This is a genomic window from Prevotella aff. ruminicola Tc2-24 (assembly GCF_900110895.1).
GTDB lineage: Bacteria > Bacteroidota > Bacteroidia > Bacteroidales > Bacteroidaceae > Prevotella.
In genome coordinates this window covers 1-115,343 of record NZ_FOIQ01000005.1, presented here as the reverse complement: position 1 = coordinate 115,343, position 115,343 = coordinate 1, and the positions used below count along the sequence as shown (strand labels likewise).

The window sequence follows — 115,343 nt, the reverse complement described above, 5'->3', positions numbered from 1 at the left end:
CGTTCCTTCACACCTGGCAATCAGACCCGTCGTGATCTCGTGGCGAAGATGAAGCTGATTCCTAACTCAGCTTTATTAAAGGATAAGCGCGTGGTTTTCTGTGATGATTCAATTGTGCGTGGTACCCAATTAAGGGATAATGTAAAGACCTTCTTTGAATATGGAGCAAAAGAGGTGCATTGTCGTATCTCCTGTCCGCCGCTGGTCTATGGTTGTCCGTTTATTGGCTTCACCTCATCGAAGAGTGATCTGGAATTGATTACACGTCGTATTATACGAGATTTCGAGGGTGATGACAAAAAGAATCTCGAGAAGTATGCTACCACCGACTCGCCAGAGTACAAACGGATGGTTGACGAGATTGCTAAGCGACTGGGATTGACAACGTTGAAGTTCGCTAAGCTGGAGTCCTTGATTAAATCTATCGGTATGCCGAAGTGCAGTGTTTGTACGCATTGCTTTGACGGTAGTAGCTACTGTCATGAGCACGATGAGGAGGATAACTTACAGTTGAAGATAGATTTTTAGAAGGCTAACAACAACGATAGATCATTCCGTCTTCCATGCGGATGATCTCTTCTTTGAGAAGATATTTGAGCGCGGCATTCAGTTCGTCGGTAGACAACTGGATGCCGTGTATCTCTGTAATAGGATGTGGCTCGTTGTCGACGAGCAATTGCAGGATGGCTTTTTGGGCGGTTATGAGTCCGGTTTCTGACACCATCCCTTCAGGACGGTGCTCTAGGCAGACATCACACTGCCCGCAGTCATGACTATCCTTTTCTCCGAAATAGCGTAATAACTGCCGACTACGACAGATACGGTCGTTCTCTGCGTAATCGATCACAGCACGAATCCGCTTTCGGAACTGTTCTTTCCGTTCCTCATAGACTACTGGCATGAGTTGGATATTCTCTTTATCCTCACGACGTTGAGTGTAGCGGATGTATGGCGTCTTCTTCTGGGGAATGAAATGGAGGATATGTCGTTGACTTAACGCTTTCAGGATCATGTAAACCTGATGCGGGTGAAGAGCCGTCTGACTAGCGATAAAACTCTCGTCAATATAGTTGTAGTCGGTGAAGAGACCGCCGTAGTTACGTAATAAGGCCGTTATGACCTTCTCCTCATTCGGGGTGTTGTTCTCTAATCGGTATAAATCGTTACGCCCGATCGTGAACATCACACGTGCCTGATTGTCTTGTTCCTCGGTATATTCGATATAGCCAGCCCTGTTCAGAATCTTCAGGGCGGCATCAACCTGAATCGGGAAATGTCGGAAAGCATGGCAGAACTTATCGATGTTGAACTCAAAGATGTGGTTGTAACCTGATCCTACACCAATTTGGTAGAAATAGGCCAGATGCTCATAAACCTCTTTGATATAGTCTTTCTCTGGAAAAGTATCGGTGATGCGCTTCTCCAGTTTCCGTCGATCGGCATGGTTATAGAGCAGAACGGCATAAGCTTTTCTGCCGTCTCTTCCTGCTCTTCCTGCCTCTTGAAAGTAAGCCTCTATACTGTCGGGGCAGTCGATATGGATGACAATTCTCACATTTGGCTTGTCAATACCCATACCGAAGGCATTGGTTGCCACCATGACCCGCACTTCATCCCGTTGCCATCCTTTCTGGCGTTCGTCTTTTACAGTCGAATCAAGTCCTGCATGGTAGAATGTGGCGGAGATCCCTGCCTCACACAGAAGGTCTGCATATTCCTTGGTACGCCTCCGGCTACGGGCATATACAATGGCAGAACCATTTATGCTATTCAGAATGTGGATTAGTTGTTCGCGTTTGTCGGTTGTCTGTCTTACCACATAGGCGAGATTCTTGCGCTCGAAGCTCATTCGGAAGACCGCAAAGCCGGATTCTTTGGAATTTTCAGGGTGAATGGATAGCTTTTCCTGAATGTCCTGTACAACGGTTGGAGTGGCGGTAGCTGTCAGTGCGAGGACAGGAATACCAGGCAACTGTTTACGGATATCGGCAATCTGCAGGTATGAAGGACGGAAGTCGTATCCCCATTGTGAGATACAATGAGCCTCGTCAACAGTAATGAAGCTGACACGCATATGTCGGAGCTTTGTACGGAAGAGGTCGGAAGAGAGGCGTTCTGGTGATACATAGAGAATCTTGATGTCACCGAAGATGCAGTTCTCAAGAATGATGATAATCTCCTCACGGGTGAGCCCAGAGTAGATAGCGGCCGCCCGTATTCCTCTCTTTCTAAGGTTCTCCACCTGATCTTTCATCAGGGCTATCAGCGGTGTGATGACAATACATGTCCCCGCTTTTGCTAACGCAGGTACCTGGAACGTGATGCTTTTACCGCCTCCTGTCGGCATCAGTCCCAGTGTATCTTGGCCGCTACCTATGGACTCAATGATCTCACGTTGGATGCCACGGAAATCATCGTATCCCCAATACTTTTTTAAGAGTTGAGAATAGAGAGTTGAGAATGGAGAGTCATGATTACTTTCTGGGGTAGACATTTCTCCACCATCCTTTTCGCCATCGATAGAATCTTTAGAACTATTCATAATTCTCAACTCTCAATTCTCAATTTTCAATTGCTGAGGGCTGGATGTCTTCAATCTGCAACTGTACCTCACTACGCTTGTAGATATTGTCCTCAATCGTGTATACGATATCAAACGAGCGCTTCGACTTGATATATCTTGCAGATTCGCTCTGTCCGAAGGCGATACCATTGAGCACGTTGCTTGACTTCGAGTCAACAAGCTCCAGTTTGATATGCTCCTGTTGGCGTCCCACCACCTTGGAGGTGCCGTAGTCGTACACGTTGCGTGTACAGAATAGCGGCTTGGGGTTATCAGGTCCGTGAGGAGCGAACTTCTTCAGGTCGTTGTGCAACTTCTTCGTGACATCCTTGAAGTCGATGACCGCATTGATATCGAGTGTCGCCTCCGTCTGTTCTGGTTGGATATGCTCGTTGACATATTTCTGAAAACGGCGGCGGAACTCCGGAATATTCTCAATCTTCAACGAAAGCCCCACAGCGTATGTGTGACCACCGAAATTCTCCAGCAGATCACGACAACTCTTGATCGCATCGTAGACATCATATCCCGCAACACTCCGTGCAGACCCTGTAGCTATTCCGTTGCTGTTAGTCAGTACAACCGTTGGCCGATAGTAAAGTTCTGTCAGTCGAGAGGCTACGATACCAATCACACCTTTCTTCCAGTTCTCGTCATAGAGTACGATACTGGCATGGTGTTTTTGGTTCTCCAATTTCTCAACGATCTGATTGGCCTCTTCCGTCATTTGTTTATCAACATCCTTTCGCTGCTCGTTATACTCGTTGATGCGGTTGGCTTCAGCCAGCGCCTTCTCAAGGTCACGCTCCACGAGCAAGTCTACAGCTTCTGTGCCATTCTGCATACGTCCGGAGGCATTGATACGAGGCCCAATCTTGAAACCGATATCGCTCATCGTAATCTCACGACCTGTCAGACCGCAGATCTCAATAATAGACTTCAGACCTACCGATGGACTCTGGTTCAGTTGTTTCAGTCCATGGAAGGCAAGGATACGGTTTTCTCCCATGATAGGCACGATATCGGCAGCGATGCTTACCGCGCACAGGTCGAGTAGGGGAATCAAGCGAGAGAACGGAATACCATTATTCTTCGCAAACGCCTGCATGAACTTAAATCCTACGCCACAACCACAGAGGTGCTTGAAGGGGTAGGTAGAGTCTTCCCGTTTTGGGTTCAGAATAGCGATGGCTGGTGGAAGCTCCTCATCTGGCACATGATGGTCGCAGATAATGAAATCGATACCCAAGCCCTTCGCATAAGCAATCTCTTCTATGGCCTTGATGCCACAGTCGAGCACAATAATCAGTTTCACATTCTTTTCTGCGGCATAGTCCAAGGCTTTGATACTGATACCATAACCCTCTTCGTAGCGATCGGGAATATAGTATTCAATATTAGAATAGAACTGCTGCAGGAACTTGTACACCAAAGCTACCGCCGTACATCCGTCAACATCGTAGTCGCCATACACCATGATACGCTCCTTGCGCCCCATAGCGTCATTCAGTCTGTCAACCGCCACGTCCATATCGTTCATCAGGAACGGGTCTATCAACTCGTTTAGCATCGGACGGAAGAACCGCTTGGCGGCACTCTCCGTTTTGATGCCTCGCTGAATGAGTAGGTCGGCGAGGATTGGGCTCATCCCAATCTTCTCTCCTAGCTCCTTAGCTGCCGTTTGTCGTTCTGGTGTAGGTGGTTCGTAATTCCATTTGAAATGCATTAATATATTTATTTTTTATTCTTATCGCTTCAGTGGCTATGATTACCGTTCCCTTATATCTGAAAAAGGCCTATTAAGGCAATATAGCGCTCAAAGGTAATAATAAAAAATGAATTAAGGGCATAATCTGCTTAAAATTTAACAGATTATGCCCTTTTTTACTTAATTTATGAAATCCTAGATTCCGAGCTTCTTACGGATGTCGGCGGGGATGGCGTTCTTGTTGATGAGGAAGTCCATCGTGTTGGCAGCAATAAAGGTCTTGGTCATGTACCAGGTTCCTTTGTAATCGCCAGTCTCACCCCATGAGTTCTTTACCATGTAATACTCCTTACCATTCTGATCCTTAGCGATGCCATAGATCAGCATGCCGTGGTCATCAGTCAGTTCCCAATTGTCGAAACGCTCCTGACGTAACTCCTGTGTGGCAACAATCTCAGGAACTTTGCATCCCAGTGAGTCGATGATGTCGCGCTTTTTGGTAGCGGTCATCTTCAGCCACTTGGCCATGTCGCTGCCCTGAAGACTCTGCTGGGTTTTTTTGCTGTCAACGGCGTAAGCCAGACCCTTACGGGTGAAACCATCTTCAGAAACATCGCCGCCCCATGCTACGGTGTAACCCTCGTTTACAGCGTTGTCGATAATCTGCATCATCTCGTCCATAGGCACGTTGTAGCTCTGCGGGAAGCGCCAGTTGTCCTGTACCTCTACTGCAAAAGTAGTGTAGAAGGGATGGTGGGTATAGCTGGTGATGCTGACGTAGTCGTCGAGATTGATGCCCAGTGAAGCCATGAAGCTCTTTGGCGTGTATTCCTTGCCCTCATAGGTGAATGTCTCAGGGCACTTGCCGAGGTAGGCATCGAGGATGCCCTGCATACCGTTCTTCCATGCGTTACTGATTTTCTTGGCATCGCTCTTGGCGATAGCGGCAACGTAAGGCTCCAGCACCCCGAAGAACTCATTGAAGTTATTCAGCGAGTCGCCATACAGTGAGCCAGGGAAAGGCATGGTTCCCTCTGGAACGATACCATAAGTCTTCATTGTGGCGAGTACGTCTTCTGCACTTCCGCCCTGAGCGAACTGGCAGTCGCCATGATAGCGAACCACTTGGATGGCACGGTCCAGATAGGTTTTGTTGGCAACGAAACTTTCACAGAGATCGTAGGTTTTACCTGTAGCCTTCAGAATCTCAGACTCGAAGTATGAGAGGGTAGAATAGTTCCAGCAAGTACCTGAACGATTCTGGTCCTTGATACTGGTAATCGGGTTCTCCTTGATAGTTGTAAACACCGGTTTATTGGCGTCTTTGGCTGGTGTCTTTTTCTTGGCAGCCGATGCACTGAGGACCATCATGGCCATGAGTGCAAGAGTGAAAATCTTCTTCATAAAATTTTAATGTATTGTTTGGTTGTTATTTTCCATGAATGCTTCTAGTTCCTTCGGATGATAAGGGATACGGCTCTTGCCGAGGAAGCGGCAGCCATCGGCAGTAATCAGGATATCATCTTCGATGCGGATGCCACCGAAATCCTTATAGGTCTCCAACTTGTCAAAGTTAAGGAAGTCCTTACAGTGTCCGCTTGCTTTCCAATCATCGATGAGGGCAGGGATGAAATAGATGCCAGGCTCGTCTGTTACAACAAAGCCCTCCTCCAATCGGCGCCCCATGCGCAGACAGTTCGTACCAAACTGTTCCAGATTCGGGCGGGTCTCCTCGTCGAAACCTACGTAAATCTGGCCGAGACCTTCCATGTCGTGAACATCCATGCCCATCATATGTCCGAGACCGTGAGGCAGGAACATGGCATGGGCTCCAGCGCGGACAGCCTCCTCTGTATCGCCCTTCATCAGACCGAGTTCCTTGAGACGATTGGTCATCAGTCGGCAGACTGCAAAATGTACGTCTGCATATTTCACGCCAGGCTTAGCGACCTCCAACACATAGTCGTGACAGGCCTCGACGATAGAATATATCTCCAACTGGCGCTGGTCGAACTTACCTGTGACGGGCATCGTGCGAGTGTTGTCAGAACAATAGTCGTCGAGTTCGCAGCCTGCGTCGCATAGCGCCAGACGACCAGCCTCCAGACGAGCATCAGAGGGACAGCCGTGCATAATCTCTCCATGCTGAGTGAAGATGGTCGCAAAACTGACGCCCTGGGCCAGACTACGGGCGATACCGTCGACCTGACCACCGATGAATCGCTCTGTGACACCTGGTCTGATGAGTAGTTGGGCCGTGGTGTGCATGGCATAGCCCACTTCGCAGGCACGCTCGATAGCCTCAATCTCCTGTGGCTCTTTCGTGGCACGCATCTTGACAACAGCTTTGATCAGAGTCAGTGACGCACTTTCCTTCTGCTGACTGGGATGGACACCCAGCAGGTCCATAATCTGGATCTTCGTGTCGAAACGATAGGGCGGGAGAAAGTGGACGGTCTTGCCGCTAGCAGTCTGTCGTTGGACATATGTGGTCAGTTCTTTCATAGGAGCGGTCTTGGTGATGCCCACTTCTGCAGCAAGGTCGGCCACAGACGGAGTGTATCCCATCCACACAATGTCCTCAACATCGATGTCGTCGCCGAAAAGCATCTCTGTATCCTGATCGATGTCAATGACACCTACCAGACCGTCGCGATGCTGTCCGAAATAATACAAGAACGAAGAGTCCTGACGCATCGGGGCAAAACTGTTGGCCGGATAGTTGGCAGGAGCCTCATTGTTGCCAAACAGGATCACGATGCCGTTCCCCACCAGTCTTTTCAACTCAGAGCGGCGTCTGATATAAGTCTCTTGATTAAACATGTGTCAAGTTTTTGTTATTTCTCGTGAAAATCCCGGCAAAGTTACAACATATTTCTCAAAAAACGTTACCTTTGCACTAAATTTATACATATTTTATGCAAATAGACAGGAAAACAGGATTGGTGTTGGAGGGAGGCGGCATGCGTGGTGTGTTCACCTCAGGTGTGCTCGACGCCTTTATGAAGCACGACCTGTATTTCCCTTATGTGGTGGCAGTCTCTGCTGGTGCCTGTAATGGTCTGTCTTATATGAGTCGGCAGCCGCGGAGAGCGCGCTTCAGCAATATTGACATGCTGAAGAAATACGACTACATCTCGCTGAAGAGTCTGTTGACACAGGGCAGCATCTTTGACCCCAACATCCTCTATGAGCGTTTCCCCAATGAGATTGTACCCTTCGACTATGATGCCTATCGGACTAATCCTGGTATATTCGAGATGGTGACGACCAACTGTCTGACGGGACGTGCAGAATATCTCACAGAGAAGCAGTCTGCCCAACGCCTGACGGCCATTGTGAAAGCCTCGAGCAGTCTGCCGTATGTGGCTCAGATTACCGAGGTCGACGGGGTGCCGATGCTCGATGGAGGTATCATAGATTCCATTCCCGTGGTTCGAGCTATCGATATGGGGTATTCGCCCAATGTCGTGATTATGACCCGCAATCGCGGCTTCCGCTCGAGTGAGCGCGACATCAAGATTCCACGGCTTTTCTATAAGGACTATCCTCGTCTGCGTGTAGCGTTAAGTCATCGAGTTGAGGTCTACAATCGACAACTTGAGTTGGTGGAACGGATGGAAGACTGGGGTGAGATCATCTGCATCCGACCAGAGCGTCCCATGGAAGTGGATCGTATCTGTCGTGATGTGGATAAACTCGAGGCTCTTTATGAGGAAGGCTTCCGTCTTGGTGAGGCTTTCTGCACAAGAGGATAAGACTCTGAGGTGGGGGATATGAGTTTTTTTCCTGTCCCAACATTTTTTTTCTTATTTCTTAACTCTTAACTCTTAATTATTTTGTACCTTTGCAGTCAAATTTGAAATTAAAGACCAAAAGATACAATGGGAAAAGTGATATTGACCGGTGACCGCCCCACCGGAAAGCTCCATCTCGGACATTATGTCGGCTCACTGCGTCGTCGTGTCCAGTTGCAGAATCAGGGCGATTTCGACCGTATGTTTGTCTTTATGGCCGATGTACAGGCTCTGACCGATAATGCCGATAATCCTGAGAAGATCCGTCAGAATATCATAGAGGTGGCACTCGACTACCTCGCCGCAGGTCTTGATCCCGAGAAGTGTGTCCTCTTTATCCAGAGTCAGATACCCGAACTCGCAGAACTCACTACCTATCTGATGAACCTGATCACGGTGAGTCGCGTGCAGCGTAATCCTACGGTGAAGACGGAGATCAAGATGCGTAACTTCGAGGCCAATATCCCTCTCGGCTTCTTCTGCTATCCTGTTTCTCAGGCTGCCGATATTACGTTGTTCAAGGCAACGACCGTGCCTGCAGGAGAGGATCAGGAACCGATGCTGGAGGTAACCCGTGAGCTTGTGCGCCGTTTCAACCAGACATATGCCGAGGTGCTTGTGGAGCCGAATATCATGCTGCCTGAGAACCTTACGGCTCGTCGTCTGCCAGGTACCGATGGTAAGGAGAAGATGTCGAAATCTTTGGGCAACTGCATCTATCTCTCAGATTCTGCCGACGATGTATGGCAGAAGGTTCGTTCGATGTACACCGATCCTACTCATGTGAACCTGAATGATCCTGGTCATGTAGAGGGCAATGCAGTGTTCACCTATCTCGATGCTTTCTCATGCGATGACGACTTTAAGGAGTTCTGGCCGGAATACCAGAACCTTGACGAGTTGAAGGCTCACTACCAGCGTGGCGGTCTGGGTGACATGAAGTGCAAGAAGTTCCTGAATCAGGTACTGAACAAGTTCCTGGAGCCCATGCGTGCCCGTCGTGCCGAGTTCGAGAAGGATATTCCTGAGATTTACAATATCCTGAAGAAGGGTACGGAACAGGCCCGCGAGGTCGGCGCACAGACCATGGACGAGGTTCGCAAGGCTATGCGCATCGACTACTTCAACGATGCTGAACTCATTCGTCAGCAGGCCGAGCGCTTCGCCAATAAATAGGGAATTCTATAGGCCGATACTTCGTGGCGAGGAAACACCTACCGCGAAGACTCAGACTTTCCTCCGGGGAAACTCCTACTTTCCCCGGAGGAAAGTCTCACTTTACTGCCACCATCTCCCAAATACTCTGTCATCTGTCAACTCTCATAGGATTGACAAAGCCATCATTTTACTCGTCTGAAATCAGAAATTATGTGTAGGAATGATTTCTTGGAGTTTCCTATTGCAAATGAAACTTTTCCAACGATAAAATCATCGGGCACAAGTCCCCAGTATCTGGAGTCAATAGAATGAAGGGTGTTATCTCCAGCAACAAAATAGTAATTATGCTTGAATCGATACTGTATCCCCTCTGACAGACTATCTATCGGAAGATCGCTTTCCCACTCAATGATCTTCTTATACAGGTGATAATTGTTCTTATCTATGAGAATGGAATCGTCTTTCTTTGGGACATAGATAGGCCCCCAATCATGTAGATTCCAACCAAGGTCGCAATCGTCAATATATGATGGTCGAGGGATAGAGTCAAAACTGCTTCCAGATGCTCTGTCTTGCATACTGTAGTTACCCAATGTGCAATTAACCCCCAGGACCTCGAAGATTCCGTTTTTGGCAAGAATAGAATCACCAGGCAGTCCTATACATCTTTTCACGTAATACTCTTTCAGATTCAACGTGATATGGTCCCATGTATCCCATTCCTTGTAGGGATAGTTAAATACGACAATATCGTTTCTCTTGAAATCGCGCAATCCTGGCATTCGATACACATGAAAATCTTCTCCCTTAATCGCGGCAAAGACGTTGAATAGTCTCGCACCCAATGTCGGCTTGTATACGATGAGGAAATCATTCTTTTGTAATTCAGGATTCATGGATTCGCTAGTAACCCTGAATGTTGCGAAAAGGAAGATGACACTTAGCATGTATAGAATGATAAGTGCGAGGAATAGAATTGTAAGACGCTTGATATATCGCGACACTATCTTGGAGTTGACTCTCATGATTTCTTTTCGTTCAGATATTTCTGTATAACTTCCTCATATTCTTTTTTCCTTTTTGTCGTTGCAAGCGGATTGCCTGCCAATAGAATATGATTATCTTTGTCTAGTAAGAATACTTCATCGGCATGAAGACTGTTCAATTTCCCAAACTGATTGTCCATATCAATATATACGGGATAATTGAATTCCTCATTTTCTAGGATAAACAGTAACTCGTCTTTGTCCCGAGGCTGAAGATAATACATAAAGAGGACTCTATCATTGTATTTCTGAGAAATACTTTCCATATAGAACTTCCACATGTCTAATTCCAACTTACATCCAGTACACCCAGATGAGTCGGCATAAATGACGATTTTCATTTCAGGAGATACACTCTCTTCGTATACGCAGTCTCCAGACATAAATGCCGTCACGTCGGACGGAAACTCTATTTTGTCTTGATACACGGTTTTTTTTTCGTTACATGAAAGGAGTATCAGGACAATCGAGACAAATATCAGATATTTTGACTTCATCTTCATACTTATTTGATGTTATAGATATTTTAATCTGCAGTTCTTGGATTGCCCTCTTGGATGACATCATCGTTCTGAATACTCTTGGAGGCATGCTTCACGCGTTCCCTCAGCTTACCCAATCGCAGACTGGCAGTGATACCGAGGTTGCGGTAATCGCGTCTGATGGAAGTGAAACGATTCCTGAAGTCCGGCATCTCTGTGATATCGTCTATACGGAGCTCTTTCGTGAAGATGTTATATCCATAAAGCGTGATGGTGAGACGATCCTCTTTCAGGAATGAGCGCATCAACATCAGACGGAACATAGTGTTACCGTCTCTATATCCCTGCACATCAAGACTACGACTGGAGTATGCGCAAATGGCAGACAAGGTCATTCGCCAAGGAAGACGCTGTTGTATACCGATGTTACCATTGCCTGTGAAACCATGATTGTGCAGATGGGCCATTGAACTCTTAAAGTCTGTATAGGCTACGTTTGCGTTTACCGAGAGATTGGTAGTCTTAGTGAGCATATATCGTGCGAATAAGTTCAGATAGGTGTTCTTGCGGTTCAATATGTTGCCATAGGTTGTCACCATCTCTTTCTGAGCATTCAGACTAGAATACTCAGTAATGCCATCGTCTGACAGATCCATGCCTATTTGCAGATTATAACCTCCTTTGCGACGGAAATCGTTGAATGAGAGACTGAACCCATGTGATGTGGTCGTCTCCAGATCGGGATTACCTACCTTGATGACTGTTGGCGATGTCTTGTCTTCATAAGGATTGAGATTCCAGATGTTTGGGCGGGAGATCCTCATGGCATAGGCAAGACTGACCATTTGGGTGTTTCCTAATCTATAACCTGCGGATAGACTGGGGACGAGATGGTTGAAGTCTACCTTGAAGTCTGGCCGACCTAAAAGATTCTCGCCTGGATAGGAAACCTTCTGAGAGGAATGTTCATATCGGGCACCAGCCTTGAATGATAGGGTCTTAAGTCTCAGATTGTATTCTGTGTAGGCTGCTGCGACATCAGTTGTCTGTTTGTAGTCGATGCTCCTATAAGCGTCTAGGGCAAATGCTCCATCCATCCCTGCGGGACGAGTATACTCAGCGTTATCGGCTTTGTTTGTTCTGTGGATATATTTGGTCCCGACGCTGAAAGTATGCTGTCGTTTTAGAGTGACGGTGTAGTCAATCTGTCCTGTGTTTTCACGTATTCCAAGATCGGTCTTAGTCTGCATGTCTGTCAGCATCAGTGTATTATTGGTATCAGATATGTTGCTAAAGATACTTGACCCATCAGTATTTGATGGCGCTGACATATAACGATAGGAAAAAACGATGTTTCCCCCCTTTTCGCCAAAAGAATGTTGGAAGTCAGCCCCTGCATAGTATCCGTTAATCTTATTTCGGGCGTAGTGGGAGTTTGAGTAAGAATACATCTGATAATCAGGTAGGAGAGTTGAAACAGTACTCATGTCATTCCAACTCTTTGATGTGTAATTCTCAACTCCAGCAGAAATGCTCAGGAGATTATTCTTATTGATTTCGTAGCTGCTTTCCATCTCAAAGTAGTGTACTGGAGCTTTTGACTTATAGGTGGAATTAGCAAGAATCGAACTGGCATTTGCACCAAAGGTGGTACGCTCTGTTTCCTGATACCCTTTTGGTGGTTTGGCATAAGTAAAACCGTCTGAAACAGAAACTGTCAGTTTCCCCACTTTCATGATGCCTGATATGCTGGCCATCTGTGCTACAGTAGTCATTCCTCCGTTGATATTCAGATTATAACCTTCCAGACGGATATTGCTCTCCGTGATAATGTTCAAAATGCCTGCCACTCCCTCTGCGTCGTATTTGGCACCTGGGTTTGTTATCACTTCTATCTTTTTTACTGTTGAGGCGGGCATACCCTTTAATATCTCAGAGGGCTTATTGCTCATCATCGTATTGGGCTTTCCGTTTACATAGACCTTAAAGTCTGAACTCCCGTTTACCTTGATTTGATCAGTACCTTCGACATTCACCATCGGAACCTTGCGAAGAATCTCAAGAATGCTCTGGCTCTTGCTATCGGGATCGTATGCGACATTATATGTGAATTTGTCAAGGTCGGCTTTGATCAGAGGGCGGACGCCAGTGACTGTTACCTCTTTCAGATGTTGTACGGAATCAGTCTTACTCTGGGCCATCATGCCTATGGTTGGGATGAGTAGGGAAATAGCGATAAAAGAAGATCTTAGTGTCATTTTTCTATTTATGTAATGTGAATATTTTTGTTTATCTCAAATATACAACTTTCAAGCAATTCTTAATCGTCAGTGCTTTCATACGTCCTGTTATGCTCGTTCGTCAGAAATATAATAGCAGAGGTGTGCTATTCAAGCACCCTCTGCTATGATAATTAGAAATCATGAGATTTATATGGATCACAGTCGTTTGTATCAGAGCCGTATGAGAAGATACAGATCCAACCAGCTATACATTTTCCTTCGCCAAACCACTTCCACCCGAATGGGTCATCGTCTGCACATACCGCATGTACATCGGAGGTCATCGCTAGGTCACTCAGGGTGACGTCACTTGAGTTCGCTTTGTTGGTGTTCAGACCAACAACTGACAGAGCAGCAATCATGCATGCTGCAGCGCCAAATAATACTTTTTTCTTCATTGTTTATAAATTATTGGTAAATGAATTAATAGCGAGGACTTTCCCCGCTTTTTTCTCTCTCTGTTATCTTTTTATGTTTCATCATCTATTTGTTCCTGATGATTCTGAATGTGAATGTCTGATAGTCCATGAGTCCTGTACCATCGATGGCTTCGATGATGCCAATGAACTCGGTGTTAACATCTGAGGCAGTGAAAGTGATGTCTGCTTTACCGTTCTCATCGGTCAGTATGGCGGGCTTCCACTGTAACGAGTTCCGAGGGTCTGGTGTGGGGGAGGAGAGGTCAAGGGCGTCAGGTTCATAGAACTCACGACGTGGGTAATAGCCTTGTGCTTTCGACATTCCATATTTCTTTAGCAACTCCTCTTCTGTATATTGGGGGCCATTATATACGATGTCATGAGGAGGATCGTTCATATCCACAATCCATCTTCCATCAGAACCTATTGGAACATATTTGATGAGTTGGTATGTTTCACCCCGTCTCGGTACTATGCGTTTCCCTGAATAGATTGTTATTGGGCATCCTTCTGGGTGATGTGAATAACCGTGATAATCGTTAAGGTACATTTGCCCCCCATGTTTGCAGACCCATTCTCCACTTGCCATGATTGCAAGGCTATCCAGATAACCCGTCACCTTATCACGATAAGGTGAACGTCGTTTGGCTGTTACGTAGACGTCTTTCAGTACGACAGTCCCGAAGGCGTTGGTAATGTCGCGTTCTCCGTTGGCTGTCTCAAAGATGTGGTTCTGCGGCAGATACCTCGGTCTGCCCTGTTGATGATAGCTGATGCTGTCGAACGGGTTGACTAATGATAGTTTTGGCTTGGGACTTTTCGCCATAGGCTTTAAGTAGATATTCCCTCGCATCGCGTCCATCATAGCTGGTATAATCTCAAATCGGCCTATGGAATCCGACATCACAAGACATGTATCACTCTGAGGCGAGAATACCTGGATGAACTGCGTTCTGGCAACGAGATCCTTTCCGCTCACCCCGTCCGTTAGCAACGGGCGTCCTTGTGCAGGCTCCTTGTCCCAGACATAGCGTCTCCAGCCTTGCGTCATGAGCAACAGGTTGAGAGCCTGCAGGCGGTCTTCGTTCCGTTCGTCAAAATAATAGGAGGGATTGAAGATGTTACCCCGTATTTCTTCTGACAGATAGCAGTGCGAAAGGATGTTCTCATGTCCTGGAAGATAGAGATAGGCCTTGTCGAAGATACTTACGGCCAGTTCCGCCTTGAGCGGCTTGCCTCCATGATCTGTTACTCGCAGGCAGACCTTTCCCTCATCACGCCTGTTGTATTGCTGACGGTCTGTATGTGCAGTGATGTTCAGCCGTTGTATAGGATTGACATATACCAGTCGTTCAGCTACAGGGAACAGGTTGTCCCCGACTGTCAATGTGATCTCTGCGATGCCCTGCATCGGGAATCTCTCCTTGGGCATCCTGACAATCTGCTGTCCTTTGACTACTCCTTTCGCAGTGCAACAGAGCATACCGCGTATCTTGGCCAATATAGTAAACGGCCGTGCGATGGTGTCCGATGCTGATACAACGATCGTGATGCCAGACTCGTTGTTGCGTAAGACACGAAGTCCCATGCCTGTACGCTCTATGGCAGGAAGCGGGTAGGTCCTGCCATCTGAGAGAATCACCTTATAGTCTTTCCCCCATCGTGGTGTGATGGCAAACATTCCCATCCCGTCATGCAGGCTGCGGATGGCCGTTATCTCCCTGTCGTCCTCCATCACTTTTCCTGATATATCTTCAGGGAAACCTTTCCCATATGTCGCCTTGAAAGCTACAATGGTATTAATTCCGTCGATCAGCTGTCCCCCCTCAGGGAAGAGGTCAAACCTATGCTTAGTTGTTTGTCTTTCTATGGAATCGCGCTTTACCGCCTCAGATGAGATGGAGTCCATCTGCGTCACCCTGTCCACAACTCGAATCCTGCGAGGATGGATGGCTGTCGTGCTGTCCGTTGTGAAAGAAGAGCGAGTATAGCCCTCCAGATAATATTCTTCCTGCAGCCAATTCTCTCCGATATAGATATGCCCGTCACCTCGTCCCGATGTCAGGGGATATTTCTCGCTCCATACCACCTTACCCGTTTCACTCCTCACCTGCAGATAGAGCGTCTGACTTCTGTCCGACAAGGCCAGAGTCTGCCTGTCCATCAGATATGCCTTGAACCACATATCCTCGCCAGTCTCATATATATCCTTATTCGGGAATATATACAGCATGTCTGTGGTCTGGGCCGTCACTTGGCAAACCCAAAACATCATGGACAATATGGATATTGCGACAGACTTCATAAGCTCAGTCTCATTCTGTTATCAGAAACGAAATAGCAGAGAAGTGCTTTTCAAGCACCCTCTGCTATGGTTATTAGTTTGCGTACGGATCGCAGTCATGACTATCCATCCTGAAGATGCAGAAACCGTAGCCAAAGACTCTGTGCCCATCTGCAATCCAAGTGGAGCCACCCCAATCTGCATTTGCATCTGATGTCATCACTAGATCACTCATGGTAACGTTACTTGAATTCGTTTTGTTGGCATTCAGACCAACAACAGACAGAGCAGCAATCATGCATGCTGCAGCGCCCATAATAATTTTTTTCTTCATTGTAATATTTATTAGTTAATTGATAATAGCGAGGTCTTTCCTCGCCTTTTTATTTCAATAAGATCTCTTCGAGGTTACGTAATGCGGGTGTCTGAGGGGACTGGAACTCAAGTGATGCGACATGATGATCCTTGATTTCAACAACACAAGGATAGATAGAGTTGTGAGTCTGTACGATGAATGCATTATCTGTATCTGCATATATATTATCATGCTCTTTGAGTTTTAATCCCGTCTTTTGTTGTAAGATTTTAAGGGAGCTGATATTAGTCAGTACAAAGCCAATGGTTTTATCCGATACATGTTTTTTTAAGAAATACTCACCTTCTTGGATACACCCATTACAACCTACACCTGGTATAATGACAAGCCAGTTGTAATTAGAGAGGTCTACATGTTCGGAAAGGACATTATCTATAAAGTCTATTTCCTTTTGCCTTTCACTGTTACATGAACAAAATAGCAGACTAAAGAATAGCAATAAGCAAAATGATAATTTCTTCATAATGTTCATTATTTTAATTGAAATATTTTAAAAACCATATGATCTTCGTCCTGATTCTCAGGTGACAGATGCTCGATATTCAGACCTTCTTGCGTTATAAAAGCATTTTGAATATTCCACTTTTTCCCGTTTCCTATAGTTGTCTCTCCTAAATAATTGAAATCTTTGTCCATGATTACGATATTAATATCCTTGTCAGGTACGGAGTTGCTCTTTCGTTTGTCTGTGACTTTCTTCAACAAAAAACGATAATAGACGCCGCGATATATGTCATATATAATCGGGCCATACATATCCTGCATCACGTAATTCTCCGAGATGATGTCTTCTGGGGTCTCTTCTTTGTTTTGATAATCAATAGATGAGACATCGCCAGCATCATTACTTCCTCCATACACTTTTTTGTATGAGTCGGCATGTGGTGCCGTAATATACAAGTCATGTGATGGCGGGAAACTATATACCAAATTTCCATCAGGCGATACTGTTGCATGGGGAGCCGTTGGGTGTCCTCCTTCCCAGTTAGAATCGTGGCCATATAACTCTTCTGGATAACAATGCTCAAACTTCAATTTTCTAGACTGTATTCCAATGCTTGCAGAAAAGTGGAATGTTTGGATGGCCTTGGCTGGTATTGACCAAAATAATTGCCCTGTCATGATAAGTTCATTGCCCACCTTGATAATGGGGTTGGATGTAAAGAGATTGTATTGGGGTAGTTTGATAGGCCAATCTTTGCCCTCTTTCCCTTTTAAGGAGATATCATTTAACAGAACGTTTTGTTTGTAATTGAATAACGTTAAACTCATCTTAGCCATATCAAGCACGTAGACACTGTCTTCATTGACGATATAATAGGCTCCCGGTTTTACAACATCCTTTCCAAAATTATAAACTCCTAATAAACTACCTTCATTATAATCATAAAAATAAATAGAAGAATTGAATCTATTTAAGAAAGAAAGGACATCCCTCCCACCGATTTTACAGAACTGCATGTAAACAGCCTTGGGTGCAGACACAGAGTCTAATTCGAACACTTTTTCCCCGTTTTCAACTAAAGAACGAGTCGCATGAAGTTTCCCTTCTTGTGGATTACTAATAGTGATAACAGTACTTCTCTTGCAGGCAATGAAAGCCCCTGCACATAGAAGTATCAAAATGCAGTTGTAGAGTTTCTTTTTCATTGATATTTATTTATAATGTTTGTAATGTCTTTTCTTATCTGCTCTGAAGCGATGGAAGGCACTTTCTGTTTTTTATGGAGAATCCTGTATCCCATATCCACTACTTTTGTAGAATCCCCTTCTTTGTCATATAACTTAAACAATAGATATAACGGATAATCTTTTGATGGAACTAGCCAATGAGCTTTCCAATAATAGGTCTCTGCTAATGCCATGTCTCCTAACATCTCATAGTTCTGTCCCATCGTTGTATATGAAAAAGAGGTGATGGTGTGTTGTGTCGCTTGATGCAAGATCGTATTGCTCTCTTCGTATCTTTGAGCCAATGACAAGGCTTTCCCATAATTGTTTAGGAAATTACCGTCTGTACTAAAGAATGCATTTGCTTTCTTGTAGTGTGGTAATGCTTCTTTATACCTGTAGTCATGGTAATAGTAATTTGCTTTTTCCCAATCCTTCAGCGAACTTGCAAGCTCGTTGGTGTAACATGCTGTTATGATATTTAAGGAAAGGAACAGTATGCCCGATATTAATCTGCCAATTTTGTTCAACTTGAATGATAATATTATGTGACGATTGTCTTTGGCTGATAATGTAGAGATAAAAGCTAGACAAATGCACATGTTCAACGTTATGATGATGGTATGGAAAGGATAAGAAAAACATGAAAAAACAAGAATACTAAACAGACACAACTTTATCTGTAATAAAAACCTATTAGATCCTGAACGTACTGTCCATATAAAATAGATGATTGTTAGTAATATAAGTGAACCAATGATTCCTAGTTCAACCAATGCTTGGAGAGGCTCATTCAGACAGAATGCGATATTATCAGCGTAATCAGAGTAGCCTGACATCGGGTTGTTTCTGAAATACATTTCTTGTGCATTCATGTATGCTGGATTAAAATGGTTGTATCCCACTCCGAACCATATATTTGATTTGTCAAGTATCGATGCTGTTATTCCCCAGATATACAGTCTGCTAAAAGCAGATACTGTTTTGTATTTAAAGATGCAGACAGAAAGAATAAGTACAACCAATACTCCAGTGCCGTAGAGTAGGTATTTCTTGGTTTTTGTCAGTTTCACGATGTAATCTCGTATTGCGGGATAAAATAGTATGAGGCATGTCAGTAGTATGGAGACATACGCGGCTCGTGATTGGCTACATATAATGGCAGTTGCCGTAACAATGACTCCGAAATAATATATTGTCTTCTTCCATGATTGTTGATGTGCATCGAGCAGATTACCGTCTCTGATGATGCTTGTTAACGGAATCGCAAATATCATAGCCAGATATCCTCCTAAAGGTCCAGGATTGTAGAAACTGCCTGTTATGTTGAATAAGGAGCTCTGTGATTTGGCCACTCCAAATAATTGGAGCAGTCCATAACAGGCTTGAACAACAGCACAGATTACGAGAATAGTGGTAAGTTGTTTGATGGATTCTGCTCCCAAAGACCTTATGATAGCATATAATAACAGTAAACCTCCCAGAATGATATGCTGTCCTGTCAGATGATGAAGAAAGAGTGATTGTAGTAGTATATAGCATATTAACAGAAATACACAGATATCTAGTTTGGTGATGTGTATACAATTAAACCGAGAAAAGAAAAGAATTGCAGTTAGAATCGCTAAAGGCGAAAGGAATACCAACAAAGAAAGTCCCATTGCCTTCTCTCCCTCTCCACTAATATCTAACAGATGTGGTGCAAAGGGGAGAATAATAAGCATCAAATACAAAAACAATCTAATTGTCCAGGCCAGAATGTCTTGGCTTGTTTTCTTTTTATCGTTCATCTCTTCACATTTATTTTGGACTCGCGAACGCATCAGATGTCAAAAATGCGGTTAAGGCGGTCGTCATGAATAGTTAATATTTCGGTTTTTTTCGAAGCAAATATACAACATGGGATGTGTATATCCAAGTATTAGAGTTGACAATGAGTTGACAATAGACGAAGACGGGTTTTATGGTTACAAATAGCAAAGAAAATGATATAAAATGCCATGTGACACTTTATATCATTCTCTCAATTATCTATCCTTACCACCAAATCTGTTCACCATTCTCATAGGTGAATATACGTTCCTCTATGCCTTTCGTGAGATTTTTCAATAGGTACAATCCGTCACTTGGCATATCCTCAAGCACAATCTTATTGTTCTGTGCCTGTAACTCCGTCAGTTCAATCCATCTCCCACTATCATACATAAGTAATTGATAAATATCACCGACTTCGATGCAGTTACCGTCATTTCGGGGTATGAACCTTATCTTTGCCACGTCAGACGGCTGAGCCAGTTCCAGTCCTACCCAATGGCCATCGGGACTGATTCCGTTAAATCCTGTCAGGATATCGCCGTCAAAGACGGTCTCCTTCGTGTGACCGGGCATGCCCTGAGTGCCAAGTATCTTGCCGGTCAGTTTCTGGCCTTTGCTGTTATAGAACTCTATCTCATTAATGTTGCAATAGGAGTCCTTGTCGCCAATATAGCGAAGATACCGGTATTTGTTCCCAGCGTTCTCCAACTCCAGCTCATACCAATAGGCATCTGTATATCCCTGATGCTGATACAAGACCGTGCTTTGTGAGAAGTCTTTGACGTTACTCCCTTGGAACTCTCCCATATTCATTCTATACCTGAAGGAATCAAACTGAGCGAAGAAAGGATATTTGCGGAGTAACGTCATTGTCTGGCGTTTGGAGTTGTTGCATACGATTTCTCTGATCGATCCGTCTGGTTTCAGGATAAAGGGATTCCCGATGGGGATCAGGTCTTGACCCTGACAGATGCAGACGGAATATAGGATATTACGTCCCATAGACGTGAAGGTAACCTTGCCCCTTGATACCTTGCCATAATGAACGGGGATCCAGTGCTCCTTGTCGTTGACACAGATGTAGGCGATCTTACTGTCACGGAACTCCTTCGGAATGTCACGTACCACATCCGTCGTATTCAGATACTCGTCTGTGACATCTGTAAACGTCGGAAACTGGAATAACTCAGGGACGCTCTTCTCACCTCTCATGTCATCGACGATCTTATGGTTAACCTCGAAGCGGTATCTGTAGATCTTGGGCTTCAGATAGACGGGACTATGTGTGAACTGGGTCGTATCTCCCGGAACATATCCCATGTAAAAAGGTGTCGCTTTTCCATTAGGTAGAACTAGGGCATTCCATGTATGGTTATTAGTGCGGTTTCCCCAATGTGGCGTGAAATCTATGGCCACGGGAATTCCCATATATCTGGATAGTGCAGCTACATAGGAGGCCTCGTCCTTACAGGGTCCTGTACGGTATCGGCATAATGATGCCAGACTCGGAGTTACACTGCCTCTGGCTTTAGCGGGCACGAACAGGTCCATCGCATCCGTCACCCGCACAGCCTCAGACTGGGCATTTCCGATCCTGAAGAATGACCGGGCATAGGGGTTCTTTTCTTTCTTGGTGATCTTCCATTTCTGCGTGGCCTTTCCGGAATAGAAGTTCTGTACCAGGATCTCCTTGCCATTCTGCTTGTCGACGCGGGATTCCCAGAACAAGCCCGTCTGCTTGTTCATGATCTTGCACATGCCGTCACCCACAGGTATGATTGCCCATTTCTGGTGATTGATGTATCTGGACTGATAGGCGGTCACATCCCTTTCATAGCATCTGTCCGGATTGGTCACCAGGATGTATACCTGCTTACTTACAATCGCCAGGGTGTCAAGACAGACCCGATAGTCTTCCAGGTACAGGTCCACGGAGTCCATGGGAGCAATCCTCCAGCACGGATAGCCCTGATAGTCCAGACGCATGTTGAGCGTCCTGTCATCCGGCGAATAGCTGCGCAGTGTGATGGGCTGACCAATCGTTGACTGTATGGTGTCGAAGGATACATAGTTGCTCGTTCCCACATTCTGTATCTGGCAATAGGAATCGGAGTAGTCGACCGCCTCTTCCGAATGATAAGGCTCATAGGCCCCCACTTCCATATAGTCAAGGACAAACGGCTTGTTGGCAGACCCTATCGTAATCTTGTTCTCCCCTTTCTGCAGGTTCAGCACGATTCCTGGAAGAGAGGTCTTGAATGAATACTCACTTTCGACCTGCATCAGGTCAACGGTTCCGACGGTCTGGCCGTTCACCTTTACCTGTGCCTTCGTGCCTACCGCTGTCGCATTATATCTGAGTCGTACGATCTTCTGTACATCCATGTCTGACGGGATGCTGAAAGTGACAGAGGAATTGTCAGGGGAAAACTGAACGGCCTTTCCTTTCTGGGCATTGACAGATTCGATCACCTTCGCATTGACGAGATGTCCTTCAAAAGCTGAGAACTGAACGCCTTGATCACTGTACGCGACATCGGCATCCAGATACGGGAATAAGGTCTTAATGGTTTGTCGCCAATCACTTACAGGTTCATCGGAAAGCCTGTATGGCAATACGTAATTAAAGAACGTGGATTGATCATACTCGTTTTTCCAGTTCACTTTTGCCCAGAGGTCGCAGGCATCATCTATCGCCTTGATCAGGAATTCGGCTTTTATCTTTCTAATATCCGAGACCTTCATGACGGCTTGTCCGGTAAGCTGCTTGGTTTCCGCGTCGACAACACTATCACGAAATTCAACGGCATGCGTCCCCATTGCTGCATAAGCCTTCACATACTGATCTGCAATCTCACCATATAATGCGTGATGGTAGGGCATGTTCTCAATCAGGAACTTGGCCGACTCATACTTCAATGGGTCGGGATCGTTCTTAAAATGATCCAGCACTTTTTCTAACTCCTGACGGTTGTCACCCGCCAGTTTTAATGCTTGATCTACCTTTTGCTCGCATGAACAAAGAAAAGTTAAACACAGCATTAATAGTGTCGCCGTTTTTTTGCTTATATACATCATAACTATTATTTATGGTTTTTAATTTGATTGTTATTATCTTTGTGATTGAGTCTCATAAATATTGGCATCACGAATACAATCGCTATAACCGAGAAAAGCAACCCGCCCGCCGAGCCAATGGCGAACGAGAACCAAAAAGGCTCGTCCTTTCCATCGATGAAGAACGGTATTAAGCCGAGAACCGTAGATAGAATCGTTAGGAATACAGCCGTAATCTTATGGTTATAAGCCCTTACATATAATGCCGTACCGGCTTTTTGACGATTCTTTCTCGTTATGCTCAGGTATTCATAAATAATGTAGATGCCTCCGTTTACTGTCAATCCACTTAGTAGTACCAGTGAGGCAAAGCCACCTGTTCCGAATTCCACACCAGAGAAGTAATAGGTTAGGAATGTTCCAATAAATGATACCGGAATAAGGGATATAATGACCAATGGCAGCCTGAGAGACTCGAACAAAATGGAACAAATGAAGTATATGATAACCACAATGAGTAAGATCAGCCAATATTGTGTGCCGTTATCCTCATACCATCCGTACGTTGCGTTTCTGCATTTGTAGCCGACAGGAATCTTCGCATTATACTCCTTGATGGTTTTCTTAATATATTTGTCTGTATATGTGTAAGTGCCTAAAACGTTGAAAGCAACTCGTAGTATATACTCTTGATTCTTTTTAGGAATACAATTTTTCGCTTCCCGCCTATTAATCTCCATGAAGTCAGACAGTTTTGTGTCATTACCATTCACTTTCATATATGCATTTTGTAGATGCCAAAGATCAAATCTGTCTTTCTCTGATGATTTTAGATGCATGTCGGATGACAGATGAGTGTCATGGTATTTTTCTATGTCATAGCCTGATAATATCTCACGCAGAGCCTGATGACTGGCGATGAGATCAAAATTGTAGAGTGCCATTCTCTCTTTATTGTAATCCATAAAGAACTCATCCTCTTGGTTCTCGTGCCCAGGAGTCTCTATGGTTAGGTCTACCACGCGGCTGTTTTGTTTCATCGTCTTACACATCTCCTCGGCAATTCTATACAGACGGTCATAGTTATAGCCAATGATCTCAATTCGGTTTGAGCGGAACTGTAAATTCAAGGAGTTGCTGAATCCTCGTTCGCTTACACCGCTGGTACTCCAGTCTGCTCCACCAATGGAGATGATTTTCCCGATGACCTTACTCTCTAATAGATATGGAAAAGATGTTTTTTTGAATTCGTCTTTGAACTCGACAACAGTCGTTGATCCCCATGATTCCACTCGGGTTTCAAACCGTTTGATCTCTTTATATCCGGATAAAAAATTTTCGAGGATAACGACCTTCTCGTTCAGTTCTGTTGCACTTCCTCCTAATGGCATCTGTGCCCTGATGGTCAGTTTCTTCTCCTTGTCTTTTTCTGAGTTATAGGTATTGTCGGAGAGAGATTCGGAAAACAAACGCATTGTGCCACCGAAGAGTTTTGACAAGGTATCCTTGCATTTCAGTTGGAAGAAATTACTTCCCAATGTGGCATTGTACATATCATGCCATACCTTATGGGATTCTTCGTCTTTTTGGTCCTTTCCCAGTTCTGGAGGCAATGCATGAAAGGGAATGCCAAAAGCTAACACCAAAATGATGATGTAGATCCATTTATGCTTTTGTGTGAATGATACGTATCTAGTATAGAAGTGGGTCCATCCCGTTACTAGTTTTTTATGTCGGATATGTCCCTGCTGATAACTTCTATATTCCATTTGTTCTATCAGAGCTGGCGTGAAAGCGTAAGCCACAAAGAGAGCCACTGACAGATTGACAATGATGATCCATGCAAAATCATACAGATCCTTTTGTATAAATTCGGGTAGCCAGAATACAATCACCAGTGACCCGATGGTGGTCAGTAATGCCGCGAGGATTGCTAGGAATGCTCGACGGTTATGGTAGTAGCTATAGTGGTCGGTCATCACGATAGACGCATCAATGACCAGACCCAATGACACAGTAATACCAGCCAAGGAATAGATATGTAGTCGAATGTCTAGTATCGAGTATGCGATAACTGCTGTCAAGATGATGGCAACCAGTGTTGTCGCCATGATCGTGAGATACTTCCAGTCTCTTTTTGTCAACCAAACAAAGAACAATAAGATGCCTAGCGCCATCAAAGAGCGCCATACTAGTTTGTGTAGCTCGCTTTCTCTTTCTTCCGCTCCGTCATATGTCAGCGTCAGATAGATTCCCTTCCTGAATTGCTTTTCAGTTTCTTTGATCTGTTTCTGAATCTTATTGGATAATGATATCTTATTTGCTTTCGCATCAACGTGGATATTCAGGTAGATGGTGTTCAAGCCGTTTACCCGGAAATACTTGTCTGGTTCTTTGTTTTTATATTCATAGGAGGCCAGATCATTCAAATAGATCGTCTTACCGTCGACGACTCCGACAGGCATCTGTTCCAGAGGTTTCACGAACTTACCTGTTGTCAGATAGAGGTCAATTCTTTTTTTTGTTCCTGCTCTTTGGCCGTCTACTCCTATGGCCTCTATATCGGAGTCATGATGAACTACCTCGCCCACAATATCCTCGCGGCCGATGAAACTACGGATACTTTTTTCTATATCGTATGCGGTCAGTCCATAATTGGCAAGGATAAACGGGTTATACGTAATCTCTATTACCTTGCTCACTCCTCCTGTCACTTCCACTCGTCTCACGTCTTCCAGTTGCTTGACGATAGGCTCTACCTTCCTTTCTATATATTCTTTTAGTTGCTCGTCACTTAGATTAGAGTTGATTTGGTAGGTCAACAATAACTGAGTCGTCTCACTTCGTCCCTTCTCGTTCACCACTTCACCTCCTGTCAAAACAGGATAAGAGACGCCTTCCGGTAATCGTTTGTGTATCTGCTTTAGCAATGAGGATATTTCAAATTTTGTGGATGAGACATCTGCCTCCTTTTTTAGTTCCACGACAACCTTTCCTGATCCGAAATACGATTCTGAAGAGACGCTTTCAACACCCTTGACAGCGGATATCAATCCCTCAATTCTAGAGGTGACGTTCTGCTCGATGACCTTAGCTGAAGCCCTTTGCCAGTAGAACTCTACAGTCAATGTCTTACCCTGTCGTGGACGTGGATTATCTGCCACGTCTATCTTTGGAAGCAGTGCAGCCCCAACCACCATGAAAATGGCAAGTATCAATAGAAGGGTGAAGTTGGATACTTTCATGCTCGTTTACGATATATCAGGTAATAGAATAATGGAATCAGGAACAGACTGACCATCGTTCCGATAGCCATACCAACAATAAGCGTCAACGACAGAGGGTATTGCAAGGCGGATCCCATGTCACCTCTTTGGAGGAATGGCAGAATAGCTAGTATCGTCGTGAGCGAGGTCATAACAATTGGCTTCAGACGGTTATGCCCGGCAGTCATGATGGCGCGGAGTAGGGGAGCGCCACCTCGTCGTAGTCGGTTGATACTGTCTATCTTTAAGATAGAATCATTGATGATAATACCACTCATAACTACAAGTCCTATCATGGACATCACATTTACCGATTCTCCAAATACCCATAACACCGCAATAACGAAGAATACGTCAATAACCATTTCTGTTAAGATAATGAATGGCTGGATAAAACTTTCGAATTGGGCTGATAGAATGAAATAGAGCAAAGCCAATGCTACACTCAAGACTAAGGCAAGCTCTTTGATCATTTGTCTGCTGGAGAAATATCCACCTGCGAATGAAGCCGATAGTTCTGCCTTGGGCTGATGAACATATTCGTCTACATATCTCATAATCTGTTCAACCTTTTTGTCATTGGCATTCAGATCGATGCTAAAGTATTCTCCACTGTTTCCTGCCTGCAGTCGCTTGTAGTCCTCACCTCTAGTCTCTTTGACTAAGTATACTATAGGGATATCAACTCCTTCACCGTTTTTGACGCTGCTATTCAGTATGCGGTCGCTTTCTCTGTTGTCTGTTCCCACGATTACAGGGATACTCTGTGCCCCGTCATTGATATTGAATATCTCATTTTTGCTGATCAGTTCCTTAAGTCTGCTGTAGAGTTGTTCATAGCTCACCTTATAGATGGCCATCTGTTCCATGTCTGCCATGTACTGAATGTTTGTCTCAGTGAGTACAGGCATGATAGCGATGTCAGTAAAATGAGTACGTAAGGTATCTGTAAATCTTCGTGCGGTAGCAATATCCGGCCTTCGACCGTCTTGATCCTGTAGGTGTATCTCTAGATCCGATTCATTTGTAGAAAAGACCAAGTTATACAGGTTACCAGACTCATTAAATTCTACTGAAGCTGATGGGTAACGTTCTTTCAATAGTTCAACGATCTTTTCCTTTGCCTTTTCCAGTTTCTTTTTAGATGGTGTTTTGAAGTATACGACAGCTTCAGAGGCAGTGATATCCTTCGTATGAGAAAGCAGAAAATCTTGTGCTCCTATCATCGATGTAGAAGTCACGGTTTCTTTCTCAATACCATTCATCAGTTCCATGATTCGTCGGTCATTCTCATCTGCAGCTATTCCCATATTCCAGTCAATACTCATCAGTGTGTCATCATGATCGACCTTTGGCATCCGTTCCTTTTCTATCTGCCAGAAAAAGAAAAGTGTCAAAGGAATAAGACAAACAAGTGTAATCAGACAAGCCTTTGCATGCCTGAATACCCATCCCATGATACTTTTGTAAGGACGATAGAGGTTAATTTGCCTCTTTCTCTCTTCTGTTGGCGCATGATGATGCTTCCGGAACAGGAAATGGAAATATACAGGGATTACCAACGAGGCAACAGCTAATGACGCAAACAGGGCGATAGTTACGCCCATGGCCTGATCATAGAAAAGTGTCCCGGCAATACCACTGAGAAAGATCAAGGGTAAGAACACCGAACAGGTCGTTAGAACAGAACTCAGCATCGGAGCGAAAACTTCACGTACTCCGTTTACGATGGCCGTTTGAAGTCTTTCTCCTTCTCTCCATCTTCGCATCATATTGTCGATTACGATGATAGAGTTGTCTACGATCATTCCAACTCCCAATATCAACCCTGACAAAGAAATGATATTCATTGAGATGCCTATTATGTAGAAACTGAGCAGGGTCAGTATTAATGAGAGTGGAATGGTCAGTACGATGAGTAGTGACAATCGCCATTGACGCATAAACAAGAATAAGATCAGACAGGCCAGTAGTACACCGACATACAGATTTGTCTTTAGGTTTTTGATGGTATAGGTCAGCAGGTGTGTCTGATCTCTGGTAAGTTCAAACTGAATATCAGGATACTCTTTCCTCATCTCGGAAAGTAAGGCCTCCATACTCTCCTGCAAATCTGCCATTTGTGCATCATTCTGCTTGATGATGGCAAGTGTGATGGCGTTGTTTTTGTTGTGTCTTACCTTTCCGTTTTGCTGAGCTATATGTTCTTTGATGCTACATAGATCTTTCAACTGCAACAATCGCCCTTCATGATTGATATAGATGTCTTCTACATCTTCTTTTGTTAGCAGTTGGGAATCGAAATGAATATTATATCGAAAGATGCCATCTACCACACTTAAAGCCTCCAGTGTGATATTGTTTTTTTTGATGGCATTTTCGATATCTTGTGTACTCAGGCCTATGGATTGCAACTTCTCGTAATCAGGAATACACTCGATCTCAGTTCCAACAGTACCGCTGATGTCAACCATTGCTGTCTGTGGAAGCTGTTCGATACGCTTACTTACCACCCCTTTTGCGAAACGTCCTAATTGGGCAAATGCTAACCCTGCTGTCTCAGCGTATTCATCCGCTTGGGGGGATTTTTCATCTGTCCGTTTAAGCCATATGTCGAGATAAAAGGCTGGAATATCCATAGCACTGGCCTTGATCACTTTGGGACGTTCCATGTCTTTTGGCATGGTATTCATCGAACGGTCGATCTTTTCATTGACCTCAATGAAGAGAAGATCAACATTACTTCCTGGTTCAAAGGTCATCACCACATGCCCGGCATCCATCCTTGCCTCACTGCGTATATCCTTCACTCCTGCCACCTGCATTAACTGACCTCGTAGTGGCGATATTACTCTCTGTTCTATCTCTTTGGCGGAATGACCGGGGATATTTGCCTGTACCGTTATCTGTGGCACATCAATGTCAGGCATAAGCGATACAGGGATAAAACGTAGTGCCAGACACCCCATCACCACAACAGCGATAAGGCACATGGTTACAGCAATAGGTCGATGGATGATTTTACTCAGCATGGAATCAATAACGCATTCTAGTTAATATCAATCTTGCATTTCAGCAGTTTACTATTTGAGTCTAATATATATAACATCTTCTGATGTTCGTCATAATCGAAATGATTAAACTGAATCTCCGATTTGATTTCGCCAATGGGATTTCCAGACCAGTCAAACAGTAAGATAGAGGGATAGTATGGCTTATCATCAATGTAATGACCTTCTGTGATGTTGAATTCCAAAACGGCGAAGCCAAAGCTATAGGTCCTCAGGTCAGCAAACATATACATACGATCAGATTCCGGAGTTTTTAGAATGTCACTCAACTTGTCCTGCTTTTTACCTATGCATATGGTATATCCGTTGTCTTTTTGCAATGAGTAGATGTTGATATAGTTCATTCCGAGCAACGACTCTACGACATAGTCGTTGGATGGCGCCATAGCAATCAGCGTAGACATAATATTGAAATCCTCATTCATAGGCACTTCAAATTCATTCATTTTATTAATGAATGGTTTGGATTGAACACCGGTTCGCGTGATGATAGAGCGGTTTTGGTGAGTCTCCATTTTATCAATTTCGCGAATATATATTAAAGTGTCACCTATGGTCTTTGCCCAGAAAGCATATCGCGGAAGTGCTTGACTATACTTAAGCTCTTTTGTGCAGACTTTCTTGTCTGCAATGGATTGGGTAATGTTTACTGCATAGACTCGACCTAAGATTGGGTCGTATACATTGGCAAAAATAGAATCATTTGCAGTCTCAAATGTCATGTGTAGTGTCAGATCAATGCCCTGTACGAATTCTCCAATGGCTTTTCCTTTGTTAAGAAACCGTCCCAACGACTTCATGGAGTCTATGGAAAGAACATCAAGTATACCGTAATCCTGATCTGTATCGATGAACAGGAGCGAGTCGTATACGACGAAATCCTCGATGAAATAATCTGGCGTGTTGACAGAAGTCATATCATTTGCACGCAGTGTTTGAATTTTGGGAAACGAGTAGACTTTTTTTACCTCCTCGAATCCCATGTATTCCTTGTTACTATCAACTTTATTATGACAAGAAACAAGACAAACTAATGCAATTATATAGAATATACCTTTTTTCATATGATCATTATTTGTAGGGCTGTCTCATAGAAACAGCCCTGATAATTTAGCATTTGCCTTTGCCACTACCAGTAGAGTTCTTTAAAAGCCTACATTGGTCACAGTACAAGATCTGGCTCCCGTGTTTATAAATTTTATTTTTATAACAATCGAGTCCGCCACTTTCTGATTTGGAAAGAGCCTCAACATTCTGAGTCAGCAGACCATTCTCGTATGCATTTGACTGGAACGTCTTTGTGCCAACGAACGTAGCGATGGCAACCGCTGCAATGCATGACAGCTTGATTACTTTCTTCTTCATAAATAAATTGTTTAAAAAGTTAATAATACGGGCATACGCCCTTTTGTTACTCGCTTCTCGTATATCTACAGGACTGTCTCTTAGAAACAGTCTTAATGATTAGAGATAACAGAAACCTGATCTATTCTTTTCTTTAGCTCCACTAGCATATTTACATGTTGAACAATGCCTAAAGTAGTATCCGTGCCAAGGTTTTGTGTCGTAGTAGCAACTGTACCTTTTGCCGCTTTCCGATTTCGACAGCGCCTCAACATTCTGAGTCAGCAGACCATTCTCGTATGCATTTGACTGGAGAGCCTTTGTGCCAACGAACGTTGCGATGGCAACCACAGCAATGCATGACAGCTTGATTACTTTCTTCTTCATAAATAAATTGTTTAAAGAGTTAATAATACGGGCATTTGCCCTTTTTTACTTACAGCTTTTATATCCATAGAGCTGTCTCAAAAAACAGTCCCAATAATTAACGATAGCATGTACCAGAACCTCTCGGTGCACCATAGGCATAGTCACATGTTATACAATCTCTATATAATCCCCCGTGCTTATACTTATTGAGGTAGTAGCAACTGTACCTTTTACCTCCTTCCGATTTAGACAGGGCTTCAACATTTTGGGTCAGCAGACCATTCTCGTATGCATTTGACTGGAGAGCCTTTGTGCCAACGAACGTAGCGATGGCAACCGCTGCAATGCATGACAGCGTAATTACTTTCTTCTTCATAATTAAATTGTTTAAAGAGTTAATAATACGGGCATTTGCCCTTTTGTATGGGTTTTAATAGATAAGGGAGGTCTCCCTATGCTACCTGCGAAATGGTCTTTTCTTGATAATGCAGTCTCAAAAAGAGAACCATGGCTTGCATTTACTTTTGCCATTGGCAGCTGCACTGCCAACATACAAACAAGTCTTGCAATACCTTGTTATGCTTCCATGCTTATATGCATAGGTGACGGCACAATCGACTTTCTGGCCCTCTGAGTTAGACAGTGCCTCAACATTCTGTGTCAGTAAACCATTCTCGTATGCATTTGACTGGAAAGTCTTTGTGCTAACGAACGTCGCGATGAGCACAGCTGCAATGCATGACAGCGTAATTACTTTCTTTTTCATAAATAAATTGTTTAAAGAGTTAATAATATGGGCATATGCCCTTTCCTCTATTTATTAGCATATTGTATACACCCATAAGTCCTTTCTTCAACTTTTAGATTACTTTGGATGAATATGGGGCGTAGAAATTTATTTATGTTGAAACCATTTATATGTTAATAGGGGCTGTCTCATAGAAACAGCCCTAAAGATTAGAGAAAACATTGAGATACACCTCTGCCAGTAGTATTGCTAATATACTTACACGACGAACAATCCCTAATTTGGGCTCCGTGCATATGAATATGAATCTTGAAGCAATCGAAAACTCTGGTTGGGTTTCCTTCCGATTTCGACAGCGCCTCAACATTCTGAGTCAGCAGACCATTCTCACATGCATTTGACTGGAGAACTTTTGTGCCAACGAACGTTGCGATGGCAACTGCTGCAATGCATGACAGCGTAATTACTTTCTTTTTCATAAATAAATTGTTTAAAGAGTTAATAATATGGGCATATGCCCTTTTCTTTAGTTATTACTATGTTTTTATTCTTGTGTTATCAGTGAGATTGGACATCATTCTGGTCTAATATTGTATTTAATGAGTATCATGTTTTTATTATCATTTTGGATGTCATATATTCCATAAAGAGCTCCGTCATAATATACAATAGGGTAAAATGGATGTCGTAATCGAGTGTTAACTAGTCCAGATATAGAAGTGGCCTTTTGTTCGTTATATACGTTTGTTAATACAAACTCGGAAAGATACAACGTTATGACATATTGTGATGTTACAAATGATCGAATATGCATATTGCCATGCAATGGATTTGCCTTAGATGCGTTCTTATCATTAGTAATCTTTCCGAATTCAATAGAGTATATAGGTAGCACGTTCCCGTTTTCCCATTTATATATTATATTTGATGCAGGTTCTGCAAAGAAGACGCTCCCATTGTCATCTTTCGAGAAGAATCTATCCGTCATCATGCTCTCTTCTTTCATCTCCGTGGAGAGAAAACTGTTAATGACATTTCCTTTTTCATCGATAAGTACAATTCTCTTTAGATCATTAGTCGGATTCATATTGCACAACAGAAATCCATCTGGTACTTTTGCAAAATCTATAGAAGGAAACTCTAACTGTATTCTGTTTTTGTAATCCAGATTTTTGTCATATACTATGATACTACTACCTTGAAAGTCCAAAACATATACATTATCATGATCAACACAGATTGATGTGGGATTTATATATTCGCCATGACCATGGCCAGTCTTTTTGATCTTTTTTTCTTGGAGTCCAGTATTCAAATTGAACTTCCAAATGGAATTAGCCTTATCCAATATATATGCATTCGAGTCGGATAAGCACATGTCTTGTACTTCCCCCATGTGTTCTATGGCATTTGGTTGTAATAGTATTGAGTCGATTGACGTAACAAAACTGTCAATCAACAATTCCGTGTTTTTATCTCCAGAAATGTTAATTGTAGTGCCATTAAAGGCCTGATTGTTAACGGCACAACCTGCAAAGATGGTTGAGCAGGTGAATATGCATACAAGAATCTTATTATTCATTTTAATAGTTGTTACAGAAGTGTTGTAAAGCACAAAGATATCGGTCACAGGACGAACTGCACCATACACCTTTGTGCCTTTTATTTACTTTATTAGTGAATCATACTTAATATCCACCAGAGCAGCAGGAACTACAACTATGGCTGTGGCACCCGCTACTAGAGTTGGGATTCTGCCAGCATGTAGCAGAACATCCGGATGGTACAAGCTGATAACCAGAACTGCCGTAATATACTCGCTTATAACAAGTAATATGCATACTACTATATCCAATCCTACCACCTATGTCACCACCGAGGTATCCAAAATCGCCCTGGCATAAAGCCTCAACATTCTGAGCTAAAAGACCATTTTCGTATGCATTTGACTGGAATGTCTTAGTGCCAACGAACGTAGCGATGGCAACAGCTGCAATGCATGACAGCATAATTACTTTTTTCTTCATAAATAAATTGTTTAAAATGTTAATAATATACAAGGCATGTGCCCTTTTTCTATTTATCATTGTTTAAACTGTACATCCAAATTTCCTCTTCTCCTGACTCTTGATTATTGGTGAATAGATATAGAGTGTTATTGTCATCAGAGACCTTTATATATTGTCCCTGCTTATCAAGTATTAAGGTCTTTTTCAAAGTTCCATTCCAATCGTAAACCTCAATGGTGTTACCAAAACTGTAAAAGAAATTATTTACAATCTCCTGTTTAGATAAAAGTGCATATATGTATTTTGAAGTTGCGTCAATGAACAATCCATTCCCACTTCTTTTGTTTATCCGATAATTCCGATCATTTTGGCATTCATAATTTGGGAGTTCCGAATACAGTTCTTTTAATACTTTTACAGACCTTCCCTCTATAGTGAAAATAAATGCGAATCTTTCTTCTCCACACATATAGATAAAGCGATCTTTTTGATTGCTAAATATTCGGCAATTATCGGTATATATAGAGTGTTTGGCAAGACTGTCCCCCTGAACGCCGTCTGAAGGCCAGTATTCCAAAGGGGTCAGAGTCTGGTTTTTGAAATCAACCACAGACATGATATGCCCAATCGCATTGTATGGTGCGCCTGGCACCAAGATTGTTGAATCGGATAGAGATACAAATGCATAACAGATACATCTAAAGGGAGGGAAAGTTGTCAGAGCGTATTTCTTCCACATCTTAGAGTCCTTGATAGAGTCAATACAATTTGTGCTGGTTATGTGTGTTATTGACAACAGACTGTTATAGTATGTAGGAAAATCTAAAATGTAAAGTGTTGAGTTTTTCCCTTTAGCAATGGCAATATTATGGAACTCATCATTTCCATTTCCAACACGAAAAGCATTTTGCGAGCCACTGAGATAATCATCAGTGAGTGAACTGATAACGCATCTCTCCGTTGCAGAATTAGAATATGAGAATAGATAATCATCGCACATTAATATGGGGAACAAGCTATGATAAGCAGAGTCTGTCTTGACAAGGGTTCCTTGAAGTTTGACCTCGCTCTTATTCTGATTAGATGTACATGAGCAGATAATACCTATTAATGTCACTATTGCATAAATCTTGTTTTGCATATATATATATTATTTGCGGAAACACGGACCCCATTCTTTCATGTTAAAGTGTTCTTTGCAGAAGAACAGGATCCGTGTCTCTCAATTAAAGAAATTTGGTATCACAATATCAAATACGATGAAAACCCCACATAGTGCAAACGCCGTAATTATAGTAACCAGTTATACAATTGAATGTACAGCTCAAGCCCCCACTAGCACATGGAATGTTGACTGCTTCAGCTTGGCTTAATGCCTCAACATTCTGTTTCAGTAGACCATTTTCATATGCATTTGACTGGAGAGCCTTTGTGCCAACGAACGTTGCGATGGCAACAGCTGCAATGCATGACAGCGTAATTACTTTTTTCTTCATAAATAAAGTGTTTAAAATGTTAATAATATACGGGCTTATGCCCTTCTTTAGTTATCGTTAAGTTTCACATTTGTTCCATCAGCCAGATTGAGATTACCAGAGATGATAATAATATCACCTGCATGGATCTCTGTTTCTTTCCGTTGGCATCCTGTGATGGCATAGGAATTGATGTTGGAATAAAGCACATCTACATATGTCCAGACGGCTTGTCCATCTTTGTAGATAAAGACAACATGATAGCCATCACGCTCCACAACAGCATCCTTTGGAACTACAAACATGTTTCGGAGTTGTTCTTCTACGATAACCCGTACATTCATGCCGTCAATCAACGTGTTGTCTTTGTTGGTCAGTCTTGCCATGACTTTCACAAGGCCTTTGTCATCAACGAGTGGGTTAATCTCAGTAATAACACCTTCGATAGTCAAACTGTCAGAGACAAAAGGGGATACTTTGATATGCTGTCCCTTCCGGATGATTGCCAGTTCTGCCTCCAGGATCTTGAACTCTACCTCAAATTGCGAATCGTCGATCAATGTACAGATTTTATCATTGCACTGGTACGGTCTGGCTTCTAAGTCGGCAATCCGACCACTGAAGGGGGCATAGAGGTTACATTCTGTTAGAGCCGTTTTGGCAGACTGCAATTGATATTTGGCCGTGAAATAGCCTGATGTTACCTCAGCTCGCTTCATGACATCCTCTGGGACTCCCTTCAGTGAGGCGTCATAGCCTAAACCTATCAGTTTATCAGTCAATTCCACTTTGGCACGTTCCAGTTCTTTTTCCGCTTTTTCGATTTCTCGCACTCTCTCACGTTTGTCAAGAGATGCGATGAGTGCGCCTTTGGCAACGTGCATTCCTTCTTTAACATAGATATTCATAGTTACACCCTGTGATGTGAAACTCAACTCACTCTTGGCTTTGGCTCTCAACCGTCCATTACAGACTATCTGCTTGTCAAAAGTTGACGTTCGGAGTTCCATGGTGTCTACATATGTCTCATTCATAGCCTGTTGACGCTTCTCTATCTCTGCGGATGACTCTTCCTTCTTGCCGCCACAAGCAACAAGTGCGAAACATGCGAATGCAAGGATATATGTCGTAAATCTATTCATATCTCGTTAATCTTTTTTTACTTTCCGTTGTCGATGATGGAATCAAAGTCTGCACTTAAATCCCGATGACTGACCCAGTCGTAAAGGGTTGTCTTTCGTAGATTATAATAATTCGTCCAGAATGTATGAAGCTGACGAATGTATTGTGCTTTTGCATTCTCTGATTCCTGTTGAGCTGTGTTCAGGTCGGTTACGGTAACGGTTCCTGCTTCGAACCGCTGTTTGGTGATGCCGTAGCGCTCATCGGCAATATCCTGTGCTCTCAGCGCATTCTGGCATTGGCTTGACTGTATGTTGAACTGAAGCACGTTGGTTCTAATATCCTGCATATAGGTTTCATGGGCCTGTTCAAGTTGGGTCTTGGTGACTTCCAGATCGGCTTCTGCCATCTTTACTCGGCCTTTGCTGACTCCCCAGTCGAATATAGGTAGATAAACAGTCAGTCCAATAATCTCGTTGTTCTTCAGGTCCCGATATGCGTTGTTGAAGTGGTTGGCCGTCTGATTAAAACCAATCTCACTGTTCAATTGTACTTGTAAACCTTTGTTTGCCTTTGCTTGTGCCAATAGCATCTCCGATTCCAACCTTTTTATTTTCTGCTGGAGGGTGTGGGTAGAGTTGGCAAGGGCCTTTTGCAGGATGTCATCCGCATTGACACAAATATCTGGAATAGAATAAGGAGGTATAAGGTCGATCTTATCATAGTCGAACATCCTCAGATAGGAAAACAATTGGAATTTCTGACTTTTCAATGTCAGTTCGTTGTTATTGGCATCCACTTGTGCATTGAGCAGAGACAATTCCAGTTGTAATAGCTCGCTCTTTGTGATAGTACCTAGATCCAGTCGCTTCTTGGCAATCTCAAACAGATATTGTCTGTCTTTCAACGTGCTGACGCTCTGCTGATAAGTGGACTGGGCTGCCAGTACCTCAAAGAACAAGCGCACCGCTTCGATGGCCACCTCTTCCATATTCTCTAGATATGTTCGCTTGGCATTCTCGTATTTTAATGGTTCCGTTTTCTTTTGCCATTTCAGGCTGTTATATGCCCTTAGAGGCTGGGTATAGCTTAGTCGTATGGGTTGAGAGTTATATATCTTGGAGTCATAGCTGAACTGGTCCAACCGGTAGAGATACGATTGTACGGACAGTTTACCTCCCAACGGTACAATGTTCTGGTCAACCGACAGCGATACGCTGTTACCCATGGAGTTGTTCTCTACAAAAGATATCCGTCCATCGTCGGAGTTCCTGGCTTCCACCATCGATCGATCGAACTGGAGCAGTCCTCCCGACAGACTCACTGCTGGCAACAATTCTGCGCGGAAGGATCTGTAACTCCAGTACTGGCTCATAAAACTGAGACGAGCCACCATGGCATCATAGGAGTTCTCCTGTGCTATCTGAATAGCAGAGGAAAGTGTCAGTTGCTGAGCAGGACAACTGATACACCCTAAAAACAGAATTATGATAAAACTCCGATGCCTCATTTCTTCTTTTCCTCAAGCATATGATGAAGTAATTGTTCTATTTCATTATTGCGAACAGGATCCCCGACTAATACGACATGATTATCCTTGTCTAATAACATGACATGCATGATGTTCGATTCTGGGAAAGAAGGATTCTTCTTACGGAACATTCCCTTTCTGTCAATGAAGATGGATCTATTGAAATCTGCCACTAAGAATCTGTTCTTTACTTCTTCTGAGATACTATCACTTTCAACAATAATCGTCAAAGTAATAGACGGTTCTAGTTTCCAGGCTCTTGCTAATACAGTTTCCCATTCCTGATGGTGACCCGCATAGCATGGTGTACATTGTGAGCTATCCACATATGCCAGGAATTGATACTTGGCCTTTGACGATAGATAAGCGGAGTCGATAACCAGTGTGTCCATATCAGAAGTAGGAATATCTATAACACTGGCATACAATTCGTTGAGTTGCTTGTTGATTTTCTCTTTACGATTGTTGCATGATAAAAGCCCCAGCATAAGTAAACATGCGGGTAAAATGATAAGTTTCGATAGTTGCTTGTTCATATTTTTTAATTATTCGTTTATTATTTATTGAGAATCGTTCTTGCTTTGTCTTTCATTTCTTTTGTTGCGGGCGACACCACTTTTTCCTTGAAGGATATGACTCGTTGAGCCATCTCCTTTTCTTTCGTAATATCTCCTTTCTTTTCATATAGGAGCATGAGACGATAGAGCGGATAGATACGATTCGGCATGATGCCAAATGCCTTTTGGTAGGCTTGTTCTGCCTTTTGGTATAAATTCATTTGGAGATAGTTGTTGCCTTGAATTACATAAAACATGGGGTCATTACTGATAAGTGTGCCTAAGCGTAAGACGGCATTACTGTCAGTGTATCTCCCATTTTCTGATAATGTTTTTCCAAAATCGAATAGAAAGTATGGGTTACCTCGGAGCAATGGCAGGATTTCATAATGTGCTTTGATTAATGCAGAATGTTTTATTCCTGCTGTCATCCAATAGTCACTGTCTGCCTTTGCTCTTATTGTAATATGATGATGTGCAAAACCGGATAAAAGAAGGATGCCCCCAAAAGCGCCAATAGGTATGAGATATCTTCTGGAAAAACTGTTCCGTATTGGTGCAGTCTCAGTATATCCTTTGTTTGTAGCGCCGTAGGCAGCTATCACGACGAAGAGAATCTGATAAGGAAGTTGCTCAAGCGGATATGAAAACATGGAGGAAATCAATAAACTGAGTAAACCAATTCCCAGAGCCTTCCCTTTTTCCTTCAATTGGAGAAATAGCAAGATGATCAGAACTATAGCAAAGGCCAGGCCGACGAGTCCTTGTTCAACTCCAACGTATAGCAATTCGTTGAATGCAGACATTAATACGTCTGTACTCTCCACGTTGAATGTGGGATGTTGTTGACAGAACAGAGCAAGGCCTTCCGCATATTGATGAAAGAAACTTCCAATTCCACTGCCCCATATCGGTGAGTGATAGATGTTTAATAAGGAAACCAGATAGATGATGGAGCGACCATCGGCAGAACCTTGCTTAAGGAAATAAAATACTGCCGCTATGCAAAGAGCACCTATGGCAACCCACCACCGCCATCTTTTCCATTGTTCCCAATAGATGATAGCAAGGCAGACGGCTGCAGATAGCAAGGCCGCACGACTCCACGTCGCAGGCAGTAGAATGGCAAAGATTAGTGGAATCCAATAAGGCTTCTTTGCCTGACATGACATCACTAATCCCATACTGAGGATAGCTGAGTATGGACCAGGGTTCAGAAAAGTACCGGTTAGTGCGTAGAAGTTGTGTCTACTGGTCCCGTTCACCAATTGAAGACCTCCAATAAGTACCTCATAGAAAGCACAAAGCAAGATACCCCAGACAATAATCTTCTCTGAAATACTTGCAGAAGAGAGTATCAGGCGTAATCCGATATAGAGGGCAAGCATCTGCATCGTTCGTAGGCAGAACGATGCACAAGGGTAGGTGGTATCCATGCCTGCTCGTATCATGACATATCCAAACCAAAGGAGTACAACCACATCTATTGTGCTGATAGCTAATTGTTGTTTTTGCAAGAAAAAGATTAAAAGGGCAACGGCGGAAACTACGCAAATGGTCTTGATAAGGTGGATATCCGTCTCACTCCATCTTTGCTCAACTGGTTGTATGACGAACCAAAGTAGAATACCAATGCACAATATGACCAGTATCTTATATTTCATGATTTTAAACTCTTTTTAGTGTGCGTCCTTTTCGATGTTTGCCTGTTTGGGAATCCACGGAATAGGAAATATATTTTACAACGCCCACGATATATTCCTCTGGCACCAGTCCCCAGTATCGAGAATCGTTAGAGTCGCTAGCGTTGTCTCCTGCCATAAAATAATAGTTATGCAGGAATTGATGAAACTTCAGTTCCTTTCCATTAGCCCATACTTTGTTTTCCTCCCAACTGAAGTCAATCTTCTTTCCTGTCTCCCATTCGAGTAACATTCGATAAAGGCATGCCTCGTGAGGTGTAATCTTGATGATGTCCCCACTTCGAGGAATATATAACGGGCCAAATTGATGAATGGTCCACGGAATTCTCTCGTCATAAGGCGTTGTGTGCAGCAGAAAGTCAAGTGTGCTATCCGGTATATTAGCAAGATCGTCTTGTTTTTTCTTGTTGCCAAGTACACCGTCGAAGTTATTGTTTACATAATGCCCATCAATAATACTAAGGCTATCGCCAGGTAGGGCGACACATCTTTTGCAGTAAACTTCATTGATAACAAAACTGAGGTGCTTCTCATGCTCGGGGAAGTTGAAGACTACGATGTCATTCAGTTGGATAGTCCGAGTTCCTCGCGTGCGCCAACATTTAAGTTCGCCTCCTTCTGGCTTAAAATTGAAGTCGGAATAGATGCGTGCGCCCATGATAGTTTTGTCTACCAACACTCTGTCGCCAGGCATTAGAGTAGGCAGCATGGATTCTGTGGGTATCACAAACTGGTCGAACAGCATCACCCTAGTACCTAACCATGCAAGACATGTTAGGATGAAAGCCAGCAGGATCCCCCATAACCATTTGACGATACCACAAGATTTATCCATTCTCATATCGTGATTTGCGATATATGGATGTCTGCCATAGGTGTATGGCAAGAAGGATTAATGACAGCCCCAACAATACGATATTCTTATAGAAAGAGCTGGCTGGAGTGAAGTGAATCAGTTCGCCAAAGCATCCACAAGATTCAATACCGCCATACAAATCTGTATAATTGATATATGTAATATATACAAAGAACGCCATGACGGCTGGATATACCCATATCAAAACTCTCTGGCATGGTTTGATAAATGCTCCAATACCAATCAAGAATTCGAAAGCGCAGATGGTGATGGCAAATAGTCGAGTATAACTATACAACCCATCTATTCCCAGCAGACCACAATAGGAATTGATGACCAGTGAGAACGATGGGATGTTGATTGCTTTTGATATTGCTGAAAAAATGAATATCGCTCCGAAAGCGAAAAATAGGATTTGTTTCAGATGTTTCACCTTAATATTATATATGGAGAATATCAAAAGGTAACGCTTCCGTTTTTGTAGATTAGTGTACCATATATCATATGGTCTACAACATCTTGTGGTAGCGTGATGATGGTAATTTGTGTTGGCATATATATCATCTTGCTGTAAGGAATAGTGTTGCTTCCATTACGGTAGATGAGAATGTGACCACGCTCTAACGGCTTACTTGATAAAACAATAATGGAGTTGCCAGAAACGTGGACATAAACTTCTGTGCCCACACCTAGAGCCTTTCTAGGCTTGTCATGCACCCCTCCAATACCAGAAGATTCACCTCCCTCTTCTGGATGAAATGGACTTGCAGATACACCAAGTGTCAAAAATGCGGCTAAGGCAATAATAAGAAATCGTTTCGTATTCATAACTTTTATAGTTTTTGTTATGGCAAATATACGACACGATTTCTTTGTTGCCTAATTTTTGAGTTGACAATGAGTTGACAAATGGTGGATAGCACCTTTCATGTTACAAATATTAAAGAATATGATACGGAAAGAAAAGAAAGATGTGAAAAGCTATATCTGTATCGGTATTAATATAATTCTGCAGTTCAGATAGTTATTTATGATTTATCATATGTATATTGTGGTAGTGTACTGGGGTTAAACGTTGAACATATAGCTTTTCGGTATAACTCTCGAGATCTACGTCAATAGAATTCTCGAAGTCACCTTCTATTTCATTAACATACACACATGGCATCTTTTCTGCGTATCTTTCTGGAATCTCCGAGAAATTGGAAATAAAGATAATCTTAGAATCGTCATTTAGAAAAGGAATAAGATACGCATGCTTCCACGTCATTTCTCCTTTAATGAAAATCGGAGCATTTGTGTCTTTAATATCTTTGAATAGAACAGAAATATACGCATCGTCCAGATGTTCAACAATAGATCTTTTACCATTGAATTGAATCAATGATAATACTAGTAGTGTAACAGCGGTAGCAGGTAATACTAATTTGGGAATTCCCAAATCCCCCATGCTAATATAGCCGAGAGCAAAGATTGGGAATAAGGGAGCGACATACCGCAGGAATTTCATGTCAATGGGAACAAGGTACATAATCACAAAGAATGTAATCAGGTTGATAACAGCGATAACAGGTAATATGGGAGATATGTGCTCTTTCGTCTCCTTCGCAAATGCTGTACAGATTATAGCAATAACAGTAAGCTGACAGAATAATCCGAAGAATACATTTGTAAAAGTGAGTTTTAATATGGCGTTTTTCATGGCAACGATATTCGCAAGAAAAACAGAGGATTGCAGATTATTAGTGGCATCCTGCTCCCGGTATCCCAGATTCCCGAAATCAAAGTACAGGAGTTTGGCGACAATCAGAGCAGCAATAAACATCATGATGAAGAATCCGAGCAGGCGGTAGTCTTTCTTCCTAATGCAATAAATGATAATGAATAAGCCGTAGAACCCAATTAGTATCAGGTTGATATAAGCGGCAAGCATGGTTAAGGCGAGAGTGACAGAGCCAACAGCAAGGGTTTTCTTCGTTTCAATAGTCTCTCCAGCTTGCTTGGCCTGAATACAGCAAGTAACGAAATACGTCAGAATAATCACAAAGGTCTGCTGCAACTCATACGGACGCATAAAAACGGTGAGTGATAGACTTGCCGGATTGATGAATGCAATGAGAAGACCAAGTGACAGAAGGACCCAATGGTCCGTAAAACGTCGTATCAGCAGAGCCATAAAGAAGAACGATATGGCAAAGAACACCACGTTCAAAAGGCATCCTCGCCAATAGATATAATTCAGATTGCTTGTCTTAACACCAGTAAACCATAATCTGAAAAGCGAATAGTAGAAATTGGAATGCGGCGCATCCCTGTTCACCTGGTGCATGTGGTAGACATCGCTCAGGGCATCCTTTACGCTTGCGTTATCCCAAAGGGAGATGTCCTTCAGCTCTTTTGCTGTATATTCATGGTTGAGTTCGTAATTCTTACTCCAGAAACCGTATTCGTTCCTGTTGCTGATAGAAATACTAATCGCTTCGTCTGCGTGCATACTTTTTTTCTGGCCGATGTAGTAGATCCTTATTCCGAGAAGCACTACAAAGATAACGAGGATGCTTATCCATTGTGATTTTGAATGACAGATAGTCATAGGTCGTTTCATTTTAGTTAATTATCTGTTGTTATTAAATGTCTAATGATTTAGAGCGGGGTTAAACTACGAGAACGTTATTATCTATATAAATAGAAATACACGATAGACAACATATGCCTTTGTATCATTATCTGGTAATCCTATATATGTCATGATACATTATGGAATTAAGTCGTTGGATGAACAGATTCTTGTCCTCAAAATAATAACCGAAATCATTTCCTTGTTGATCGATATAAATACAAGGCATCTTATCTGTGTACTTTTCTGGGATTTCCGAGAAATTGGAAACAAAGATAATCTTAGAGTCATCATTTAGGTAGGGAATGACACAAGCAAACTTCCACATCGTATTTCCTCTTAGGAAAATCGGCGAATCAGTATTCTGGAGTTCTCTATAAAGATGTATATAAGAATCATCCAAATGTTCTACAATAGATCTTTTGCCATTGAATTGAATAAGTGAGAATATTAATAGTAGTGCTGCGATGGTTGGTAATACGAATTTGGGAATTCTCCTATTTCCTATACTTATATAACTAAGTGCAAAGATTGGGAATATGGGAGCGACATACCGCAGGAATTTCATGTCAACGGGAATAAGGTACATAATCACAAAGAATACAATCAGGTTGATAACCGCTATAGCAGGTAATATGGGATATATATGAGCTTTTGCTTTTTTCACAAAAGCGGTACAGATTGTTGCAATAACAGTTAACAGGCAGAACAGTCCGAAGAAAATATTGCTAAAGAAGAGTTTTAATATGGCGTTTTTCATGGCAATGATATTCGCAAGAAAAACTGAGAATTGCAGATTATGAGTAGCATCCTGTTCCCGATATCCCAGATTCCCGAAATCAAAGTACAGGAGTTTGGCGACAATCAGAGCAGCAATAAACATCATGATGAAGAATCCAAGCAGGCGGTAGTCTTTCTTCCTAATGCAATAAATGATAATGAATAAGCCGTAGAACCCAATTAGTATCAGGTTGATATAAGCGGCAAGCATGGTTAAGGCGAGAGTGACAGAGCCAACAGCAAGGGTTTTCTTCGTTTCAATAGTCTCTCCAGCTTGTTTGGCCTGAATACAGCAAGTAACGAAATAGGTCAGAATAATCACGAAGGTCTGCTGCAACTCATACGGACGCATAAAAACGGTGAGTGATAGACTTGCCGGATTGATGAATGCAATGAGAAGACCAAGTGACAGAAGGCTCCAATGATCCGTAAAACGTCGTATCAGCAGAGCCATAAAGAAGAACGATATGGCAAAGAACACCACGTTCAAAAGGCATCCTCGCCAATAGATATAATTCAGATTGCTTGTCTTAACACCAGTAAACCATAATCTGAAGAGCGAATAGTAGAAATTGGAATGCGGCGCATCCCTGTTCACCTGGTGCATGTGATAGACATCGCTCAGGGCATCCTTTACGCTTGCGTTATCCCAAAGGGATATGTCCTTCAGCTCTTTTGCTGTATATTCATGGTTGAGTTCGTAGTTTTTACTCCAAAAACCGTATTCGTTCCTGTTGCTGATAGAAATGCTGAGCGGTTCGTCTACATACATACTTTTTTTCTGGCCGATGTAGTAGATCCTTATTCCGAGAAGCACTGCAAAGATAACGAGGATGCTTATCCATTGTGATTTTGAAGAGCTGATGGTCATAGGTTGATGTATTTTGAGTTTTAACGATACAAAAATATAATAAAATAATGAAACGACCTGTTTTTTGAGTTGACAAAGAGTTGACAAATGGTGGAAACAAGAACTGAGGTTACAAATCGCAATAAAAATGATAGGTTATATATGGTCTTCTCTAAGGATAGTCAGATCGTCTGGCGGAATTTGGATTATAACGAATGGATGAATTCGTCCCATTGTTCTCCGGTTCCCGATTCATTATAGCTTTTTCTATAGAGTCGTTTGCGTGTGTGAGTAACAGAACTCCTGGTGTGTGCAGTCAGAGTGGCTATCTGATAGGGACTGAATCCCATCTTGGTGAGCAGACAAAGGTGGTATTCGTATGGTGAGAAATCATATATGGCATACAACCGCTCCTTGAAATCCGGATAGTATTCATTGATGATAGTTTCAATCTGCAGCCATTCCGAATGATTCAGCGGCATGTCTTCTTCTAGTCTCATCATTACAGTGCGATATATTGATGAGGCCTTGATAATATCCTTTGTCCATTCCTTGCGGTCTTTTTCAGCTTTTGCAATGGCGTTCATGGCCTGATAACGTTTCTTATAAGCCTCTAGTTTCTCCAAAGCCTGTTGCTGTCCTTCATGCATAGCTGACATCTGCTTTTCCAGTTCTGCAATTTTCTTGTTATTCTCGATAATTGTTGCTTCACTTTTCTGTCTGATATCTCGCTGGATCATCTGTAGTTTAGCGATACGTTCCTGATCTTTCTTCTGTTTGTGATAGAAATAGTTATAGATAAACAGTCCAAGAAACAGGAAAAGGAGGAATAAGCCTATGAGTAAGATATCTCTTACCTGTTTATCTCTTTTCAGCTGGTTGTTCTTGGCCTCTTTCTTCTGGAGGTCATATAAGAAATGAACTTTTTGGAGCTCGTTAGACTTGGTAATCTTGGCTGTAGAGTCATTATATTGGATATACTTCCCATAATAATCCCGTGCTTTGTCTACATCTCCTCGTTTTAGATAGAGATCCGTCAACTTATTATAGGCGTATTCTTTGGCGAAAACATCACCGACTCGTTCCAATTGCTTTGCACATACCAAGAAAGAATCCATCTCATGACTGTTGTAATAGATGCTTGCCATGGTTTCGTAAACACTACTGCTATCGAGCAGGTGGATATTTTTGATAGGGTCTTGTATATAAAATTTAGCTTGTTCATATTCTTTCAAGTAGTTTAGAGTGTATGTAAGGTCTCTGGAAATTCTTATTCTGGCCTTAACATCTCCTGCTTGTTTGGCAAAATTGTAGGCTTTCCTAAGATATTTAATACACTCTTCGTATTCTCCCTGCCATTGACGAACAATGCCAAGATCTCGCAATCCCAACACTATATTGGTGCTGTCGTTTGTTTTTATACCGATGTCATAGGAGGCCCGGAAGCATCTTTCTGCCTCCTCGAATAGGGATTGGAAAAGATACAGATAGCCCATTTGGCTGTAGACGAAGGATTTCAAAGCGAGGTCGTCGTTTCCTTCCATCGCGTCAAGCGCTTTCTGAAAATATGAAAGAGAAACGGGCGCATCATTGAGGTCACTATACACGCGTCCGGCATAATAATAAGCGGTTGGTAGTAAGGACTTGTCACCTTCCTGTTCAAAATAACGAACCAATTCCTGGATGGAGTCGGTGGAAACATTCATCTGGTCTGTCTTGTCGTCGGCTTTGATGCGCAGGAGTTGGTAATAACGCTGGACGGTTTCTGGGGCTTGGGCCATATCTCCATCCATTTGTTTTAATACGATTACCGCACTATCTGGATTTTCGTTAGCTAATGCGTCGGCAGATCGCAAAGATTGTGGATATGGCTCTCCCTTGCAGGCCGTGATTAGAAGAACTAACCCCATGAGTGCCTGTCTAGTAAGCCTTATAGTATAGGATCTATTTGATAGTTTATGTAGATAATAAGTTAATAGCATCATAGATATCAGATGATAACGATATTGATAAAAACGATATGTGCGAGAAAGGGAGATTCTGTTGAAGTCTATTCCTTCAACAGATCCGGACGGAGACGACGGGTACGCTCCATAGCCTGGTTGAATTCCCATTCGCGGATCTTAGCTTCGTTGCCACTGAGTAGGATGTCGGGTACCTTCCAACCTTTATAGTCGGCAGGACGGGTGTAGATGGGAGCGGCCAGGATATCATCTTGGAAACAGTCGGAGAGGGCAGACTGCTCATCGCCGATAACCCCAGGAACCACTCGTACGACAGCATCGGCAATCATCGCAGCTACAAGTTCACCGCCTGTCAGTACAAAGTCGCCAATACTGATCTCACGCGTGATCAGATGGTCGCGCACCCGTTGGTCGATACCTTTATAGTGCCCAGCCAGGATAATCAGATTACCTTTCATCGAGAGCTCGTTGGCAATATGTTGATCGAAGCGCTCACCGTCAGGTGAGGTGAAGATGACCTCATCATAGTCGCGCTCGGCCTTCAGAGCGGAGATACAGCGGTCAATAGGCTCGCATTGCATCACCATGCCGGCTGTGCCACCATAAGGGTAGTCGTCGACACGACGCCATTTGTCAAGTGTATAGTCGCGAAGGTTGTGCAGGTGGATCTCCGCCAGTCCTTTCTTCTCGGCTCTAGCCAGAATAGATTCATGGACAAAACCCTCAATCATCTCTGGCAGTACAGTAATAATGTCTATTCTCATTGATAGAATGCTTTGATTTTATGAAGTTCTCTTTCTCCCATTTCTCTTCCCATCTCATAGATATGACGCATCTCGTCGGGGTTATGAGAGATGTGGCCGATGGGCAGCTTCTGGTCGGGACGTATTACCAGACAGCGTTTCTCTAGTTCAGCTTGGCGCACATACTCAAGCTGTTGATTATACATGATATGCCGTTGGTCCAGCGCCTTAATCAGGTTGGGATAGTTTCTGAGGGCTATCCGCATGAGTGGCATCAGACGATTATGTTCTTTAATATATCCTTCGGGTTGCGTCAAGATAACGACGTTGCGGTCGTAACCGATTTGCTCGAAATACGCCAAGGGTATGGAATCTGCCACACCTCCGTCAAGGATCTTCATTCCCTCCAGTTCGACCACTTTTGAAGCAAGTGGCATGGACGCGGAAGCACGAATCCAGTCATAGGTAAGAGGTGTGCTTTCGGTCAGTCGTTTGTAGATGGCCTTTCCTGTTGTCACATCTGTGCAAACAGCATAGAACTCCATCGGGTTCTCTTCAAAGGCTTTGTTGTCAAAGATATCGAACTGGGTCGGTATGATATGATAACCGAACTCTGCATTATAGAGATCACCGGTCTTCCACCATGACTGCCAACTGCAGTAGCGCTTGTCTCGGGCAAACCGCGTGTTGTAGCGGATGGCTCGTCCTGGCTGTCGTGACTTGTAATTGCAGCCAAAGGCTGCTCCCGCTGACACACCAATCAGACCATCGGGCTCGATGCCTGCTTCCATCATCACGTCGATGATGCCGCTGGTAAAGAGTCCTCGCATGGCGCCGCCTTCGAGTACAAGTCCTTTTTTCATGTGGTTAATGTTTCAATGTTCGCGCTCGTAGAGCGCAAAGATACAAAAAAAATAAGAATTATGAAAGAAGAATTAAGATATTTTATCTCTGCTTCGCACGGTTTCTCGTATTTTCTCTTTACTTTTGCATCGAGGTTTAGGGATTTTACTATGCTTGATTAGGGAATTTCCCTTTGTAAGTGATAGGAAACATTCTAATTTTGCACCCGATAACCATATTTAAATGAAGGAGTGTATGAAAAGATTTGAACAACACAGATTTGTAGGACGAAGAACTGTTATGTTGGTGCTAGCAGTTCTGCTTGCCATGCCTATGGCAGCACAGTATTACAGAAGTTCTCGTTATACCCGTCATGGACATTCCAATTACCATCGTTCATACTCAGAGATCTATTATGGTCTTCGCTTGGGCGTGAATGTGGCAACGGTGAATTCTGATGATCCTTTCTTAGATGGCGGAAGCGGACAGACAGGACTTGGGGTGGGGATGACCATTGGTTTCCAGTTGGCTCCGGCATCTCCCTTGTTCTTAGAGACTGGTCTCTCGTATATGGAAAAGGGTGGCGAAGGTAGATATGAACATGCTAAGTTCACTTATGGCCTGAACTATCTGGAGATTCCTCTGGTGATGAAGTATGCCTATGCTGTTGACCGTGACTTTAGTATCCAGCCTTTCTTCGGTGGCTATATGGGTGTCGGTGTAAGCGGAAAGATTAAAGACTTCGGTGTGCGAAAGGCTTATAGCTCATTCGATGACGAGGGATTCAAGCGGATGGACGCAGGTCTGCGACTGGGATGTGGTGTTCAGTATGATCACTTGTATGCAGAACTGGGTTATGACATCGGATTGGCCAATATCAGTCATGACTATTTCGACACCTCTCATACGGGCTGTTTCTTTGCCAATATCGGCGTCAATTTCTAAATAGTGATGATGTATAGGAGAATAGTCTCATTGGTAGGATTACTATTGGCGTCGGTAAGTGTCTGGGGGCAGGCACTTACCGATGCTAAGTGTATTTCTATGATGGGTGTTCCCTTGGAGGGGCCCGACTCGGTGTTCCTTCCGGCTTTGGAGGCCGCAGGCTTCAGGCAGACCACTGTCGATAATCCAGAACCTGATGCATATTATCTGATGGGTGATTTCTACGGCATCAAGTCGAACGTGATGGTGAATGTTGATGAGAAGACGAGATTGTTATCGTCGGTATTCGTCACTTGTGGACCATATCGAGTCAGAGAGTTATATGAGCGTAATCAGAAATACCTTCTCGGAAAACTGCAACGTGAGTGGGGGAATTTCAAGGCGAAGGGTGATGGCTCTCTCTATCTGTTGAATGACTATGGGTATATCCAACAGTCGACTTCCTTTGACGAGAACGGTGCTCACTCCATTCGCTATTTCTATCTGAACTCTTCACCTTACTTCAAGGATGCTGCCAATATGGGATTGAAGGGCATGGTACAGGAGGTGATTACTGAGAACCCAGTTGCAGAGAGCGGAATAGAACATTTCAGTGAGACGGGCATGTTGGCATCTGACGACATCGTAGACCGGATATACAACAAAGCCGGTTATCTGGTGAAGGCGGCTATGATTGAGAAAAGTGGTGACAAAAGTCAACTCTCATATGAATATGATGCTGATGGTTGCCTGGTGAAGCGTACGCTTGTCAATACCGCATCAGGTATCAGGTCTGTGAATGAGTATCAGTATAACAGTCGTAACGAGATCTCTTCACAGAGTCAGAAGGTGTTTGACAAGAACAATGAGTGTGTGCTGTCCATCAACATGAAGAACACCATCACGGAACGGGATGATAATGATAATTGGACACGGAACACATTAAGTCTGACCTATTGGGAGAAAGGACAACGTGCCCAGATGGCTAAGGTGGAACAGACACGTGTGATTAGCTACTGGGACGACTGAGAGGTCGGAGAAGAGCGTTTATGATATTAATTCAAGGAACTCGTCCTCGCTCATAATCTTAATTCCCAGCTTCTCTGCCTTCTGGAGTTTTGAGGGACCCATGTTCTCTCCGGCAAGGATAAACGAGGTCTTGCTGCTGACGCTTCCCACATTCTTTCCTCCATTTTGCTCTATGATCATCTTGTATTCATCACGACTGTGGTGGGTAAAGACACCGCTGATCACGATGCTCTGCCCTTCAAGTCTTGTTGAGAGCTGGGCATTGAGCGCTGAGATCTCCATTTGCAGACCGTAATTACGTAACCGCTCGATAATCTCGCGGTTCTTCTCGTCGTGGAAATAGGTGATGATACTCTTTGCCATCACCTCACCGATGCCTTCCACCTCTTGTAATTCTTCCAGACCGGCTTCCATCAGTGCGTCGATGTTCTTGAAATGACGAGCTAACAGACGGGCAGAGGTTTCTCCGACGAAACGGATACCAAGAGCAAATACAACCCGCTCGAAGGGCACGTCTTTAGAAGCGGCAATGCCATGAACGATCTTCTGGGCTGACTTCGTACGACTGCCGTCGCCATTGATTTGCTGAACTTCGATATCGTAGAGGTCTGCCACGTTTCTGATCAGCCCTTGACGGTAGTAGTCGTCAATGGTCTCTGGTCCCAGCGAGTCGATGTTCATCGCCTTTCGGGCAATAAAATGCTCGATACGTCCTTTGATCTGAGGAGGACAACCGGTGTCGTTGGGACAGTACCAGGCTGCCTCTCCCTCATAGCGTACTAAGGGAGTTCCGCACTCAGGACAGCGTTTGATGAACTGGATCGGTTGGGCGATGATCGGACGTTGGTCGATGTCGACACCTACGATCTTCGGAATAATCTCACCACCTTTTTCTACATATACGTAGTCGCCTATATGCAGGTCGAAAGAACGGATGAAGTCCTCGTTGTTCAGGGTTGCTCGTTTCACGGTTGTTCCTGCCAGTTGTACTGGCTCCATGTTGGCCACGGGGGTGATGGCTCCTGTGCGTCCCACCTGATAGGTGACCTCGTTCAACCTGGTACATGCACGCTCTGCCTTGAACTTATAGGCAATGGCCCAACGAGGACTCTTTGCCGTGAAACCGAGTGCGCGTTGCTGGCGCAGAGAGTTTACTTTCAGTACGATTCCGTCAGTCGCTACCGGCAGATCTTTTCGTGCCGAGTCCCAGTAGTTGATGAAATCGTATATCTCTTGTAGAGTATGTACCTTCTTCATCCCCTCGGAGATCTTGAATCCCCAATGACGGGCAGCCTCGAGATTCTCATAGTGACCTTCGGCAGGGAGTTCTTCGCCTAAGAGGTAGTAGAGGTATGCGTCGAGCTGACGACTGGCTACCAGACTGGACTTCTGACTTTTCAGGGTGCCGCTGGCGGCATTACGAGGGTTGGCGAATAAAGGTTCTTCGGCCGCCTCGCGCTCTTTGTTCAGTCGCTCAAAGACGGCCCAAGGCATCAGGATCTCACCACGAATCTCAAACTCATGGGGGTAACCTGTACCGGGAAGGACCAGGGGAATGGCGCGAATGGTCTTTACGTTGGCTGTTACATCGTCGCCTTGTACACCGTCGCCACGGGTGACGGCCTGTGTCAGTCGACCGTCTACATAAGTGAGGGAGATGCTTAGACCATCGTATTTCATCTCACAGCATACCTCGAATGGTTCTCCTGCCAGTCCTCTGCTGACACTCTCATACCATTCAGCAACATCCTGCTCGTTATAGGTGTTTGCCAATGAGAGCATCGGGTATCTGTGTGTTACCTGACGAAACTCCGCATTCAGATCACTGCCCACTCGTTGAGTGGGAGAGTTGGCATCGGCCATCTCAGGGTGCTTAGCCTCCAGATCTTGCAGCTCGTGCATGAGGAAGTCGAACTCCTGATCGCCTATCGTGGGCTGGTTCAGGACATAATATCTGTAGTTATGCTCATGCAGTTCCTGCCGCAGCTGTTCTATGCGCGCTTTCTCGTCCATCGTCTATGATTTTTCTGCAAAGATAATGAAAATAGAATGAAAAAAGAAATGATTGAAGAATTTTGTTCTCTCTTCGTGTCTCTGAGTTTCGTCCGTTCCTGTCAGACGACTATTACGCCGTCGCATAGAACATATAGGTTATTCCCATTCTGAATGCACTTTTGGTAAAGTGTCACGTCTTCGCTTAACTTGTTAGATATCTGTTTATGAGGAGAGGTGATATTCCTTGGGAATGTGTCATAGGCATCTCTTAAAGTAAAACAAGTTGTTTTACTGTCGTAGAGATTATCTTTATGACGTGAAAACCCCGGATCTATGATACCAAAACAACTTGTTTTGGTATTGCGAATGACGTCTCTCTGTTATGTATTCATGCGAGTCTTAAGAGGATACGATGCTCGGAAAAATCAAAAAACTTTTGTTTTTTCTCTTGCTTATTCGTATCTTTGTCGGCGTTATGATACCGATATTGCAGATTATACCTATCATGTGGCACGCTGTTCGGCCAAGTAGGGTCGGTGATATGCCTGCTGTTGTCAATCGATTCTGGCTTCGTAAGGGGTATGAGGGATTGACATTCTTCGGTACGATTCTGACGCCTTCCCAGGAGGAAGCTGATCGTTTCAATAACTCTCATGATCCTATGAAGAATCATGAGATGATTCATCTGCGTCAGGCACAGGCTACTGGTGACTCGTGGCTCCGTTTCTATCTATTATATATATGGTATTGGTTCTTCCTTTCCTGTTTCTGTGGATTAGCTGTTCGTCGTCAGCTAAGAAACGCTGCCTATCTTCTCAACCCTTTTGAGATGGAGGCTTACGATAGGATGAACGATCCTGATTATCTTGCTCAGTGCAAAGACGGGGCGACGGAGTGGCGCAAGTATGCCCGGATGTCTGTTAAGGAACGCCTCCGTCGATACCAGGAAATTCGTCAACAATTAAAACGTGATAAACGATGAAAAAGAATCTTTCTCGACAGAACCGAGTGCAGGCGCACGGCGCAATCTTCCTTGCTAATACGATTTTCGGACTTGGTGTCCCTGTAACCAAACTGCTGCTCAACGACTGGGTAACGCCTATGGGGTATATGGCTTCCCGGAGTCTCGGGGCCTGTCTAGTGTTCTGGCTAATCGCAGCATTCCTTCCGAAAGAAAAGGTGGAACGGAAGGATCTTGTCACGATTCTCATTGGAGGCCTGTTGGGGTTTGTTATCTCCCAGACCTTAACGGCATGGGCACTTGACTATACGAGTCCTGTGTATTTCTCGTTGATTGCCACGCTCACTCCTGTGGCTGTGATGCTCTGTGCTGCTTTGACCATCGGTGAAAGAATCACATCGATGAAGTTCGTCGGCGTGTTACTGGGTATCGGTGGTGCCGTCTTGATGGTTCTGATGAGTCAGTCGATGGGATCCGGGAAAAATGATCTGCTTGGTATCATCCTGGCTATCCTTAGTGTACTTACATGGGCTGTATACTTGATTATCACTCGTAATGTGGCTTCGAAGTATTCTCCGGTAACACAGATGAAATATGTGTTTCTGATCTCTGCTATCGTGACGGTGCCTATCGCTCTGCCAGAATTGTCACAGAATGCACTGTATACGCCAGCGTGGGATTGGTACGGTGTGCTTGAGATGGCCTTTATCGTACTGTGTGCCACGGCTCTCGGCTATTTCCTCATACCTTATGCGATGAAATATCTGCAGGCCACGACGGTATCTATCTATACCAACCTGCAGCCTGTCATTGCTTCCTTTGTCGCTATTATACTTGGACAGGATATCCTGACATGGGATAAACCTGTAGCAGGTATCCTTGTGTTGCTCAGTGCATATATTGTCACGGTTGTTACAGCAAAGGAAAAATAATGGATGAAGGTAAATAGAAAAATCCAGAAGACAAAACTTCTGGATTTTTCTATATATTATAGCGGATTTGACTATTCAGATTGACTGTTGGCTTCCTCTTTGGGAAGTAACAAGTTCAGAACGACTGCAAGGATGAAGACCACTGCCACGCAGTTCTCAGCAAATACTGTCCTGACGATCTGTGGGAAAATAGAGAACATCTCTGAGGCCTGCGTGAATCCTAGTCCTACGCTGAGCGACAGGGCAACGATAACCATATTACGGTTGTTGAAACCACATTTTGCCAACATACCGAAACCGGCATACATGATAGAACCGAACATCATGATCGTACATCCACCGAGCACAGCCTGTGGAATCGCGGTAAGCACTGTTCCGACGATGGGGAAGATACCTCCGAGAATCATAATGCACGCTCCGGTGGCAATGGCAAAGCGGTTCACGACGCCCGACATGGCTGCGAGTCCTACATTCTGACTGAATGAGGTGATGGGGGTACAACCGAACAGGCCGGCAACACTGCTAACGAATCCGTCGCAAGAGACACTTGCCCCTAACTCTCTATCGGTGGGGGCACGGTGGATAGCTCCAGAACAGAGCGCACTCGTGTCGCCAATGGTTTCCGTTGCAGATACCAGATATATGGCGATAATCGAGAGAATGGCTCCCAACTCGAACTCCGGTTTGAAGGGTAACAGTTGGGGTAGTGAAACGATACCGATGTCTTGCAGGCCCGATAAATTGACCATGCCCATGCATGCTGCTACGATATATCCGGCAATCAGACCGATTAGAACAGACAGTGAACGAAGGAAGCCTTTTGCAAATACTTGAAATCCCAGACACACAAGTAGCGTGAATGTACCTACCATCCAGTTTTGTACAGAACCAAAGTCGGCGGCGCCTTGTCCTCCAGCAAACGAATTGGCGCCGATAGGTAATAATGAAAATCCGATGGCTGTTACAACTGCAGCAGCGACGACGGGGGATATGATACGAATCCAGAACTTAGCCAAGAGCCCCAAGAAACCTTCAACAATACCGCCAATGATGACGGCTCCAATCAGTACTCCCATACCTTGACTCGTGCCGATGAAGATAGCCAGTGAAAGGAAAGTGAAGCTGATACCCATCACGATAGGTAGTCGTGAACCGATACGCCACAATGGATAAAGTTGTATCAGCGTGCCAATACCAGCAATAATCATACAGTTCTGGATGAGCGTCGCGCTGATGGCAGAGTCAATACCCACCACATTGGCCAGGATGATAATAGGGGTGATGTTGCTTACGAACATGGCCAGCACGTGCTGGAGCCCAAAAGGAATGGCTTGTACCATGGGTACACGACCATCCAACTGATAAAGATTACTTTTGTTAGTCATGATGGATAGTTATGAATTATAGATGCTTGATTCTTGTATCTCCTAGCTCATGTCTCGGTTGATCACGGAAACGGATAGCCTGCGTCTGCCAGTCCATCTCCTCAATGATGGCTATGGACTCCAGACGAAAGCCTTCCTCACGTAATTGTTGTCCTCCCTTTTGCTGTCCCTTCTCAACAGCAATGCCTATGCCAGCGACTTCTCCTCCTGCCTGGTGAACTAAATCTATGAGGGCATGTACGGCTTGTCCGTCGGCGAGGAAGTCATCTACGATGAGAACATGGTCTGTTGCATGAAGATAGGGCTTAGATACAAACACGCTGTTCATCTTCTTATGAGTGAAAGAGTAGGCCTGTGACATGTATTTGTCATCTGTGCTGTTGGCCGTCTCACTTTTCTTCGCAAAGACAACGGGTACGTCGTACAGATCGCCGAGCATGGTTGCGATGGCGATGCCGCTGGCTTCGATGGTGAGCACTTTGTTGACGGTCACATCTCTGAAACGACGTTTCAGTTCATAAGCCATCTGTCGCATGATGTCGATGTCGATCTGATGGTTTAGAAAACTGTCAATCTTTAGAATATTCCCGGGCTTGATGGTGCCGTCTCTCAGGATTTTCTCTTCAAGGAAGTTCATAGTTTTTAATTATTTGGATACAGGGGGGTATGTTGGTATATGTTGTAAACCCCATCGCAAATATATGGTAAAATTTTGACACTCGCAAGTTTTCTTTCGGATTTTTTGACTGGTTAGGATAAAATGACTGTATAGGCAAAAAGAAATCGGCTCAAACATCATAATGCTTGAGCCGATGCACTTATTATCTTTATTTGCTTAGTTGGCTGATTCAAATTCCTCAAGGAAACGGGTGTCGTTCTCTGAGAACATACGAAGGTCTGATACACGATACTTCAGGTTCGTGATGCGCTCAACGCCCATGCCAAAGGCATAACCGCTGTAAATCTTAGAGTCGATACCGCAGAGTTCCAGCACGTTCGGGTCGACCATACCGCAGCCAAGAATCTCAACCCAGCCTGTGTGTTTGCAGAAACCGCAACCTTCGCCACCACAAATGAAGCATGAGATATCCATCTCTGCAGAGGGCTCTGTGAAGGGGAAATAGCTTGGACGAAGACGAATCTTCGTGTCGGCACCGAACATCTCCTTGGCAAAAGACAGCAGCACCTGCTTGAGATCAGTGAATGATACGTTCTTGTCGATGTAGAGACCTTCTACTTGATGGAAGAAACAATGAGCGCGTGCGGTGATGGCTTCGTTACGATAAACACGTCCCGGACAGATGACACGGATGGGGGCAGTGAGCTTCCCGTCTTCTGTATGCATATTCTCCATCACTCGGGCTTGCACACTTGAGGTGTGCGAACGCAGCAGAATATTCTTTGTAACATCGTTGGGGTGCTGGCTCACGAAGAAAGTGTCTTGCATATCACGAGCGGGATGGTCGGCAGCGAAGTTCATCTTTGTGAACACGTGATTGTCATCTTCAACCTCAGGACCGTCGGCCAAGACGAATCCCATTCGTGAGAAGATATCGATAATCTCGTTTGTGACGATAGTCAGTGGATGGCGCGTGCCGAGTTGTATGGGGTAGGGTGTGCGTGTCAGATCAATAGTCTCGTCACTACCTTCTTGTTCCTCACATGCCTCACGCAATTGGTTGATGCGCTCAGTGGCCAGCGTCTTCAATTCGTTGATTTTCATTCCGACAGTCTTTTTCTGGTCGGCTGCCACATTGCGGAAATCATTCATCAGTGCGGTAATCTCTCCCTTTTTACTGAGATATCTCAATCGGAGCTGTTCGACTTCCTCTGCGTTTTTTGCGCTCAATTCCTGTACTTCTTTCAGAAGTTCATCAATCTTGTCAAGTATCATATGAATGTAAAAATTGCAATTTTGCGTGCAAAGGTACGAAAAAAAAGAGAATTATGGATTAAGATTTAAGAATTATTTCGTACCTTTGCCGAAATTTGCGAGAATTAGGTGATTTGATTAGGTAGACAAGATAATGAAAAGGTGTTTTTTTGCGATTATCGCAGGCTTGCTGCTCATGTTCTCGTGTACGGGAAACAAGGCGAAGCAGGCTGAGGAGGTGCCTGAAGACTCTGTCGCTGATACCACGGATCAAGCGGTAAGTGACACGATGGAGTTGTTGATAACTGAGACGCCGATGCCGAGAGCCGCCGATGTGATGTTTGACGACTTTATTTTTAATTTCGTAGCCAACAAGAAGCTGCAACGGGAACGTATCATTTTTCCTCTTCGGATGACGGAAGGGGAAAAAACGGAAAAGGTGGAAAAAGCACAGTGGCAGATGGAGCACTTCTTTATGCGTCAGGGATACTACACGTTGCTTTTCAATGATGACCGGCAGATGAGGCTGATGAAAGATACTGCTGTCAGTGAGGCTATCGTGGAGAAGATCTTGTTGAAGAAGGGACAAGTGAAGGATTATATGTTCCAGCGTATCAAAGGCGCATGGATGCTTAAGGAGGTCAAGACAACTTCGCTGGAAGAAAATGTTAATGCTTCATTCCTTACGTTCTATAACCGCTTTGTGACTGATAGTGTTTTTCAGGTGCAGAGCCTGAACTCGACAGTCCAATTTGTCGGACCTGATCCGGATGATGATTTCCAGATGATGGAGGGTGTTATTACGCCAGATACATGGGAGGCTTTCGCACCGCAACTTCCTTCTAAAATACTTTATAATATCATATATGGCAGACCGGAAGCAGAAGGTAGCTCAAAGATCTTTCTGTTGAGGGGTATTGCTAATGGCTTGGAAATGGAACTTCGTTTTCGGAAGAACCATGGAAAGTGGCAGTTAATGAAAATGACGACGTGATAGTTAGGGATGATTATAGTCTGAGGACGCATAACACATTCGGTATTGATGTCAAGTGTCGTCGGTTCGTGGAGTTTGAGAATGACCATGAAGCGATGGAAGTGGCTGAGATGCTGCGTGAGTCAACTCTACCCTTTTTAATTATTGGAGAAGGCAGTAACTTGCTTCTTACTCGCGATTTCGATGGTATCGTTGTCCGTTCGGGTATTAAAGGCTATACTTTCGAGACTGGCGACCGGATGGTTTGTGGGAGCGGTGAAGTCTGGGACGATATGGTGGCTACAAGTATTGAGGCCGGTTATTATGGGATGGAAAACCTCTCTCTGATTCCTGGTGACGTCGGAGCATCGGCTGTGCAGAATATTGGTGCATACGGTGTTGAGGCGAAGGATCTTATCCTTTGTGTATGGGCGATAGAGATTGAAACCGGAAAAACTTGCATATTAGATCATGACGTATGTGAATATGGCTATCGTCAGAGTCGCTTCAAGCATGATTGGAAGAATAAGTTCCTCATCACTCGTGTGAGCTATGGTTTGTCGAGAACCTTTCAGCCTCATCTGGATTATGGAAATATCCGTCAAGAACTGCAACGGAAGGGTATTACGTCTCCCTCTGCCCAACAACTACGTGATACGATTATTGAGATCAGAAATGCAAAACTGCCAGATCCGAAGATTGAGGGAAATGCTGGTAGCTTCTTTATGAACCCCGTAGTCTCCAGAGAGCAATATGAACGTTTGGCCGCCCTGTATGAGGGGATGCCTCATTATCGTGTGGACGATGAACATGAAAAAATCCCTGCAGGCTGGATGATAGATCAGTGTGGATGGAAAGGTAAATCGTTAGGACGGGCTGGCGTTCATGATCGTCAGGCGTTGGTGCTTGTGAATCGCGGTGGAGCTACAGGTGCAGAGATCGTGGCGCTCTCAGATGCAATTCGACGAGATGTTAAGGAGAGATTTGGTGTCGATATTTATCCTGAAGTAAATATTATATAAGTTAATCTAATGAAACTGACATTCCTTGGAACGGGGACTTCGTGCGGCGTGCCGGTGATTGGTTGCCAATGTGAGGTTTGTCAGAGTAAGGATCCTCATGATAAACGGACTCGTTGCTCGGTTCTTGTTGAGACGGAGCAAACAAGGCTATTGATTGATTGTGGGCCGGATTTTCGTCAACAGATATTGTCTCAGCCGTTCCGTCGGATCGATGGTATACTGATTACGCATTCTCATTACGATCATATGGGGGGTATGGACGACATCCGCCCTTATTGCCAGTTTGGTGCAATAGATGTCTATGCAGATCCTATCGCACGGAAGGCTATGCTAGAGATGCTACCGTATTGTTTTGCAGAGAATCGCTATCCTGGTGTTCCGGCTATTGGACTTCATGAGATTCATGCTCACCAACCTTTATCGATTGGTGATTTTGAAATTATGCCGATTGAGGTGATGCATGGTGAACTCCCTATATTGGGTTATAAGATAGGGACGTTGACTTATATCACAGACATGAAGTCCATTAATGAAACGGAGATGAAGTATCTGGAAGGAACAGAAGTGCTTGTTGTCAATGCTCTCCGTTTTGTGAAGCCGCATCATTCTCATCAGTTGGTGGATGACGCGGTTTCCTTTGCCAGGAGGGTAGGGGCGAAACGAACGCTTCTGATTCATGTATGTCACGACATCGGACTCCATAAGGACGTGAATCGCTTGTTACCACAAGGGATTGAACTGGCATATGATGGTGAGGAGATCCTTATATAGCGGAGAACTTGTCTAAAGACTGTTATTTGTGTTAAGGAGTCTTAATTTTGACGATTTTCCTGGTGAAATACTTGCAAAATGCAGAAAGACTTTGTATCTTTGCAACGTGTTTTTCATAGTATTAGATTTAAGGTTAACAAGGTTTTGGGTCACAGCGGTGACCCTTTTTTATTTTGAAAGAATATGTTATTACAGTGTCTGACAATAGGCCTTTTGGCTGTTGCTAAGAGTGCCCAATCGTATGTGCTTGGAAATGCTCTTCATTGTCAGAGTGGTTGTGATTCCTTTTTGGCAGAAACGTGACTTTAGTCATGTGACAGCAACAATGCACCTCTATGATGCCAAATCATGAGGTGCAGAGCGTGGATGTGAATGTAGATGGTAAATTTAGTCTATTTGGGGCAAAGAGCCCCATTTCATAATTAGTGTTTCTTCCTCCTGAAAAGTCCTCCATAACCTTTCATTAGTTTCCGAATCAACAGGAACGCGTCAATGGCTGTAATGCTATTAGTAATCAGTCCTGCAACATATTCCCCTTTGGTATTACCCTCGCGTTTGATGAACGTCCGATTCCATAAAGTCGTGAATTGGCTGTTGTCACGCTCCAACTCCTCGGCGATCTCCTCCTTACGTAGGCGGATCTCATCGAGAGTACGGTAGTTGACGGATGTTTTTTTGACAGGGAGCATAAATGTGAATATATCAATGTATATACCTATTTACTAATTAGAAGTCCTGCGAGGAATCGCACTAGCGGTTTCTCTATCCATGATTTACGGAAGACCAGAAAGAGTATCAAGAGTAGCAGATGCAGTCCTCCCACGATAAGGAAAGCCTTCGCCATGCCGATGGATGTCGATATCCAGGAAACCAAGGCAAAAGAAAAGTACATCAAAACAGCCACGATGATTAAAAAGAATACAATCGCTAAAGCGGCAACCGTCAATAGACGAACCACCTTGTCAATCACATCGAGCTTCACATATTCGGTTTGAAGTCCGAGGTAATGTTTCAGCACTTCAATCAGTTGGGCTATCGACTCAACATTCTTATCGCTGGAGAGCATCTGGCTTTATCTGGCTTTATTCTTCTTCTGCAGCGTCTTGAATATCGTCAATCAAGTCACCTACTTCCTTACGGCTGAGTTTGATGTTATGCTTCTTCAGGAAATCTTCTACTGCATCAGTAATTTTTACACGTGTGTCCTGGCCTTTTTCAGGCGCGACCAAGATGCCCAAAGCAGCGCCGGCAATAGCACCACCAAGGAATGCGCCAAGGTAACCTAAACTTTTCATAATCTTCTCTTTTTTAATCGTCAAACATGATTTCTATATGCAAATATACAAAAGAATTCCATATGTAATGCAAAAAACACTCAAAAATTTTGTAAAAAAGTTGGGATTTCCTTGATTTAACAAACTTTATGTGCCTTTTTCGCATGCGTTTGCTTGATATTTTGTAATTTCGCAGCAAATATAGAACTTAATCACCATTTATTAAATACAAAAACAATGAAGAAGTACACCCTTTTGTGCGTAGGTTTATGCGCAGCAATGGCTTTTACAAGTTGTAAGTCTAGTGAGAGTGCCTATAAGAAGGCATATGAGAAGGCAAAACAGTATGACACTGCAACTCAGCAGATCGCTCCTCAGACAGGTGAGGCTGTCGTTGCTCCAGTGGAGGCTAAGCCCGCTACGGAAACTCGTGTTGTAGATAACCTCGATAACGTGTCCGTACGCCAGGAAAGCGTCTCTCTTGTAAGCGGCCAGGGCTTGAGCGCATATAGTGTGGTTGTAGGCTCTTTCGGATTGCTTTCAAATGCAGAAGGACTCCAACAGCGCCTCAAGGATGCTGGTTATAACGCTCAGATTGTGAAGAATAATGACCGTAACATGTATCGCGTGGTGGCGACCACCTATGCAAGTAAAGGTGATGCAGTCGCAAGCCGCGACCAGCTCCGTTCTACATATCCCGATGCATGGTTGCTTTATAACGCCCAATAGACATTGGCGCGAATATTAGCTATCGATTACGGTCGGAAACGTACCGGATTAGCAGTCACCGATCCTCTGCAGATTATTGCCGGAGGATTGGCGACTGTTTCTACATCGGAGTTGTTTGAGTGGCTGAAAGCCTATATGCTCAGGGAACAGGTGGAGCGTATTGTTATTGGTGAACCTCGGCAGCCCAATGGTCAGCCCAGTGAGAATATGGCGCGTGTAGAACAGTTCGTCAACCGTTGGCGTAAAGCTGTTCCTGAGGTTCCTATTGAGTATTACGATGAGCGTTTTACCTCTGTTCTTGCCCATCAGGCAATGCTTGATGGAGGTCTTAAAAAGAAAGCCCGTCGGGATAAGTCTCTTGTTGATGAGATATCAGCTACCATTATCTTGGAGGATTATCTTCGTAGTCGACAATAATATCGTTTGTTATTTCTTATTTATTTAAGGTCTATAGTCGCATATTTATGATTTTACCTATATATATTTACGGTCAGCCTGTACTTCGCAAGGTGGCTGAAGATATCACTCCAGACTACCCTCAGTTGAAAGAATTAATTGTTGATATGTGGGAGACGCTGGCTGAGTCGGAGGGAATAGGATTAGCAGCTCCACAGATTGGAAAGGCTATCCGTTTATCGGTGATCGATCTTGATGTGATCTCCGAAGATCTGCCAGAGTATAAGGATTTCCGTAAAGTGTTTATCAACCCACATATCATTGAATATGATGAAGAGAATACTGATAGCATGGAGGAGGGATGCCTTTCACTACCTGCTATCCACGAGAAAGTGACGCGTCCTACACGAATTCACGTTGAATGGGATGATGAGAACTTTCAACATCATGATGAGTGGGTTGATGGCTATCTGGCTCGTGTGATGCAACATGAGTTTGATCACCTCGATGGGAAGATGTTTATTGATCGTATTTCTCCTCTTCGTAAACAACTGATACAAAGCAAACTTCGTGCCCTTGTTCAGGGGCGCTATCGCTGTGGATACAAGACGAAACCAGTGAGGCGGTGAGCAAAGAAAAAAACATAGAATACGGCCGTCTCGTGGCAGGAGACCATAATAGATTCTTCTGCTTCAGATGGATGCTTAGAAGATTCTATTCTGTTCTTTTTTTGTTGCTTCTTCTGTTTCCTTCATATTCTCTAGCCCAGTTTAATACCGATCGGCTTGTTATGATAGGTCGATCGGCCCTTTATTATGAGGATTATGTGCTTTCTATCCAATATTTTAATCAGGCAATCAGTCAGAAACCTTGGCTCTATGAACCATGGTTTTTCCGAGGGGTTGCCAAGTTTTATCTTGATGACTTCCGTGGGGCAGAGAGCGATTGTACAGAAGCGATAGAACGTAATCCCTATGTGGTCAGTGCTTGGGAACTTCGAGGACTTTGTCGTATTAATCAGAAGAAATATGCCGAGGCTGTAACTGACTATGATCGTGCTTTGCGCTATGACCCAGAGAATCAGGCCCTGTGGCATAACCGCGTTCTTTGTTTGATTCAGAATAAAGAATATGACCGCGCGTTGGCACAGATTGACACGATGATCACTCATTGGTCAAAATATGCCAGAGCCTATTCGATGCAGGCAGAAGTGTTCCTGCTTTTGAAAGACACGACGAAGGCCATCCGATCTTTGGACAAGAGTCTAGAACTTGATCCCTACGATGGTAGTATCTGGGCTGAACGAGCTGTCATCAGTCTTGCCAGGCAGAAATGGAAAGAGGGCGAGGAATTTCTTAATAAAAGTATTCATCTAATACCCAAACATTCTGGAAATTATATCAATCGGGCTATGGCGCGATATAACCAGAACAATCTTCGTGGAGCGATGGCCGACTATGATACTGCCCTCGATCTTGATCCTAACAATTTCCTTGGTCACTATAATCGTGGGCTTCTTCGTGCGCAAGTTGGTGATGACAATCGCGGTATTGAGGATTTCGACTTTGTGTTAAAACTTGAGCCTGATAACTTGATGGCTCTTTTTAATCGCGCACTCCTGTTAGAACAGACGGGAAACTTCCGTGCCGCTATTCGGGATTATTCGAAGGTCATTGAGGAATATCCCAATTTCTGGTTTGGTCTTCAGCATCGTGCCTCTTGTTATCGTCATCTTAGTAACACGAAACAAGCAGAACTCGATGAATTCCGGATTCTCAAGGCACAGATGGATAAACGTTATGGAAAACAACCTCGTCTGTCAAAGAAACAGATGCGCAAACGTAGTGATGAGGACCTGGAAAAATATAACCAGTTAGTCGTTGCTGATGAACAGGAAGTTGAGCATGAATACAAGAGCGACTATCGTGGTCGTGTACAGAATCATAAAGCAGATCTCGCTTGGCAGCCGATGTTCGGCTTGTCCTTTATACGTCCGCAGAACGATGTGAAGTCAGAGACAGTCTATGAGAGTACCGTCGAAGCGTTTAATGGCCAGTCACATTCGCGAACCGTCTATGTGACGTGCGACCAGACAAATCTCAGTGAGGAGCGTATGAAACAAACCTTTGTTTATATAGATTCTCTTAGTACTGCTATCGCTGATACAAAAACTACAGCCATGATTGGACCGCTTCTGCTCCTCCGCGCGGTAGCTTATTGCACCATTCAGAACTTCGATAATGCAATCGATGATTTGAGTATATGTCTTCAAATTGACTCCACTTCGTCGTTGGCTTACTGGCAACGGGCTGTTTGTCAGGCAAAAATCAATGAGTTTAATGCCTCTCAGGGGACCAATACCGATCTCCAATCGGCCAACGTGCTCGGTGATCTTTCAGATGCTATTCTGTTGACTCCTGAAAATGCTTTCCTGTATTATAATAGAGGCAATCTTTATGCCTTACGTGGTGATTATCATCGTGCCATCGATGATTATACTCGTGCATTGGAATTGGAGGATCATCTTGCAGAGGCCTATTATAACAGAGGATTGGCACGAGTGTATGTTAAGAAGATTGCTGAAGGTGTAGAGGATCTTAGTAAGGCTGGTGAGTTGGGGCTCTATACTGCTTATAGTGTTATAAAGAAGTATCGAGATAAGTAAAAATGTGAATAAGTTGGATGTCTAAATGATATCAACTATAACCCATGCTTGTTTTTTGGACTGGATATTTGGTCGTTTCAGAGAAAGTATGTACCTTTGCAGGCACTTTTAAATTCAAACATATATTGTAGATATGATCAACATTACATTCCCAGACGGATCTGTTCGCTCGTATGAACAGGGCGTGACTGGTTATCAAATTGCAGAGAGCATTTCGCCGGCTCTTGCACGCAGCGTATTGGCCTGTGGCGTGAATGGTGAAACTGTAGAGCTGAACCGTCCTATTCAAGAGGACGCGACGATAGAACTCTACAAATGGGAAGACGAGCAGGGTAAGCACACATTTTGGCACACTTCTGCGCATCTGTTGGCTGAAGCCTTACAGGAGTTGTATCCTGGTATTCAGTTCGGTTTTGGACCTGCTGTCGAGAATGGTTTCTTCTATGATGTACTGTTGAAGGACGGTGAGAGTATCAAGGAGAGCGATTTTCCCAAGATTGAGGCAAAGATGAAAGAGTTGGCGGCGAAGAAAGAGCCGGTGGTTCGTCGTGAGGTGTCGAAAGCTGATGCTTTGAAGGAGTTTTCTGCTGGTGGACAGACTTATAAGTGCGAGCACATTGAGCAGGACCTAGAAGACGGCTCAATCACAACTTATACGCAGGGTAATTTTACAGATCTCTGTCGTGGCCCACATCTTGTTGACACTGGTGAGATTAAAGCTGTAAAACTGACATCTGTTGCTGGCGCTTTCTGGCGTGGTGATGCGACTCGTGAGCAGATGCAGCGTCTGTATGGCGTTTCCTTCCCAAAGAAGAAAATGCTTGACGAGTATCTGGTGATGCTTGAGGAAGCTAAGAAACGTGATCATCGTAAGATTGGTAAGGAGATGGAGCTCTTTATGTTCTCTGATAAGGTCGGAAAGGGCTTGCCCATTTGGCTTCCGAAAGGTACGGAGCTTCGCCTGCGCCTGCAGGATCACCTGCGTAAGGTTCAAAAGCGTTTTGGTTATCAGGAGGTGATAACACCGCATATCGGTTCAAAGAATCTTTATGTGACTTCTGGTCACTATGCTCACTATGGCAAGGATTCTTTCCAGCCAATCCATACTCCAGAAGAAGATGAGGAGTACATGCTTAAGCCGATGAATTGTCCTCACCACTGTGAGATCTTTGCTTGGAAACCTCGTTCATACCGTGATCTGCCATTGCGTATCGCAGAGTTCGGAACCGTCTATCGTTATGAGCAGAGCGGTGAGCTTCACGGTTTGACTCGTGTACGTTCGTTTACACAAGACGATGCCCATCTTTTCTGTCGTCCTGACCAAGTAAAACAGGAATTCCTGAATGTGATGGATATTATCGGAATTGTGCTGACGGCATTTGGTTTTAACTTTGAAGCGCAGATTTCACTTCGTGATCCTAACGATCATGAGAAGTACGTGGGAACAGACGAGGATTGGGCTCTGGCGGAGAAGGCCATTGTTGAGGCATGTGAGGAGAAGGGATTACCTGCAAAGGTGGAATACGGTGAGGCCGCTTTCTATGGTCCAAAACTCGACTTCATGATTAAGGATGCTATCGGCCGCCGTTGGCAGTTGGGCACTATTCAAGTGGACTATAACTTGCCGAAGCGTTTTAACCTCGAATATACGGATGAGGATAACCAGAAGAAGACTCCTGTGATGATTCATCGTGCGCCATTTGGATCGATGGAACGCTTCTGTGCTGTGCTCATTGAACATACCAGTGGACACTTCCCCTTATGGCTCACCCCCGACCAGGTCGCAATTCTTCCTCTGTCTGAGAAGTATAATGACTATGCTCAGGAGGTCGCTAAGAAGTTTGATATGGGTGGAGTACGTGCTACAATTGACCTACGTAATGAAAAACTAGGTCGTAAAATCCGCGATAATGAACTTAAGCGTATCCCCTATATGGTGATCGTAGGTGAGAAGGAACAGCAAGATGGTACTGTCGCCGTTCGTCCTCAAGGAGGTGGAGAACAAAGTGTGAAGACCATCCAAGAGTTTATCGATGAAGTGAATACCCGCGTCGCAGAAATGACGAAAGATTTTTGATAACAGTGATAGAATGAAGTTATGAAATAATGGATATGTGAGATGTAAATCGAGGTACCATATGTTAAATAAATATAAATATTATGGTTTAAAGATTGTTTCATTTCTTCATTATTTCATTTCTTCATTTATTTATCGTAATTTTGCAGCCGATTTTAAAAAATAGTGGATGAAGAATGACAAATTAAAGAACCAGTACCGTGTCAATGAACAGATTCGAGTACGTGAAGTTCGCATCGTGGGAGATGATGGCTCGTCTGTCGTTTCTACTCGTGATGCATTGAACATGGCCCGTGAGCAAGGCGTTGATCTTGTGGAGATTTCGCCAAACGCAAATCCGCCAGTATGTCGTCTCATCGACTATTCTAAGTTCCTCTACCAACAGAAAAAGCGCCAAAAAGAAATGAAGGCGAAGCAGGTGAAGGTTGAGGTAAAGGAGATTCGTTTTGGACCTCAGACCGATGAGCATGACTATCAGTTCAAACTCAAGCATGCCAAGGAGTTCCTGGAGGAGGGCAATAAGGTAAGAGCTTATGTGTTCTTTCGTGGACGTTCTATCCTGTTTAAAGAGCAGGGTGAGGTGTTGCTCCTTCGTTTTGCTAACGATCTGGAGGAGTGTGGAAAGGTTGAGTCGATGCCATCACTCGAGGGAAAGAAAATGTTTCTCTATCTGGCTCCCAAAAAAGCAGGAGCTCAGAAGAAGAGTCAGCAGGCTCGTGACCGTGAGGCCGCAGAGGCGGAGGCGAAAGAGGCTGCTAAGTTGCAGAGGGAACAAGAGATCGAGGAGGCTGAATCTCGTCCGATTTCGGAGCGTTTGCAAGACAGCCAGAATAGTGGACTGTTTGCTAATGCGAAGATTTCTGCTGACGCTCTGAAGAAGTTGCAGGAAGCGAAAGATTAAAGAAAAAGAAGATGGCGCGCCCGGTATATGCGTTGCTGTCAGTTAATAATAACAATTTAAATTTATAAAACAATGCCAAAAGTAAAGACAAACTCCGGCGCAAAGAAGAGATTCTCATTCACCGGAACAGGTAAGGTAAAGAGACGTCACGCTTACCACAGTCACATTCTGACCAAGAAGACCAAGAAGCAGAAGCGTAACTTGGTGGGTACAACAATTGTAGATCAGAGCAATATGAAGCAGGTTCGTGACCTGTTGTGTCTCCGTTAAACCTATTGTCGAACATTTAAAGTAGAAAAATTATGCCAAGATCAGTAAATCACGTTGCATCAAGAGCAAAGCGCAAGAGAATTTTGAAGCTTACCCGCGGCTATTTTGGAGCCCGCAAGAATGTTTGGACAGTAGCCAAGAACACATGGGAGAAAGGTCTGACCTACGCCTATCGTGATCGTCGCAATAAGAAACGCAATTTCCGCGCCCTGTGGATTCAGCGTATTAACGCAGCTGCACGCCAGGAGGGAATGAGCTATTCTGTATTGATGGGCAAGCTTGCCAAGGCTGGTATTGAGATTAACCGTAAGGTGCTCGCCGACCTTGCCATGAATAATCCAGAGGCTTTCAAAGCTATCGTGGAGAAAGTAAAGTAAAGAAAAGTCTTTATGAATAAAAACAGGTGCTACTTGCGAGTAGTACCTGTTTTTGCGTTTATGGTATAAGACGTCCTTATGTGTGACTTTATGTAACATATGAAAAAGACGTAGTTTTTTCCTGTTTGTTTATGTCGTTTCAAGAAAAAGATTTATCTTTGCAAGTGAAATCTCAAACTATTCATTAACCATAAAAAGACTTATGAGAATATTATCGATGATGGCGGTTGTATCAAGACTGCTTGTGAAGGGTAGTGTTTCACTGCATTTCGTTCTTTGTCTGTTTGTGTGTCTGATGACTGCTATACAGATGGAGGCAAAACATAAGAATTTCAAAGTCTCAGTCTATGTACGTGCCAACGAGGTGGATAAAATGAAAGACACCAAATGGCTAGAATCGTCTTGGGCAACGATTTCTAGTCAGTTGGATGTTGATAAGATATATCTGGAGACACATAGAGATATGTTGCTTGTAGATGATGGAACGATAGAGAAGGCCAAGGCATTCTTTCAAAAGCAAGGCATAGAGGTTGCAGGCGGTATTACCTATACTGTCAATGAGAGTAATGAATTTGAGACATTTTGTTATTCTGATCCTGAGCATAGGAAGATTGTCAAGCGGATTGCCGAGACGACAGCCAAACATTTCGACGAATTCTTGCTCGACGATTTTTTCTTTACCAGTTGCAAGAGTCCTGTAGAGATTGCTGCAAAAGGCGATATGACATGGACAGAATATCGGCTGAAACTGATGAACGATGCTGCCAAGAACCTTGTAATAGGTCCTGCAAAAGCAGTAAATCCAAAGGTGAAAGTTATTATCAAGTATCCTAATTGGTACGATCATTTTCAGGGGCTAGGTTTCAATCTGGAGGATGGACCGCGGTTGTTTGATGGTATTTGGACAGGTACGGAGACACGTAACCCCGATGGAGACCAACATCTGCAGAACTATCTAAGCTATCAGATTATTCGTTATTTTGAGAACCTGAGGCCTGGTTATAACGGAGGAGGATGGGTTGATGCTGGCGGAATTCAGATGAGCATGGATCGTTATGCAGAACAGCTGCATCTGACGGCTATAGCAAAAGCGCGCGATGTGATGCTTTTTGCTTATAATCAGTTGTTGGAGATTCCGTTGCTCGATAATTTCCGTGCCCCATGGCAGGGAACTGGGACAAGCTGGAATTATGATGAGATGAGGGCACCATATAAGAATGGTAACCAGACCGTGACCCCGACTACGATGGCGCGTATTGCTGATGTGGCTTTACGACAGGCAGATGAGTTGGTTGGGAAATTAGGAAACCCTGTGGGTATTCAGTCGTTTAAACCTTTCCATGCATTGGGTGAGGATTTCCTTCAAAACTACTTAGGGATGATAGGTCTTCCTATGGATGTGTATCCATCTTTCCCGAAGGGACAGAAAGTCGTATTACTGACAGAACAAGCGGCAGGCGATCCTGACATAATGGATAAGATCAAACAGCAACTGCTTGGTGGGCATGATGTGGTAATCACCAGTGGTTTACTGAAGGCCATCCCAAAGAAGATTGCACAGGTCTGTGAGTTGCGCTGTTCTGACATGAAAGCAATCGTGAATGACTTTGGTCGATATGGAAAGAGCTCGCGCGAGATGATTATCCCGCAGGTTCTCTATCAGACAAACGACAGTTGGGAAGTTGTTAGTGCAGGACGCCCGTTGAAAGGAGGTGTGTCTGGCTTCCCAATTCTTCATAAGGCCAAATATGCTGATGCCTATCTTTATGTGCTTACAATCCCTGATGACAAGGGAAACCTTTATGATTATCCAAGTCTTGCACTGAATGAGATACGTCGAGTGATGAGTCAGGATATGGACTTCTACCTAGAAGGTCCATCTAAGGTTTGCCTCTTTATGTATGACAACCACACTTTAATTGTGGAAAACTTCAATGACGAGCCTGTTGATGTTAAGTTGGTTGGCGTCACTGATGGTTTTAAGAAACTAACGAGCCTTCAGGATAGCAGTACTATTGATGGTAAGGCTGAAGCTGTATGGATCGGATGGAAAAAGAGCGACAAGACGAAATTCGCCCTGTCACTGAAACCTCATTCCTATCAGGCTTTTAGGTATGAATAATCCTTTTAGCCTATACGCCTTTTAGCGAGAGAGAGATACGGTTACGCCGTCTGTCGACCTCGATGACACGTACACGGAGGTGCTGATGGAGTTTGACTACATCAAGTGGGTGAGCAATGCGACGGTTGGCCATCTGTGAGATGTGGATAAGTCCATCCTGATGTACACCGATGTCAACAAAAGCTCCAAAATTGGTGATGTTGGTGACAATTCCCGGTAGAATCATTCCTTCTGTCAGGTCGTCAATTGTTGACACATTTTTATCGAATTCAAACTCTTCCAGTTGTTCGCGTGGGTCACGCCCAGGCTTCTCTAGTTCGTGTAGGATATCGGTAAGGGTGGGGATGCCTACTTTGTCAGAGACATATTTCCTGATGTCGATGGCCTCACGCTTCTCTTTGTCTTTAATCAGATCTTTGACGTTACATTTCTGATCCTTTGCCATCTGCTCTACAATAGGATAGCTCTCTGGATGTACTGCTGAGTTGTCGAGCGGGTTTGGGGCTCCTGGGATACGAAGGAAGCCTGCACACTGTTGATAGGCAGCTGGTCCGAGGCGTGGCACGTCTTTTAGTTGTGCTCGTGAGGTGAACGCACCATGTTCTTTCCGATAGTCAACGATGTTCTTGGCAAGTGTCGGGCCGAGACCGCTGACATACATCAGCAAGTGTTGAGAGGCAGTGTTGAGATTGACACCTACGGCATTGACACAGCTTTCGACGGTCTGGTCAAGTGAATGCTTGAGTTTGGCTTGGTCTACATCATGTTGATATTGTCCTACACCGATGCTCTTCGGATCTATCTTCACCAGTTCCGCTAAGGGATCCATGAGTCTTCGGCCGATGGAGACTGCGCCACGTACAGTGACATCCTCATCAGGGAACTCGTCACGGGCAATTTTCGAGGCAGAATAGACAGATGCTCCGGATTCGCTAACGACAAAGACCTGTGGCTTCGAACTTACAACTTGTTGCTTCGTGTCGGTATTGTATCGTCCAGCCAGCACATCGTGTATGAAGTTGACAGTCTCTCGACTGGCGGTGCCGTTGCCGATCGAGATGGCTTCAATCTGATATTTCCGAATCATCTGTAGGAGGGCCATAGCCGACTCCATGTGCTTGTTCACAGGCGGATGGGGAAATATGGCTTCATGATGCAGCAGATTACCTTGTGCGTCAAGACAAATCACTTTGCATCCTGTACGGAATCCTGGGTCGACGCCCATCACCCGTTTCTGACCGAGAGGTGCTCCTAGGAGTAACTGTCGGAGATTCTCTGCGAAGACGCGAATGGCTTCTTCATCGGCATGTTCTTTGCTGAGAGAAGCGAACTCGTTCTCGATAGCTGGTTTGAGTAACCGTTTGTAGCCGTCGTCGACTGCTTCGCTGACTAATAAGCCGCAGGGCGTATTCCCATATACATAATGACGTTTCAGACGTTCTGTGGCCTCTTCGTCATCAGGCGAAATACTGATTCGGAGTATTCCTTCGTTCTCGCCTCGACGCATGGCGAGCAGTCGGTGGGATGAGCATCGCTTGAGTGGCTCCGACCAGTTAAAATAGTCGCTGTATTTTGCTGCCTCGTCTGTGTCTGCCTTAGCCTTGACTACTGTTGAGGAGATGATTGCCTGACGGGAAAACGCATTGCGGATCTGCTGCCGTGATCGTTCGTCTTCGCTGATGGTCTCGGCTATAATATCCTGAGCACCTTTGATGGCAGCCTGAACATCCTTGACGTCACCCTTGACATAGCGTTCTGCTGCTCGTTCAGGATCACGTTCACGTTGGAGCAGGATAAGTTGGGCTAAGGGCTCCAATCCTTGCTCTCTTGCAACCTGAGCACGGGTGCGCCGCTTAGGCTTGTATGGCAGGTAGATATCTTCGAGCACAGTAGCGTCCCAGCACGCTTCGATGCGCTGGTTGAGATCGGGTGTCATCTTGCCAAGGTCAGTAATGGTCTTCACAACAGTCTCTTTCCGTTTCTGGATCTCATGCAGTTTCTCGTACTTGTCACTGATGGCGGCAATCTGGACCTCGTCTAGTCCTCCTGTACGTTCTTTTCTGTATCGTGAGATGAAGGGAATGGTGCAGCCTTCATCGATCAGTGCGATGGTGTTGGCAACGGCACGCTCCTGGATATTAAGTGCGTCGGCGATGAGTTTCGCGAATATATTCTTTTCCATGATAACCTTTGTTAATCTTTAAAAATCTGGGGCAAATATAGCAATAAAAAACGAAAAAATGTGTAATTTTGCAGTTCGAAAGCAGAAAAATGAAAATAAAGTTTAGGATAATGCTCTGTGTGATGCTACTATTGGCATCGCAGACGATGATGAGGGCGGAGGAGACAGCCAACTCCCGTCAGGCGCGACGTATCTTTAATTCCGCATACCAACAGGTGTTTGGTGAGCAAGGTGCCACCATGCATTATGATGTTAACATAACGGGTATCTACAAGACCTATGGTACTATCTGGTACAAAGGAAAGAAAAGTAAGTTCGTAGATGCTAAGATGAACTCATGGAACGACGGCACGACGGTATACACCATTAAGAAGAGAAAGAAGGAAGTCGAGATCCACAGTGCGAAGAACAATCGTTCGGATAAATACTCACAGAAGTTCAAGTTCGAGCCTGATAATTACGACTACAGCATTGCCAACCATCAGGACGGACTGATGCTGACACTGCGAGTGAAAAAAGGTATGAAGGGAATGAAGGAGATTCATGCCCTTGTCGAGCGCAAGAGCTATCGTCCGATCAAGCTCCGAATCAAGGTGGCATTCATATGGACGACAGTCAAGATATCGAACTTCCAATCTGGTGATATCGATGATGAGATGCTTCGTTTCCCTCGTGAGGAATATAAGGATTATACGTTTGTGGACAAGCGATGATATCTGTAGACAAACTGAAAGTGGAGTTTGGCGTTAAGCCATTGTTCGTCGATGCCAGTTTCGTCATCAACGACAGAGACCGTATTGCCCTTGTAGGAAAGAACGGTGCAGGAAAGTCAACGATGCTGAAGATTCTTTGTGGTCAGCAGAAGGCGACGGAGGGAACGGTGAGTATACCGAACGATTGTCGAATCGGTTATCTGCCGCAGGTGATGGTTCTGCAGGATCATACGACAGTACGAGAAGAAGCGCAGAAAGCGTTTGCTGATGTCATGAGACTGAAGGAACGATTAGACAGGATGAACCAAGAACTTGTGGATCGTACCGACTATGAGAGTGAGGATTATCTGGCGCTGGTTGAGAAATTCACTACAGAGCATGAGCGCTATCTGATGATGGGCGCAGAAAACCACGAAGCCGAACTGGAACGAACACTTACGGGACTTGGTTTTGAGCGTACGGACTTCGAGAGACCCACTTCGGAGTTTTCTGGAGGCTGGCGTATGCGTATCGAACTGGCGAAGATCTTGTTACAGAAGCCTGACGTGCTGTTACTCGACGAGCCGACAAACCACCTAGACATCGAGTCGATACAATGGTTGGAGCAGTTCCTCGCGCAGAGCTCAAGTGCGGTGGTACTTGTCAGCCACGACCGAGCTTTTATCAATAATGTCACGAACCGTACGTTGGAAATCTCTTGCGGACGCATCGTTGACTATCGGGTGAAGTACGACGAGTATGTTGTGCTCCGTCAGGAACGCAGGGAGCAACAGATCCGTGCCTACGAGAACCAGCAGAAGGAGATTGCCGACATGAGGGCTTTCATTGAGCGTTTCCGTTATCAGGCCACGAAAGCTGTGCAGGTACAGCAGAAGATCAGACAACTGGAGAAGATCGTGCCCATCGAGATTGATGAGGTGGACAACTCAGCCATGCGCTTGAAATTCCCGCCTTGTTTGAGAAGTGGCGACTATCCTGTCATCTGTGACGAGGTGAGGAAGGACTATGGCTCTCATACTGTTTTCGACCATGTAACGCTCACCATCAAGCGCGGCGAGAAAGTGGCGTTTGTCGGAAAGAACGGCGAAGGAAAATCCACGCTTGTTAAATGCATGATGGGAGAGATTCCATTTGATGGAGAACTGAAGATCGGCCATCAGGTGCAGATTGGCTACTTCGCTCAGAACCAGGCGCAACTGCTTGACGAAAACCTGACGGTGTTCCAGACAATAGACAACGTGGCAAAGGGAGAGATCCGTCTGCGTATTAAGGACATCCTTGGAGCGTTTATGTTTGGCGGCGAAGAGGCTGACAAGAAAGTCAAGGTCCTCAGTGGTGGCGAACGAAGTCGCCTGGCGATGATCCGCCTGTTGCTGGAGCCTGTCAACCTGTTGATTCTCGATGAGCCGACAAACCATCTGGACATGGCGTCGAAGGATGTGCTTAAAGAGGCTATTAAGGCCTTTGGCGGAACGGCTATCATCGTGTCGCATGACCGTGAGTTCCTTGACGGTCTCGTGACAAAGGTCTACGAGTTTGGCGGTGGCAGAGTCAAGGAGCATCTTGGTGGTGTCTATGACTTCCTGCGGGAGAAAAAGATATCCGAACTTAGTGAACTGGATGGGACGGGAAAGAATGCCCTCCGAGGAAACATGGACTTTCCTTCGGGGAAACCTGGACTTTCCTCCGGGGAAAATCCCAGTTCCCAAGCGGTGAACATGCGGGAATCGGCATCTAAGGCTCTCAGTTATGCCGAACACAAGGAACAGCAGAAACGCATCAAACGTGCGGAAAAGGCAGTCAAGGAGTCGGAGGCGAAGATCGAAAAGATGGAACAGCGTCTGAAAGAACTTGACGACCTGCTGATGGTGCCTGAGAACGCCTCAGATATGACGCTAGTGACGGAGTATACTTCGACGAAAGGCTGCCTTGACGAGGAAATCGAAAAATGGGAGCGGCTGAGTGAAGAACTGGAAATGTTAAATCAATCATAAATATAAAGGAAAAATGAAACGAATAATCATGATGATGACAATTGCATCAGTATCTGTGAGCGCTTTGGCTCAGGAACCGTTGCACTCAGGTCTGGACGTGACAGACTTTGACACAGCCATACGACCAGGTGACGACTTCTATGGATATGCATGCGGTGGCTGGATGACGAAGAATCCGCTGCCTGCGGCCTATTCACGCTACGGTAGTTTTGACAAACTGCAGGAAGATAACAATAAGCGTATCAACGCGATTCTTTCGGAGTTGCAGAACAATACCTACGAAGAGGGGACAATTGAGCAGAAACTCAGTGATCTCTATAAGTTGGCGATGGATATAGATCGACGCAATCAGGACGGTGTGGCACCTGTCATGCCTCTCATCAAGCGTCTGGAGGCAGCCAAGACAAATCAGCAACTGCTCGCCATCCAGTTGGAGCAAGCTCCGTATGGTGAAGAAGAGTTCTTTAATGCTGGTTTCGGAGCAGATGACAAGAATGCTACACAAAATATCCTCAATGTGTATCAGGGAGGTTTGTCGCTAGGTCAGAAAGAATATTATCTCGATAATGACAAGGCAACGGCAGACATCCGTGAGGCATATAAAAAGCATATCGTCAAGATGTTCCAGCTTTTTGGCTTCAGCAAGAGCGCAGCAACGGCCAAGATGAAGAACATCATGAAGGTAGAGACTGCCCTGGCCAAGGTATCTAAGTCGCGCACAGAGCTTCGTGATCCTGAGGCTAATTACAACAAAATGACTCTGGCTGAGTTCGTGAAAAGATACCCCAATCTCCCGTTAGAAAAGGTCATGAATGCCAGAGGCATAGAAAGTAAGTATTTTCAGGAAATGGTTGTGGGACAGCCAGCTTTCCTTGATGGAGCCAACCAACTTGTGGGAAGCATGAAGCCCTCGGAATACCGTGATGTGATGGAGTGGGGCATCATCACAGAATCTGCAAACTATCTGTGTGATGCAACCATAGCAGAAAGCTTCGATTTTGAAGGTCGTGTGCTCTCTGGTCGTAAGGAGAACCACCCGTTATGGAAGCGCAGTACCTCGCAGGTGGAGCGCGTGATGGGTGAGGCTCTTGGAAAAATCTATGCAGAGAAGTACTTCCCTGAGTCTTCGAAGCAACGTATGACGACGCTCGTGAAAAATCTACAGATTGCTCTTGGAGAGCGTATCGCAGCCCAGGACTGGATGAGTGATTCAACAAAGGTGAATGCCTTGTTGAAGTTGAATACGTTCTATGTGAAGATTGGCTATCCTGATAAGTGGACAGATATCTCGGATTTAAAAATTGATCCTAAAAAATCTTACTATGAGAATATGCTGGAATGTAGTCGTTTTTGGACAAAATGGGCTATTGATCATCGGGTAGGGAAACCTGTCGACCGTGATGAATGGCATATGACCCCACAGACTGTGAATGCATATTACAATCCCACGACTAATGAGATTTGTTTCCCTGCAGGAATACTTCAGTATCCGTTCTTTGATCCATCTGCCGATGATGCCTTTAACTATGGCGCTATAGGTGTGGTTATCGGCCACGAGATGACACATGGCTTTGATGATCAAGGACGTCGTTTCGATAAAGACGGAAACATGAAGGACTGGTGGAAAGAGTCGGATGGAAATAACTTTACAGAGAGAACGGGCAGATATGCAGATTTCTTCTCGGCTATCAGTGTGTTACCTGATTTGAAGGCTAACGGTCAACTGACCCTTGGTGAGAATCTGGCTGATCATGGCGGGCTTCAGGTCGCTTACACAGCATACAAGAATGCAACAAAATATCAGCCGTTGGGAGTGATTGATGGACTGACCGCCGACCAGCGCTTCTTCCATGCGTATGCTGGTGTGTGGGCAGGAAATATTACAGAGGCTGAGATCCGAAAGCGTACAAAAAGTGACCCGCATTCCTTGGGACGTTGGCGCGTGAATGGAGCTCTTCCGCATGTTGATGCATGGTACGAGGCCTTTGGCATAAAGGAGGGTGATAAGATGTTTATCCCGAAGTCAGAGCGCCTTCAACTTTGGTAGAATTCAGGAACCTTGATAAAATGCCGTCGTAAATATAAATTTACGGCGGTTTTTTTGGTGATTTAAATATTTTTATCTATTTTTGCACCTAACTTAGTTGTTTCAAACGCGCGTTTATGAACGAAGAAGATATAACTTTAAACCCAGAACAGATTACTCCCGGAACGCAAGAAGCCCAGCGCGAGAACTCTCATGTGGAAATGCTCTCTGAGGTGCAGGAGCAGCAGGAAGAACAGGCGCAAATGTCGCAGAGGGTACAGTGCCCTCATTGCGGAGCGCTAAACGAACCGGAAGCGCTGTTCTGTGCTTCCTGCGGAAACGCAATCGTGATGACGACCTGTCCGAACTGTGGCGCATTGCTTGAACCGGATGCAGATTTCTGCGAGGTATGTCGTCATTATGTCAGGAAAGATGTGTGCTCGTTCTGTGGTACTCCTATCTCAGACGAAGATGCTTTCTGTCCGGAGTGCGGCAGTCCTCGTGGCGGTATAGTCTGTCCTGTCTGTCACACGTTGAATGACTTCGCTTTTTGTAAACAGTGCGGAACCCCTCTGACAGAAGAGGCTCGCCAGTTGGCAGAACAAGTTAATGAACTTCCTGAGTTTAAAGAGATGCAGAAATTGGCGTGGGAGCTTCAGCAGATGGAGAACGTCGTCCCTTATTCCTCTGAACGAGACCTGCATCGTGATCAGCGAAATATCAAGTTGCGTGAACGCGTTTTGACGTTACTGGCACAAGATAGAGGAATCGCTCATCCTGTGATTGCAGAATCAGGGAATAAGCGCATCAGCAAGGAGGAGTATGACGCGAAGAGACAAGAACGCCTCAAGAAAATCGCGGATATCTTGGAGCAGATGGCACAGACGCCTCAGCCCAAACCAGCCTTGGTCCGAAACTATGCTATGGCGTGTCGGCCACAGGGGGTAAGACTTGCTTGGGAGTGTAATTATAAGCATGCATTGCATTCCAGTCCGTGTGGTTGTGCGAAACCACAACTGGGTGGAAAATGGGTTATTTTAGGAAAGAACACGAAGAAGGATATTAAAGACGATGAGTGATGGGCACGCAAAGAACTCTTGGTCATATGGCAGAAACGGCAGACGGTATTGATAGAACAAAACGGGTGGATCCTGCTAGCTTAGGAGGAATGACGATGCGTTCGGAGCCTCATGTAGGAACCATGCGGACATCAGAGAAACCTGTCATGAACCGTGCGGACAGTACGATGAGGGCAGACGGAATAGTCGCTCTTGGTGAGGATGCCAGAAACGACTTCTTCATGTTAAAAGGAGTCAAATACAAGAATGTCCAGTGCCTGAGCGATAATTCCGGTGAGGCACAGGTGTATCTCGTTGAGCGTGACGACGAGAAATACGTTCTGAAAGTATATTACCCCAATTTTGATGTCAACAGGAAAATCCTTCAGACTGTCTACAACTTCGACTTCGAGATGATTGTCAAAGTGTTCGACTTTGGCAAAACATATGTTGAGGGTAAACATCGCTATTATGAACTGATGGAGTATCTGGCAGGCGGAACCATGGCAGCCTACAGACTTAATGGCGATATGGATAAGTTCCGGCGTATCGCTCTGCAAGGAGCTGCTGCATTGGCATATTGTCATGAGTGCAATATCTTGCACAAGGATATCAAACCAAGTAACTTCTTTTTCCGCGACAAGGAGCATACGGAACTCGTTTTGGGCGACTTTGGTATCTCTAGTATCTTGGATCAGGATGGGAAGGCGCACAAAACCACACAGGCTCGTACCCCAATATATGCGGCTCCAGAGATGTATGCTGATGTGATTGACGGTGTCGTGGAAGTGACACCTGCGGCAGATTTCTATTCCTTGGGAATCAGTCTGATGGCACTTTGGTTGGGTGAGAACCCGATGAGCACGAACGAGCGTGTGATGATGCGTCAGAAAAACGAGGGTCGTCTTCCTCATATCAATGAACTGCCAGAGCGCGTCAGACTACTTGTTCAAGGACTGACCGTTGTCAACCCGATCAATCGATGGGGATATGAACAAGTGGAACAATGGTTTGAAGGTGCCAGTCCGAAGGTCGATTTATCGTCACCGTTCCTGAAATACAAGAGCTTTATTGTGGATCCTGATAAGAATCTTGTGGCTGATAACATTCATGAGCTGATCCCCATGCTGCTCGATAACGAGAAACTGGCAGTTGGCTATTTATACAACGGACGGATTAGTTCGTGGCTGGAGTCATGTGGCAACCAGAAACTGAGTACGATTGTCAAGGATATCGTCGTTAACCGTTATCCGGTTGACCTGCGTGCAGGACTGATGGCAGCTATCTATGCCATGGAACCTACATACCCATACAAGGACGTGAAGGGAAATCCTTGTGATGATGTACATAGTGTTGCCATCTCACTATTAAGCTATCAGAGTGATTATGGGATTCTTCTTACTAATCCCAATGATAGCCTTTTCCTATATCTGGAATCACACACAAAGTGTAACATAGATCGATTACGCTCGTATTTCTCCCCGTCAGAGAATCATGATACTCATGTGGCTATTATGCGTTTGGTCTATGAGATAGATCCGGAGATATCTCTGTTAGCTCGATATCCGTCATCAAATCTGAAGGAGATTGTCAGCACCTACGGGAAGGAGAAACTGACAGCTGACGACTGGCATATCCTGACAGACGGACGTCTGCTCTCATGGATGTATAGTCATGAAGACCGGATGGCATGTGAGAGTCTTCGTATATTGACCCAGGGACAGTCTTATTCGGAAGCTTTGGCATATAAAGTCCTCTATAATCTGGACCGTCATGCAGGTTATGATCTGCGTAGCGCCTTTACTCCGCTACAGATTGGCGAACAACTCGCCGAGCGACTGAGGAAGAGCGAGCATATGAGTGCTCAGGATTTCAAAGAGGAGATGAAAGACTTCCTGGATCTTAATGGGCGTTTCTATTATTATGCTCAGTTACACGGTTGGACAGAGGTCTTGAATGAGTATACCCGTTGCTTTGACCTGAAGAGTGAGGAGAATCGTGAGCGCCTAGGAGCATACGATGCGAGGACTGCAGTTTATAAGTTCTGCCGTATCTTGGGGGTTACCCCATCGTATCTGATGTCAGATGGAGTAGAGTATGTTGATGGCCGATCTATTGATCCCCACAACTTCTCCCAGATTAGGGCGGAATTACGAAATGGCTCTTTTGCTCAGTGGATGGCGGTATTCTATCATGAAGATCCTTTTGCCGATTTCTCCACGAAGTATGCTTATGAGCATGCCCTTGAGGAATGGCTTCTTGCCCTCGGAAAGATTGACATCTCCCAACCCTATTACAAGCGTTTTATTGATGCCCAAGAGGAAACATCTAAGAGGGTAACGAGTGTGCGCGACAGTTGGTATCATGCGAAGAAGAGAGAGAAATTCTGGCGGATGACCTTTTTTGTCCTGTGTGGTATCTGGTTACTGTTGATCCTATTGATAGGTGTCAAGAACCACACATACCTGTTGAACCATACGTTCCTCTCCATAGGCCTTCCGTTAGGTGGGATGACCGCCATCATTGTGGGTACCCGAGCTTATTTCAGAGGCTATGATTTCGTGTTCTCTTGTTTTTGGGGATTGTTGGGGGCTTTCTCTTCCTTTATACCTATTATAGTCTTGAAATATATCGGGCAGTCTCACCCGTCTCTCTTTAATATGGCGATCATCGTTATAACGTTGGTGTATATGCTGGTATGCCATCTGACAGACTTCCGTGGTGATCAGAAAGCAGATAGCAAACTGATTGCCGAGGTATTGGAGAATGACATCAAGTCAACATTGTTGGAGCCCCTATACTATACGTTTAAGACAAAATCGTATCGCTATAATGGGTCGAAGTTCGGTGTATTGAACGACGTGACCGATCAGGTGCGCTCCATCAGTGGTGAGAGTGTATTACATTATATCCTATGGAGTGTCTTGGCACTGATATTTGTGCTGAACTTTATCATCTTCAGTCCTACTCTGATGAATGTCGATAATCCGGACGTGAAGAGGATTTCTCCTACTGAAATTATAAAGCAATTAGAAAGGGATGTCGAATAATGATATGTGAGAACTGTCATAAGGAAAATCGGGGTATCGCCAAGTTCTGTAAGTGGTGTGGAAAACCACTTGTCAGTCAGGATTTGCTTGATAAACTTGTGGGACTCGACGAAGTGAAGAGGCAACTCAAGACGATAGTCGATACTTATGCCTATCTCCGTTCTCGTAAGGATATCGTGAATGTTCGTATCTCTGTCAATGCTGTGATTATAGGTGAGACGGGTACGGGTAAAACAGCCCTTGCAGAAATCCTCAGAGACTATTTCTATCAGCATAAGATTATTGAGAAGCCCAAACTGACGATGGTTGATGCTGTCGACTATCAGCGTTTTGTTGACAAATGGGACGACAATATCAAAAAGGCAAAGAACGGCATTCTGTTCTTTGATAATGTTCAGAAATTACTCCCTGACAAATATTCTAATCAGGTGAATCCGCTTGATAAGTTGTTTGTGGAGATGGACAAATGGGATGATAACCCAGTTGTCATTATCTCGGGCCTGAGCAAGGGACTTGAAGATTTCTTAGAGAGTAATCCTGCAGTGGCCAACCGCTTCAAATACACCTTCCGTCTGCCAACTCCTGGATATCATGAGTTAACGGATATCTGTAAGAAGAGTCTCAGGATGAAGTATGGTGTCATGGATTTCTCAGCCGAGGCGGATAATCAGTTGATGCGATATTTTAAATATCAGTTGAAGATCAAGGATGAGACATTTGGTAATGGACATCTTGCCATAAAGACTGCAGAGGATATCTTTACACATTTCATCAGTCGTGGTGAAAAGGCCATACGGGTGGAGAAAGAGGATATCCAAGGGTATGTGCCCGAAGAACGGACTGTTGATGAGGTTCTCAAAGATCTTGATCTCTTCATCGGCATGGATGAGGTGAAAAGTGCTGTGCGCGAGATTGCCTATGCTGTGCAGAACAGCATACAGCGTGCGGAACGTGGCTTGGGAAAACAGGAAAAGATGGGTATGCACATCATCCTGACGGGTAATCCCGGTACTGGTAAGACGACAATTGCTCGTAAACTTGGAGAGATACTGGCTGCCATCGGCTATCTTGATAGTGGTCATGTCGTGGAAGTAGACCGTGCGAAGATGGTGAGTCCTTATCAGGGTGAGACACCAAAGGTCGTAGACCGACTCTGCGATAAGGCAAAGGGAGGAATCCTTTTTGTTGACGAGGCTTATACATTGGCTCCCCTGAGTGCTGCAGGAGAACGTGATAATCAGGGGGCGCAGGCTCTGGAGAAACTGATGAAACGGATGGAGGACGATCGCGGACAATTCGTGGTCATTGCTGCCGGTTATCGGATGGAGATGGAAAATCTGTTCCGTATAAATCCTGGCTTCCGAAGTCGTTTCAACTATTTCCTTGATATCAAGGATTATTCGCCTGAGCAATTGTACGAGATTATGCAGGTCTTCGCTAAAGAGAAGAAATACGTATTCTCGAAAGAGGCTGAGGAACTGACTAGGAAGATGATCGCTGAGATGCATCAGTCTCGTGATAAGGATTTTGCCAATGGTCGTACCATGCGTACACTCTTTGACCAGATTTGTAAGAGACAAGCTCAGCGCCTGCAAAGCGAGAGTATCTCGACAATGAGCAATGAGGAGTTGATGACCATCAAGATGGAAGATATTCCATACGAGACTCCGCGTTCGGTGGATATCTCTGACTGTCTGGCAAAACTAGACGGACTGGTGGGACTGAATGCTGTTAAGAAAGAGGTCTCGAACTTGGCTGCATACTTGAATCTGCAGATAAAACGTGGAGAGACAAGTACATTTCAAGGGAAACACTATGTCTTTACAGGTAATCCGGGAACGGGAAAAACTACTGTTGCCCGGATCATGGCAGATATATTCAAGACTCTAGGCATCGTGTCTAGAGGTCAGTTGGTTGAGGCTGACAGATCAAAACTTGTTGCAGGTTATTCTGGACAGACGGCCATAAAGACCAACCAACTGGTAGATCAGGCCATGGGTGGTGTACTCTTCATTGATGAAGCGTATACGTTGCGGTCTAGCGAGGGAGACTCTTTCGGAGCGGAAGCTATTGATACATTATTGAAACGATTGGAGGATGACCGTGGTAAGTTTATCTGTATCGTTGCTGGTTATACGGACCAGATGCATGAGTTTATCGATTCTAATCCAGGTCTGAAGAGTCGTTTTACACAGACGATACATTTCGACGACTATACTCCTGACGAACTGACAGACATCTTCCTGCATTTGGCAAAAGGAAAGAACTTCACCATCGATGACACGACTCGTGCTGCCATTCATCGACAGTTTGAACAGTTGTACCTGCGACGTGACAAAAACTTCGGTAATGCCCGCGAGGCACGTCGGATCTTTGACGAAACGGTGGAACGCCAGAGTCAACGTTTGGTGACGTTAATGAACGATTCCGGCTTCAAGGAGAATGATATGTTCGGATTGATACCAGAAGACCTTCCGATGGCTCAGGGCGAGACGACTCGTCCATTGGATGAGGTATTGAATGAACTTGATGAACTTATCGGTATGCGTACGGTGAAAAACTCGATCCGTCGTTTGGCTGTTCAGAGCATGTTTATGAAACAGCGTGCAGCCATGGGTGCCGGAAAGGTCCAGCAGATGGCTATGAACTTTGTTTTGACGGGTAATCCGGGAACAGGAAAGACGTCTGTTGCCCGTAAGATGGGTGAGGTGCTGCAATCCATGGATATCCTACCCACCAACCGAGTGCTGGAGGTCAGCCGGGCCACGATGGTGGGAAAATACATGGGCGAGACCCCGAAGATTGTCAATGCCTTGTGTGATAAGGCGATGGGCGGAGTCTTGTTTATCGACGAAGCCTATATGCTGGGCGACGGTGGAGACCAGTATGGCAAAGAGGCCATAGACACCTTGATAAAACGAATGGAGGATGATCGTGGAAAGTTCGTCGTGATCGCTGCCGGATACAGAGATAAAATGGAGGAGTTCTTACAGATGAACCCAGGCTTGGCAAGTCGTTTCACACACAAGCTCCATATCGATGATTATAATGAAGATGAACTGTTGGCTATCTTTAAGCAGATGGCTCAAAAGGATCAGTATACACTCTCACCGACGGCTGAGTTTAAGGCGCTTGATACAATCTATAAGATGGTGCTGGGTAAGGATGAGTCGTGGGGCAATGCCCGCGAGATGCGTAACTTGCTTGATGCCACCATCCAGAGGTTGTCTCTCCGTGTGTCTAAGATGCCGCCAGATCAGGTAACGAAAGAAACATATCAGATAATATTGCCAGAAGATATATAGAAAATGATTATTTGTCCAGCATGTAGAGAGGAGATAGATGACGATTCCCACTATTGCGATCAGTGTGGGCAGGAATTGTTTTTCTGTAACCATTGCGGAAGGGTAGGATTAGGCAGGCGCTGTACATATTGTGGAGGTCTGATGCTCTCTGCTGGTTCCAGTAAGAGAGAGATACCGCCAGGTATGTCTGTTACAGGCTATGTGTCTCATATTCCGACAGAACCAGGTGTATCTCAGCCTGGCTCCTCACAGAATATTCCTGTGATGACACTAGCGAACGATAGCCTCAATATACGTCTGGTTGCCATGAATGGAGCAATTATCGGTCGTCGACAAGGACCATATACACAGTTCTTTGAGCATCAGGCATACGTTTCAGGTGTTCATGCGCAACTAAAATATAAATCGGGTACAGGCTGGTGCATTGCCGATAAACACTCTTCGAATGGCACGAGACTGAATCAGCATTTAATGCAGCCTGATGTTGAGATGACTTTGAGTAATGGAGATATCCTAACCATCGCCAATATCAACCTTCAGGTTATTATTAGATAATACTCAGATGATAAGATTAGAGATAACAGCAGTCAGCCATGTAGGCTGTGTCAGACATAGCAATGAGGATATGATACTTGTGGACGATCAGTATATTCGTGACGCCCATATAAGTAAAAACGTAGACTTGGAAAAGAAAGACCGTTATATCATTGCCATCGCTGATGGTATGGGCGGTCATAACAGTGGCGATGTTGCCAGTGAGGATGTTCTGAAAAACCTACAATTCTTCTACCATGACATACCTGCGGGACTTGGGGCTGGCGACTTCAATGAGATAATTGTATCATGGCTGGGATCCATCAACGCTTTCATCGCATCGAAGGGACGTGCCGACGAACGTTTTAAGGGGATGGGAACAACATTGGTTGGATTAGCCTATTATAATAATGATTTCTATTCGCTGAATTGTGGTGATAGTCGTTTGTATCGTTTTCGTGACAGACAACTGACTCAGTTGACGACGGATCATTCGTTAAACAATATGTTGGGCTCGGAGAAACATACAAGTATCATCACAAACTGTATTGGAGGAGGATGTGGCACGTCGTATATAGATATTGTTCAGATAACCTCCGATGTGCTTGTGGGCGATACCTTCATGCTTTGCAGCGATGGACTCACTGATATGCTGCCGGATAGTGCAATTTCCCAAATATTGGAAGACGGTGGCGACGTTGATGAACTCTGCCTGTCAGCTATCCAGAAGGGAGGATTAGATAATATTTCCTGTTGTTTGATAAGAATTAAATAAAACCACTAAAATGCCATTAAGATTACCCGATAGATTGCCTGCCATCGATATTCTGAAGAATGAGAATATCTTTGTGATGGATAATTCAAGAGCGACGACGCAGGACATTCGTCCTTTGCGTATCGTCATCCTGAACCTGATGCCTTTGAAGATTACAACAGAGACAGACCTGATCCGTCTGCTTTCAAATACACCTTTGCAGTTGGAGATAAGCTTCATGAAACTGAAGAGTCATACCCCCAAGAATACGCCGATAGAACATATGATGATGTTCTACCGTGATTTCGAGTCCATGCGACAGGAGAAATTCGACGGAATGATTATCACAGGTGCACCTGTAGAGACAATGGATTTCGAGAAAGTGACCTATTGGGATGAAATCACGGAAATCTTCGACTGGGCCCGCTCGCATGTGACGAGCACACTATATATCTGCTGGGCTGCTCAGGCCGGACTTTATTACCATTATGGAATACCTAAGTATCCGCTGGATAAAAAGATGTTTGGCATCTTTCCACAGTATCATGTTGGAACGACGCTTCCTATTTTCCGAGGCTTCGATGATGTGTTTATGATGCCCCATAGTCGTCATACGGAAATTCACCGTGAGGATATTATCGCTAATCCGGAACTAACTCTAATTGCTGAGTCTCCAGAATGTGGCGTGAGTATGGTGATGGCACGAGGTGGACGCGAGTTCTATATTACTGGGCATCTGGAGTATGCTCCGAACACGCTTGACAACGAGTATAAACGAGATAGGGGGGTACGTGATGACGTTGACCTTCCCAAGAACTACTACCGGGATAACAATCCGGATCTTCCTCCGTTGGTGACATGGCGTGCGCATGCTAACCTGTTGTATGCCAACTGGATTAACTATTATGTATATCAGGAAACTCCATATAATATTGACGATATCAGATAACTGACAATTGAGGAAACTGGAATTACTTGCTCCGGCTAAGAATTTAGCATGTGGCATCGCGGCTGTAGACCACGGTGCCGATGCCGTCTATATCGGAGCGCCACGTTTCGGCGCTCGTGCTGCCGTTGGGAATAGCGTGGAGGATATCCGCAAGCTTTGCGAATATGCTCATCCCTTTGGTGTTCGCGTTTATGTCACAGTCAATACAATCCTTTATGATGAGGAGTTGGAAGCCACACAGAAACTCTTACATGAGTTAGCTAGCGCTGGCGTGGATGCCATTCTTGTGCAGGACATGGGCGTACTTCAGATGCTGAAGGAAGAATCTCTTACTTCCCTGAGTGTTCATGCATCAACTCAGACCGATAACCGAACGGCGGGAAAAGTGCAGTGGCTTGGAAGTCTTGGCTTTTCCAGGACGGTTCTAGCTCGTGAACTGTCAATAGAGGAAATCGCGGAGATTCACCGTGCTGTACCAGACATGGAACTGGAGGTGTTTGTCCACGGAGCCTTGTGTGTATGCTATTCGGGAATCTGTTATGCTTCTCAGCATTGTTTTAGTCGGTCTGCCAATCGTGGTGAATGTGCTCAGTTCTGTCGAATGCGTTTCTCACTGATAGACGCAGACGAGAAAGAGATAGAACACGAACGTTATCTACTTTCATTGAAAGACATGAACCAGAGTGATAATCTGGAAAGACTTATTGCGGCAGGAGCTACATCGTTTAAGATCGAAGGCCGGTTGAAGGATATCTCTTATGTGAAAAACGTGACGGCGGCCTATAGTGAGCGTCTGAATGAAATAATCCGTCGTTATCCCGATAAATACTGCCGTGCGTCGCAAGGACATTGTAACTATACATTTGAACCGAATCTGAATAAGACGTTCAATCGTGGCTATACGACCTACTTCGCCAATGGACGTCAGCCAGCCATTGCTTCCTTTGATACCCCTAAGGCTATTGGTGAGTATGTCGGAACCGTGAAGGAGATTCGTGGTGATTCCTTCAATGTGGCGGGTGTGGTAAGTTTCTCCAATGGTGATGGCCTTTGTTATCTACGTTCTGCAAAGTCATCCGCCTCGTCCCCCCAAACAGAAGTTCAATTCGAGGGATTTCGTGCCAATCGCGTTGTCAGTAATCGCATCTATCCGTATAAGATGCCTCAGGGACTGCGTCCTGGAATGCGACTCTATAGAAACAGTGATCAGGAGTTTGAACGGCTTCTGTCAAAGCCCAGTGCTTACCGAAAGATTCCCATCACCCTCTCTCTCTCTGTTGCCGACGATGGATTTGAGTTTAGTGCTCTTCTTCATGGTTCGCGTGTTTCTCTTCACTTTCCGGCAGAGCACCAACAAGCACAGAAGTCTCCCCGCGAGAATCTGGTCCGCCAACTGACAAAGCTTGGAGATACTATATATGAATGTAAGGATATTGAAATCCCGTCAGACTTTAATTATTTTATTCCGAATAGTTTGCTGTCTGAAATGCGACGACAACTCGTAGAACTATTAAGTAAGGATGGTGATTCCGATTGTGATAAACAAACGCGTCTTTCTGTTGCTCATGACGAGAAAGACCATGCGGGCTATCCATATCCTTACCTATATAATATATCTAATCGACTCGCACGCGATTTCTATGGCTTTGCAGATCTCACGGCCTTTGAACTGAAGGGTGGTAACGGCCCGATTATGCAGTGCCGCCATTGTCTCCGTTACAGTCTTGGCTTTTGCGTGAAACATGGTGGAAAACGTCCTGTATGGCGAGAACCCCTGTCTCTTATGTTAGGCGACGGTCGTCGCTTCCGTCTTGAGTTTGATTGTCAACATTGCCAGATGAATATCTATGCGGACCATTGTTAGACTCCTCCTTCTTTCGTTCCTCTTTACGGGATGTTATAACAAGGGACCATTGACACCTGATGCCTGGGATCTTACCAGACAACAGCTTGATTCGATATCTTTCTACACCACCCATCATTATTCGCAGAATTATAATTTTGTTGTAACAGGCGATTCCTTGGTCGTTGTCGAACAGCAACCGGAAGGAATGGACATACCTGATGTGGTGTCAGTTGAGATCGAGTCGGTGGGGATGGAAAGGCAAAAAGACTCCATAGTCCTCCGCAGACACGAACATATCGTTGTAGCTGACATTAGGACCATCTCAGCCGACTCTATAGATTCTGTTTGGGTGAAGGTAGCTCGTGATCAGTTAACCTTTGGGTGGGTTCATGAGTCGGAACTACTGGCAAAGGTGTCTCCCGACGATCCGATTAGTCAGTTTATTGATATCTTTTCTGATGTTCACCTGCTTGTCTTCTTGGCTTTCTGTGTCGTAATCGTGGCAGCCTATGGGGTACGCCGTCTTTTACGGAAGGGAGCGAAGATTGTGCATTTTAATGATATTCCCTCGTTCTATCCGACAACCCTGTGTCTGTTGGTTGCATCGTCGGCGGTGCTTTATAGCTCTATTCAATTGTTCGGACCAGAGTCGTGGCGGCATTTCTATTATCATCCATCGCTTAATCCATTTGCATTACCGCTTCATTTGGGCTTGTTTGTCTCTTCTGTTTGGGCTATTGTCATTGTTGCCATTGCTACGGTCGACGATGTGTCGAGACATCTCTCTCTGGGTGAAACGATTCTATACTTAGGCGGTTTGGCTGCTATCTGTGCTGTCGATTATGTGGTATTCAGCATTACTACATTATATTATATAGGTTACCCTCTCTTGATAGCGTATTATATCTTTGCCATCTGTCGTCTGATGCTGCAGGAATCTATTTAGTCTACAACCATTAGCTCACTCATAATCAAATCACTGACGAAGAGACCTTCGCGGGTGAGCCGGATTCTTCCTTCGTGTTCTTTTAGCCATCCTCTCTTGATATAGGGTGTAGCATTCTTTCGACAATAAGAAGCTTGTTCCTCTGAGAGTTGCGTAAGATCCAACCCCTCTCGTGTTCTCAGTGCCACTGTCACCATATCGTTGTATCTGGTGTCCTTATTAAGTATTTCTTCTTCGAAGATACGTTGTCCGTTTCTGAGACCTTCTATATACAGATTGATATCCGAGATATTCCAACTGCGACTCTTGATGTCGTAGGAATGTGCGGCTGCACCGAAACCGAGGTAGGGGATGCCTGTCCAGTAACTGCTGTTATGATGAGAACGATACCCTGGTCTGGCGAAGTTAGATATCTCATAATGCTCGTATCCGGCTTCTTCCAATCGATCAATAAGTGTCTCGTACATTTTTCGTTCGGTTTCCTCGTCTGCTTGTTCTGTCTGCATCTGGTAAAGTGGAGTGCCTTCTTCAATCATGAGACAGTATGCTGAAAGATGTTCTGGCTGAAGTGCCAGAGCCTGACGAATGTCTTCATCCCATTCTTCTTGTGTCTCTCCCGGGAAACCGTACATCAGATCTATACTGATATTACAGATTCCTGCGGTCCTCAGTCTTTCTGTTGCACTCGTCACCTGGTGCGCCGAGTGCCTGCGTCGTAGCAATTTCAGTCTCTGGTTATTGAACGTCTGGGCACCCATACTGACTCGGTTTACGGGGAGTAGGCAGAGCTCTTTGGCAAAATCCTCCGTCACATCGTCCGGATTGCACTCCATTGTTACCTCGGCATTATCCGCAACAGAAAAAAAACGATAGACGGTGTGAAAAAGTTGCTCTATCTGTGAAGGCGTTAACAGAGATGGCGTTCCTCCACCAAGATAGATGGTGGAAATGTTCGTATTCCCATCATCTGCCGTCAGCTCTTTGTGCCTAAGTTCCATCTCCTTACATACGGCATCAATATACGATTGCCTCCACTCGAGTCGGGTTGAAGAATAGAATCCACAATAGATACAACGTGTCTTACAGAAAGGAATATGAATGTAGATGCCTGCCATATTTGAGGGGGAGTGTATTTTATTTCGGCAAAATTACTAATTATGTTTAATATTTGAAAGATTTCTTTGGTAATTTGTGGAAAAATGCCTAATTTCGTCCCCCACGAAACCATTATTTACCTAAAACTATAGTGATATGAAAGTATATCAAACAAACGAGATTAAAAACATCGCACTCATTGGCAGTGCGGGTAGCGGCAAGACTACTCTTGCCGAAAGTATGCTTTTCGAAGCTGGTATCATCAAACGTCGTGGTTCGGTTGAGCAGAAGAACACCGTCAGTGATTATTTCCCCGTGGAACAGGAGTACGGTTATTCAGTCTTCTCAACCGTTTTTCATGTGGAATGGAATAATAAGAAACTAAATATTATCGATTGCCCGGGTAGCGACGACTTCGTGGGTGGTGCTATTACCGCTCTTAATGTTACCGATCAGGCTGTAATTCTTGTCAATGGACAGTATGGTCCGGAGGTCGGTACGATGAACGCTTTCCGTAACACAGAGAAACTGAAGAAACCTGTGATCTTCCTCGTCAACCAGTTGGACCGCGATAACTGCGATTTCGATCAGATTCTCGGACAGTTGAAGGAGGTCTATGGCCCGAATTGCGTGCCGGTGCAGTATCCTATTGCTACTGGAGCAGGATTCAACGCCGTTATAGATGTGCTGTTGATGAAGAAATACTCTTGGAAGCCTGAAGGTGGTGCTCCTATCATTGAAGATATTCCTGCTGATCAGTTGGAGAAGGCTAAGGAGATGAAGGCAGCTCTTGTTGAGGCTGCTGCTGCGGGTGACGACACCCTCATGGAGAAATTCTTTGAGAGTGAGGACCTGACAGAGGATGAGATGCGTGAGGGTATCCGTAAGGGTCTTGTGACACGTTCCATCTTCCCTGTGTTCTGTGTCTGTGCAGGTCGTGATATGGGTGTCCGTCGTCTGATGGAGTTCCTTGGTAACGTTGTTCCGTTCGTTAGTGAGATGCCTGTCGTCAAGAATGCGGCCGGTAAAGATGTGCCTGCCGATGCTTCTGCTCCCACATCACTTTATTTCTTTAAGACTGGTGTTGAGCCTCATATCGGTGAAGTGAGTTACTTCAAAGTTATGAGCGGCGTCGTGAAGAGCGGTGACGATCTGACCAATGCCGACCGTGGTTCTAAAGAGCGTATTGGCACGATTTATGCTTGTGCAGGTGCTAACCGTATTCAGGTAGATCAGCTTGTGGCCGGTGATATTGGCTGTACCGTAAAACTAAAGGATGTGAAGACGGGTAACACACTGAATGCAAAGGACGACGAGAATCGTTTTGATTTCATCAAGTATCCTAACTCAAAGTTCTCACGTGCTATCAAGGCTGTTAATGAGGCTGAGACGGAGAAGATGATGGCTGCCTTGCAGAAGATGCGTCAGGAGGATCCGACATGGGTTGTTGAGCAATCGAAGGAGTTGCGCCAGATTATTGTCCACGGACAAGGCGAGTTCCACCTGCGTACCCTAAAGTGGCGTATGGAAAATAATGAGAAGATCCAGATTGAGTATATTGAACCGAAGATTCCGTATCGTGAGACCATCACGAAGATGGCTCGTGCCGACTATCGTCATAAGAAACAGTCGGGTGGTGCTGGTCAGTTTGGTGAAGTTCATCTTATTGTGGAGCCTTATACAGAAGGTATGCCTGATCCTACATCATTCAAGATTAACGGTCAGGAATTCAAGATGAATATCAAGGGCAAGGAAGAGATTGACTTAGACTGGGGTGGTAAGCTTGTCTTCATCAACTCTGTTGTTGGTGGTGCTATCGATCTTCGCTTTATGCCCGCTATTTTGAAGGGTGTCATGGAACGTATGGAACAGGGACCACTTACCGGTTCGTATGCTCGTGATGTACGTGTTATCGTCTACGATGGAAAGATGCACCCGGTTGATTCTAATGAGCTCTCGTTCATGCTTGCTGCCCGTAATGCCTTCTCTGCAGCTTTCAAGGAGGCAGGTCCGAAGGTGCTTGAGCCAATCTACGATCTTGAAGTGCTCGTGCCTGCCGACTATATGGGTGATGTCATGAGCGACCTGCAGGGACGTCGTGCCATCATCATGGGTATGGATTCCGAGGCTGGTTATCAGAAGTTAACTGCTAAGATCCCCCTTAAAGAACTCTCTAGCTATTCTATTGCATTAAGTTCACTGACAGGTGGCCGCGCATCGTTCACCACGAAGTTCGCTTCATACGAACTCGTTCCGAATGATATACAGCAGGCACTCATCAAGCAGCACGAGGAGGAGATGAAGGAAGAGGATTAATCTTCGTACAATATTTGAAAACGAGAAGGATGGAGCATCACGTTCCATCCTTCTTTTTTTTGTTTAGTTGTAATAATAGAACTATAAATATGTAATTCTGTTAATTGTTTAAAATATGCGAGAAATAATTAACATAATAGAGACTGTTTTTTAAGAAATGGCATATCTTTGCTGCAGATATGAAGAAAAGTACAATTTGGATCATTGCGATAATCATGGGACTCTCGTTCGTGGGACTTCTCCTTCTTCAAATCTCCTATATCGAGGAGATGGCGAAGATGAAGAAAGAACAGTTTGATGAGTCTGTGAACCGTAGCCTCTACCAGGCATCGCGGAATCTGGAGATGAACGAGACGCTTCGTTATCTGGAGAAGGATGTCAGACAGACAGAACGTAGAGCTGTCAGACAGGATTCTGTCATGGTTGACGGACTCGACGGTACCATCAAACAGAGCCATCAGTTCGCAGTAGCTGCCGATGACGGAACGGTTTATTCCTCTTTCGAGTTGAAGACATTTGCCATCAAGCCGGCAAATGTACCTAAGGCTATGATCTTGCGTACTGACAAGAACTCTATCTCTGAGGCTTCTAAATCACTTCAGGAGATCGTTCGTAACCGCTATGTCTATCAGAAAGCACTGCTCGATGAAGTTGTATATAATATCCTCTATACGGCCAGTGACAAGCCCCTGAAGGAGCGTGTCAATTTCAAACTCCTTGATCAGGATATCCGTGCCGAATTGATGAACAATGGTATTAATATCCCCTATCATTTTCGGGTGGAAACTGCCGATGGACGCGAGGTGTATCGTTGCCCGGACTATACAGAAGAAGGGGAGGAGTATACATATAAGCAGACTCTGTTCCGTAACGACCCGTCATCGAAGATGGGTGTGGTGAAGATCCACTTCCCTGACATGAACTCATATATATTCTCAAGTGTCAGGTTCATGATTCCTGCGATGGTTTTTACCGTTGTGCTGCTGCTCACGTTTATCTTCACGATCTTCGTCATCTTCAGACAGAAACGCTATACAGAGATTAAGAACGACTTTATCAATAATATGACGCATGAGCTGAAGACGCCAATCTCTAGTATCTCACTGGCAGCCCAGATGCTCAACGACGATTCGGTGGAGAAGAGCCAGCATATGATGAAACATCTGGGTGGCGTGATCAACGATGAGTCGAAGCGCTTACGCTTCCTAGTAGAGAAAGTACTCCAGATGTCGATGTTTGATCGCCAGACGGCTTCTTTCAAGAAGAAAGAACTCGACCTTAATGAGTTACTTGAATCAATTGCCGGTACTTTCTCCTTGCGTGTGGAACATACCGGTGGCAGGATATATACAGATATTGAGGCGGTGGATTCTGGCATATACGTCGATGAGGTGCATTTCCAGAATGCTATCACCAACCTGATGGACAATGCGGTGAAATACCGTAAGCCCGACCAGCCTCTTGACCTCTATATCCGCACGTGGAACGAGAGAGATCGCTTGTGCTTCAGCATCCGTGATACAGGACTTGGTATCAAGAAGGAGAATGTCAAGAAGATCTTCGACAAATTCTATCGCGTGCATACAGGAAATGTACATGATGTGAAAGGGTTCGGCTTGGGCCTTGCTTATGTGAAAAAGATCATCAATCTGCATGAGGGAGAGATCAAGTGCGAAAGCGAACTGGGGAAGGGCACAACGTTTACCGTGTCATTGCCGACATTAAAGGAAGACTAATTATTCACAATTTAATAAAGAGAACGATTATGGAAGAAAAACTGAAAATCTTGCTTTGCGAGGACGATGAGAACCTCGGAATGTTGCTTCGTGAGTATTTGCAGGCCAAAGGCTTTGTAGCAGAACTCTGTGCCGATGGTGAGGCTGGCTTTAAGGCTTTCCTCAAGGCCAAGTTTGATATCTGTGTGCTCGACGTGATGATGCCTAAGAAGGATGGCTTCACATTGGCTCAGGAGATTCGTGCAGCTAATGCGGATGTGCCCATTATCTTCCTCACTGCCAAGATACTGAAGGAAGATATCCTTGAAGGTTTCAAGCTCGGCGCTGATGACTACATTACCAAGCCTTTCTCTATGGAGGAGCTTGTATTCCGTATTGAAGCGATTCTTCGTCGTACCAAGGGAAAGAAGAGCAAGGAGTCTACCGTATATCATATCGGAAAGTTTACCTTCGATACCCAGAAGCAGTTGCTCACCATCGGAGATAAGCAGACAAAGCTCACAACGAAGGAGAACGAGTTGCTCGCTCTGCTTTGTAGTCATGCGAACGAGATCCTGCAGCGTGATTTCGCTCTAAAGACCATATGGATCGATGACAATTATTTCAATGCCCGTTCAATGGATGTCTATATCACGAAGTTGCGTAAGCATCTGAAAGAGGATAGTCAGATTGAGATTATCAATATCCATGGTAAGGGATACAAACTGATTACTCCAGAGGAGGAATAATCGATAGTTTGGAGTTGATAGATATGAAGACTCTGTTAGACTATATGGGAGTGGCGCTGATTGTAATCGGCGCCCTCCTTTTGATGATTAGTTATGTTGCAGGTTGGACCTCTTCCAACCTCATATTGCTGGTCGGACTTCTGTTGGTCGTCTCTGGTGTGATTCTGCACATTCGGCAACAGAAAAAAGGTGGTAAATATTAAATAATCTTAAAAGTGGTCATAACTGTAATCTATAATCTATAAACTATAAACTAAAATTCGTACCTTTGCAGCCGCTTTAAGCACATTATTAATTTTTTATTTATTAACGTAGTATGAATCAATACGAAACCGTTTTCATTTTAACTCCCGTTTTGTCTGATGATCAGATGAAGGAAACGGCCGCAAAATTCAAGAAAGTCCTCACCGACAAGGGTGCAGAGATTATTAACGAAGAGGCCTGGGGATTGAAGAAGATGGCTTATGCTATCGAGAAGAAGTCTACAGGTTTCTACTGCCTGATAGAGTTCAAGGCTGAGCCTGAAGTGATTAAGACTCTGGAGACAGCTTTCCGTCGTGACGAGAAAGTAATCCGTTTCCAGACAGTTAAACTTGACAAGTATGCTGCAGAGTACGCCGAGAAGCGTCGCGCAAAGCTTGGTAAAAAAGAGGAGGCTTAAACTATGGCAGAGCAAAGTGAAATCCGTTATTTGACAGCTCCTTCTATCGACACGAAGAAGAAGAAGTATTGCCGTTTCAAGAAGAGCGGTATCAAGTACATTGACTACAAGGATCCCGAGTTCCTGAAGAAGTTCCTCAATGAGCAGGGTAAGATTCTTCCCCGCCGTATCACCGGAACATCTCTGAAGTATCAGCGTCGTGTGGCTCAGGCCGTGAAGCGTGCCCGCCAGATCGCACTGCTGCCTTACGTAACCGATTTGATGAAATAATTAAAGAGGAGGACGCAAGAATATGGAAATTATACTGAAAGAAGATATTATCGGTCTGGGATTCAAGAACGATATCGTGAACGTTAAGTCTGGTTACGGTCGCAACTACCTCATTCCTCAGGGAAAGGGTGTGATTGCTTCTCCATCAGCTAAGAAGATCCTCGCAGAGAACCTGAAGCAGCAGGCTCACAAGTTGGCTGCCCTGAAGGCTGCTGCTGAGGAGAAGGCTGCCCAGCTTGCTGGTGTTTCTCTTGAGATCGCAGCAAAGGTAAGTGCTACAGGTCAGCTTTATGGATCTGTTGGTGCTGCTCAGGTTGCCGACGAGCTTGCAAAGCTCGGCAAGGATGTTGACCGTAAGATTATCACCATGAAGGATGCCAAGAAGATTGGCGACTATGTAGCTCTGGTACACTTCCACAAGGAGGTTACTGTTGAGGTTCCTGTTAAGGTTGTAGCTGAGAATGCAGAGGAGCTGAAGGCTGCTGCTGAGGCTGATGCTGCTATCAAGGCTGCTGCTGAGGCAAGAGCTGCAAAGGCTGCTGAGGCAACAGAGGAGGAGGTTGATGCTGACGTTGAGGAGGCTATCGACGAGACCGCTGAGGTTGAGGCTCCTGCAGAGGCATAACTCATAGAATCTAAAAAACAATTAATAATTAATTATTGCTGTAAGGCATCATTATTTATTATGACGCAAGCGTCCCGAGGACATCAGTCCTCGGGATTTTTCATTTGGGATGGATGCTTAATTATCATATTCCATTAGGTCTGAAAAGTATATACAAAAAAAATACCGTTGGACATATGTCCAACGGCTTTTTCTCTCTAGTTCGTATGCTACTATTACTCAGCAACAACAGAGTCAGCTGCAGCAACAACAGAATCAACAGCGGTGCTGTCGATGATGCTGTCAACCTCTGCGATAGAGTCTGTGTCTACAACAGGAGCCTGAGCCTTGTTACCACAAGAAGCGAAAGAGATAGCAGCAACTGCTACGAACATGAATACCAATTTTTTCATTTTTTCTAAGCTTTTAAATCTGTAAAACAATCATTTGTTTATTAAAACGCTGCAAAGTTAAGCATATTTTTAATACGACGTATCATTTTTTTCGATTTTTTTTCGACATATTTTGTAACTTTTTCGCAAGTAATTGTAAATCAAACAAATATGAAATGTTAAAAAAGGTGCTTATAGGAGATGCTTTGGATAAACCTCCATATAATTGGCATTTTATGCACTTATTCGTATCTTTGACACTTCGTGTCTAAAGTGCTTTCGTTCGGAAATGAAAAGAAAAACAAGTTTTCCTTTTGCATTTCACTCACTTATTCGTACCTTTGTGCCCGAAAAAGGAAATACTTCTTGGTAAAATGATAGATACCTCAGCTTTTCAGGGCAAGACCGCAGTTTATTACACCTTAGGGTGCAAACTGAATTTCTCTGAGACATCCACCTTCGGTCGGATGCTTCAGGATATGGGCGTGCGGACTGTTCAGAAAGGACAAAGAGCCGACATCTGTCTGATCAACACCTGTTCGGTGACTGAGGTGGCTGACCATAAGTGTCGACAGGCTATCCGTCGGATGGTGCGTCAACATCCTGGTGCCTTTGTTGTTGTGACTGGATGTTATGCCCAGTTGGAGGCAGAACGGGTGGCTGCCATCGAAGGGGTCGACCTGGTGCTTGGCTCCAACGAGAAGGCTGTTTTGATACAGTATCTCTCAGAGGCATGGTCTAAGAAGACTGCCGATGAGAGTCTGCATCAATATTATAAGGTAAAGACGAAAGATATCAAGTCGTTTGCTCCTTCCTGTTCTCGCGGTAACCGTACGCGTTACTTCTTGAAAGTGCAGGATGGTTGTGACTATTTCTGTACGTATTGTACAATCCCGTATGCTCGTGGATTCAGTCGGAACCCGAGCATTGCTTCGTTGGTTGAGCAGGCCGAGGAGGCCGCTCGTGAGGGTGGTAAGGAGATTGTTCTGACGGGAGTGAATATTGGCGATTTCGGAAAAACCACCGGAGAGTCGTTTGTCGATTTGGTCAAGGCTCTTGATGCTGTAAAAGGAATACGCCGATATCGGATTAGTTCTTTGGAACCAGATCTGCTCTCCGACGAACTGATTGCCTATTGTGCGAAGAGTCGGGCGTTTATGCCACATTTCCATATCCCTTTGCAGAGTGGTAGTGATACGGTACTGAAACTGATGCACAGACATTACGACTCACAACTGTTTGCCGAAAAGATACAGAAAATCAAGACGGTGATGCCCGATGCTTTTATTGGTGTCGACGTGATGGTGGGATGTCGTGGAGAGACACCGGCATGTTTTGAGGAGACGTATGCGTTTCTCGATGGTCTGGATGTGACGCAGCTTCATGTGTTCCCTTACTCAGAACGCCCAGGTACTTCGGCTCTGAGTATTCCTTATGTCGTGAGCGACCGTGAGAAAAAAGAGCGTTCTAAGCGCTTGTTGGAACTTTCCGACCAGAAGACGGTTGATTTCTATCGCCGGCATATCGGACAGGAGGCTGAGGTGCTCTTCGAGAAGGCTCCTCGTGGTAGGGCCATGCATGGCTTTACCCGAAATTATATCCGTGTGGAACTTCCTCCTCAGGAGGCCGATCCAGAGTTGGACAACCAACTGGTGAAGGTGAGACTCGGTGAGCTCACTCGCGACCAGCAGGCTTTAAAGGTGAATCTGTAGGCTTATATATTAATAATAGGTATGTGTGTATGGAAAAATTAGCGATTGTGATTCTTAACTGGAATGGCGAGAAGATGCTCAAAGAGTATTTGCCTACGGTGTTGCGCTATTCTTGCGACGAGGCGAAGGTTTATGTGGCTGATAATGCCTCAACCGACGGCTCACTCGAGATGCTAAGAAAGGATTTTCCCACATGTAGTCTGATTGAACTTGACAGAAACTGGGGTTTTGCCGAAGGATATAATAAGGCTCTGGCGCAAGTCGATGCAGAATATTTCCTCTTATTGAATTCAGATATCGAGGTGACACCCCATTGGCTGACACCTCTCATCGAATATATGGATGCTCATACGGATACGGCAATCTGTCAACCCAAACTGCTCTCGGTGTTCGAGAAAAATCGTTTCGAGTATGCCGGAGCGTGTGGTGGCTACCTCGACAAATACGGTTATCCTTTCTGTCGGGGACGGGTCTTCCAAACGGTTGAGGAAGACAAAGGACAGTTCAACGATCCGGCGGAGGTCCTTTGGGCCACTGGCGCGGCATTGATGATACGTTCAAAAGATTATTGGGAAGTCGGTGGCCTCGACGGCCGATTCTTCGCTCATAGCGAGGAGATCGATTTGTGCTGGCGTCTTCGCATCCGTGGACGGAAGGTCGTTTGTCTTCCCGACAGTCATGTGTACCATGTGGGAGGAGGAACTCTGCCGAAGGCAAATCCGATGAAGACCTTCCTGAACTTCCGTAATAATCTGACGATGCTTTATAAATGTCTGCCCGATGATGAACTGCGAGGTGTCATGCGCTGGCGCTGGTTCCTTGATTACCTGGCTGCGTGGGAGATGCTGATCCTGCAATGGAACATAGGCGACTTCAAGGCGGTATATCGGGCACGACGTGCCTTCCGGCAGTGGCGAAAAGAATTCCGTGCTGATCGAAAGGCCATCCAGGCATCACGAATAGGGAAAGCTGTACCAGAGCGGAAACCTTTCTCTTTGCTGTGGCAGTACTATGTGAAAAGACGACGTACCTTCGAGCAACTTCCTTAGTCGTGTCGCACGACGATGAGGGGCGTATCAACCTCTTTTTTCCATCTTCTGAGATAATCGAACCATTCTTGTGCCGAGTGGTATCCGAAGGTCTCGTTATCGGAACAGTAGACAACCTTGTAACTCAAGTGGTGCTTGTCCGTGCTATCGTTCACTGTCGACTCCTCATCCGACGTGCCGATAACGAACGCGTAATTGTCTTTATTTGCTTTTTCCTCACTTCTCACATATTTTATAGGAATATAGATACCGAGTCCTACGGTCTCACGCTTGAAGTTAATGGTATCGCTCGATGGCCAGTCGGTGCCCCAACAGGCGCGCAGACCATGTCCGTCGCTATACTCTTCAGAGCCTTTCACGTTGATGATACCTGTAGAGAACTGGTAGTCTGCAACCTCATTGTTGAAGAACACATCCACATCCGTATCACGGTGACCGGCATATTGCGTGTATCGGATGGTCATATCTACCGCCGACTTGTCAGTATATGGCTGCCAACCTTTGTCCACAACTTCGACGATCGTTCGCAGTGGTCCATACGAGATGATACGTTGTGTACGACTGCGCACAGGATCAATCATCGTCGGCTGCTGTCCGTCCCATCCGCGGAAAGCACCAAGTCCGAAGGTGTTACCCACCCACAGCACATCGTCGCCATAGCCGGCTGCTTTCTGTTCTGCTGATGTATAGAACTGGGTGGCTTGGATCTCAAGGCGCTTTTGGAACTTTCCGTAGAGGTCGAGTGTCTGGCGCTTGTCGAAGTAGATGCGGATGCCGTTTAACTCACTCTCGAAGGTCACCCCGTGATGATGCTGGATATTATAGGAGTTGGCGCAGTCACCCCGTGCTGTGATCGACTCGATATAGTTGTCATGCTTGTTCTTCTCCTTCACCTTGTCGTTACGGATAAGCATCTCCGTATAGACACGGGCCGGATACTTCCGGGGCACTCCCTCGTCACAAAGAGTCACCTGATACGTCGTCTCCGTATGACCTTTACTGTCGACGAGGAAACACAACTCGTCATTCTCACCGTCCTGATCCAGGTCGTCAAGCTGGCAGGGAATTTCCTTCCCGTCTTTCTGCACGATCGCAGATGCCACACGACCGAACGACTTCAGGTCGATGACTACGGGCTGGTCTGTGCGGTCAGTCTTGGAGGTGTTGCGCATCAGGTATAAGACCGTCGTCTCTTCTGCCATGACTATAGAGACGAACGAGGCTGTTAGTGCCAGCATCAGTATTCTTTTCATTCTTTTCTTGAGATCTGTTTTAGTTCATACAAAAGTACGGAAAAAGGAGCAATTCCTTTATGATTTTTACACAAATAAACAGAAATGCGCAGGTTTTTATACGAATTTTTATCTTTTTTAGGTTAAAATTTTGTTTTGTGAACAATTATTGGTATATTTGCACTTGTTTTTAACAATCGTATAACATTCAGGATCGCTATCGTGCGCAAGGTATACTATATTCTGTTCGTCGTCATGCTGGTTTGCGTCAGCTGTGAATGGCAATTCAGGACCTCCGATGAGGGGGACGATACAATTGTCGTTGACCGCTATGACCGTATCCAGAGCCTATATCTGACAACAGGCGATTTCTCCGCCCTGCAGCAGATGAATACCTCTTACCCGATGCAGACGCGTACGTTGATCGAGGATGTGCTGCATATTGGTAAGGTGAACGACCAGCAGATCAATACCAAGTTCCTTCGGTTCTATCAAGACTCGACGTTGCAGGCACTGATATCAGAGGCTGAACAGCAGTATGCCAATATGGATGATATCAATAGCGAACTGACAAAGGCGTTTACCTATCTCCGGAAGAATATCCCCAATATGGAACTCCCTGAGGTATATGCGCAGATCGGTTCACTCGACCAGAGCATTATTGTCGGTAACAACACGATTGGCATTTGTCTCGATAAGTACTTAGGTTCCGACTATCCCCTTTACAAGCGTGCCGAATATGGGTATTCTGAGAGTCAACTTCAACTGATGACGCGCAGATATGTGGTGCCCGACTGTATCGGCTTCTACTTGCTGAGCATCTATCCTATGCCGCTTAACAGGGTTCTGACCCAGATGGAGCAGGACATCCATATCGGTAAGATTCAATGGACGGTCAACAAGGCGATGGGCGAAAACGTTTTCCAGTCGTTATATATCCGACTGGTCGACCGTTATATGAAGCGTAATAAGAATATGACGGTCGATCAGATGCTGCGGAATAACGAGTACTCAGATTTCCGCTAACTGTCCCTGATAGATTTCGTGCTTTTTCAGATAGTTCACCAGTAGGTGGGTGAACTCGTAGTTCTTGAGCCCCCAGTGTGGTGCTATGACCATCTCATGCGGCGCCTGCGACACGAAACGCTCCAGAACCAGATCCTTTCTCAGTCTTTGTATGTATTGGGCGATGAGTTGGATATACGCCTCGGCAGAGTATACATGGAAAGGCGACTGCTCATAGATCTCGGCCAGTCGTGTGCCGCGGATCACCTGCATCTGGTGGATCTTCAGAATGTCGAGGGGCAGGGCGGAGATGAGTGGTGCCTGACGGATACTCTCGGCTGCATCCTCCCCGGGTAGTCCTAGGATGATATGCCCGCCAGTCAGGATTCCCTGGGCATGTGTCCGTTCCACTGCCGTGCGTACATCCTCGAAGGTGTGTCCTCTATTGATGTATCTGAGGGTCTGCTCGTTGGCACTCTCAATGCCGTATTCCACAATGACAAAGGTCTGCCGACTCAGTCTTGCAAGATAGGCAAGGAGTTCATCCGACACACAGTCTGGTCGGGTACCGATGATGATGCCCACCACATCCTCCACTGCCAGTGCCTCTTCATAGCGTTTCTTGAGGGTCTCAAGGTCGGCATACGTGTTCGTATAGGTCTGGAAATAGGCTAGATATTTCATCTCGGGATATTTGTGTGCGAAGAATCGCTTCCCCTCTTCCAATTGCTGGGTGATACTCTTCGTCCTACTGCAATAGCCGGGATTGAACGATCGGTTGTCACAATAGATACAACCTCCCGACGAGAGTCTCCCGTCACGGTTCGGACAGGTGAACCCTGCGTCTACCGAGATTTTCTGAACACGGAAGGGAAAACGGCAGCGGATCCATGTGCCATAGTCGTTATAATTATAATAAGGTATATTCACTTTATTTAATTCCATCCGTTTGCAAAGTTATGGAAAAAAACGCTATCTTTGCACGATCAATGAATAAAATATGAATATGAAGAAACTTTTTTTCCTGGCAGCAGTGATGGCATGTAGCCTGACGCCGTCAGTGGCTGGCGAGAAGCTGGATTTGAAACAGATCACCCGTGGTGAGTTCCGCTCGGAGTCGATGCAGGCTGTCTGTCCGATGGCCGACGGAGAGTCATATAGTCAGATATGCAACGATGGAAAACGCATCGTCAACTTCTCTTTCCGTACGGGAAAGCAGCTGAGCGTTTTGTTCGACGTGGAAACGGCTCGTGGCGAGAAGATCAGTCGGGTCGACGGCTATATCATGGGGCCGGATGGCCGGTACATGCTCATACAGACAGCTACGAAACCCATCTATCGCCGCTCGTTCACTGCCGTCTATTATATCTATGATATCCGGAACAACAAACTGATGCCGCTCAGCGATGGCGGTCCGCAGCAGACGCCGGTATTCTCACCCGACGGCAATCTGATTGCCTTCGTTCGCGATAATAATATCCACCTCGTCAAGCTCCTGTACGGTAATGCCGAGAGTCAGGTGACCAAGGACGGGAAGTTCAATGAGGTGATCAACGGCATCCCCGACTGGGTGTATGAGGAGGAGTTCTCCACGAACTCGTCGATGGTGTTCACGGCCGACTCCAAGCAGATTGTTTGGATACGTTACGATGAGCGTGCCGTGAAGCAGTTTACCTTGCAACTGTTCAAGGGACTGGCTCCAGAACGGAAGGAGTTCGCCGAGTATCCCGGCGAATATACCTATAAGTATCCTGTTCCCGGTCAGACCAATTCCGAGGTCAGCGTTTATAGCTACGACATCAAGTCACACCAGACACGGAAGATCAATCTCCCGTTGGATGCCGATGGTTATATCCCACGTATCAAGGCCACCAGCGATCCCTCTAAGGTTGCCATCTTCACCATGAACCGTCACCAGGATATGCTTCGCATCTATATGGCTAACCCCTTGTCAACGATATGTCAGTTGGCTATCGAAGACAAGGTCGACAAGTATATCAAGGAAGAGACATTTGAAGAGGTGAAGATCACCGACAAGCATATCCTTCTGCCCAGTGAGCGCGATGGTTATAACCATCTCTATCTCTACAACCTGAACGGTCAACTGGTCCGACAGATTGTGAAAGACCGTTATGTGGTGAATCACGTGTATGGCTATGATGAGCAGACGGGCGACACCTATTTCTCGGCCAACCCCAATGGTGCTACCGATCAGCAGGTGATGGTGGCTCATGCCAACGGTAAGACGGAGATCCTCTCCCAGAAGGGCGGTGTGAACAACGCCATCTTCAGCACGAACCTCAAATACTTCATTAATATATGGAGCAGCATGGATCATCCGGCTCAGTACACGCTCTGCCAACAGAACGGAAAGGTGCTGCAGACGCTGATCGATAATCAGGCGCTTGTCAAGAAACTGGCCGCCTATGATTTAGGAAAGAAAGAGCTCTTCTCCTTTACCACATCCGAAGGCGTCGTCCTGAACGGATGGATGGTCAAGCCGGCCGACTTTGACCCGTCGAAACGCTACCCGGTCATCATGTATCAGTATGGCGGTCCTGGCAACCAACAGGTGTTGAACGAGTGGGGCATCGGCATGAACGGCAATGGGGCCATCCTCGAGCAGTACCTGGCCCAACAGGGCTATGTGTGTGTCTGTGTCGACAACCGAGGCACGGGCGGCCGTGGCGCTGAGTTCGAGAAATGTACCTACCTCCGTCTGGGCGAGCTCGAAGCCCGCGATCAGGTGGAAACGGCACTATGGCTCGGACAGCAGTCGTATGTCGATAAAGACCGTATCGGCATCTGGGGATGGTCGTACGGTGGCTGGAACACCCTGATGTCCATGTCCGAGGGGCGCCCCGTCTTCCGTGCCGGAGTGGCCATCGCTCCTCCGACCTGCTGGCGCTTCTACGACTCGATCTATACCGAACGGTATATGCGTACGCCACAGGAGAACCAGCAAGGCTACGACGAGGTGAACCCCATCTCCCGTGCCCCACAACTGCATGGTGCTCTTCTCCTCTGCCATGGTCTGGCCGACGATAATGTGCATTACCAGAATACGGCAGAGTATGTCGAGGCCTTAGTGCAGGCCGACAAGGATTTCCGTCAGCTTGTCTATACCAACCGGAATCATAGCATCTTTGGTGGTAACACCCGTTATCACCTGTACCGTCAGGCCGTCAATCATTTCAATAGCGAACTGCGATGAGCACGCTCCTTTCTTTGCTGGCTGCGGTCTTCTTGACCGTCGAGGTGGCCAATACCTCAGACGAATATTGTGAACAGGTGGTGGAGTTTCCTCTGGACAGTGTCTTGCAACAGCTCGGAACGACTGCCGACAGTCTTCGGGTGACGGAGGCCGCCGGACTCGACGTGCCTTTCCAACTCACTCACGACGGGAAGCTCCTGATCGAAGCGGCGGTCCGCAAGGGTGGGGTGGCTTGTTTCACCATCTCCAAGGGACAGCCTCAGACGTTCCCCATGGTATGCCATGGGGCCCTTCATCCCGAACGGAAGGATGACTTTGCATGGGAGAACGACCGTGGCGCCTACCGGGTCTACGGACCGGCACTTGAGCGCACGGGCGAGCGCTCGTTCGGCATCGATGTGTGGACGAAGAACACACCGGAGCTAGTGGTCGATCAGCGCTTCTATGTCGAGGATATTGTCATGATGCCTACCGTCGATTCACTGCGCCGTGTTGATCGCCATCGGGGCGACTCCCTCTATCGCACCATTTCCTATCATCATGATCATGGGCGTGGTCTCGACCCCTATAAGGTGGGAGCCACACTGGGATGCGGGGCACCGGCACTGATGGTCGCCGACAGTATCGTCATGCCTTATTGCTTTGAGCGTTATGAGGTGCTCGACGAAGGTCCGCTACGCTTCACCGTCCGCCTGACACAGAGTCCGCGGGTGGTCTGTGGCGATACGATCCGCGAGCATCGGGTCATCACCCTCGACAAAGGCTCAAACTTCAATCGGATGACGGTCTCCTACGACGGTCTGTCCCGTCCTGTCGCCTTCTGCTCTGGAGTGGTCGTCCAGCGTGAGGATCCCGAGCCTGTGGTTCTGGGACGCGACTTCGTGTCGTATACCGATCCGACCGATCAGCCCAATGTGCATCATGCCCCGTTATATGTGGCCGTGCTTTTCCCCGAGGGGACGGTGACTACCCGTCAACAGCAGCAGCATGCCCTGGGTGTGCTCCCTCAATACCGGGGTGAGCCGTATACCTATTACTTCGGTTCAGCCTGGGCAAAGTACGATGTGCGTACGCCGCAGGAATGGGAGGCGCGGATAGCATGGTATCTGCGTATGCTCCGTCATCCCTTGCAGGTCACATTGAAAAAAAATAATTAAATAATGTGGCAAATCGTGCCCGTTTTATAAAAAGTTTGTATCTTTGCAGCCGATTAGGTAACAATTATAACAAGTGAATCATGAAGACAATCAAGTATTTAAGGATATTTCTGCTGATCACGGTGCTCGGCATAGGGCTCTCTTCCTGTGGTGAGGATGAATATCATACCCGCCTGCACGAGCTCATTCTTAATGATCTGACAGGTGAAAAGGGATTTGACAAAGAAGGTGTGTATATCCCTACCGAGAAGACGGCATACGAGAAGGTGTACCGCAATGAGGATCTCTCCAACTATGCTGCTACGACCGATGCCAGTTGGTGTCATGCGACGATCGAGGCCGACCAGTCTCTGCTGCGTGTGTCGGTCGACCCGAACGACACGTTCGACGACCGTGTCGCTACCGTTACAATCTCCGATATCAAGGATGGCGTGACCTCACGTACCTTCCAGGTGTCGCAGAAACAGTGCGATGTCATCATGATTGGCGAGGGTGAGTACGAGGTGGCTTCCGAAGGCGGAACGGTTGAGATCACCGTTGAGAGTAATGTCGACTATACTGTCGAGATCCTTGATGCCGACTGGGTCACGCTGCCTAACAACGCGACTCGCGGCCTTGTCACCTCTACGGTGGTGCTCGAGGTTGCCAGAAACGATAGCGAGGAAGAGAGAACGGCCACGGTAAGGATCGTGGACAACAGAACGGGTGTCGAGGACATCACCACCATCTTCCAGCATTTCGATCCGAAGTTCAGTGTCGTGAAGAACAGCTATACCATCGACGAATTCGGTGGTACCGTCAGCATCTACGTCCAGACGAACGTCTCGTTCGATACCGATCTCAACCCCGAGGATAGTTGGATATCGTCGGAAGGTCGTGAGTCGAAGCCTGAGCTTGATCTGGTCATCCAGCGCCTGACAGTCGCTCCTCTCACCACGAAGGTGCCGAGTCGTACAACGACTGTGACGCTGAAGAACACCACGTGGGATTTCTCTGAGAAGATTACGATCACGCAGACCAAGAACCTCTATATCAAGGACGAGGACTTCCAGTTGTATACCACCCAGACCAAGAAGTTGAATCTGCACAATGCCAATGGTGAGGCTGTCTCTTGGAAGTCGTCTAACACCTCTGTGGCAACGGTCGACAGCGAAGGACTGGTTGAGGCTGTGGGTGCTGGTACGGCAACGATCACGGTCACCTCACCCGACCAGAAGCATACCGACAATGTCAAGGTGACGGTTGTCGCACCGAAGGATCTGGACGACAAGCTGGCTACGGCATGGGAATCTAATAACTTCACGAAGGGTGATACGACGGTGGTAGAAAAACTGTCATCTACCATCACCAACAATAGTGACTTCGATATCCAGATGACGAAGTGCACGCTCTTCCGCGACGGTAAGGAGCTGAAGACTGTAACGTACGATGCAACCACTGGCGCACTGGCCAGCAAGGGCAGTTTGAAGGCCGAGTTCGCCGATCTGGTCATGTACGAAGAGGTTGAGGTCGAGGTGCCCGATCCAGAGACCGTAGAAGGTGAGGAGGGCGAGAACGGCGAGAATGCTGATAACGGCAACAGCTCGTCGACCACCGGTGGTGGTGATGCACCCGCTTCTACAAGAAGAGCTCGTACCAGGGCTATCGTTAAGACACTCCAGATCGACCTCAGTCCACATATCTATTATGTGGTGTGGGAGTACAGCTATTATGGTGAGAACTTCATCTACCGTACCGACGACCATGTCGCTACGGCAAAGGTAGAGAGTAGTGCCGCTGGTGCTCGCAGGAGCACCCGTGCCGTTGCCCACACGAAGACTGCCAGCCGTACGAAGACCGTTGCTCGCCCGGCGAGCCGTCCTCGTACCAGAAGATAACGAACGTCGATAACCAGACAATAAAGGGGGCAGCCAGATGGCTGCCCCCTCTTTTTATCATGATGCGATTGAGTGCTTAGTAAGCGAAGAGAGGATAGTCCTTCATCTTCTCGTTCACACGAGCACGAACCGATGCGATCACCTCTGGGTTCTCGGGATCGTTGAGTACCTCCTCAATCCATGCAGCAATCTGAATCATCAGATCCTCTTTAGCACCACGGGTAGTGATAGCCGGTGTACCCAGACGGATACCAGAGGTCTGGAAGGCGCTACGACTGTCGAACGGCACCATGTTCTTGTTCACGGTGATGTCGGCGGCAACGAGTGCGTTCTCTGCAACCTTACCGGTCAGGTCGGGATACTTCGTACGGAGGTCAACCAGCATCGAGTGGTTGTCGGTACCGCCGCTCACGATGGCGAAGCCACGCTTAATCAACTCGTCGGCCAGAACCTTGGCGTTCTTCTGAACCTGCTTAGCCCACTCCTTGAACTCAGGCTGCAGAGCCTCACCGAAGGCCACGGCCTTGGCAGCGATGACATGCTCCAGCGGACCACCCTGCTGACCGGGGAAGACAGCCGAGTTGAGCAGCTGGCTCATCATCTTCGTTACACCCTTCGGTGTTTTCAGACCCCATGGGTTCTCGAAGTCCTTACCCATCAGGATGATACCACCACGCGGACCACGGAGCGTCTTGTGTGTCGTAGAGGTCACGATGTGTGCCCACTTCACGGGGTTCTCCAGCAGACCGGCGGCAATCAGACCGGCGGGGTGAGCCATATCGATCATCAGCAGAGCGCCTACCTTGTCGGCGATCTCACGCATACGCTTGTAGTCCCATTCGCGGCTGTAAGCAGAGCCACCACCGATAATCAGCTTGGGCTTGTGCTCTAGGGCCAGGGCCTCCATCTCGTCGTAGTCCACGCGACCGGTCTCTTGGTTCAGGTTATAGCCTACGGGCTTATACAGGATACCACTGGTGTTCACCAGTGAACCATGTGAGAGGTGTCCGCCATGTGCGAGGTTCAGACCCATGAAGGTGTCACCGGGCTGCAGAACGGCCAGCAGAACGGCTGCGTTAGCCTGTGCACCGGAGTGGGGCTGTACGTTAGCGTACTCTGCGCCGAAGAGCTTGCATACACGGTCGATGGCAAGCTGCTCCACCTCGTCGACCACCTGACAACCGCCGTAGTAACGGTGTCCAGGATAGCCCTCAGCGTATTTGTTGGTCAGGTAACTGCCCATGGCTTCCATGACCTGGTCGCTCACGAAGTTCTCACTGGCGATCAGCTCGATGCCCTTAAGCTGGCGCTGATGCTCTTTCTCAATCAACTCGAAGATTGTGTTGTCTCTGTTCATTGTCTTTGTTTATGGGGTTTTTAAAATTCTTCAATCCTTCAACACAGTTCCACCTTATTAATATCCTGCTCCTTCTCGCAGTAGCGACAAGTCAGAACACCGTTGGCCACATGGAAATGGGTAGCCATGGGCTCGTTGTTCGTGATGCATTTCGGGTTATTACATTTGACGATGCCCTTGATCTCCTCGGGTGTCACCACGGCTTTCTTCTCCACCACCTCGTAGTCGCGTATGATGCTGAGAATCACGTTCGGTGCCACCACGGAGAGCCTGGATATCTCGTCGTCGGTGAAGAATTTATCGCTCACCTTGATGATACCCTTGCATCCCACCTTCTTTGATGGGTAGTTGAATCCGATGGTGACGGGCGTCTTCAGTTCAAACAGTCCGAGCAGACTTGCCACCTGGTATGTCTTCTCAGTTGGAATGTGATCAATCACTGTTCCGTGCTCAATCGCAGCTACTAAGCGTTCTTTCTTATTCATAATCCTCAATCCCTATAAAGGTAATCAAAACTCTCAACTCTTAACCCTCAATGATTGTCTTGTCATTCTTCACTTTGTCGAGCGTGATGCCCAGCACATCGCAGAAGATAGCCTCACGGGCAAAGAGACCGTTGCCCGCCTGCTGAATATAGTAGGCATGCGGGTTGTCGTCCACCTCGTAGGCGATCTCGTTGACACGAGGCAGAGGGTGCAAGATCTTCATGTTGGGCTTGGCATACTTCAGCATGTCGTTGTTCAGCACATACACGTTCTTCACCCGCTCATACTCCATGAGGTCGGAGAAGCGCTCCTTCTGTACACGAGTCATGTAGAGAATATCCGCATCGGCGATAATCTTCTCGTTGAAGGCCGTATGCTCCTGATACTTGATGCCATGCTCTTTACAGTAGATCTTGTATTCGATAGGCATGGCCAGTTCCTTGGGAGCCACGAAATGGAAAGTCGGGTTGAAGTGGCGCATGGCCATCAGCAGGGAGTGCACGGTACGGCCGTATTTCAGGTCGCCCACCATATAGATATTCAGGTTCTCCAGTGTGCCTTGTGTCTTATAGATAGAGTAGAGGTCGAGCATGCACTGTGAGGGGTGCTGGTGGGCTCCGTCGCCGGCGTTTACGATAGGTATCGGAGCCACCTCTGCTGCATACTGAGCAGCACCCTCGATGAAGTGACGCATCACGATCACGTCGGCATAGTTCGATACCATCAGGATGGTGTCTTTCAGCGTTTCACCTTTTGTGCCACTGGTAATCTTCGGGTCTGCGAAACCGATGACACGTGCACCGAGGCGGTTGGCAGCGGTCTCAAAACTCAGGCGGGTGCGGGTCGATGGTTCGAAGAAAAGGGTTGCCACGACTTTCCCTTTCAGCAGTTCCCGGTTGGGGTGTTTCTCAAACTCCTCTGCCATCTCAATCATATAGAGAATCTTCTCCCGAGTGAGATCGGCAATGGTCACAAAATTATGCTTTTCCATCCGTTCTTTTGTTTTTGTTTGCGCAAAATTACACAATATTTCTGATTTCCGTGCGATAATTTAAAAGAAAATCGTAATTTTGCATCAAGATACTGAAAAAAGTAAAGAAATCGATCATATGAGAAAGCTTTTTGTCTATTTTCTTTGGACATTATTGACAATATCTGTGCTGGGAGCCGTATTTGCTTTCTATGCGATAGACAAAGGATGGATAGGTTACATGCCACCTGTTGAGGACCTTCAGAACCCGATCAACCGCTTCGCCACGCAGATCTATTCTGCCGATGGAAAGATCATGGGAACGTGGAACTATAACCGTGAAAACCGCGTGATGGTCGACTACTCCAAACTGCCCACTTCTTTGGTGCAGGCGCTCGTTGCCACAGAGGATGTTCGTTTCTACGATCATTCCGGCATCGACTTCTACGCCCTCGGACGTGCCATCATCAAGCGCGGCGTGTTAGGGCAGAAGAGTGCCGGTGGTGGTTCCACCATCACCCAACAGTTGGCCAAGCAGCTCTATTCCGAGCGGGCAAAGTCCACCATGGAACGTCTGTTTCAGAAACCGATAGAGTGGGTGATCGCCGTCAAGTTGGAGCGTAACTATACCAAGGACGAGATCATCACCATGTACCTCAACTATTTCGACTTCCTGCATAATGCCGTCGGCATCAAGGTTGCTGCCGACACCTATTTTAGTAAGGAGCCGAAGGATCTCACCGTCACCGAGGCGGCCACCCTCGTGGGCCTCTGTAAGAACCCCTCATATTATAACCCCGTCAGATACCCCGATCGGAGTCGCGACCGTCGTAATGTCGTGCTCGGACAGATGCTGAAGGCTGGTTACCTCAGTGAGGCCGACTACGAGAAATACTGTGCCGAGCCGCTTACGCTGAAGTTCCATGTCTCCGACCATCGCGACGGTATCGCCGTCTATTTCCGTGAGTTCCTCAGGAAGTACATGACTGCCAAGAAACCCGATCGTGCCCTCTATCCGTCGTGGAACATGGTGAAGTACTATAACGACTCCATCAACTGGGAGACCGACCCCCTCTATGGCTGGTGCAACAAGAACAGGAAACGTAATGGCGACTACTATAGCATCTATACCGACGGTCTGAAGGTCTATACCACCATCGACTCTAAGATGCAGCAGTATGCCGAGCAGGCTGCCTACCAGCATGTGGTGAAATACCTGCAGCCGGCCTTCGCTGCCGAGAACCAGAAGAAAGCGAATGCGCCCTATTCGTCGAACCTCACTCCTGAGCAGGTGCGACAGATTATCAACCGCTCCATCCGACAGAGTGAGCGCTATCGTGTGCTCCATGAGAGTGGCGCGTCAGAAGATGAGATTCAGAAGTCGTTCCGCACGCCGGTACGTATGACGGTGTTCACCTATCATGGAGAGATTGACACGACGATGACGCCGATCGACTCGATCCGCTATTACAAGTCGTTCCTCCGCACCGGCTTCGTCAGCGTGTGCCCGCAGAACGGACATGTCAAGGCTTATGTCGGTGGTTTGAACTACGAGCACTTTGCATATGATATGGTTTCGGAGGGTCGCCGTCAGGTCGGTTCTACCATCAAACCTTATCTCTATTCGTTGGCCATGGAGAACGGATTCTCACCGTGCGACGAGGCGCCCAACGTGCAGCAGACCTATATGGTGGCCGGTCGTCCCTGGACACCGCGCAACGGCAGTCGTGCCCGCTACGGCGAGATGGTCACTTTGAAGTGGGGACTCCAGCAGTCGAACAACTGGATCTCTGCCTACCTGATGAGTAAGCTCAGTCCGCAGGCCTTCGTCGACCTGCTGCGTGAGTACGGCATCCGCAACCCCGAGATCCATCCCTCGATGTCGCTCTGTCTGGGTCCGTGCGATATCAGTGTGGCCGAGATGGCCAGCGCCTATACCGCCTTTGTCAACCACGGTATTCGTGCCGCCCTGATGTACGTGACGAAGATCGAGGATGGCGAGGGAAATGTCATCGCACAGTTCCAGCCCCGCATGAACGAGGTCATCAGCGAGGAGAGTGCCCATAAGATGCTCTATATGCTGAAGGCCGTCGTCGATGGCGGTACCGCCGGTCGTCTGCGCTTCAAGTATGGCCTGAAAGGTAGCATTGCAGGTAAGACCGGTACCACCAATAACAACAGTGACGCCTGGTTTATGGGCATCACCCCGACGTTGGTGAACGCTTGTTGGGTGGGCGGCGACGATCGCGACATCCATTTCAACACCATGTTCTACGGTCAGGGCGCATCTATGGCCCTGCCTATCTTCGCCCTCTACATGCAGAAAGTATATGCCGATCCGCAGTTGGGTTACAACGAGGATGCCACCTTCGATCTGCCTGCCGGCTACGACCCCTGTTCCTTCGTCGACGAAGCACTCGAAAGCAGCGATAACGACTTCGAAGAGCTCTTTGAGTGAGATATATAATATAAGGTACTCCCTTCAAATGTAATAATTCCCGAAAAGTTTTTGCTTCTCGGGAATTTTTCTTCTCCAAAATTTGGATGGTATCAAAATTTGTCGTACCTTTGCATCCGCTTTCGCCTAAAAATCTAGGCTGAGGCAAACAAAAGAGAGTTCTTTGAAAGATTTACATAGACAGAAGTAGTACAAGAAGCGAGAGCATTGTAGTGATGCTCTTGGGTAGAAGAAACGAACCGTTTATTCTTTTAAACAATTACTTGATACTGGATAGTCGTTCTGAGACAGATAACATTCCGTAAGGGATAAAGATATTTTTTTTACAGTGAAGAGTTTGATCCTGGCTCAGGATGAACGCTAGCTACAGGCTTAACACATGCAAGTCGAGGGGCAGCATTATCGAAGCTTGCTTTGATAGATGGCGACCGGCGCACGGGTGAGTAACGCGTATCCAACCTTCCCCTTAGTAGGGCATAGCCCGTA

93 protein-coding genes and 1 rRNA gene (1 of these 94 running past the window's edge) are annotated in these 115,343 nt (G+C 45.5%); 45 read left to right on the top strand and 49 right to left on the bottom strand.

Annotation, left to right across the window (positions count from 1 at the left end; translation table 11 throughout):
* Positions 1-528: the 3' portion of an amidophosphoribosyltransferase gene (locus BMY63_RS09905; protein ID WP_091900434.1), read on the top strand. Its footprint begins 924 nt before the window's first position; 528 of the gene's 1,452 nt are visible here — the last part of the coding sequence; its start codon lies off the left edge, out of view; the stop codon is at positions 526-528.
* A gap of 4 nt (positions 529-532) precedes the next feature.
* Here the strand turns inward: BMY63_RS09905 and BMY63_RS09900 are convergent, their stop codons facing one another.
* The 4 genes from BMY63_RS09900 to BMY63_RS09885 form a co-directional block, all read right to left on the bottom strand.
* Positions 533-2,494 (bottom strand): RecQ family ATP-dependent DNA helicase, encoded by a 1,962-nt coding sequence (locus BMY63_RS09900; RefSeq protein ID WP_091916653.1) that lies wholly within the window; start codon positions 2,492-2,494, stop codon positions 533-535.
* 67 nt (positions 2,495-2,561) lie between these two features.
* On the bottom strand, positions 2,562-4,289 hold the full coding sequence (gene recJ, locus BMY63_RS09895; protein WP_091916362.1) for a single-stranded-DNA-specific exonuclease RecJ: 1,728 nt from the start codon (positions 4,287-4,289) through the stop codon (positions 2,562-2,564).
* A 177-nt stretch (positions 4,290-4,466) separates the two neighbouring features.
* Positions 4,467-5,675, bottom strand: coding sequence for a C1 family peptidase (locus BMY63_RS09890; protein ID WP_091916360.1), 1,209 nt, complete (start codon positions 5,673-5,675; stop codon positions 4,467-4,469).
* Between the two features lie 6 nt (positions 5,676-5,681).
* Positions 5,682-7,094: an aminopeptidase P family protein gene (locus tag BMY63_RS09885; RefSeq protein ID WP_091916352.1), complete on the bottom strand. Its 1,413-nt coding sequence runs from the start codon at positions 7,092-7,094 to the stop codon at positions 5,682-5,684.
* 95 nt (positions 7,095-7,189) lie between these two features.
* Here BMY63_RS09885 and BMY63_RS09880 point away from each other — a divergent pair, with 95 nt between their 5' ends.
* Complete coding sequence (locus BMY63_RS09880) at positions 7,190-8,029, top strand: patatin-like phospholipase family protein (RefSeq protein ID WP_091916351.1); 840 nt, start codon at positions 7,190-7,192, stop codon at positions 8,027-8,029.
* 126 nt (positions 8,030-8,155) lie between these two features.
* Complete coding sequence (gene trpS, locus BMY63_RS09875; protein WP_091900429.1) at positions 8,156-9,244, top strand: tryptophan--tRNA ligase; 1,089 nt, start codon at positions 8,156-8,158, stop codon at positions 9,242-9,244.
* Between the two features lie 164 nt (positions 9,245-9,408).
* Here the strand turns inward: trpS and lepB (BMY63_RS09870) are convergent, their stop codons facing one another.
* The 30 genes from lepB (BMY63_RS09870) to BMY63_RS09725 form a co-directional block, all read right to left on the bottom strand.
* On the bottom strand, positions 9,409-10,251 hold the full coding sequence (gene lepB / locus BMY63_RS09870) for a signal peptidase I (RefSeq protein WP_091916350.1): 843 nt from the start codon (positions 10,249-10,251) through the stop codon (positions 9,409-9,411).
* A complete protein-coding gene (locus BMY63_RS09865) occupies positions 10,248-10,775 on the bottom strand; it encodes a TlpA family protein disulfide reductase (protein WP_091916348.1) in 528 nt (175 codons plus the stop codon). The genes lepB (BMY63_RS09870) and BMY63_RS09865 overlap by 4 nt, the downstream gene beginning before the upstream one ends.
* Positions 10,776-10,798: 23 nt before the next feature.
* Positions 10,799-13,012, bottom strand: coding sequence for a TonB-dependent receptor domain-containing protein (locus BMY63_RS09860; RefSeq protein WP_091900426.1), 2,214 nt, complete (start codon positions 13,010-13,012; stop codon positions 10,799-10,801).
* Positions 13,013-13,167: 155 nt separating this feature from the next.
* Positions 13,168-13,434, bottom strand: coding sequence for a hypothetical protein (locus tag BMY63_RS09855; RefSeq protein WP_091900425.1), 267 nt, complete (start codon positions 13,432-13,434; stop codon positions 13,168-13,170).
* Between the two features lie 85 nt (positions 13,435-13,519).
* A complete protein-coding gene (locus BMY63_RS09850; RefSeq protein ID WP_177178426.1) occupies positions 13,520-15,730 on the bottom strand; it encodes a hypothetical protein in 2,211 nt (736 codons plus the stop codon).
* Positions 15,731-15,833: 103 nt separating this feature from the next.
* The gene (locus BMY63_RS09845) at positions 15,834-16,073 is read right to left on the bottom strand and encodes a hypothetical protein (RefSeq protein WP_091900422.1); all 240 of its coding nucleotides are present in this window, start codon (positions 16,071-16,073) and stop codon (positions 15,834-15,836) included.
* 49 nt (positions 16,074-16,122) lie between these two features.
* Positions 16,123-16,578 (bottom strand): hypothetical protein, encoded by a 456-nt coding sequence (locus tag BMY63_RS09840; RefSeq protein WP_091916651.1) that lies wholly within the window; start codon positions 16,576-16,578, stop codon positions 16,123-16,125.
* Between the two features lie 8 nt (positions 16,579-16,586).
* Positions 16,587-17,765: a DUF4221 family protein gene (locus BMY63_RS09835; RefSeq protein WP_091900420.1), complete on the bottom strand. Its 1,179-nt coding sequence runs from the start codon at positions 17,763-17,765 to the stop codon at positions 16,587-16,589.
* Entirely contained in the window at positions 17,762-19,576 is a 1,815-nt protein-coding gene (locus tag BMY63_RS09830) for an O-antigen ligase family protein (protein WP_177178425.1), read from the bottom strand. The genes BMY63_RS09835 and BMY63_RS09830 overlap by 4 nt, the downstream gene beginning before the upstream one ends.
* A 247-nt stretch (positions 19,577-19,823) precedes the next feature.
* Positions 19,824-22,643, bottom strand: a complete 2,820-nt coding sequence (locus tag BMY63_RS09825; protein WP_091916345.1) for an RICIN domain-containing protein — start codon at positions 22,641-22,643, stop codon at positions 19,824-19,826.
* A 41-nt stretch (positions 22,644-22,684) separates the two neighbouring features.
* Entirely contained in the window at positions 22,685-25,903 is a 3,219-nt protein-coding gene (locus tag BMY63_RS09820) for an efflux RND transporter permease subunit (RefSeq protein WP_091916344.1), read from the bottom strand.
* Entirely contained in the window at positions 25,900-28,956 is a 3,057-nt protein-coding gene (locus BMY63_RS09815; RefSeq protein ID WP_091916343.1) for an efflux RND transporter permease subunit, read from the bottom strand. The genes BMY63_RS09820 and BMY63_RS09815 overlap by 4 nt, the downstream gene beginning before the upstream one ends.
* 17 nt (positions 28,957-28,973) lie before the next feature.
* Positions 28,974-30,059 carry a hypothetical protein gene (locus tag BMY63_RS09810; protein ID WP_091902376.1) on the bottom strand — a complete coding sequence of 362 codons (1,086 nt, stop codon included), beginning with the start codon at positions 30,057-30,059 and terminating at the stop codon, positions 28,974-28,976.
* Positions 30,060-30,459: 400 nt separating this feature from the next.
* Positions 30,460-30,726: a hypothetical protein gene (locus BMY63_RS09800; RefSeq protein WP_091902372.1), complete on the bottom strand. Its 267-nt coding sequence runs from the start codon at positions 30,724-30,726 to the stop codon at positions 30,460-30,462.
* A gap of 97 nt (positions 30,727-30,823) precedes the next feature.
* Complete coding sequence (locus BMY63_RS12210; RefSeq protein WP_143065771.1) at positions 30,824-31,084, bottom strand: hypothetical protein; 261 nt, start codon at positions 31,082-31,084, stop codon at positions 30,824-30,826.
* 117 nt (positions 31,085-31,201) lie between these two features.
* On the bottom strand, positions 31,202-31,474 hold the full coding sequence (locus BMY63_RS09795; protein ID WP_091902370.1) for a hypothetical protein: 273 nt from the start codon (positions 31,472-31,474) through the stop codon (positions 31,202-31,204).
* A gap of 556 nt (positions 31,475-32,030) precedes the next feature.
* Positions 32,031-33,038: a 6-bladed beta-propeller gene (locus BMY63_RS09790; protein ID WP_091916341.1), complete on the bottom strand. Its 1,008-nt coding sequence runs from the start codon at positions 33,036-33,038 to the stop codon at positions 32,031-32,033.
* A gap of 494 nt (positions 33,039-33,532) precedes the next feature.
* Positions 33,533-34,606: a hypothetical protein gene (locus tag BMY63_RS09785; protein WP_091916339.1), complete on the bottom strand. Its 1,074-nt coding sequence runs from the start codon at positions 34,604-34,606 to the stop codon at positions 33,533-33,535.
* Positions 34,607-35,008: 402 nt separating this feature from the next.
* On the bottom strand, positions 35,009-36,082 hold the full coding sequence (locus BMY63_RS09780; protein WP_091916338.1) for an efflux RND transporter periplasmic adaptor subunit: 1,074 nt from the start codon (positions 36,080-36,082) through the stop codon (positions 35,009-35,011).
* Positions 36,083-36,099: 17 nt separating this feature from the next.
* Positions 36,100-37,572, bottom strand: coding sequence for a TolC family protein (locus BMY63_RS09775; RefSeq protein ID WP_091916337.1), 1,473 nt, complete (start codon positions 37,570-37,572; stop codon positions 36,100-36,102).
* Positions 37,569-38,129: a hypothetical protein gene (locus BMY63_RS09770; RefSeq protein ID WP_143065770.1), complete on the bottom strand. Its 561-nt coding sequence runs from the start codon at positions 38,127-38,129 to the stop codon at positions 37,569-37,571. The genes BMY63_RS09775 and BMY63_RS09770 overlap by 4 nt, the downstream gene beginning before the upstream one ends.
* Before the next feature lie 20 nt (positions 38,130-38,149).
* Complete coding sequence (locus BMY63_RS09765; RefSeq protein ID WP_091916319.1) at positions 38,150-39,814, bottom strand: O-antigen ligase family protein; 1,665 nt, start codon at positions 39,812-39,814, stop codon at positions 38,150-38,152.
* Between the two features lie 4 nt (positions 39,815-39,818).
* Complete coding sequence (gene lepB, locus BMY63_RS09760) at positions 39,819-40,694, bottom strand: signal peptidase I (protein WP_091902352.1); 876 nt, start codon at positions 40,692-40,694, stop codon at positions 39,819-39,821.
* A complete protein-coding gene (locus BMY63_RS12530) occupies positions 40,681-41,142 on the bottom strand; it encodes a MauE/DoxX family redox-associated membrane protein (protein ID WP_091916318.1) in 462 nt (153 codons plus the stop codon). The genes lepB (BMY63_RS09760) and BMY63_RS12530 overlap by 14 nt, the downstream gene beginning before the upstream one ends.
* Positions 41,143-41,165: 23 nt before the next feature.
* Complete coding sequence (locus BMY63_RS09750) at positions 41,166-41,537, bottom strand: hypothetical protein (RefSeq protein WP_091916317.1); 372 nt, start codon at positions 41,535-41,537, stop codon at positions 41,166-41,168.
* 196 nt (positions 41,538-41,733) lie between these two features.
* Positions 41,734-43,203 carry a hypothetical protein gene (locus tag BMY63_RS09745; protein WP_143065769.1) on the bottom strand — a complete coding sequence of 490 codons (1,470 nt, stop codon included), beginning with the start codon at positions 43,201-43,203 and terminating at the stop codon, positions 41,734-41,736.
* A 229-nt stretch (positions 43,204-43,432) separates the two neighbouring features.
* Complete coding sequence (locus BMY63_RS09740; RefSeq protein ID WP_091916315.1) at positions 43,433-44,977, bottom strand: hypothetical protein; 1,545 nt, start codon at positions 44,975-44,977, stop codon at positions 43,433-43,435.
* Positions 44,978-45,162: 185 nt separating this feature from the next.
* Positions 45,163-46,737: a hypothetical protein gene (locus BMY63_RS09735; protein ID WP_143065768.1), complete on the bottom strand. Its 1,575-nt coding sequence runs from the start codon at positions 46,735-46,737 to the stop codon at positions 45,163-45,165.
* A 269-nt stretch (positions 46,738-47,006) separates the two neighbouring features.
* Positions 47,007-47,684 (bottom strand): tRNA (guanosine(37)-N1)-methyltransferase TrmD, encoded by a 678-nt coding sequence (gene trmD / locus BMY63_RS09730; protein ID WP_091902342.1) that lies wholly within the window; start codon positions 47,682-47,684, stop codon positions 47,007-47,009.
* Positions 47,681-48,526 (bottom strand): patatin-like phospholipase family protein, encoded by an 846-nt coding sequence (locus tag BMY63_RS09725; protein ID WP_091902340.1) that lies wholly within the window; start codon positions 48,524-48,526, stop codon positions 47,681-47,683. The genes trmD and BMY63_RS09725 overlap by 4 nt, the downstream gene beginning before the upstream one ends.
* A gap of 280 nt (positions 48,527-48,806) precedes the next feature.
* Here BMY63_RS09725 and BMY63_RS09720 point away from each other — a divergent pair, with 280 nt between their 5' ends.
* Together BMY63_RS09720 and BMY63_RS09715 are read left to right on the top strand one after the other, a co-directional pair.
* Positions 48,807-49,451, top strand: coding sequence for a porin family protein (locus BMY63_RS09720; RefSeq protein ID WP_091902338.1), 645 nt, complete (start codon positions 48,807-48,809; stop codon positions 49,449-49,451).
* Positions 49,452-49,457: 6 nt separating this feature from the next.
* Complete coding sequence (locus BMY63_RS09715) at positions 49,458-50,459, top strand: hypothetical protein (RefSeq protein WP_143065767.1); 1,002 nt, start codon at positions 49,458-49,460, stop codon at positions 50,457-50,459.
* Between the two features lie 18 nt (positions 50,460-50,477).
* On the opposite strand, the gene ligA is transcribed toward BMY63_RS09715, so the two are convergent.
* The gene (ligA, locus tag BMY63_RS09710) at positions 50,478-52,472 is read right to left on the bottom strand and encodes an NAD-dependent DNA ligase LigA (RefSeq protein ID WP_091916314.1); all 1,995 of its coding nucleotides are present in this window, start codon (positions 52,470-52,472) and stop codon (positions 50,478-50,480) included.
* A gap of 457 nt (positions 52,473-52,929) precedes the next feature.
* Here ligA and BMY63_RS09705 point away from each other — a divergent pair, with 457 nt between their 5' ends.
* Together BMY63_RS09705 and BMY63_RS09700 are read left to right on the top strand one after the other, a co-directional pair.
* A complete protein-coding gene (locus BMY63_RS09705; protein ID WP_143065766.1) occupies positions 52,930-53,436 on the top strand; it encodes a hypothetical protein in 507 nt (168 codons plus the stop codon).
* A complete protein-coding gene (locus BMY63_RS09700) occupies positions 53,433-54,347 on the top strand; it encodes a DMT family transporter (protein ID WP_091902328.1) in 915 nt (304 codons plus the stop codon). Before BMY63_RS09705 ends, BMY63_RS09700 begins: the two co-directional genes overlap by 4 nt.
* 71 nt (positions 54,348-54,418) lie before the next feature.
* Here the strand turns inward: BMY63_RS09700 and BMY63_RS09695 are convergent, their stop codons facing one another.
* The 3 genes from BMY63_RS09695 to pheS form a co-directional block, all read right to left on the bottom strand.
* Positions 54,419-55,732: a nucleobase:cation symporter-2 family protein gene (locus BMY63_RS09695; protein ID WP_091916313.1), complete on the bottom strand. Its 1,314-nt coding sequence runs from the start codon at positions 55,730-55,732 to the stop codon at positions 54,419-54,421.
* A 16-nt stretch (positions 55,733-55,748) separates the two neighbouring features.
* Positions 55,749-56,369 carry a xanthine phosphoribosyltransferase gene (locus tag BMY63_RS09690; RefSeq protein WP_091902324.1) on the bottom strand — a complete coding sequence of 207 codons (621 nt, stop codon included), beginning with the start codon at positions 56,367-56,369 and terminating at the stop codon, positions 55,749-55,751.
* A gap of 198 nt (positions 56,370-56,567) precedes the next feature.
* On the bottom strand, positions 56,568-57,626 hold the full coding sequence (gene pheS / locus BMY63_RS09685; RefSeq protein ID WP_091902322.1) for a phenylalanine--tRNA ligase subunit alpha: 1,059 nt from the start codon (positions 57,624-57,626) through the stop codon (positions 56,568-56,570).
* Between the two features lie 133 nt (positions 57,627-57,759).
* Between pheS and BMY63_RS09680 the strand changes: the two genes are divergently transcribed.
* Genes BMY63_RS09680 through BMY63_RS09670 form a run of 3 tightly spaced genes read left to right on the top strand, consistent with a single transcriptional unit; the run spans position 57,760 to position 60,371 of the window.
* Positions 57,760-58,599, top strand: coding sequence for a DUF4348 domain-containing protein (locus BMY63_RS09680; protein WP_091916305.1), 840 nt, complete (start codon positions 57,760-57,762; stop codon positions 58,597-58,599).
* Positions 58,596-59,600, top strand: coding sequence for a UDP-N-acetylmuramate dehydrogenase (gene murB / locus BMY63_RS09675; protein WP_091916649.1), 1,005 nt, complete (start codon positions 58,596-58,598; stop codon positions 59,598-59,600). The genes BMY63_RS09680 and murB overlap by 4 nt, the downstream gene beginning before the upstream one ends.
* Positions 59,601-59,609: 9 nt before the next feature.
* The gene (locus tag BMY63_RS09670; protein WP_091916304.1) at positions 59,610-60,371 is read left to right on the top strand and encodes an MBL fold metallo-hydrolase; all 762 of its coding nucleotides are present in this window, start codon (positions 59,610-59,612) and stop codon (positions 60,369-60,371) included.
* Positions 60,372-60,793: 422 nt separating this feature from the next.
* Here BMY63_RS09670 and BMY63_RS09665 read toward each other — a convergent pair whose 3' ends face one another.
* The 3 genes from BMY63_RS09665 to BMY63_RS09655 are packed head-to-tail and all read right to left on the bottom strand — an operon-like array spanning position 60,794 to position 61,666.
* On the bottom strand, positions 60,794-61,060 hold the full coding sequence (locus BMY63_RS09665) for a hypothetical protein (RefSeq protein WP_091916303.1): 267 nt from the start codon (positions 61,058-61,060) through the stop codon (positions 60,794-60,796).
* A gap of 26 nt (positions 61,061-61,086) precedes the next feature.
* A complete protein-coding gene (locus tag BMY63_RS09660; protein ID WP_091916301.1) occupies positions 61,087-61,437 on the bottom strand; it encodes a hypothetical protein in 351 nt (116 codons plus the stop codon).
* Between the two features lie 16 nt (positions 61,438-61,453).
* Complete coding sequence (locus BMY63_RS09655) at positions 61,454-61,666, bottom strand: YtxH domain-containing protein (RefSeq protein ID WP_091902388.1); 213 nt, start codon at positions 61,664-61,666, stop codon at positions 61,454-61,456.
* Between the two features lie 216 nt (positions 61,667-61,882).
* Here BMY63_RS09655 and BMY63_RS09650 point away from each other — a divergent pair, with 216 nt between their 5' ends.
* The 9 genes from BMY63_RS09650 to BMY63_RS09610 all read left to right on the top strand — a co-directional run bounded on the left by BMY63_RS09650 (position 61,883) and on the right by BMY63_RS09610 (position 71,182).
* Positions 61,883-62,374: an SPOR domain-containing protein gene (locus tag BMY63_RS09650; RefSeq protein WP_091916295.1), complete on the top strand. Its 492-nt coding sequence runs from the start codon at positions 61,883-61,885 to the stop codon at positions 62,372-62,374.
* A 3-nt stretch (positions 62,375-62,377) separates the two neighbouring features.
* On the top strand, positions 62,378-62,791 hold the full coding sequence (gene ruvX, locus BMY63_RS09645; protein ID WP_091902309.1) for a Holliday junction resolvase RuvX: 414 nt from the start codon (positions 62,378-62,380) through the stop codon (positions 62,789-62,791).
* A gap of 47 nt (positions 62,792-62,838) precedes the next feature.
* Positions 62,839-63,399: a peptide deformylase gene (gene def, locus BMY63_RS09640; RefSeq protein ID WP_091902308.1), complete on the top strand. Its 561-nt coding sequence runs from the start codon at positions 62,839-62,841 to the stop codon at positions 63,397-63,399.
* A 71-nt stretch (positions 63,400-63,470) separates the two neighbouring features.
* Positions 63,471-65,435, top strand: a complete 1,965-nt coding sequence (locus BMY63_RS09635) for a tetratricopeptide repeat protein (protein ID WP_091916293.1) — start codon at positions 63,471-63,473, stop codon at positions 65,433-65,435.
* A 133-nt stretch (positions 65,436-65,568) separates the two neighbouring features.
* Positions 65,569-67,512 carry a threonine--tRNA ligase gene (thrS, locus tag BMY63_RS09630; RefSeq protein ID WP_091916291.1) on the top strand — a complete coding sequence of 648 codons (1,944 nt, stop codon included), beginning with the start codon at positions 65,569-65,571 and terminating at the stop codon, positions 67,510-67,512.
* Positions 67,513-67,681: 169 nt separating this feature from the next.
* Positions 67,682-68,413: a translation initiation factor IF-3 gene (gene infC / locus BMY63_RS09625; RefSeq protein ID WP_091916289.1), complete on the top strand. Its 732-nt coding sequence runs from the start codon at positions 67,682-67,684 to the stop codon at positions 68,411-68,413.
* A gap of 72 nt (positions 68,414-68,485) precedes the next feature.
* The gene (rpmI, locus tag BMY63_RS09620; protein ID WP_091902304.1) at positions 68,486-68,683 is read left to right on the top strand and encodes a 50S ribosomal protein L35; all 198 of its coding nucleotides are present in this window, start codon (positions 68,486-68,488) and stop codon (positions 68,681-68,683) included.
* A gap of 32 nt (positions 68,684-68,715) precedes the next feature.
* Positions 68,716-69,060, top strand: a complete 345-nt coding sequence (gene rplT, locus BMY63_RS09615; RefSeq protein WP_091902303.1) for a 50S ribosomal protein L20 — start codon at positions 68,716-68,718, stop codon at positions 69,058-69,060.
* Positions 69,061-69,262: 202 nt separating this feature from the next.
* Entirely contained in the window at positions 69,263-71,182 is a 1,920-nt protein-coding gene (locus BMY63_RS09610) for a hypothetical protein (RefSeq protein ID WP_255397563.1), read from the top strand.
* Positions 71,183-71,192: 10 nt separating this feature from the next.
* Here BMY63_RS09610 and BMY63_RS09605 read toward each other — a convergent pair whose 3' ends face one another.
* Positions 71,193-73,364: a Tex family protein gene (locus BMY63_RS09605; protein ID WP_091916287.1), complete on the bottom strand. Its 2,172-nt coding sequence runs from the start codon at positions 73,362-73,364 to the stop codon at positions 71,193-71,195.
* Positions 73,365-73,453: 89 nt separating this feature from the next.
* Between BMY63_RS09605 and BMY63_RS09600 the strand changes: the two genes are divergently transcribed.
* The 11 genes from BMY63_RS09600 to BMY63_RS09550 all read left to right on the top strand — a co-directional run bounded on the left by BMY63_RS09600 (position 73,454) and on the right by BMY63_RS09550 (position 90,539).
* Positions 73,454-74,077: a LolA-like protein gene (locus BMY63_RS09600; RefSeq protein ID WP_143065765.1), complete on the top strand. Its 624-nt coding sequence runs from the start codon at positions 73,454-73,456 to the stop codon at positions 74,075-74,077.
* Positions 74,074-76,071, top strand: coding sequence for an ABC-F family ATP-binding cassette domain-containing protein (locus BMY63_RS09595; RefSeq protein WP_091916273.1), 1,998 nt, complete (start codon positions 74,074-74,076; stop codon positions 76,069-76,071). Before BMY63_RS09600 ends, BMY63_RS09595 begins: the two co-directional genes overlap by 4 nt.
* A 13-nt stretch (positions 76,072-76,084) precedes the next feature.
* Positions 76,085-78,118 (top strand): M13 family metallopeptidase, encoded by a 2,034-nt coding sequence (locus tag BMY63_RS09590; RefSeq protein WP_091902297.1) that lies wholly within the window; start codon positions 76,085-76,087, stop codon positions 78,116-78,118.
* A 116-nt stretch (positions 78,119-78,234) separates the two neighbouring features.
* Positions 78,235-79,176 carry a zinc ribbon domain-containing protein gene (locus tag BMY63_RS09585; RefSeq protein WP_091902295.1) on the top strand — a complete coding sequence of 314 codons (942 nt, stop codon included), beginning with the start codon at positions 78,235-78,237 and terminating at the stop codon, positions 79,174-79,176.
* A 26-nt stretch (positions 79,177-79,202) separates the two neighbouring features.
* The gene (locus tag BMY63_RS09580) at positions 79,203-82,205 is read left to right on the top strand and encodes a serine/threonine protein kinase (protein ID WP_177178423.1); all 3,003 of its coding nucleotides are present in this window, start codon (positions 79,203-79,205) and stop codon (positions 82,203-82,205) included.
* Positions 82,205-85,510, top strand: coding sequence for an AAA family ATPase (locus BMY63_RS09575; RefSeq protein ID WP_091902291.1), 3,306 nt, complete (start codon positions 82,205-82,207; stop codon positions 85,508-85,510). Before BMY63_RS09580 ends, BMY63_RS09575 begins: the two co-directional genes overlap by 1 nt.
* A 3-nt stretch (positions 85,511-85,513) precedes the next feature.
* Positions 85,514-86,065, top strand: coding sequence for an FHA domain-containing protein (locus BMY63_RS09570; protein WP_091902289.1), 552 nt, complete (start codon positions 85,514-85,516; stop codon positions 86,063-86,065).
* Positions 86,066-86,072: 7 nt separating this feature from the next.
* A complete protein-coding gene (locus BMY63_RS09565) occupies positions 86,073-86,819 on the top strand; it encodes a PP2C family protein-serine/threonine phosphatase (protein WP_091902288.1) in 747 nt (248 codons plus the stop codon).
* 10 nt (positions 86,820-86,829) lie between these two features.
* Positions 86,830-87,747 (top strand): homoserine O-acetyltransferase MetA, encoded by a 918-nt coding sequence (gene metA / locus BMY63_RS09560; RefSeq protein ID WP_091902287.1) that lies wholly within the window; start codon positions 86,830-86,832, stop codon positions 87,745-87,747.
* A 7-nt stretch (positions 87,748-87,754) separates the two neighbouring features.
* On the top strand, positions 87,755-89,611 hold the full coding sequence (locus BMY63_RS09555; protein WP_091916269.1) for a peptidase U32 family protein: 1,857 nt from the start codon (positions 87,755-87,757) through the stop codon (positions 89,609-89,611).
* The gene (locus BMY63_RS09550) at positions 89,595-90,539 is read left to right on the top strand and encodes a beta-carotene 15,15'-monooxygenase (RefSeq protein ID WP_091916263.1); all 945 of its coding nucleotides are present in this window, start codon (positions 89,595-89,597) and stop codon (positions 90,537-90,539) included. Before BMY63_RS09555 ends, BMY63_RS09550 begins: the two co-directional genes overlap by 17 nt.
* On the opposite strand, the gene hemW is transcribed toward BMY63_RS09550, so the two are convergent.
* Positions 90,536-91,654, bottom strand: a complete 1,119-nt coding sequence (hemW, locus tag BMY63_RS09545; protein WP_091916261.1) for a radical SAM family heme chaperone HemW — start codon at positions 91,652-91,654, stop codon at positions 90,536-90,538. The two genes, BMY63_RS09550 and hemW, sit on opposite strands and share 4 nt — an antisense overlap.
* A gap of 136 nt (positions 91,655-91,790) precedes the next feature.
* On the opposite strand from hemW, the gene BMY63_RS09540 reads away from it, so the two are divergent.
* From BMY63_RS09540 to rplI, 7 genes are all read left to right on the top strand, one after another.
* Positions 91,791-93,950 carry an elongation factor G gene (locus tag BMY63_RS09540; RefSeq protein ID WP_091902283.1) on the top strand — a complete coding sequence of 720 codons (2,160 nt, stop codon included), beginning with the start codon at positions 91,791-91,793 and terminating at the stop codon, positions 93,948-93,950.
* Between the two features lie 179 nt (positions 93,951-94,129).
* Positions 94,130-95,686 carry a sensor histidine kinase gene (locus tag BMY63_RS09535; protein WP_091916260.1) on the top strand — a complete coding sequence of 519 codons (1,557 nt, stop codon included), beginning with the start codon at positions 94,130-94,132 and terminating at the stop codon, positions 95,684-95,686.
* A gap of 29 nt (positions 95,687-95,715) precedes the next feature.
* Positions 95,716-96,414 (top strand): response regulator transcription factor RprY, encoded by a 699-nt coding sequence (rprY, locus tag BMY63_RS09530; RefSeq protein WP_091902281.1) that lies wholly within the window; start codon positions 95,716-95,718, stop codon positions 96,412-96,414.
* 23 nt (positions 96,415-96,437) lie between these two features.
* Positions 96,438-96,617: a hypothetical protein gene (locus BMY63_RS09525; protein WP_091902280.1), complete on the top strand. Its 180-nt coding sequence runs from the start codon at positions 96,438-96,440 to the stop codon at positions 96,615-96,617.
* Positions 96,618-96,730: 113 nt separating this feature from the next.
* On the top strand, positions 96,731-97,075 hold the full coding sequence (gene rpsF / locus BMY63_RS09520; RefSeq protein ID WP_091902279.1) for a 30S ribosomal protein S6: 345 nt from the start codon (positions 96,731-96,733) through the stop codon (positions 97,073-97,075).
* Positions 97,076-97,078: 3 nt separating this feature from the next.
* On the top strand, positions 97,079-97,345 hold the full coding sequence (gene rpsR, locus BMY63_RS09515) for a 30S ribosomal protein S18 (protein WP_013064765.1): 267 nt from the start codon (positions 97,079-97,081) through the stop codon (positions 97,343-97,345).
* Positions 97,346-97,367: 22 nt separating this feature from the next.
* Positions 97,368-97,970, top strand: coding sequence for a 50S ribosomal protein L9 (gene rplI / locus BMY63_RS09510; RefSeq protein ID WP_091902278.1), 603 nt, complete (start codon positions 97,368-97,370; stop codon positions 97,968-97,970).
* Between the two features lie 215 nt (positions 97,971-98,185).
* Here the strand turns inward: rplI and BMY63_RS12355 are convergent, their stop codons facing one another.
* Positions 98,186-98,362 (bottom strand): PG1828 family lipoprotein, encoded by a 177-nt coding sequence (locus BMY63_RS12355; protein WP_176771131.1) that lies wholly within the window; start codon positions 98,360-98,362, stop codon positions 98,186-98,188.
* A gap of 353 nt (positions 98,363-98,715) precedes the next feature.
* Here BMY63_RS12355 and mtaB point away from each other — a divergent pair, with 353 nt between their 5' ends.
* Together mtaB and BMY63_RS09500 are read left to right on the top strand one after the other, a co-directional pair.
* Positions 98,716-100,053 (top strand): tRNA (N(6)-L-threonylcarbamoyladenosine(37)-C(2))-methylthiotransferase MtaB, encoded by a 1,338-nt coding sequence (mtaB, locus tag BMY63_RS09505; protein WP_091916259.1) that lies wholly within the window; start codon positions 98,716-98,718, stop codon positions 100,051-100,053.
* Positions 100,054-100,082: 29 nt separating this feature from the next.
* Positions 100,083-101,102, top strand: a complete 1,020-nt coding sequence (locus BMY63_RS09500; RefSeq protein ID WP_091902276.1) for a glycosyltransferase family 2 protein — start codon at positions 100,083-100,085, stop codon at positions 101,100-101,102.
* On the opposite strand, the gene BMY63_RS09495 is transcribed toward BMY63_RS09500, so the two are convergent.
* Positions 101,099-102,355, bottom strand: a complete 1,257-nt coding sequence (locus BMY63_RS09495) for a DUF4861 domain-containing protein (RefSeq protein WP_256218995.1) — start codon at positions 102,353-102,355, stop codon at positions 101,099-101,101. The genes BMY63_RS09500 and BMY63_RS09495 overlap by 4 nt on opposite strands.
* A gap of 201 nt (positions 102,356-102,556) precedes the next feature.
* On the opposite strand from BMY63_RS09495, the gene BMY63_RS09490 reads away from it, so the two are divergent.
* On the top strand, positions 102,557-103,360 hold the full coding sequence (locus tag BMY63_RS09490; protein WP_091902275.1) for a gliding motility protein GldB-related protein: 804 nt from the start codon (positions 102,557-102,559) through the stop codon (positions 103,358-103,360).
* Here BMY63_RS09490 and BMY63_RS09485 read toward each other — a convergent pair.
* Positions 103,346-104,284 (bottom strand): tRNA modification radical SAM protein MnmL/YtqA, encoded by a 939-nt coding sequence (locus BMY63_RS09485; RefSeq protein ID WP_091916258.1) that lies wholly within the window; start codon positions 104,282-104,284, stop codon positions 103,346-103,348. The two genes, BMY63_RS09490 and BMY63_RS09485, sit on opposite strands and share 15 nt — an antisense overlap.
* Positions 104,285-104,345: 61 nt before the next feature.
* Here BMY63_RS09485 and BMY63_RS09480 point away from each other — a divergent pair, with 61 nt between their 5' ends.
* The 3 genes from BMY63_RS09480 (at position 104,346) to BMY63_RS09470 (ending at position 109,587) form a co-directional block, all read left to right on the top strand.
* Positions 104,346-106,553 (top strand): S9 family peptidase, encoded by a 2,208-nt coding sequence (locus BMY63_RS09480; RefSeq protein ID WP_091916645.1) that lies wholly within the window; start codon positions 104,346-104,348, stop codon positions 106,551-106,553.
* Positions 106,550-107,710 (top strand): DUF4861 family protein, encoded by a 1,161-nt coding sequence (locus BMY63_RS09475; protein ID WP_091916257.1) that lies wholly within the window; start codon positions 106,550-106,552, stop codon positions 107,708-107,710. The genes BMY63_RS09480 and BMY63_RS09475 overlap by 4 nt, the downstream gene beginning before the upstream one ends.
* 80 nt (positions 107,711-107,790) lie before the next feature.
* On the top strand, positions 107,791-109,587 hold the full coding sequence (locus BMY63_RS09470; RefSeq protein WP_091916255.1) for an Ig-like domain-containing protein: 1,797 nt from the start codon (positions 107,791-107,793) through the stop codon (positions 109,585-109,587).
* A 76-nt stretch (positions 109,588-109,663) separates the two neighbouring features.
* On the opposite strand, the gene glyA is transcribed toward BMY63_RS09470, so the two are convergent.
* Genes glyA through pyrB form a run of 3 tightly spaced genes read right to left on the bottom strand, consistent with a single transcriptional unit; the run spans position 109,664 to position 112,420 of the window.
* Positions 109,664-110,944 (bottom strand): serine hydroxymethyltransferase, encoded by a 1,281-nt coding sequence (gene glyA, locus BMY63_RS09465; protein WP_091902271.1) that lies wholly within the window; start codon positions 110,942-110,944, stop codon positions 109,664-109,666.
* A gap of 38 nt (positions 110,945-110,982) precedes the next feature.
* Positions 110,983-111,429, bottom strand: coding sequence for an aspartate carbamoyltransferase regulatory subunit (locus tag BMY63_RS09460; RefSeq protein ID WP_091902270.1), 447 nt, complete (start codon positions 111,427-111,429; stop codon positions 110,983-110,985).
* Between the two features lie 40 nt (positions 111,430-111,469).
* On the bottom strand, positions 111,470-112,420 hold the full coding sequence (pyrB, locus tag BMY63_RS09455) for an aspartate carbamoyltransferase (RefSeq protein WP_091902269.1): 951 nt from the start codon (positions 112,418-112,420) through the stop codon (positions 111,470-111,472).
* 118 nt (positions 112,421-112,538) lie between these two features.
* Here pyrB and BMY63_RS09450 point away from each other — a divergent pair, with 118 nt between their 5' ends.
* Entirely contained in the window at positions 112,539-114,857 is a 2,319-nt protein-coding gene (locus BMY63_RS09450; RefSeq protein ID WP_091916253.1) for a transglycosylase domain-containing protein, read from the top strand.
* A gap of 325 nt (positions 114,858-115,182) precedes the next feature.
* A 16S ribosomal RNA gene (locus BMY63_RS12410) occupies positions 115,183-115,343 on the top strand; the annotation flags it as partial.

Coding starts and splice junctions, on each gene's coding strand:
- BMY63_RS09900 (WP_091916653.1), bottom strand. CDS start 2,494: ATGTCTACCCCAGAAAGTAATCATGACTCTCCATTCTCAACTCTCTAT.
- recJ (WP_091916362.1), bottom strand. CDS start 4,289: ATGCATTTCAAATGGAATTACGAACCACCTACACCAGAACGACAAACG.
- BMY63_RS09890 (WP_091916360.1), bottom strand. CDS start 5,675: ATGAAGAAGATTTTCACTCTTGCACTCATGGCCATGATGGTCCTCAGT.
- BMY63_RS09885 (WP_091916352.1), bottom strand. CDS start 7,094: ATGTTTAATCAAGAGACTTATATCAGACGCCGCTCTGAGTTGAAAAGA.
- BMY63_RS09880 (WP_091916351.1), top strand. CDS start 7,190: ATGCAAATAGACAGGAAAACAGGATTGGTGTTGGAGGGAGGCGGCATG.
- trpS (WP_091900429.1), top strand. CDS start 8,156: ATGGGAAAAGTGATATTGACCGGTGACCGCCCCACCGGAAAGCTCCAT.
- lepB (WP_091916350.1), bottom strand. CDS start 10,251: ATGAGAGTCAACTCCAAGATAGTGTCGCGATATATCAAGCGTCTTACA.
- BMY63_RS09865 (WP_091916348.1), bottom strand. CDS start 10,775: ATGAAGATGAAGTCAAAATATCTGATATTTGTCTCGATTGTCCTGATA.
- BMY63_RS09860 (WP_091900426.1), bottom strand. CDS start 13,012: ATGACACTAAGATCTTCTTTTATCGCTATTTCCCTACTCATCCCAACC.
- BMY63_RS09855 (WP_091900425.1), bottom strand. CDS start 13,434: ATGAAGAAAAAAGTATTATTTGGCGCTGCAGCATGCATGATTGCTGCT.
- BMY63_RS09850 (WP_177178426.1), bottom strand. CDS start 15,730: ATGATGTTTTGGGTTTGCCAAGTGACGGCCCAGACCACAGACATGCTG.
- BMY63_RS09845 (WP_091900422.1), bottom strand. CDS start 16,073: ATGAAGAAAAAAATTATTATGGGCGCTGCAGCATGCATGATTGCTGCT.
- BMY63_RS09840 (WP_091916651.1), bottom strand. CDS start 16,578: ATGAAGAAATTATCATTTTGCTTATTGCTATTCTTTAGTCTGCTATTT.
- BMY63_RS09835 (WP_091900420.1), bottom strand. CDS start 17,765: ATGAAAAAGAAACTCTACAACTGCATTTTGATACTTCTATGTGCAGGG.
- BMY63_RS09830 (WP_177178425.1), bottom strand. CDS start 19,576: ATGAACGATAAAAAGAAAACAAGCCAAGACATTCTGGCCTGGACAATT.
- BMY63_RS09825 (WP_091916345.1), bottom strand. CDS start 22,643: ATGCTGTGTTTAACTTTTCTTTGTTCATGCGAGCAAAAGGTAGATCAA.
- BMY63_RS09820 (WP_091916344.1), bottom strand. CDS start 25,903: ATGAAAGTATCCAACTTCACCCTTCTATTGATACTTGCCATTTTCATG.
- BMY63_RS09815 (WP_091916343.1), bottom strand. CDS start 28,956: ATGCTGAGTAAAATCATCCATCGACCTATTGCTGTAACCATGTGCCTT.
- BMY63_RS09810 (WP_091902376.1), bottom strand. CDS start 30,059: ATGAAAAAAGGTATATTCTATATAATTGCATTAGTTTGTCTTGTTTCT.
- BMY63_RS09800 (WP_091902372.1), bottom strand. CDS start 30,726: ATGAAGAAGAAAGTAATCAAGCTGTCATGCATTGCTGTGGTTGCCATC.
- BMY63_RS12210 (WP_143065771.1), bottom strand. CDS start 31,084: ATGAAGAAGAAAGTAATTACGCTGTCATGCATTGCAGCGGTTGCCATC.
- BMY63_RS09795 (WP_091902370.1), bottom strand. CDS start 31,474: ATGAAAAAGAAAGTAATTACGCTGTCATGCATTGCAGCTGTGCTCATC.
- BMY63_RS09790 (WP_091916341.1), bottom strand. CDS start 33,038: ATGAATAATAAGATTCTTGTATGCATATTCACCTGCTCAACCATCTTT.
- BMY63_RS09785 (WP_091916339.1), bottom strand. CDS start 34,606: ATGCAAAACAAGATTTATGCAATAGTGACATTAATAGGTATTATCTGC.
- BMY63_RS09780 (WP_091916338.1), bottom strand. CDS start 36,082: ATGAATAGATTTACGACATATATCCTTGCATTCGCATGTTTCGCACTT.
- BMY63_RS09775 (WP_091916337.1), bottom strand. CDS start 37,572: ATGAGGCATCGGAGTTTTATCATAATTCTGTTTTTAGGGTGTATCAGT.
- BMY63_RS09770 (WP_143065770.1), bottom strand. CDS start 38,129: ATGAACAAGCAACTATCGAAACTTATCATTTTACCCGCATGTTTACTT.
- BMY63_RS09765 (WP_091916319.1), bottom strand. CDS start 39,814: ATGAAATATAAGATACTGGTCATATTGTGCATTGGTATTCTACTTTGG.
- lepB (WP_091902352.1), bottom strand. CDS start 40,694: ATGAGAATGGATAAATCTTGTGGTATCGTCAAATGGTTATGGGGGATC.
- BMY63_RS09750 (WP_091916317.1), bottom strand. CDS start 41,537: ATGAATACGAAACGATTTCTTATTATTGCCTTAGCCGCATTTTTGACA.
- BMY63_RS09745 (WP_143065769.1), bottom strand. CDS start 43,203: ATGCACGCAGACGAAGCGATTAGTATTTCTATCAGCAACAGGAACGAA.
- BMY63_RS09740 (WP_091916315.1), bottom strand. CDS start 44,977: ATGACCATCAGCTCTTCAAAATCACAATGGATAAGCATCCTCGTTATC.
- BMY63_RS09735 (WP_143065768.1), bottom strand. CDS start 46,737: ATGGCCCAAGCCCCAGAAACCGTCCAGCGTTATTACCAACTCCTGCGC.
- trmD (WP_091902342.1), bottom strand. CDS start 47,684: ATGAGAATAGACATTATTACTGTACTGCCAGAGATGATTGAGGGTTTT.
- BMY63_RS09725 (WP_091902340.1), bottom strand. CDS start 48,526: ATGAAAAAAGGACTTGTACTCGAAGGCGGCGCCATGCGAGGACTCTTT.
- BMY63_RS09720 (WP_091902338.1), top strand. CDS start 48,807: ATGTTGGTGCTAGCAGTTCTGCTTGCCATGCCTATGGCAGCACAGTAT.
- BMY63_RS09715 (WP_143065767.1), top strand. CDS start 49,458: ATGATGTATAGGAGAATAGTCTCATTGGTAGGATTACTATTGGCGTCG.
- ligA (WP_091916314.1), bottom strand. CDS start 52,472: ATGGACGAGAAAGCGCGCATAGAACAGCTGCGGCAGGAACTGCATGAG.
- BMY63_RS09705 (WP_143065766.1), top strand. CDS start 52,930: ATGATACCGATATTGCAGATTATACCTATCATGTGGCACGCTGTTCGG.
- BMY63_RS09700 (WP_091902328.1), top strand. CDS start 53,433: ATGAAAAAGAATCTTTCTCGACAGAACCGAGTGCAGGCGCACGGCGCA.
- BMY63_RS09695 (WP_091916313.1), bottom strand. CDS start 55,732: ATGACTAACAAAAGTAATCTTTATCAGTTGGATGGTCGTGTACCCATG.
- BMY63_RS09690 (WP_091902324.1), bottom strand. CDS start 56,369: ATGAACTTCCTTGAAGAGAAAATCCTGAGAGACGGCACCATCAAGCCC.
- pheS (WP_091902322.1), bottom strand. CDS start 57,626: ATGATACTTGACAAGATTGATGAACTTCTGAAAGAAGTACAGGAATTG.
- BMY63_RS09680 (WP_091916305.1), top strand. CDS start 57,760: ATGAAAAGGTGTTTTTTTGCGATTATCGCAGGCTTGCTGCTCATGTTC.
- BMY63_RS09670 (WP_091916304.1), top strand. CDS start 59,610: ATGAAACTGACATTCCTTGGAACGGGGACTTCGTGCGGCGTGCCGGTG.
- BMY63_RS09665 (WP_091916303.1), bottom strand. CDS start 61,060: ATGCTCCCTGTCAAAAAAACATCCGTCAACTACCGTACTCTCGATGAG.
- BMY63_RS09660 (WP_091916301.1), bottom strand. CDS start 61,437: ATGCTCTCCAGCGATAAGAATGTTGAGTCGATAGCCCAACTGATTGAA.
- BMY63_RS09655 (WP_091902388.1), bottom strand. CDS start 61,666: ATGAAAAGTTTAGGTTACCTTGGCGCATTCCTTGGTGGTGCTATTGCC.
- BMY63_RS09650 (WP_091916295.1), top strand. CDS start 61,883: ATGAAGAAGTACACCCTTTTGTGCGTAGGTTTATGCGCAGCAATGGCT.
- def (WP_091902308.1), top strand. CDS start 62,839: ATGATTTTACCTATATATATTTACGGTCAGCCTGTACTTCGCAAGGTG.
- BMY63_RS09635 (WP_091916293.1), top strand. CDS start 63,471: ATGCTTAGAAGATTCTATTCTGTTCTTTTTTTGTTGCTTCTTCTGTTT.
- thrS (WP_091916291.1), top strand. CDS start 65,569: ATGATCAACATTACATTCCCAGACGGATCTGTTCGCTCGTATGAACAG.
- infC (WP_091916289.1), top strand. CDS start 67,682: ATGAAGAATGACAAATTAAAGAACCAGTACCGTGTCAATGAACAGATT.
- rpmI (WP_091902304.1), top strand. CDS start 68,486: ATGCCAAAAGTAAAGACAAACTCCGGCGCAAAGAAGAGATTCTCATTC.
- rplT (WP_091902303.1), top strand. CDS start 68,716: ATGCCAAGATCAGTAAATCACGTTGCATCAAGAGCAAAGCGCAAGAGA.
- BMY63_RS09610 (WP_255397563.1), top strand. CDS start 69,263: ATGAGAATATTATCGATGATGGCGGTTGTATCAAGACTGCTTGTGAAG.
- BMY63_RS09605 (WP_091916287.1), bottom strand. CDS start 73,364: ATGGAAAAGAATATATTCGCGAAACTCATCGCCGACGCACTTAATATC.
- BMY63_RS09600 (WP_143065765.1), top strand. CDS start 73,454: ATGAAAATAAAGTTTAGGATAATGCTCTGTGTGATGCTACTATTGGCA.
- BMY63_RS09595 (WP_091916273.1), top strand. CDS start 74,074: ATGATATCTGTAGACAAACTGAAAGTGGAGTTTGGCGTTAAGCCATTG.
- BMY63_RS09590 (WP_091902297.1), top strand. CDS start 76,085: ATGAAACGAATAATCATGATGATGACAATTGCATCAGTATCTGTGAGC.
- BMY63_RS09585 (WP_091902295.1), top strand. CDS start 78,235: ATGAACGAAGAAGATATAACTTTAAACCCAGAACAGATTACTCCCGGA.
- BMY63_RS09580 (WP_177178423.1), top strand. CDS start 79,203: ATGGCAGAAACGGCAGACGGTATTGATAGAACAAAACGGGTGGATCCT.
- BMY63_RS09575 (WP_091902291.1), top strand. CDS start 82,205: ATGATATGTGAGAACTGTCATAAGGAAAATCGGGGTATCGCCAAGTTC.
- BMY63_RS09570 (WP_091902289.1), top strand. CDS start 85,514: ATGATTATTTGTCCAGCATGTAGAGAGGAGATAGATGACGATTCCCAC.
- BMY63_RS09565 (WP_091902288.1), top strand. CDS start 86,073: ATGATAAGATTAGAGATAACAGCAGTCAGCCATGTAGGCTGTGTCAGA.
- metA (WP_091902287.1), top strand. CDS start 86,830: ATGCCATTAAGATTACCCGATAGATTGCCTGCCATCGATATTCTGAAG.
- BMY63_RS09550 (WP_091916263.1), top strand. CDS start 89,595: ATGCGGACCATTGTTAGACTCCTCCTTCTTTCGTTCCTCTTTACGGGA.
- hemW (WP_091916261.1), bottom strand. CDS start 91,654: ATGGCAGGCATCTACATTCATATTCCTTTCTGTAAGACACGTTGTATC.
- BMY63_RS09540 (WP_091902283.1), top strand. CDS start 91,791: ATGAAAGTATATCAAACAAACGAGATTAAAAACATCGCACTCATTGGC.
- BMY63_RS09535 (WP_091916260.1), top strand. CDS start 94,130: ATGAAGAAAAGTACAATTTGGATCATTGCGATAATCATGGGACTCTCG.
- rprY (WP_091902281.1), top strand. CDS start 95,716: ATGGAAGAAAAACTGAAAATCTTGCTTTGCGAGGACGATGAGAACCTC.
- BMY63_RS09525 (WP_091902280.1), top strand. CDS start 96,438: ATGAAGACTCTGTTAGACTATATGGGAGTGGCGCTGATTGTAATCGGC.
- rpsF (WP_091902279.1), top strand. CDS start 96,731: ATGAATCAATACGAAACCGTTTTCATTTTAACTCCCGTTTTGTCTGAT.
- rpsR (WP_013064765.1), top strand. CDS start 97,079: ATGGCAGAGCAAAGTGAAATCCGTTATTTGACAGCTCCTTCTATCGAC.
- rplI (WP_091902278.1), top strand. CDS start 97,368: ATGGAAATTATACTGAAAGAAGATATTATCGGTCTGGGATTCAAGAAC.
- BMY63_RS12355 (WP_176771131.1), bottom strand. CDS start 98,362: ATGAAAAAATTGGTATTCATGTTCGTAGCAGTTGCTGCTATCTCTTTC.
- mtaB (WP_091916259.1), top strand. CDS start 98,716: ATGATAGATACCTCAGCTTTTCAGGGCAAGACCGCAGTTTATTACACC.
- BMY63_RS09500 (WP_091902276.1), top strand. CDS start 100,083: ATGGAAAAATTAGCGATTGTGATTCTTAACTGGAATGGCGAGAAGATG.
- BMY63_RS09495 (WP_256218995.1), bottom strand. CDS start 102,355: ATGAAAAGAATACTGATGCTGGCACTAACAGCCTCGTTCGTCTCTATA.
- BMY63_RS09485 (WP_091916258.1), bottom strand. CDS start 104,284: ATGGAATTAAATAAAGTGAATATACCTTATTATAATTATAACGACTAT.
- BMY63_RS09480 (WP_091916645.1), top strand. CDS start 104,346: ATGAAGAAACTTTTTTTCCTGGCAGCAGTGATGGCATGTAGCCTGACG.
- BMY63_RS09475 (WP_091916257.1), top strand. CDS start 106,550: ATGAGCACGCTCCTTTCTTTGCTGGCTGCGGTCTTCTTGACCGTCGAG.
- BMY63_RS09470 (WP_091916255.1), top strand. CDS start 107,791: ATGAAGACAATCAAGTATTTAAGGATATTTCTGCTGATCACGGTGCTC.
- glyA (WP_091902271.1), bottom strand. CDS start 110,944: ATGAACAGAGACAACACAATCTTCGAGTTGATTGAGAAAGAGCATCAG.
- BMY63_RS09460 (WP_091902270.1), bottom strand. CDS start 111,429: ATGAATAAGAAAGAACGCTTAGTAGCTGCGATTGAGCACGGAACAGTG.
- pyrB (WP_091902269.1), bottom strand. CDS start 112,420: ATGGAAAAGCATAATTTTGTGACCATTGCCGATCTCACTCGGGAGAAG.
- BMY63_RS09450 (WP_091916253.1), top strand. CDS start 112,539: ATGAGAAAGCTTTTTGTCTATTTTCTTTGGACATTATTGACAATATCT.